Origin of the sequence: Pantoea sp. WMus005 (assembly GCF_013415305.1) — a bacterium.
GTDB classification, from domain to species: domain Bacteria; phylum Pseudomonadota; class Gammaproteobacteria; order Enterobacterales; family Enterobacteriaceae; genus Pantoea; species Pantoea rara.
In genome coordinates this window covers 2,122,684-2,235,456 of the sequence record NZ_JACBXU010000001.1, presented here as the reverse complement: position 1 = coordinate 2,235,456, position 112,773 = coordinate 2,122,684, and the positions used below count along the sequence as shown (strand labels likewise).

The window sequence follows — 112,773 nt, the reverse complement described above, 5'->3', positions numbered from 1 at the left end:
TCAGACGATTGACCCCATGTCCGGCCCAGCAGCCAGCGCGGCGCACTGACCGCCTGCTGTAACGGCAGACCCTGAATGACATGGCGGGTAAAAATCGCCGCCTGGGTCTGCGGCTGTCCATCTCCGCCCATGGCGCCATACACCATTGTCCGGCCATCTTTCAGTCGTGCTGCGGCGGGATTCAGGGTATGGAACGGCTGCTTACCGGGTGCCAGGGACAGCAGATGGTCAGGATCGAGGCTGAACGCCGCGCCACGATTCTGCCAGGTAATGCCGGTGCCAGGGAGCACCACACCGCTGCCAAACTCGTGGTAAATGCTCTGAATAAAGGAGACAGCCAGACCGCTGCTGTCCATCACGCCCATCCAGACCGTATCGCCCGGTCCGCGTCCGCTACCCCAGGCTAAAGCTTCTCCGTCGATGATCTGGCTGGCGAGCGTGGCGAGGTGATCGCTATCCAGCAGTGCCTGCAAATCTTCGGTGACGTGACGCGGGTCGGTGATGTGTCTGTCGCGCAGCGCAAAGGCTTTCTTGGTGGCTTCAACGATGCGGTGCACCGTCTGCGCATCGTCAGCCTCCGCCATCTCCAGATGATCGGTGATGCCGAGGATTGCCAGTGACACCATGCCCTGCGTCGGTGGAGCGATATTCCAGATGTCGCCTTCACTGTGGGCGAGATGCAGCGGTGTCGTGCGGCGGGCGCGATGCTGTTGCAGATCGGCCAGCGTGACCGGCATGCCGAGCGTCGCCATCTCATCGGCCATATGGTGAGCCAGCGGACCGCGATAAAAACTGTCGAGCCCCTCTTCGGTGAGCTGGCTCAGGGTGTTCGCCAGTGCGGGCTGGGTAAAGCGGCTGCCCGGCTGCGGCACATCGCCGTCGGGCATAAAATTGGCGCTGAAGCCGGGCTGATGCTGCAGTTCACGCAGAAACGTCGCGGTGGCGGCGCTCTGTGAAGCGGTCACCGGAATGCCATCGGCGGCGTAGCGAATCGCATCACGCAGCAGACGCGCCAGCGGCAGCGGCGGGGTGCCCATCTCCCCAGAGAGCGTCAGGGCCTCCTGCCAGCCGCTGACCGTTCCAGCCACGGTCAGCGCCGCTTTCGGCCCGCGATGCGGGATCTTAGGCTGATCGGCATAGAAATCGAAGTGCGCCAGCGAACCGGCTGCACCACTGGCGTCGATAGCGACGGGATCGCCGCCAGGTGGCAGAATCAGCCAGAAACCATCGCCGCCCAGTCCATTCATGTGCGGGTAGACCACGGCGATAGTTGCGGCAGCGGCAACCATCGCTTCTATGGCATTACCGCCATCACGCAGTACCGCGAGTGCGCTTTCACTCGCCAGATGGTGTGGCGTCACCGCCATCCCCTGCGGGGCCATATTGCTTTGAATCATCTTTTTCTCGTTCTACGGGTGACAGAACCCATAACAAAGCAAGAGCTGTTCCAGTTTTCACCCCCAGCTGACAATGCGACAGTTAACCTGGCGTAAATTGTGCTAGGTTTTGCTAAACAAAAGTGCTGAAACAAAAGTTACAGGACGCCTTATGAAGCAGCTTGATGAACGACTCAGAAGTCACTATCCCCAGCTTTCTCCGCAGGAGCAGCGCATTGCCGACTTCGTGTTTGACCACTTCGATGACCTGATAAGCTACAACAGCGCCGAACTGGCGCGGCTCAGTGGTGTGTCGAAAGCCACAGTCAGTCGGCTGTTCAAGCGTCTGGGCTACGAGAAATACAAGGATATGCGTGATGAGTTACGCATCCTGCGCCAGAGCGGTATGCCGCTGACCGATAACCGTGATGCGGTGCAGGGCAATACGCTGCTGGCGCGCCACTACAAGCAGGAAATGGCAAATCTGACGCAGTGGGTAAACAGCCTGGATGCCCGGCACTTTAGTGAAGTTATCCAGCAGCTGGCACAGGCAAAGCGCATCTTTATCATCGGCATGCGCAACGCCTATCCGGTGGCGCTGCATCTGCGACAGCAACTGGTACAGGCGCGTTCGCAAGTGCATATCCTGCCGCAGCCGGGCCAGACGCTGGCTGAGGAGCTGGTGGATATCACGCCGGATGACATGGTCATCGTGATGGCATTTCGTCGTCGTCCGCGCATCATTCGTCCGCTGATGCAGCAGTTGCAGGCTGCCGGTATTCCGCTGCTGGTGCTGTGTGAGCCGCAGGCACAGACGGTCATTACGCTGGCGCGCTGGCAGCTCTGTACGCCACTGGACAGCGTCTCCGCCTTTGACAGTTACAGTGCGGCCATGAGTCTGGTTAACCTGATCGCCAATGCCCTGCTGCATGAAATGCTGGCTGAGGGACGCCAGCGGATTCATCAGATCGCCGACCTTTACCAGCAGTTCGACGAGCTGGAGCACCGTTAACAGTCACCATTTTGGTGCTTTGCCCCATTTCAGAACATTGCTTTACCGGTGTAGTCGCTCCTGATTACGCCCGGTTTCTTCTGAACTCTCTGCCGATTAACCCTTTTTCTGTTGCCATGCTGATTGGCACATTAGTTGCAGAATGCATGTCAAAGAATCTTTTGTTTCACGTAATCTTACCGGGGTGCATAATGAAAAAAGTTTTAATGGCGGTAGCGACAGCAGCATTACTGATGGCTCAGGCGGGCAGCGCGCTGGCCGATCAACTGCAGGACATTCAGAAACGCGGCGTTATCCGCGTTGCCGTGCCACAGGACTTCCCGCCGTTTGGTTCAGTCGGCACCGACCTGCAGCCGCAGGGATATGATATCGACACGGCAAAATATCTGGCAAAGCAGATGAAACTTAAGTTGCAGCTGGTGCCGGTCAGCAGTGCCAACCGTGTGCCTTATCTGCAAACCGACAAGGTCGATCTGGTTATCTCCAGCATGGGTAAAAATGCCGAGCGTGAAAAAGTCATCGACTTCACTCGCGCCTATGCGCCGTTTTTCCTGGGCGTATTTGGGCCGAAAGGCGATGAGATCAAAGCGGCGTCGGCGCTGAGCGGCAAGTCGATTGGCGTCACGCGCGGTGCGGTAGAAGATATGGTGCTGAGCGAAGTGGCCCCGAAAGATGCGCAGGTGAAACGCTACGAAGATAACAACACGACGTTGTCTGCGTATCTCTCTGGTCAGGTGCAGTATGTCGCCACCGGTAACCTGGTCGTCGCCGCTATTACGCGCCAGAATCCGGCCAAAGCGCCCGTCGCGCAGTTCATGCTCAAAGATTCACCCTGCTTTATCGGGCTGAAGAAAGATGAGCCTGCGCTGAAAGCGAAAGTGAATGCGCTGATTGAGCAGGGCATCAAAGATGGCACCCTGAATAAACTGTCAGAAGAGTGGCTGAAAGCGCCGCTGCCCGCCAGCCTCGGCGCCTGAGGACGGATTCATGACCGGGCAACTTAACTTTCCCGCCCTGTGGCCCTACTGGCCGGAGCTGCTCTCCGGTCTGTGGGTCACCCTCCAGCTGACGGTGCTGGCAACCACCGGTGGTGTGGCGCTCGGCATCGCGGGCGCGGCGCTGCGCAGTGGCAAACCCAGCTGGATGAGCCGCCTGTGGGGCCTCTATGTCGAGCTGATCCGCAATACGCCGTTTGTGGTGCAACTGTTCTTTATTGTTTTCGGCCTGCCTGCGCTGGGGCTGAAACTCACTGCTGGCGAGGCAGCGCTGCTGGCGATGCTGATCAACCTCGGGGCGTATAGCACCGAGATTATCCGCGCCGGGATCCAGGTGACACCTAAAGGGCAGTGGGAAGCGGGACGGGTGCTGGGATTAACCCGCAGCCAGACGTTTCTGCGGGTCGTGCTGCCGCCTGCGTTACAGCGCATTTATCCGGCGCTGGTGAGTCAGTGCATCATTGTGATGCTGGGGTCATCGGTGGTGTCGCAGGTCTCCTATGAGGAGCTGACCTTCGCTGCCAACCTGATTCAGTCGCGTACCTTCTTGAGTTTTGAGGTCTATCTGGTGACCACGCTGATCTATCTGGCGTTGTCGATTGCGATGCGCCATCTGCTGCTGGCGATTGGCCGTAAATGGTTTGGAGTGCAGCCATCATGATGACGACCTTTACCGACTGGGACATTCTGCGCAACCTGCTGCTGGCGGCGCGCTGGACCCTGTTACTGTCGCTGGTGGCCTTTGTAGGTGGAACGCTGGTGACGCTGCCGTTGCTGTTTTTGCGTCTGCTGCAACGTAAGTGGCTGACGCGCGTAATACGCGGTTACACCGCGCTGTTTCAGGGCACGCCGCTGTTGATGCAGCTGTTCCTGGCGTTTTTCGGCGTCGGGCTATTCGGCATTGATGTCGCGCCCTGGACCGCAGCTTCGCTGGCACTGACCTTCTACACCAGCGCTTTTCTGGTGGACATCTGGTACGGCAGCATTCGCGCCCTGCCGAAAGGGCAGTGGGAAGCGTCGCGCTGCCTCGGCCTGACCTTTGGTCAGACGCTGTGGCGGGTAGTGGCACCGCAGGCGATCCGCATCGGTATCGCGCCGACCGTGGGCTTTGCCGTGCAGGTGATCAAGGGCACCGCGCTGGCCTCGATTATCGGCTTCATCGAGCTGACCAAGGCGGGCACCATTCTGAACAACGTGACCTATCAGCCGTTTAAAGTCTTCGGGCTGGTGGCGCTGGGCTACTTCCTGATGTGTTATCCGCTGTCTCGCTACAGCCAGTATCTGGAGAAAAAATTCAATGCCGCTCATCACCATTAATCAGGTGCAAAAATATTACGGCGACAACCATGTGTTGAAAGGCGTGGATCTGGATATCGACATGGGCGAGGTGATCTCCATCATCGGTCGCAGCGGATCGGGCAAAAGCACGTTGCTGCGCTGTATGAACGGGCTGGAAGGCTATCAGGAAGGCAGCATTAAGCTCGGCGGAATGACCATCACCGACCGCGATTCGCAGGCGCGTGAAATCAGCCGCTCGGTCGGGATGGTATTTCAGAGCTTCAACCTGTTCCCGCACATGACGGCGCTGGAGAACGTGATGCTGGCGCCGCGCCGGGTGCTGAAGAAAAGCGAGGCCGAGTGCCGGGCGCTGGCGGCGCAGATGCTGGAGAAGGTCGGGCTGGGTGAGCGTCTTGACTACTATCCTGCCAGCCTCTCTGGCGGTCAGCAGCAGCGCGTGGCGATTGCCCGTGCGCTGGCGATGACGCCGAAAGTTTTACTCTGTGATGAGATCACCTCCGCGCTTGATCCTGAACTGGTGGGCGAAGTGCTCAAAGTTCTGGAGCAGCTGGCGGCAGAGGGAATGACGCTGATCCTCGTCACCCATGAAATGAGCTTCGCCCGCGATGTGGGCGATCGTGTGGTCTTTATGCATCAGGGGCGCGTCTGGGAGCAGGGCGACAGTAAAACGCTGTTCGCCCAGCCGCAGACGCCGGAACTGAAGCAGTTTATCTCTTCGGTTCGTCTCTGAGTCTTAGAAAAGGAAAAGATGATGGATATTACGCAATTCCCGCAACTCAATCCGCCACAGCGTCTGCTGATGGGACCGGGACCGATCAATGCCGATCCTCGCGTGCTGCGCGCCATGTCGAGTCAGTTGCTGGGTCAGTACGATCCTGCGATGACCCACTATATGAACGAAGTGATGGCGCTCTATCGCGGCGTGTTCCGCACAGAGAACCGCTGGACGCTGCTGATTGATGGCACCTCACGTGCTGGCATCGAATCGATTCTGCTCTCCGCGATCCGCCCTAGCGACAAGGTGCTGGTGCCGGTATTTGGCCGCTTCGGTCATCTGCTGTGCGAAATTGCCCGTCGCTGTCGTGCGGACGTTCACACCATCGAAGTGCCGTGGGGCGAAGTCTTTACCCCGGACCAGATCGAAGATGCGATCAAAAAAGTGCGGCCGCGCCTGCTGCTGACCGTGCAGGGCGACACCTCGACCACCATGCTGCAACCGCTTGAGCAGCTGGGTGCGATCTGCAAACAGTACGGCGTGCTGTTCTACACCGATGCCACCGCGTCGCTGGCGGGCAACCCGCTGGAAACGGATGCCTGGGGACTGGATGCCGTATCGGCGGGGATGCAGAAATGCCTGGGCGGCCCCTCGGGCACGTCGCCGATCACGCTGAGCGCAGAGATGGAAGCGGTAATCCGCAAACGCAAATGTGTTGAGCAGGGGATCCGCACCGAGGCGCATCAGGATGGCGAAGAGGAAATGATCTACTCCAACTATTTTGATCTCGGCATGATCATGGATTACTGGGGGCCGGAGCGGCTTAACCATCACACTGAAGCGACCAGTGCGCTGTTTGGCGCACGCGAGTGTGCACGTCTGATCCTGCAGGAGGGACTGGATAACGGCATCGCCCGTCACAAACTGCATGGTGAAGCGATGCTGAAAGGCATTCAGGGGATGGGACTGGAGACCTTCGGCGATCTGAAAAATAAGATGAACAACGTGCTGGGCGTGATGATCCCGTCAGGTGTCAACGGCGATCAGGTGCGCAAACTGATGCTGGAGGATTTCGGCATTGAGATTGGCACCTCATTTGGTCCGCTGCATGGCAAAGTGTGGCGCATCGGCACCATGGGCTATAACGCGCGTAAAGATTGCGTGATGCAGACGCTATCGGCGCTGGAAACGGTGCTGACTTATGTCGGTCATCGCACGCCGCAGGGCGCTGGCGCGCAGGCCGCATGGGATCACTACGGGAGCCAGGCATGATGATGAGCGCCAGCGAAGCCCAGGCCGCTGCACAGCGCGTGATGGCGCGCTGCGATGCGCTGGCAGCGATCAGTGAAACGGCTGAGGGGCTGACCCGCGTCTACCTCTCGCCAGAACATCTGCGCGCCAATGCCTGCGTCGGTGAGTGGATGCAGGCGGCGGGGATGCAGGTGTGGCAGGATGAAGTCGGCAATATCTGTGGGCGCTATGAGGCGGCAGAAGCGGGCGCGCCTGCGCTGCTGCTCGGCTCGCATCTTGACACGGTGCGCAACGCCGGTCGCTACGACGGGATGCTGGGCGTGCTCAGCGCCATTGAAACCGTGCAGTGGCTTAATGAACATCAGCGCCGCCTGCCGCTGGCGATTGAGGTGATTGGCTTTGGCGACGAAGAGGGCACCCGCTTTGACATTACGCTGCTTGGCAGTCGCGGGATTACCGGCAGCTGGCCGCAAAGCTGGGTGACACATCCGGACGGCAACGGTATCACCGTGGCGCAGGCGATGGCCGATGTCGGGCTCGACAGCGAGCAGATCCAGGCGGCTACGCGGCGGGTTGAGGATATCGTCGGATATCTTGAGCTGCACATCGAACAAGGCCCCTGCCTGGAGCAGGCCGATCTGGCGCTGGGTGTGGTCACGGCGATTAACGGCGCGCGCCGTCTCAACTGCCGCTTCACCGGTGAAGCAGGCCATGCGGGCACGGTGCCGATGACGCATCGCAAAGATGCACTGGCTGCGGCTGCCGAGTGGATGGTGTTTATTGAGCAGACCACCCGTGAGCAGGATCCGCAGCTGGTGGCTACCGTCGGTACGATTAACTGCGCGCCGGGCGCAGTGAATGTGATCCCTGGCGAGGTGTCCCTGTCGCTGGACGTGCGCGGTCCGCTGGATAATCCACTGGAGATGCTGCTCTCCAGCCTGTTAACGCAGGCGGAGGCGATTGCGCTGCGCCGTGGACTTCGCTTTGAGTCTAAGGAATATTATCGCATTGGTGCCACCGCCTGTGACTCCGCGCTGCAACAGGCGCTGAGCCATGCGGTGGAAATGGTGCAGGGTCGCAGCCTGTCACTGCCGAGCGGGGCCGGACACGATGCCATCGCGATTGCTGAACGCTGGCCGGTCGGCATGTTATTTGTGCGTAATCATCGCGGTATCAGCCACCATCCGGCGGAGTCGGTCGCAGTGGACGATGTGGCACCTGCACTTCAGGCCTATTTACAGGCGGTCTCGCTGATTGCCGGACGGAGCTGAATATGGAGTTAGCCGTATTTAATCAGCTATCGGCTGATGAGGCGCAGTCGGCCATCCGGCACTGTGTGGCGATCCCGCACTGGCAGCAGTCGCTGGTGGCGGCACGGCCTTTTGCCACCACGGAGGCGCTACTGGCTACTGCCGATGCGCTGGCTCACCAGTGGCAGCAGCCCGAACTGGAGGCGGCACTGTCGGCGCATCCCCGCATTGGTGAACGCGCGAACGGCGTGGACAAAGAGGCAACGCTGTCGCGCGGCGAGCAGTCCGCGATGCAGCAGGCTGATCACACTCTGCAACAGGCAATGCAGCAGGGGAATCAGGCGTATGAAGCGCGTTTTGGCCGGGTATTTCTGATTCGCGCCAAAGGGCGCAGCGGCGAGCAGATGCTGGCAGCGTTGCAGCGTCGGTTGCAGAATAGCGATTTGGCCGAGCAGCAGGAGGCGCTGGAACAGCTGCGTGAAATTACCCTGTTACGCCTTAAGGAGACGATTCAATGAGTACTGTTACCACCCATATTCTCGACACGGCGCTGGGCAAACCGGCCAGCGGCGTGGCGATTTCACTGGAGCAGAACACGCCTGAGGGATGGTTTCCGATTTCACAGGGTGAAACGGACAGCGACGGACGTCTGAAAGATCTGACGCCCGAGCCGCTGACACCGGGCCACTACCGTTTAACGGCGGAAATTGGCGACTATTTTGCTGTCGCCGGTCGGGATGCGCTCTACGTCAGTGCGCAGATCGACTTTGTGATTGCCGAGGCGGGCAGCCATTTTCATCTGCCATTTCTGATTTCGCCCTGGTCGTGGTCAACCTATCGCGGCAGTTAATCTGCGTCAGTTTATAGCGAAAACCGGTCCGCATCCTGCCAGGCAGGGAAGCGTTCGCGGTAAGCCTGAAGCTCCTCCAGTGACAGCTCCGCATCCAGCCGGGCGCGCTGATGCGGCTCGGCCGCGCTGAGGATCTCGCCCTGTGGAGAAATAATCTGGCTGTCGCCGCTGTAGTGATGCTGATTACCGTCGCTGCCGACGCGGTTACAGCCTGCCACATAAGCCTGATTTTCAATCGCCCGCGCCAGCAGCAGCGCCTGCCAGTGCAGCGCGCGTGGCGCAGGCCAGTTGGCGACATAGAGCGCCAGATCGTAATCATTGCGGTTGCGGGAGAAGACCGGGAAGCGCAGGTCGTAACAGATTTGCGGCAGGATCCGCCAGCCGCGCCACTCAAACACCTGACGCTGTTCCCCAGGCAGATAGTGATGATGCTCGTCCGCCATACGGAACAGGTGACGCTTATCGTACTGATGCACCGTGCCATCCGGCTCGACCAGCAGGAAACGGTTTACCGCGCCATGTTCTGTCTGGATCGCCACGCTGCCGCCGATCAGGGCATCGGTGCGGCGGGCATGCTGATGCAGCCACTCAATTACCCGCGCTTCAGGCAGCGAGCGTTTCGCCGCCTCCATCGCAAAGCCGGTGGTGAACATCTCCGGCAGGACAATCAGATCGCGTCCGGTGAGACCGGCCAGCTGCGCGTCAAAATGACGCAGGTTGGCCTCGCCATCCATCCAGCTCAGCGTCTCCTGCAATAGCGTGATTTTCAAAGCTGGCATAAGCGCTCCGCAGCGGCATCTAATGTCGCCGGCTGTTTGGCAAAACAGAGGCGGATCAGTTTATAGGGGAAAGCATCGGCGCAGAACACCGACAATGGAATCGCGGCGACGCCGATTTCACGGGTCAGCCACTGGCAGAAACTGACGTCATCCAGATCGGAGATGGCGCTGTAATCGACCAGTAAAAAGTAGGTGCCTTCACAGGGCAGCACCTTAAAGCGGCTGTTGCTCAGCGCCGTCGCCAGGCGATCGCGGCGATCGCGATAAAACGCTGGCAGTTCAAGATAGTGTTCCGGATGCTCACGCAGCATATCGGCGATCGCCAGCTGCGCCGGGGTATTCACCGAGAAGGTCAGGTACTGATGCACTTTGCGCAGTTCAGCGCTGATCGCCGCGGGGGCAATGCAATAGCCCACTTTCCAGCCGGTCATGTGGAAAGTCTTACCAAACGACGACACTGCAATGGCGCGCTGACGCAGATCAGGATGTGCCAGCACGCTGGCGTGGCCCACCTCATCAAAGCAGATGTGCTCATAAACTTCGTCGCTCAGCACATAGATTGGGTGCTGAGCAATCGCCTGCCACAGCGCGGTGAAATCGGATTGCTGCCAGACGGTAGCCGAGGGATTGTGCGGCGTATTCAGGATCACCAGCCGGGTTTTGTCACTCAGCAGCGCAGCAAACGCCTGCCAGTCCACCCGAAAAGCGGGCGGCTGCAGCGTAATGCGTTTCATCACGCCGCCAGACAACGCCACCGCAGGCGCATAGCTGTCGTAGCTGGGATCAAAGCAGATCACCTCATCGCCCGGCCGCACCAGTGCGGTAATCGCCGCATAGAGTGCTTCGGTCGCGCCCGCCGTCACCGTAATCTCCGCGTCAACATCCGGACGATAGTCATAAAGCCGCGCGGTTTTCTCAGCTATCGCCTCACGTAACGGCAGCGCACCGGTCATCGGCGCATATTGATTCGCGCCCTGGCTGACGTGAAACGCCAGCCGCTGCTGCAGATAGTCCGGGCCGCTGAAATCGGGGAAGCCCTGAGAGAGATTGATGGCGTTATGCTGCTGCGCCAGCGCACTCATCTGGCTAAAAATCGTGGTGCCGAGCAAAGGGAGTTTACTTTCGGGGATCAGGTTGTGCTGCGTCATGATGTCAGGCCTTAAGCGCGAAGATTGATGCGGAGTCACCCGGGGTTTGTGCCACTATAAACAGGATGGTAGTATTTGGCAATCAAGACGCTTAGACGGCTAAATGCGTCATGCTCCGCGCGTCAGCGGTGTTAGCTGCACTTGCTTACCCGAGTCACTTACTCATGTAAGCTCCCGGGGATGCGCGCGCTTGCCGCCTTGCTGACACACGGTCCATTTAGCATTTGCATGCGTCATGCTCCGCGCGTCAGCAGCGTTTGCTTATCCGGGATCACCTTTCACCGCAAGGAACCTTTATGTCGCAGAGTCTTCCGTTAGATCAGCTGGTCGCCGCCTGTCACTGGATTGGCGAAAAAGGCTGGGCACCGGCCACCGGCGGGAACATGTCCGTGCGCCGCGATGAACATGTCTGCCTGTTGAGCGAATCAGGCAAAGATAAAGGCACGCTGACGCGGGATGACTTTATCGACGTCGATATCGCCACCAGCCAGTCGCTCTCTGACCGTAAGCCATCCGCAGAAACCGGCCTGCACACGATGATCTATCGCCTCTTTCCTGAGGCGGGCGCGGTGCTGCATACCCATACGGTGAATTCGACCGTGCTGTCGCGGGTAGAGCAGGGCGCGGCGCTGCTGCTGCATGGCTATGAGATGCAGAAATCATTAACCGGCCAGCACACCCATCTGGACACGCTAGCGATTCCCGTGTTCGACAACAGCCAGGACATCGCGGCGCTGGCGTCAGAAATTGAAGACTACGCTGCTCGTTTTCCGCTGCGCTACGGCTTTCTGCTGCGCGGCCACGGCTTAACCTGCTGGGGCCGGGATGTCAGCGAAGCCCGCCGTCATCTGGAAGGTCTGGAATTTTTATTCGAATGTGAACGTCAACGTCGCCTGCTGGAGAAAGCATGATTCGCGCCATTGTTACTGATATCGAAGGCACCACCAGCGATATCCGCTTTGTACATAACATCCTGTTTCCCTATGCCCGGCAGCATCTGCCGGATTTCCTGCGTGATAATGCGCACCAGCCCGAAGTAGTGGCGGCGCTGCAGTCGGTGCGTGAAGAGGCCGGTCAGCCGCAGGCCGATCTGGCTGGCGTGACAGATATTCTGCTGGGCTTTATGGACCAGGATCGCAAATCCACCGGCCTGAAGGCGCTGCAGGGCATGATCTGGCGCGATGGCTACGTGAATGGGAGTTTTACCGGTCATCTCTATCCCGACGTGCTGCCTGCCCTGACCCGCTGGAAGGCGCAGGGTATTGAACTCTATGTATATTCCTCCGGCTCGGTTGCGGCGCAGAAATTGTTATTTGGCTACAGCGACGAAGGTGATATTACTGGCCTGTTCAGCGGCTATTTTGACACCCACGTCGGCGCTAAACGCGATGTGGCGGCCTATCGCGCTATCGCCGCTGAGATTGGTCAGCCAGCGGAGCAACTGCTGTTTCTCTCCGATATTCATCAGGAGCTGGATGCCGCCGCAGAGGCGGGCTGGCAGACGTTGCAATTACTGCGTGGCGATGCGGACGACGAGAGCCGCCATCGTCAGGTGACGGATTTTTCCCAGATTAACCCGGAGTCGATTTAGGATGAGCGCACTGACTATTTTTACCGATCGTGAAGCCAGCCAGCCGGTGTGGCACAGCACTGACGCGGAAGCGATTCGTGACCGCCTGAACGCCAAAGGCGTCCGTTTTGAGCGCTGGGAAGCCGATCGCGATCTGGGTGAAAACCCGGATCCCGCAACGGTGATCAACGCCTATCAGCATGCGATTGATAGGCTGGTGGCGGAAAAAGGCTATCAGAGCTGGGACGTGATCAGCATGCGCGCCGATAATCCGCAGAAAACCGTGCTGCGCGAGAAGTTTCTCTCTGAACATACGCACGGCGAAGATGAAGTGCGTTTCTTTGTGGAGGGTGCCGGGCTGTTCTGCCTGCATCTGGATGGCGAGATCCTGCAGATCCTGTGCGAAAAAAACGATCTGATCTCGGTGCCGGCGGGAACGCCGCACTGGTTTGATATGGGATCGTCACCGCACTTCACGGCGATCCGGATTTTCGATAATCAGGAAGGCTGGGTAGCGAACTTTACCGGGGATAAGATTGCGGACGCCTATCCGCGTCTGGCGTAATCTGTCAGCCTGTTATATGAGGCGTCTGCCATAGCGGCAAACGCCTCGCAGACCATTACTGCGGCTGAAAGATGCCGTTCTTCACCTGGTCAGGCGTCACCACGCCAGTGTCCAGCACCCAGCCGCTGATCAGGGCGGCTGGCGTGACATCAAACGCCGGGTTATAGACTTTCGCCGCTTCCGGCGCCCACTGCACACTGCCAAAACTGCCGGCAACGCCTGTCACTTCACTGGCGGCGCGCTGCTCAATGGGAATGGCTGCGCCGTCAGGACAGCTGCGATCCAGCGTGGTATGCGGGGCCGCCACGTAAAACGGAATCTGATGATAATGTGCCAGCACCGCCAGACTGTAGGTACCGATCTTATTGGCGACATCGCCGTTGGCGGCAATGCGGTCAGCGCCGACCCACACGGCATCTACCTCGCCACGGGCCATCAGACTGGCGGCCATGGAATCAGTAATCAGGGTGTAAGAAACCGCCAGCTCGCCCAGTTCCCAGGCAGTTAAGCGGCCGCCCTGCAACAACGGACGGGTTTCATCAACCCAGACATTCTTAATCAGGCCCTGCTGATGAGCGCGGGCAATGACGCCCAGCGCGGTGCCCACACCCGCTGTTGCCAGTCCACCGGTATTGCAGTGCGTCAGCAACTGGCTGTTGGGTTTCACCAGCGTGCAACCGGCGTCAGCGATGGCATCACACAGTTGCTTATCTTCCTGCACCAGCCGCCAGGCTTCCTGAGCCAGCGCAGGGGCAAAGTCCGGCTGAGCCAGCGCCACTTTCATCCGATCAAGATTGTTCATCAGGTTGACGGCGGTAGGGCGCGCAGCGCGCAGGGTCTCCAGCGCCTGTGCCAGTTCAGCGCGCGTCTGCCCCTGTTCTGCCAGCCGCGCCAGCAGCAGCGAGGCGGAAAGGCCGATCAGCGGCGCACCGCGCACCCGCAGTGCATGAATATGTTCAATCAGTTGAGGCACGCTGTGCGCGGGCAGCCAGTTCTTCTGCTGCGGCAGTGCCTGCTGATCCAGAATCCAGAGCTGATTGTCACGAACCTGTAAGCTGGTGGTTTGAAGTGTCTGCATTGTGGGTGAAATCCATGTTGCGTTAATGATGCGTATTGTGCCAACATGCTGAACGGATGTATAGACGTCTGAACGGCTTATTACACCTGAGTGACCCCCTTCGAATGATGAGGAACAGGCAATGTCGCAATACCGTACCTTTACTGCTGCTGATGCTGTGGAATATGCCCGACAATTTGGCGGCGTGGACAATCCTGCCGCGCTGAGCAGCGCAGAAGAGATTGGTGATGGCAACCTCAACCTGGTGTTTAAGATTTATGACGATCAGGGCATCAGTCGCGTTATCGTCAAGCAGGCACTGCCTTATGTGCGCTGCGTGGGGGAGTCCTGGCCACTGACGCTGGATCGGGCGCGGCTGGAAGCGCAGACGCTGGTCGAGCACTACAAATATTGTCCGCAGCATACAGTGAAGATCACCCATTACGATGCAGAGCTGGCGGTGATGGTGATGGAAGATCTTTCCAGCCATCGCATCTGGCGCGGCGAGCTGGTGAAGGGCGCTTACTACCCGGAAGCGGCTCAGCAGTTAGGCGACTATTTGGCACAAACCCTGTTCCATACTTCCGATTTCATCCTGCATCCGCATCAGAAAAAAGCGGAAGTGGCGCGCTTCATTAATCCTGAAATGTGTGAAATTACCGAAGATCTTTTCTTTAACGATCCCTACACCAATCATGAGCGCAACAGCTATCCCGAAGCACTTGAACCGCTGGTCGCCAGCCTGCGCAATGATGATGCGCTGCGCATTGCGGTGGGCGGTCTTAAGCATCGTTTCTTTGCCCACGCCGAAGCGCTGCTGCATGGGGATATTCACAGCGGATCGATTTTCGTTGCTGACGGTAGCCTGAAGGCGATTGATGCGGAGTTTGGGTATTTTGGTCCTGTCGGTTTTGATGTTGGTACTGCGATAGGCAACCTGCTGATTAACTACTGCGGCCTGCCGGGGCTGCTCGCACCGCGTGAGGCTGCCGATGCACGCGAGCAGCGCCTCAGTGATGTGCATACCCTCTGGACGACGTTTGCTTCAGGCTTCCTGGCGCTGGCGGCAGAGAAGACCCGTGATGAGGCGCTGGCTTATCCAGGCTATGCCGAGGCCTTTGTGCGAAAAGTGTGGGCCGATACCATTGGTTACTGCGGCACCGAACTGATTCGCCGCACGGTGGGGATGTCGCATGTGGCGGATATGAAGCTGATTGCCGATCCGGCGATGCGCACTGATTGCATCCGTAATGCGATTAACCTGGGACGCACGCTGATTCTGGCAGCCGATCACGTAGAAGATGTGGATGCGCTGATTGCCCGCATCCGTCAGGCAGGATAAAAAAAGGCCGACATAATGTCGGCCTCTAAAAACAGGACTGGCTCAGCACGGGCGATGACGCACCTCATCCCTGAACCAGTGCGGCAGGTCAACGCTAACCCTATGCCGCCTCACTCGCCCGTGATGCAGGCTGAGGCGCTTTCTCTGGCACCGTTACTGCCAGTGCTTCCGGCTCAAACTCATCGACGTTAATTGAACGCAGACGACTGACTTCAGCACGCTGCAACACATCAGCCTCTTTCACATCAATCCAGCCCTGTTCCAGCGCGCGCTTCGCCAGCGCGTCCAGTCGGGTAAAGGAGAGGTGCTGCTTCGTCTGTTTGCACAGCCGGTCATGAATCACTTCTGCTGCCATCACATCCTGCAGCGCCTGTTCCAGCTGACCGGCAGGGTTATGCTCACTCGGCGTCAGGTACATGCCACGGCCCAGTCGGCTGCGGGTGGCTGACGGCTGCTGCAGCATTTTTGCCAGCTGATGATCCAGACGGTCAGACGGCGCAGGGCAGTGATGACCGCCTGCAAAAATCGTCATCCGCAATGCGCCCGCCACCAGACGGTTCGGGAAGTTACGCAGCAGATCGTCAATGGCTACTTCCGCCTGATGCAGCGCATCCTGCACACCCCAGTGAACCAGCGGCATATCGGCTTCATTACGGCCTTCGTCGTCATAGCGTTTCAGCGTCGCCGAGGCGAGATAGAGCTGGCTCAGCACATCGCCCAGACGCGCCGAGATGCGCTCGCGACGTTTCAGGCTGCCGCCCAGCACCGCCATCGACACATCAGAAAGCAACGCCAGGTTGGCACTGATGCGGTTCAGGTGCTGGTAATAACGGCGGGTACCATCGCGGGTCGGGCTGGCGCTGGTACGTCCGGCGGTTAAACCCAGCCACAGGCTGCGCATCGTGCTGCTGCCCACATGACCGATATGGCTGAAAAGCGCCTGATCAAACGCGTTAACATCGTTGCTGGCTGCGGCCGCCATCTCCTGCAGCACATAAGGATGGCAGCGAATTGCACCCTGACCGAAGATAATCATGCTGCGCGTCAGAATGTTCGCGCCTTCCACCGTGATCGCGATAGGCGCACCCTGATAGGCACGGGCCAGGAAGTTACTGTTGCCGAGCATGATGCCTTTACCGCCAGCAATATCCATGGCGTCGATAATGGCGCGCTGGCCGCGATGGGTGCAGTGATATTTAACAATCGCCGACAGCACCGCCGGTTTTTCACCCTGCATAATGCCGGCCGTAATCAGCGTAGCCGCCGCATCCATCACGTAAGCGTTGCCAGCAATGCGCGCCAGTGGCTCTTCAATCCCTTCCATTTTACCGATAGAAAGCCGGAACTGACGGCGGATATGAGCATATGCGCCTGTCGCCAGTGCCACACTTTTCAGGCTACCGGTTGAGTTTGATGGCAGCGTGATGCCGCGACCCACTGACAGACATTCCACCAGCATCCGCCAGCCCTGACCAGCCATGTCCGGACCGCCAATAATATAGTCGATGGGCACAAAGATATCGTTGCCGCGCGTCGGTCCGTTCTGGAACGGTACGTTAAGCGGGAAGTGGCGATGGCCAATTTCCACGCCGGGCGTATTGGTCGGGATCAGCGCACAGGTAATGCCAGGATTTTCGTTGTCACTGAGCAGATGATCCGGGTCGGAGAGTTTAAATGCCAGGCCCAGCACGGTGGCGATCGGTGCCAGCGTAATGTAGCGTTTGTTCCAGGTCAGGCGCATACCCAGCACCTGCTTACCTTTCCATTCGCCCATGCAGACAACGCCGGTATCGGGGATCGCGCCCGCATCTGAACCCGCTTCCGGGCTGGTCAGCGCAAAGCAGGGGATCTCATCGCCACGCGCCAGCCGGGGTAAATAGTGATTCTTCTGTTCTTCAGTGCCGTAGTGCTGCAGAAGTTCGCCCGGACCGAGTGAGTTAGGCACACCTACGGTAATCGCCAGAATCCCGGAGACGCCCGACAGTTTTTGCAGCACACAGGCTTGCGCATAAGCGGAGAAATCCAGTCCGCCATACTCTTTTTTAATGATCATCGCGAAGAAACGATGCTCTTTCAGATATGCCCAGAGTTCCGGCGGCATATCGGCCAGCTCATGGGTGATCTGGAAATCGTTGGCCATGCGGCACGCTTCTTCGACAGGGCCAGCGAGAAAGGCCTGCTCATCGGCAGTCAGGCGTGGCTGAGGATAGTTGTGCAGCTTCTGCCAGTCCGGTTTGCCCTGGAACAGATCGCCTTCCCACCAGGTGGTGCCCGCATCGATCGCCTCTTTCTCAGTGCGTGACATCGGCGGCATGACCTTCCGGAAGCGCTGAAATATCGGTTTTGAAAAGAGGTCGCGGCGCAGTGACGTCAGGTTTAACGGCAGCAGGATGATCGCCAGCGGCAGCAGCAGCCATGGCGTCCAGAGATGAGCAAAAGCCATCGCTGCAGTCCACAGCAACAGAATTGCGCTGCTGAGCCGTAACGACAGGCGGTGATAAAACAGGGCGCCAATCAGCGCCACCGTGGCAAGTATCGAGACAACCATCATAATGAACCGCTCCAAGTAGTAAGAGGTCTGACCTGTTATGTAGAGAGGTTTAGAGTAGTTGGCCGGATTTATCAATTTGTTTACATCGCAATTACAACCTGCCTCACAAAAACCGTTTTTAGCCCATTTTTGCATCACCTGTGGCAGTGATATTTGCTGTCACTTCCCGCCCGGACATGGCATGACGCTTTGCGCTTACCGGCCATTCCGTTAAACTTGCTGCGATTAACCTCTCCTAAAAAAGGACATCCCTATGTACCAGGACATCATCCGCGCAGAGCTGAATGAAGCTGCTGATACGCTGAATAAATTCCTCAGCGACGACGCCAATATCCATGCGATCCAACGCGCTGCGGTGCTGCTGGCTGACAGCTTTAAGGCAGGCGGCAAGGTGCTTTCCTGTGGTAACGGCGGTTCACATTGCGATGCGATGCATTTTGCCGAAGAGCTGACGGGTCGCTACCGTGAAAATCGTCCCGGCTATCCGGCGATTGCCATCTCTGATGTCAGCCATCTCTCCTGCGTCAGTAATGACTTTGGTTATGACTATGTCTTTTCACGCTATGTGGAAGCAGTAGGGCGTCCGGGCGATGTACTGCTGGGCCTCTCCACCTCCGGAAACTCTGCCAATATCATTAAAGCGATTGAAGCCGCCCGTGCGCAGGGCATGAAAGTGATCACCCTGACCGGCAAAGATGGCGGTAAGATGGCAGGCAGTGCCGATATTGAAATCCGGGTGCCACACTTTGGGTATGCCGATCGCATCCAGGAGATCCACATTAAAGTGATCCACATCCTGATGCTGCTGATCGAAAAAGAGATGGTGAAGTAACTGCGCCGGCCTCCCGCAGACGGGAGGCCGCTTAATCAGAGGTGGTGGCTATGTGCGAATTGCTCGGGATGAGCGCCAATGTTCCCACGGATATCTGTTTCAGCTTTACCGGACTGGTTCAGCGTGGCGGTGGAACCGGGCCTCACAAAGATGGCTGGGGCATTACCTTCTACGAAGATAAAGGTTGTCGTACGTTTAAAGATCCGCTGCCGAGTTTTAACTCGCCGATTGCGCGTCTGGTACAGGAGTATCCGATCAAATCGCATTCGGTGGTGGCGCACATCCGCCAGGCGAATCGCGGTCAGGTGTCGCTGGAGAACACGCATCCGTTTACCCGCGAGCTGTGGGGCCGTCACTGGACCTATGCGCACAACGGCCAGCTTAAGGGCTATCGGCAACTGGAGACCGGTACATTCCGGCCGGTAGGCGAAACGGACAGCGAGAAGGCGTTTTGCTGGATCCTGCATCAGCTGGCGACGCGCTATCCGCGCACGCCGGGCAACTGGCCTGCAGTGTTTCGTTTTATCGGGGAGCTGGCTGGCACATTGCGGCAGAAGGGCGTGTTTAACATGCTGCTGTCAGACGGGCGATATCTGATGGCCTTTTGCTCCACCAACCTCTTCTGGATCACCCGTCGTGCACCCTTTGGCCGGGCGCAGTTACTGGATCAGGATGTGGAAGTTGATTTTCAGCAGCACACCACGCCGCATGACGTGGTGACGGTGATTGCTACGCAGCCACTGACGGCCAATGAAACCTGGCAGCGAATTGCGCCAGGTGAATGGGCGTTATTCTGCCTTGGAGAGCGCCAGGAATGAGCGGGAAGCGGCTTCGGGACTCGCTAAAACCGGTGCCGGGCTGCTGTTCATCACATATTTACCGCTGGCGACATTGACCGTCGGCGGCTGGCGATACTTCGCAAAGTAAGCGTATCCCGGCTGTAACTGCTGCCAGAAACTGGCATCGCTGGAGTAGCGGTGACGCTGCATATTGCTGTCGGTCATGCGGAACGGATAGATGCTGATGCTGACATCCTGCTGGCCGTTACGCAGCGCGGCGTTCACATACGTAAAAATCTCATCCATATAGGCGTTTGTCATGGCATAGCAGCCAATCGACTTACAGTCGCCATGAATCATCAGGTAGTTGCCGCTGTAGCCCTGATTACGATCGTACTGATTCGGGAAGCCAATGTTGATGGCACGATAAAAACGGCTATCTGGCTTCAACTGATTCAGCTTCACGTTGTAAAAACCTTCCGGGCTTTTGAAATCGCCTTCGCGGCGTTTCGGGCCGAGGCCGCCAGAAAAATTACAGATGCGGTAGGTATCCAGCAGGCGGTATTCATTACCGATTTTGCCGTAGAGTTCGAGGGTGCGTTCTTCCTTGAAAATCTGGATATAAACCGGGGTGCCGAGTAACTGCTTCTTTAATTCTTTACTGACCGGTGCCGCTGTCTGAACGGGTTCGGGTGTCATTGCCATGCTGAGGGCTGGCAGTAAAATCATCGCAAACAGGAGTGCGATTTTGCCCATGCTGTGTATACCTTGAAATGAAGAGAACATGACGCAAATTGTGCGTCTCTGTTTGCATTATCGGAACTGTCCGCTACCGCAGCGCAACATTAAACATTGTCTGTTTTTTTAGCAAGACGGCGTCAGCGAAATTCGCGATTTACTGAAGGATATTCGGCCACAAATTTGTAAACTTTAATTGTGGGCGCGACAAATATTGCAGTTACCCCTGCCAACTGTATACTTATCCAGTGCCGGAGGGGGTATGCGTAAAATCATTCATGTCGATATGGACTGCTTCTATGCCGCGGTGGAGATGCGTGATAATCCCCAGCTGCGCGATATCCCGATCGCCATTGGTGGCAGCCGCGAACGTCGCGGCGTAATCAGCACCGCTAACTATCCGGCTCGTAAATTTGGCGTGCGCAGCGCGATGCCAACTGGCATGGCCCTCAAGCTATGCCCACACCTCCGTTTGCTGCCAGGACGCTTCGATGCCTACAAAGAAGCCTCTGCGCAGATCCGCGACATTTTTACCCGCTATACGCCCCTGATTGAACCTCTCTCCCTTGATGAAGCCTATCTGGATGTCACCGACAGCCCGCACTGTCACGGCTCTGCCACGCTGATGGCGCAGGCGATCCGCGCCACCATCTACCGTGAAACCGGGCTGACCGCTTCAGCGGGCATCGCCCCGATTAAATTTCTGGCAAAGATCGCCTCTGACCTGAATAAGCCGGACGGACAGTTCGTGATTACACCGCCGGAGATGGCCGCTTTTTTGCTGACGTTGCCGCTGGCGAAGATCCCCGGTGTTGGTAAGGTCTCGGCCAAAAAGCTGGAAGAGATGGGGCTGGTGACCTGCGGCGACGTGCAGAAAGCCGATCTGGCGCTACTGCTGAAGCGCTTTGGGAAGTTTGGCCGGGTACTGTGGGAGCGCAGCAATGGCATTGATGATCGCAGCGTCATTGTGGAGCGCGAGCGTAAATCGCTGGGGGTGGAACGCACGCTGGCGGAAGATATCAGCGACTGGGATGCCTGCCTGGAGATTATCGATTTTCTCTATGCCGAACTGGATCGCCGGCTTACGCAGATCCGACCCGACAGGCAGGTGGCGCGTCAGGGCGTTAAACTCAAATTCAGTGATTTTCAGCAGACGACCCAGGAGCATATCTGGCCGGTACTGAATAAAGAGGACATGATTGCCATCGCCCGGAAAACCTGGGATGAGCGTCGTGCCGGGCGCGGCGTGCGGCTGGTGGGACTGCATGTCACCATGGTCGATCCCCAGCTTGAGCGTCAGCTGCTGCTGGGCCTGTAACGGCCAGCCTCACCGATCGGCAAGGCTGACGCCGGATTACTTCTTATATTTCGCCGCCAGAGTAGCAAACCACGGCGCGACGAAATCTTCATTGCTGCCCCAGCCCGGAATGATCCTGTTCAGCGACGCCACGTTCACTGCGCCAGGCTGGCTGCCGAGCTGCTGCTGAGAGATTGACGCGGCTTTAAACTGGTACGTCGCTGGCGTCTCTTCACCGGCAATCTTTTTCGCCACCAGGCGCATATTCACCGCGCCGATGGTTTTAGGATCGACCGCCACCGTCTGCACCCATGGGCTGTTCTTCTGACGCATCAGCTGCAAATCCTGGTTCGAGACATCAATGCTGTAGAGCTTGATCTCGGTCCGGCCATTCTCCTGCAGCGCTTTGTAAGCGCCCTGGCTGAAGGCATCCCAGGCCCCCCAGATCGCGTCGATTTTGCCTTTCGGGTATTTCGCCAGAATCGCACCAATCTTGTTGGCGGTATCGCCCTGCACATCCGTTGAAACTGCACCGATCGACTCCAGCTGATGAATGCCCGGATTCTCTTTCAGCAGTTTTTCATACACCACCTGACGGCGCTCCATCGGCGGGAAACCAGCGACCCACAGTTTGACGATATTCGCTTTGCCATTGAAATCATGGATGAGCTGGCCCAGCGAAAGCTGTGCCAGTGAAGCGTCATCCTGCGCGGTGACGGTGACGCCCGGAATCGGGCTATCCACCGGTGTATCAAACACAGACAGCCTGATGCCCGCGTCGGCAATGCGCTTCACCAGTCCGCTGGCATAGGGCGCTTTACCGTGCGACAGCACGATGCCGTCATATTTCTGGCTGATCGCCTGATTCACGAAATCCTGGAAGCGCGCATCATCGCCGTTACTCAGGAAGGTGCTGACCTTAAAGCCCAACTGGCGACCCTGCTGAATAGCCCCGGCAACAAACTGGGTGGTGTTGTCATCAGAGCCGAGGTTACGGATCACCGCAATACGGATCGGGCCATCATGGCTGGCGATAGCCGCCGGTACCGGCGTGACGGTGTCCGCGAAGGCGGCGCTGGCGTTCAGCAGGCTCAGGGCCAGCAGCGAGAGTGTTATTTTTTGCATTGTTATCAACTCCGGTCATTGCGCCTCAGCGGCGCTGGATATAGGTGATCGCCAGTGCTAAAGCCAGCACCAGCCCTTTAATAATGTCCATGGCGTAGTAGGGAACAGAGAGCATCACCAGGCCGTTCTGCAGCACGCCGAGAATAACCGCGCCGACCAGCGTGCCCAGCGCATTGGGTTTGCCGGAGCCTGCCAGTGAGAAGCCAATCCACGCCGCCGCGACGGCATCCATCAGGTAGCCGCTACCGGCATTGACCTGTGATGAACCGATACGCGAGGCGAGCAGGATGCCGCCCAGACCGGCCAGCAGTGAGGCGATCACATAGGCCAGCACCCGGTAGCGTGTGGTGCGGATGCCGGAGAGGCGCGCCGCTTCCGGATTGCCACCCAGCGCGTACATCCGCCGACCGTGTTTGGTCAGGGACAACGCCAGCTGCGCGACGACCGTCACCACCAGCATGATGATAACTATCGTCGGCACCTGGCCAAGCAGGCCAAACGTCGCCGGAAGGGTGCCTTCCGCCATATCACCGCTCGGCAGCACCATGTTCTCGGTGATCGATCCGCCAAAGCTGTAGGTCATCGCCACACCCTGAATCACAAACAGCGTCGCCAGCGTCGCCAGCATGTCGGGGATGCGCAGGATCACAATCAGGAAGGCGTTAAACAGCCCGACCAGCGTGCAGAGCGCCAGGGTAATCAGGATCGCGGTGGTGGTGCCGAAGCCGTACCAGACAAACAGCGAAATCACTAACGCATTGGCCAGTGAAGCGGTTGAGCCGACCGACAGATCGAAGCCACCGACGGTCAGCGAGATCGAGACGCCGATCGCAATCACCGTAACAATGGCAATGGATCGCAGAATATTGATGATGTTATTGGGTTCAAGGAAGCTGTCGGAGGCCAGGCCAAAGGCGGCGATCAGAATCACCACCGTAAGCAACATGCCCCATTTATAGAGAAAGTCGAACAACTGGTGACGCCACGGCGAGGGAGTCAGGTTCAGGCTGGTTTCTTTGCTGCTCACGCAGGGGTTCCTCCGGTGGAATAGAGCAAAAGCGTCTCTTCGGTGACGTCGCAGGCAGCCAGTTCGGCCACAATGCGTCCATCCCAGAGCACGCAAATCCGGTCGCATAAGCCGACCAGTTCAGAAAATTCACCTGACGCGTAGATGATGCCTTTACCCTCGCGCGCCAGGTTGTCGATCAGGGTGAACAGCTCGGTTTTGGCTTTGATATCGACGCCTTTGGTTGGCTCATCGAAAATCAGCACGTCAGCGTTGTTACGCAGCCATTTGCCAATCGCCACCTTCTGCTGGTTGCCGCCGGAAAGGCGTCGCAGTGTCTGTGACGGGCCGGTGGTGCGCACCTGCAATTGCTGAATAATCTGCTCTGCCCAGCGCCACGCCTGGCGATGCCCGAACAGGCTCCAGCGCGAAAAGCTGTCGTCCGCGCTGACGCTGAGGTTCATCGCGACCGACTCATCAATAAAGATCCCCTCTTTGCGCCGCTCTTCCGGTACCAGCGCCATGCGGCGACTGACGGAGTCGTGTGGCGAACGGGGCTGCCAGCGCTGACCGTGCAGTTCACCGCGACTGACGCGGCTTTTGCTGGCACCAAACAGCGCTTTGCAGAGTTCGGTTTTGCCGGCGCCAGCCAGACCTGCGATGCCCAGAATTTCGCCTTTGTGCAGCCGCAGCGAGATATCCTGCAGCAGCTGCTCATCGTGCAGTCCTTCCACCGCCAGCAGCAGCGGCTGTGCCTGCTGTTCACGGCGGGCCGGAAAGATATCGGTTAGCTGATGGCCCAGCATCTTCTCCACGATCTGTTCACCGCTTAGTGCCGCCATCGGGCCGGTTTCGATTAACCGGCCATCACGCAGCACCGTCAGCTGGTCGCAGATCGCGTTGAGTTCATGGATACGGTGAGAGATAAACACCACGCCGATACCGCTGGCCTTAAGACGACGCACCACGGCAAACAGCCGCTCGCTTTCGTGCTGATCCAGCGGGGCTGTGGGTTCGTCGAGAATCAGGAAGCGGCAGTGATGAGACAGCGCCCGCGCCAGCAGAATTTGCTGCTTTTCAGCCAGAGTGCAGCGCTCCACCAGCCGGTTGACGTCCAGCGCCACGTCGAGCTGAGCCAGCAAGGTCTGTGCCTGGCGGCGAATCTCACCCCAGCGATAGCGGTGGCCGGGCTCTGCCAGCCGATCCAGCAGAATGTTTTCCGCCACGCTAAGCTGCGGCACCAGGGCGACATCCACTTCCTGCTGAACCAGATGGATACCCAGCTGTCTGGCATCACGCGGCGTACGGATAGAGACCGGCTCACCGTCCAGCAGGATCTCGCCGCTGTAGTGGCTGTGCGCGCCGGAAAGGATCGCCATCAGTGTGGACTTGCCCGCGCCGTTAGCGCCGGTCAGCGCATGAACCGAATGACCCTCAATGCGGAAATCCACCGACGATAGCGCGGCAAACCCGCCAAAAGCGATGGAGATGTTACGCATCTCAAGGCAGTTTAACCCTGGCATGTGATGACTCTCCTGAAGAAACACTGGCCGCATTTTTTCCTGAACCTTCAGGCGCGGCAACAGCCGAAAGCGCATAAGCTAGCACGAAATCTTATTAGCCATCCAGACATCTGGACATAATGGCGGCTGTGACCAGCGAAGCGCGGGAACGTGGCGGAATAGTAGGGGAAAGCACGAAAAAGGTAGCGAATTATGCTGGTGAGAAATCACAGGCATAAAAAAACCAGGCCGGAGCCTGGTTTACTTTTTTTGTGACAGAATTACTTTTCTGGCACCACATTCAGCAGGGTGGTCAGCAGTTTCCAGTAAAGACCCACGCTTTCGATGTGAACCTGCTCATCAGGCGAGTGCGGCCCGGTGATAGTCGGCCCAATCGAAACCATATCCATGTCCGGATAAGGCTTTTTGAACAGACCACACTCCAGACCGGCGTGAATCACCTGAATGTTCGGGGTCTTATCAAACAGCGCGATATAGGTCTGACGGGTCAGCGCCATGATGGCGGAGTCCGCGTCCGGCTGCCAGCCTGGGTAGCCGCCTTTCGCTTTGGTCTGCGCGCCGGCCAGCTGGCCCAGCGAGGTCAGCATCTGCACCACATAATCGCGGCCGGTGTCGATCAGCGAACGAATCAGGCAGTTGATCTCTGCGTGATCGGCTTCCATCGTCACCACACCGATGTTCAGTGACGTTTCGACCACGCCTTTCGCCACGTCTGAATTGCGGATCACGCCGTTTGGCGTGCTGTTAAGCAGGTTCAGGAAGCGATCGCGGCTGTCGGTGCTCAGGGCATCACCCTGATGCGCCAGCGGCTCGGTAACCAGGGCAATGTTCGGCTCTTTGATACCGTGCTCGTTTTTGATGGCGCTCAGGAAGTGCGCCGCCGCTGATTTCAGCGCATCCGCTTTGTGGCTTTCGACGGCGACGGTCGCGAAGGCCTCACGTGGAATTGCGTTACGCAGCGTACCGCCGCTGAACGCCAGCAGACGCAGATCCAGTTCAGCCGCATGGGCCGCCAGGAAACGCGCCAGCAGTTTGTTGGCGTTGCCGAGGCCCATATGAATATCGGCACCGGAATGACCGCCTCGCAGTCCTTTCAGCGTCAGCTTCAGGGTCTGGAACTCAGCAGGCACGGCTTCACGGGTCAGCGGCAGGGTGGTGACGAAGTCGATACCGCCTGCACAACCCATGTAGATCTCACCTTCTTCTTCGGAGTCGGTGTTGATCAGAATTTCAGCCTGCAGCCAGTCAGGTTGCAGACCGAAAGCGCCATCCATGCCGGTCTCTTCAGTCATAGTCAGCAGCACTTCCAGCGGGCCATGCGTCAGGCTGTTATCAGCCAGCACCGCCAGCGCAGAAGCCATACCGATGCCGTTGTCCGCGCCCAGCGTGGTGCCGCGCGCTTTCACCCACTCGCCGTCAATCCACGGCTGAATCGGATCTTTGGTGAAGTCATGAACGGTGTCGTTATTTTTCTGCGGTACCATATCCAGATGCGCCTGCAGCGCAACCGGGGTACGGTTTTCCATGCCTGCGGTGGCGGGCTTACGAATCAGGATGTTGCCGACCTGATCGCGCTCACACCAGAAGCCTTGCTCTTTAGCCCAGCCAGTAATGTAGTTCGCCAGCGCTTCTTCGTGAAAAGAGGGATGGGGAATCGAGCAGATCTTAGCGAAAATATCCCACAGCGGCTGTGGAGAGAGTTGAGACAATTCAGACACGACAGGTCTCCTGTGTCAGTGTACCGGCGAGGCCGGACATCGCGAGTTTCCAGTGAAAAATCGCCGTCAGAGAATCTGACGAGCCAGGCCTGAGAATATCACTGTTTTTTACCGGGTGCGCTCTCAGACGCGCTAAAAAGCCGCAACCAGCGCCCGGGTGCTGGTTTTTAGTGCGTCAACTCCTTATAATCTCGCGCAACCTTTTCCCCGTTGCACATTTTTACGCCACCTTGGTTGGCTGGGATTTCTATTTATGAGCGAAAAATACGTCGTTACCTGGGACATGCTTCAAATCCATGCCCGTAAACTGGCCCAGCGCCTGCTGCCTGTTGAACAGTGGAAAGGCATTATCGCGGTGAGCCGCGGCGGTCTGGTACCGGCTTCGCTGCTGGCACGTGAACTGGGTATCCGCTACGTGGATACCGTCTGCATCTCCAGCTATGACCACGATCATCAGCGCGAAATGAAAGTTCTTAAGCGCGCAGAAGGCGACGGCGAAGGCTTTATCGTAATCGATGACCTGGTTGATACCGGCGGTACCGCGCAGGCGATTCGTGAGATGTACCCGAAAGCGCGTTTCTGCACCATTTTCGCTAAACCAGCCGGTCGCTCACTGGTTGATGACTATATTGTCGATATCCCGCAGGATACCTGGATCGAACAGCCGTGGGATATGGGTGTGGTCTACATCCCGCCAATTGTAAAAAACTGATTGATACACATCAGACAACGCCCGGTTTTCCGGGCGTTGTGCTTTCTGAGCCTCGCGCCCTGAATGGCCGTACAGTACACTTAGCCATTGCCGTTCTGTTGCAGGAGAAGCGAGTATGTCGAGCAAAAATCTCAGCGAGGAGCTGTTCAAGCCGCGCTTTAAACATCCCGAAACCTCTTCCCTGGTTCGCCGTCATCATCATGCAACCCCGGATGTCCACTCTGCCCTGGATGGTGACAGCCAGCGTGGCTGGTATCGCATGCTGAATAAGCTGATGTGGACGTGGCGCGGCCTGACGCCCCAGGAGATTAGCGAGGTGCTGGCGCGTATCGCCATCAGCAACGTTGAACATACGGATGACTCGCTGCTCGACACCGTGATCGGTTTCCGCGGTGGCAACTGGCATTTCGAATGGTGCAAACAAGCGGGATTCTGGCAGCAGAAAGCACTGGAGGCGATCGACGACAGCGAGGCGGGCGACTCCTGGCTGCACGCAGCGCATCTTTATAGCGTCGCTGCTTATCCCTATATAAAAGGTGATGAGCTGGCCGACCAGGCACAGACACTGGCTAACCGCGCCTATGAAGAGGCAACGCAGCGATTACCCGGCGAGCTGAAACTCCTGACCTTTGCCATCCCTGGCGGCAGCCCGGTCAGCGGTTTTCTGCATATGCCGCCTGATGTTGAAGCGCCTTATCCCACCGTGCTTTTTTGCGGCGCACTCGACTCGTTACAGAGCGATCACTACCGTCTGTTTCATGACTACCTTGCGCCCCGCGGCATTGCGATGCTGACCATTGATGTGCCCTCCGTGGGTTACTCAGTGAAATGGACACTGAATCAGGACACCAGTTTTCTGCATCAGCAGGTGCTGCGCGATCTGACAAACGTGCCCTGGATCGACCATACCCGCGTGGCGGCATTGGGGTATCGCTTTGGCGCGAACGTCGCCGTGCGACTGGCCTATCTGGAATCGCAGCGGCTGCGCGGCGTGGCCTGTCTTGGTCCGATTGTGCATGCGCTGCTGACGCAGACGGCGTTGCAGGATGAGATCCCGGATATGTATATGGATATGCTGGCGAGCCGGCTGGGCATGGCAACGGCCTCTGACAGCGCGCTGCGCACCGAACTCAACCGGTATTCGCTTAAAACTCAGGGCTTGCTCGGCCGCCGGACGCCAACGCCGATGCTGTCGGGCTACTGGCAGAACGATCTCTTCAGCCCGGAAGAGGAGAGCAAGCTGATCGCGAACTCTTCCTCAGACGGTAAAGCGCTGCTGATTCCGGTGAAGCCGATGATGGCCAGTTTTGACAAGGCGCTGAATGAAATTTGCGACTGGCTGGAGAAGCGTTTAAAAAGGTAACTGGCAAAATTTACAGTATTTGCTACAACTAGTAGCGGAATTCTTCCGGGCTGTCGTTAAGCGAAACATGACATCACCTGGCCGTCCGGAAAATCAGGGCTGTATAGCGGTCAAAATCTATGGAGATTCAGCATGACGTTACCAAGTGGTCATCCCCGCAGTCGCCTGCTTAAGCGCTTTACGGAGCTTGGGCCTTATATTCGCGATGGGAAATGTGGCGAAACCCGGTTCTTCTTCGACTGCCTGGCTGCCTGCGTTAATGTGAAACCGGCACCGGAACTGCGCGAGTTCTGGGGCTGGTGGATGGAGCTGGAAGCGCAGGCTGACCACTTTACCTATGTCTACCATATCGGCCTGTTCGATAAAGAGGGTGACTGGTCGGTGGCAAACATCAAAGGCAAAGAGAACACGGCGCGCGTGGAAGAGACCTTACGTAATTTCCATACCCGTCTGAAAGCGATGCTGAAAGAGTTCGAGCTGGATCTGATCCCAGCCAGCGATTTCGATGAGAAACCGGTAAAGCTGAGCGCCTGATAGGGTGGGTCGGTTAAAAAAGCGTAAAAAGGGCGAGTGGAAACACTCGCCCTTTTTTACTGTTACGCTCACACATTCTTTCGCTTATGCTGTGCGGCATAAGCCTGAAATCAGAACTGGTAAGTTACACCCATCGCGACAATGTCATCGTTGTTAATCGACAGCGCGTTGTCATCATCCAGCTGGTTGATTTTGTAATCAACGAAGGCGGACATATTTTTGTTGAAGTAGTAGGTCGCGCCCACATCGATATATTTCACCAGATCCGCATCGCCGATACCGTTTTCAATATCTTTGCCCTTGGTCTGTACGTAGCCGATTGACGGACGCAGGCCGAAATCAAACTGATACTGCGCCACCAGTTCGATATTCTGCGCTTTGTTGGCTGCGCCCGCGACGGTAGCACCAGTGTTACGGTTGGTGCCGCTGATGGGTGTCATGTTGCGGGTATCGGTGTAGATTGCGGCCAGGTAGACGCTGTTGGCATCATACTTCACGCCTGCGCCCCAGGAATCCGCACGGTCACCGCCGCCATAGGCGCGTGCCTGCTGCTGGTTGGTGCGGTCAGATGAGGTGATGGCACTCATCAGGCTCACACCGGAATCACCCAGCGCATAACCGAGTGAGGCACCATAACCGTCACCATTCTGACGGTTAATGTCAGTACGGGTATTGGCGCTGGTCGCGTCATTTTTGCCCTGATACTGCAGTGCAAACTTCAGGCCATCGACCAGACCAAAGAAGTTGTTGTTGCGGTAAGTCGCGACGCCGGTGGCGCGCTGGGTCATAAAGTTATCAGAACGGGCAGTACCGTCACCGCCGAATTCCGGGAACACATCGGTCCAGGCTTCCACGTCATACAGCACGCCGTAGTTACGGCCGTAATCCACCGAACCGTACTGAGAGAATTTCAGACCGGCAAAACCAAGACGGGTTTTGTTGCCGTTATTGGCGTCACTGCCTTCGGAGTTGTTAACGTTGTACTGATATTCCCACTGACCGTAACCGGTCATCAGGTCGTTAATTTGTGTCTGTCCCTTAAAGCCGATACGGGTGTAGGACTTGTCTCCATCCTGGCTGGCATTATCACTGATGTAATGCTCAGCTTTAACTTTGCCGTATAAGTCCAGTTTGTTGCCATCTTTGTTATAGATTTCGGCAGCCTGCGCGGCAGAAGCCAGCGTCAGCGTGGAGAGGAGCAGTGCCAGTGTGCTTTTCTTCATTTGCTATCAATCCCAATGTGAACGCCGTAAAAAAATGAAAGTTTTTGTAAAACACGGACTTTTTACCCGGCGGCGATGAACTTTTTATGACACTTTTCCTGATTTCTTGTTAACGCTGAACTTTTGGTCTACGCCCTTGTCTGCGTAAATTCGTGCTTTTCCCCCGCTGGCTGTTGGCTTCCTTATCGACTCCTGTTAAAACGTCCTTTCGTAAAAATTTTTCACTACGGCAGGAAATATGAGTGGCAGTCAGACCTTAGTGGTCAAGTTGGGTACCAGCGTTCTCACCGGCGGGTCTCGTCGGTTGAACAGGGCGCACATGGTGGAACTGGTTCGTCAGTGTGCGCAGCAGCATGCCGCAGGCCACCGCATTGTGATCGTTACCTCTGGCGCAATGGCCGCCGGACGTGAACATCTGGGCTACCCCGAACTGCCACCGACCATCGCCTCAAAGCAGCTGCTGGCTGCGGTGGGGCAGAGCCGTCTGATCCAGCTGTGGGAACAGCTCTTTTCTATCTACGGTATCCATATTGGCCAGATGTTGCTGACCCGTGCTGATATGGAAGATCGCGAACGTTTCCTGAACGCCCGTGACACGCTGCGTGCGCTGCTGGATAACCACATTGTGCCGGTGATCAATGAGAACGATGCCGTTGCCACCGCTGAAATCAAAGTGGGCGACAACGACAATCTCTCTGCGCTGGCGGCGATGCTCGGCGGGGCCGACAAGCTGCTGCTGCTGACCGATCAGCAGGGACTCTTCACCGCCGATCCGCGTAACAATCCTGAGGCTGAGCTGATCAGTGACGTGCATGTGATTGATGATGCGTTGCGCGCCCTGGCGGGTGACAGTGTCTCCGGACTTGGTACCGGCGGTATGTCGACCAAGCTTCAGGCGGCGGATGTTGCCTGCCGTGCCGGTATTGATGTGATCATCGCCTCGGGCAGCCGCAGCGGTGTGATCAGCGATGTAATTGACGGCAGGTCGGTTGGCACGCGCTTCCATGCGCAGCAATCGCCGCTGGAAAACCGTAAACGCTGGATTTTCGGTGCGCCACCGGCGGGTGAAATCACCGTCGATGACGGTGCACTGGCAGCCATCATCGAGCGCGGCAGTTCGCTGCTGCCGAAAGGGATCCGGGCGATCCAGGGGAATTTCTCGCGCGGCGAAGTGATCCGTATTCGCAGTCTGCAGGGGCGGGATATCGCTCACGGCGTTTCACGCTACAACAGCGATGCGATGCGGATGATTGCCGGTCATCATAGCCAGCAGATCAGCGAGATCCTGGGATATGAATATGGCCCGGTGGCGGTTCACCGCGACGACATGATCGTCAGTTAAGGAGCGGACAATGCTTGAAGAGATGGGAAAAGCGGCACGTGCCGCAGCGTACACCGTGGCCGATCTGTCGACGGCAGAAAAGAATCAGGTTCTGATGACCATTGCCGACCGTCTTGAGGCGGAAAGCGCAGACATTCTGGCGGCGAATGAACTGGATTTAGCCGATGCGCGGCAGAACGGCATGAGCGCCGCGCTGTTAGATCGATTAACACTCAATCCGCAACGCCTCAGCAGCATCGCCAGCGATGTGCGGCAGGTTTGCCAGCTGGCCGATCCGGTGGGGCAGTTAATCGATGGCGGCCAGCTCGACAGCGGCCTGCGTATTGAACGTCGTCGCGTGCCGCTGGGGGTTGTCGCGGTGATTTACGAGGCCCGTCCTAACGTCACTGTGGATGTCGCCAGCCTGTGCCTGAAAACCGGCAACGCCGCTATTCTGCGTGGCGGCAAAGAGACCTGGCGCACTAACGCGGCCACCGTCCGGGTGATTCAGAACGCGCTGAAGCAGCATGGTTTACCGGAAGCGATTGTGCAGGCGATTGAAAATCCGGATCGCGAGCTGGTGAATCAGCTACTAAAGCTGGATCGCTACGTCGATATGCTGATCCCGCGTGGCGGAGCTGGCCTGCACAAGCTGTGCCGGGAAAACTCGACCATTCCTGTGATTACCGGCGGCATCGGCGTCTGTCACATCTACATTGATGAGACGATGGAAATCGAACCAGCACTCGAACTGATCGTCAACGCCAAGAAACAGCGTCCCAGCGCCTGTAACTCACTGGAAACGCTGCTGGTGGACCAGGCGATGGCCGAACGTTTCCTGCCTGCTTTCAGCGCGCGTATGGCGCAGGAAGGAATCGCGCTGCATGCTGACAGCAACGTACTGGCGCAGCTGCAGCAGGGTCCGTCGCCGGTCAAACCGGTTAATCCGGAGCAGTACAATGATGAGTGGCTGTCGCTGGATCTTAATGTGAAATTAGTGGCGGATATGGATGAGGCAATCGATCACATCCGTACGCACGGCACTCAGCACTCAGATGCGATTCTGACACGCAACACCCGCAACGCCGCGCGGTTTGTCCGTCAGGTCGACTCCTCAGCCGTCTATGTCAATGCCAGCACCCGCTTTACCGATGGCGGGCAGTTCGGCCTGGGCGCTGAAGTGGCGGTCAGTACCCAGAAACTGCACGCCCGTGGACCGATGGGATTAGAGGCGCTGACCACCTATAAATGGATTGCCTGGGGCGACGATACGCTCCGCTCATAACGACAATAATTTTTAACAAAGCGGGAGTCTTTCACAGACTCCCGTTTTTTTTAGCGCTATTTTCCGGGCCAGTAAAAGGTAGAGTTTTCTGCGAATCTGATTAATTTCCGTTCTATACCAGCCACTGCTGGCCATTAAGCTGGCTTATATTCACGCAATTTTTTACGGAACATTCCTGAAAGCCGGGGCTGTATGCGGCCTGAGACAATATTTTTTGGTCAGCCGCAGGCTGAAGCGGATAATGGTAATTAGAAATGCTTGATAAAGCGGTTAGGTAGTAAACGAGCGGTAATATAAAATGAACTGGTAGCAATAATGAAAATAACATCCAGTATCTCTTCTATGGCTGATTATTAACTAATGGTTAAAAAAGAAAGTACAAGACAAGCTTTCACTGCCAGGCTGATAGCGGCCTGTGAGAGTGCCGGCATTGTCGGACATGGACGAAACAAACAGGTTGCCAGGGCCCTCCAGCAGCAAGGCTGCAAAATTTCAACGCCGGGAGTGTGGAAGTGGTTTAACGCGCAGTCAGTCCCTGATGGCGGCAATTTACTGGCACTCAGCCAGCTGCTGGGTGTCAGGGTTGAGTGGCTGCAGTACGGTATGGAACAACCTGCTGAGCCGGTGACGTTAAGTCCACTTACCGGCCATAAGAATGTGTTTCGGGTTGATAGTCTCGACATTGGTCAGCGCAGCGCTGCGGGCATGCCCGCGCGTGATGAGTTTGTCGAGACCATCCAGGCGATCGAATATGGTCTGGATGAGGCGCGTGTGCTGTTCAACGGTCGGCCGGCAGAAAACATCCGGTTAATCGCAATCAACAGTGACTCTATGGCCGACACCTTTGCACCGCGCGATCAGCTGTTTGTAGACATCAGCGTGCGGATGTTCGACGGTGACGGCATCTATATTTTTACCCTCGATGAGCAACTCTACCTCAAGCGTCTACAGCTCCAGCATAAGAAAATTGCTGTAATATCAGACAATAAACGGTATGAAACCTGGTATCTTAATCATGATGACGTCACCAGCCTGAAGGTGCTGGCAAAAGTGATTATGAGCCAGGCGCGCCACTATCAAATCCTCGGCTAAGGCCGCTTCTGGCATTTTTCGCAGGAGGCCTGCAAAAAAATAATCGGCATAAATTCATAAATTTAACCAGCGGTAAATAAAAAATTAACCAACAGTGTTTGATAAAGCATAAGAACCTGTTAATAATTTGGATATGGATGAACGACGCCGTTCTTTCCAGGGATGACCCGCTCTTAAACAATTGAGGCGCTGCACAAGCGCGAATCATACCACCCAAAAGTCAGTGAACTTTGGGATGGGGTGGATGCGCAAAATGCAGCGTCGTCAGATGCCGTTTATTTCCCCTCGCTTACTTTCCACCTGACTGCTGATGCAGTCGGGCGGCGAGCGTGCGATCGCAATATGCGGCATTCGGGCCCGTTCGGTTCGCCGAAAGCTCGCGCCTGCCACCCCATCGCCAAATACTCATTCACAGGAGGAGTTATGGCGATAATTCACTATGGCAAAAGCGTTTTTATGGGCAACGCACGTACTCGTCGCCATCGGCGGCGCCAACCTCTCAGCAGCCTGCAACAGAGCATCGACCAGGCCCTGAACTTCCCAACTGAAACACCTACCCTGAGACGTGCAGAACAAATCTGCCAGCGTCAGGTCGCCCCGCGCGTTGATCGCGCAATCACTGCCCCCCGCGTTACCAGTCAGGAAACACCCAGTTTCGACAATTGCTGTCTTCCGCATGTTCACCTCTACGCAGTGAGCTGAAACACGCAGGAAGCGGTTTTTTCCGTTCCGGCTAACTCTTCGTTATCTCCAGTTCCCACTGGGCGCAATCTGCTGAATTACTGTTCAGTTTTGCTGCAGGGTCAGTAAGGCCTTCTGCTGCACCGGACAGGGTAATGATCAGCAGGCGTTATGTATTTCTTTTCACAAGGCTGAATTGCCTTAACCCGTTATTGAGGAGTCGTTATGAGCCAGATCATCGCAGTACTGAATTTTGAAGAGGGGTATGCGGATACGCCCTATCTCGACACGCTGGGCTTTCCCACAGTGGCGGGCGGCATCCGCATCGGGCCAAAGGGGGCGTCGCTGAGTAATTACACCTTCCGCGTGCCACGGCGCGTCGGTGATGTCTGGAAGCAATGCATTCTTGAAAACAAAGTTCAGGAGATGCAGAGCAGGGAGCTGCTGCGCAATGCGCTGACGAAGTGCAATGACGCTCGCACCGATGTGTTGCTGAGCATGACGTATCAACTGGGCGTCGAGGGTGTCCTGCAGTTCAAAAACATGCTCACCGCCATCGGCGCTGAACAGTTTAATGACGCAGCAGACGCGATGATGAACAGCCTCTGGGCGCGTCAGACGCCGGGCCGAGCCCGTCGTCACGCAGAGATGATGCGTACCGGAACCTATGCGATTTACAGGGGGCTGCTATGAGATGGCTCATGTTTCTCGTCGCCGTGCTGGCGGCGATCATCATTCTCCTGCTGCTGCAGCGCTTTACCACTCTGCAGTTTGTCGCGCATGCCCGTCTGCTCTTCAAAACCTGGTCTGTGTGGCTTGCATCACTGGGTTCCATGCTCAGCGCCTGGGCGCAGTCGTTTCCTTCCGCCGCCGTCGATGCCTGGAGCGCACTACCCGAAGACGTTAAAGCTATTTTGCCGCACAACTACCTGGGGCTGGTGGGGGCGTTCATGGTGGCGATGGGGGTACTTGCACAATTTGTTCGTCAGAAAAACCTGTTTAACGCAAAGGAACAGGCTGAAGGAGCAAAACCATGACTCTGATTACCACCTTGCTGGGGGGCAGCTGGCACTGGCTTGCCGCACTCGCTGGCGTCCTTGCGGCGCTGTGCGCCAGTTATTTCGGCGGCAAGAAAATCGGCAAAGTGCAGCAAAAAGCGCGTTCTGACGTCGATAACGCGCAGCAGGAGGCGTCCCGCGTTAACGCGGTGGCGCAACAGCAACAACACAACCGCGAGGAAGCTAACCGTGTGGCGACCGACAACCATAGCCTTGATGACGCTGCTGCTCGCGACAAGCTGCAGCAGTCGAAATACAACAAACCCTGAGCCGGTAGCGATCACCGATTCTGCCTGCGTACTTTTTTCCCCTCTTTATACCTACGGCGATGACGCGCAAAAAATGGACGTTCGTACGGTGCGCGCCATCAACACCCACAACGACATGTGGGACTCCCTTTGCAGCCATCCGGCTGCGGCTAAGTAGTGCGCTGACGATCAGCGCGAAATCTCAATGATCCTGAGGAGGATTCTATGATCGAAGTTAACTCTTTTGCTGAACTGCGCACCACGGCCCCATCAAAATCAGGTGACATCGCCATCCTTAAACGCTATTACGACAAAGATTCCAGCTTTCGTGGCGGCGCTGATTTTGTTGGTTTTCTCAGTACTACCACACCGCAGGATGATGGCGGCACGGTAGCTGTGGGCAATGGTTTTTACTGGAAGCGCACCATCAACGATCCTACCGAAGTGAATATCCTGCACTTTGGTGCAAAAGGAGATGGCGTAACGGATGATACTGATGCCTTTAAGCGGATGCTGGCCTGGACGCAGACCTACAACACCTTTGTGAAATCTTTGCCAGTGCGTTTTCCTGGCGGCCGCTTCCTGATTTCACCCATCGATATCAGCGATACGGAGCTGTCATTTTTTGGTCTGTCAGGGGATGACATGGAGCAGGGGTCGTCACCGCGCACCACCATTGTTTCTGACAAAAGTGATAAACCCGTATTTAAGGTCATGGCGCGCCGGATTGCCCTCCAGGGGATTGCATGGCACGGGCAGGCCAGTGCGAATATTGCAGCTAAAACGACGGTGAGTCCTGAGCAGTGCAGCAACAAGCAGCCGTTTTTCGAAAATACAATCACTGGCGGTCAGGTGGTCAGTCTTTACTGTGTCAAGGCGCAAAGTACAGGCGGCACCGTCTTTAAGCTGCAGGATACACTCGACAGTAAATTCGATCAGATTTACACCTCAAGCACCTTTTCGCGGGTGTTTGATATCGGCTGGTCAGGTGCAGCGAAGGGGAGTTGGGACCACTCAACCGCCATTGAGTTATGTAATGCCAATTTCCAGTCGGGTTATGGGGATGCCACGCTCTACATGCCACGCGTCACGCAGGGGATCCTGCGCAACGTCTGGATTGAGCATTCGGCCAACCCAGGGGATCTGTCAGATGGTGGCTGGACCATTGATACGCTTAACATTGAGGATTGCGCTACCCCGCTCAACCTCAACAATGCTCGCGTGATGATGCGTCAGATTAACCTTCAGTCCGGGTCGAAAATCACCAATGACATAGTCGGTGATAAATGGTTATCAACCTTCGAATATGGCTATCGTCGGGATGAGAACTTCGGCACGTTCATGAGCGGTTCGCTGCGCGCCGGCTATTTCAGCGGCTATAAAGTGGTGAACAACACCGATACCGATAACTGGTATCGGCTGGGGCAGCTCTTTTTTCCGGCACCTAATCAGGCATGGGTTATGGAGCTGATCGGCAAAGCAGATGCCACCACGCCATCCGGCACCGCCGGTTCCCCGGTTAATGTGCCAGGCACGGGTAAAGCCCTGATCAACCTGCAGCGACTGGAGACGGTCTGGGCCGATGCCTACTTCATGGGACAGCCTTCGGTGCTGGACATTCGCTATGGCCGGGTAGGGACTACCTATGCCGTAGTGTGGGTCAAGTTAAGAGCCAACAGCGGCGAGACCATGTTCAACCTGAAGAATACCGGACCGACTCGCTTCGATACCGGTGGCTGCTCGTTGTTCCAGGCTGATATGTCGGTGGTAACGGATATCACCAAAATCGGCAACCTGAAACCCGCTGCACGTTTCGGCATGCACAATGGACTGGCGGGCATTGGGGCCAATGAAAAAGGGGTGGTTACGCTCGCTACTGCAGCGGGCACACCAGCCAATAAGACCGCGCCAACGGGTTTTGTGCTGATCAATATCAACGGCGTTGACCGTAAGGTTCCTTACTACGATTGATGATCGGCATGTTTTGGGCGAGGCTCAGGCCTCGCCCTTTTTTGATCTGATGTTGTCTCCGCTTCTCTTTTTACGCTGCCAGGAAGCTATTGCTTCCCTGTCAGACAAAGCCGCTTCTCTGAAGCAGTGTCCCGGCTTCATTCTCTTCAGCAGGCTGATTGCGATTAATTTGAATTACGGCTTGCGTCACTGTGAGAAGTGTGGCTTAATGAATTGTCGGTTTGATTAACAGACACTATCAAAGTAAGTAACCAAAGCAGTTCTCATCTCTAAGTTTGTCGCGAGACATCCCTTCTTTTTGAGTCTTCTCTTACGTTCTGATTAAAATCTGTTCTCAGGCCATTATGCCGGAAGGCTCGATATATTAAGGATTTAAGCATGTCTAACAAAATTCGCGGTACCGTTAAATGGTTTAACGCAGAGAAAGGCTTCGGTTTCATTTCTCCTGCAGACGGCAGCAAAGATGTATTCGTACATTTCTCTGCAATCCAGGGCACCGATTTCCGTTCATTAGATGAAGGTCAGCAAGTTGAATTCACAGTAGAAAATGGCGCCAAAGGCCCAGCTGCTGCGAACGTTGTTGGTCTCTAAGGACTGAAAATTACTTTTAAATGTCCTCACTGTAATGGCTCACAGTTTCGTACATCACATTTTGATGTTACAAGAGCCAACCCGCATGGAGCGAAATGCATTTTCTGCAAATCTGCTGTGATTCAAGTGAATCTGGCAAGGATTGCAATTCAGAGCCAGCCTCGTGCTCTCTGATAAAGGCTAGTGAGCTTTATAGCGTTGTTGCATTTACAGTAATAAAAGGTCGCCTCTGGCGGCCTTTTTTGTTTCTGTCTTTCCGTGGCTCAAACCCCAAATCTTCCCCATGTATCTGTCTGTTTACCTCTGCATTCCTCCCTGATTAATCCCACTGTAAATACCCTGTAATCTCTCCTTTGTCTGGCATCAGGCAAAAAAAAGCCCGCCGAAGCGGGCCGTTGAAGGAGATTAGCGAAGAACCGGTTGCAGTGAGAGCTTGCCGGTATTAAACACGCTCATCGCCTGTGCCATACGTTCTGCCTGATCCTGCAGCGCCTGAGAGGCGGCTGACGCTTCCTGTACCAGCGCGGCGTTCTGCTGCGTTACCGCTTCCATCTGAGTAATCGCCTGATTGATTTCATTGATGCCGCTGCTCTGTTCGCTGCTGGCAATGGTGATTTCGCTCATGATATTCGCCACGCTCTGCACGCTGTTCACCACTTCACCAATGGTTGAACCGGCATGGGTCACCAGCTTGCTGCCTTCATCGACTTTAGCGACAGAATCTTCAATCAGAACCTTAATCTCTTTGGCGGCTGAAGCGGAACGCTGCGCCAGATTACGCACTTCACTCGCCACGACGGCAAAGCCGCGACCCTGCTCACCTGCGCGGGCCGCTTCAACGGCGGCGTTCAGGGACAGAATATTTGTCTGGAAGGCGATTGAGTCAATAACACTGATGATATCAACAATTTTTCGTGAGGAGAGGGCGATTGCTTCCATCTTCTCAATAACCTGCTCCATCACCACGCCACCCTCACGCGCTACGCTGGTGGTGGTCGACACCAGGTTATTAGCTTCACGCGCGTTGTCGGCGTTGTGTTTCACGGTCGACGTCATCTGCTCCATAGCAGAGGCGGTCTCTTCCAGCGAACTCGCCTGCTGCTCGGTACGGCTTGAGAGATCAAGATTACCGCTGGAGATTTGATTCGACGCCACCGCAATGGTGTCGGAACCGGTACGCACTTCGGTGACAATCGACAGGAGGTTATCATTCATCCGCTGCAGCGCCTGCATCAGGACACCGGTTTCATCACGCGAGGTCACCTGCATCTGCGTGCTCAGATCGCCTGCGGCAACGCGTTCGGCCACATTCACTGCTGCAACCAGCGGACGCACAATAGAACGTGTCAGGAAGTAGCCCAGCATAATAGAGGCCAGAATCGCCAGGGCGGAGAAAATCAGTGTGATGGAGATGGCAGACTGACCATTTTCCACAATACCCTGACCTTCAGTGCGCAGCTGTGCGTCCTGAGAGTTGGCAAAATTCACGGCGTCCTGCAGGAATTTATTCTGGGTGGCGGTCATCGATTTCAGCACATAGGTGCTGGCGGCATCAACGTTGCCCGCTTTGATCAGGGTAATCAGCTCGGCTTTAACTTTCTCAAACGCCTGGGCAGATTCCAGCAGACCTGCAATCTTTTTCTTACCTATCGCTGTGACCTGAATGTCTTCGATCTTTTTCATCGCGCGGTTGGTGCGTTGCGTAGCTTCATCCAGCTGACCATAACGCTTTACATTCATTTCCGGACGTGTCGTATCGATCACCATGCCGCGCAGGTATTTGATCTGATCGTTGACGCCATCGCGCACATCAAATGCCAGTCGTACTTTCACATAGCGATCGTCAACGATCGATGAGATCGCCGCATTAATACTGTTAATTCTGCTAATGGATGTTACGCCAATCACTATCAGTAACGTCACAATAATACCGAAGGCTGCTGCGAGCCGCATTCCGACCTTCATATTCTTGATACTGACCATCTTATCTTCCCCGCTTTATTATTAATCAATTTGTTCGCAACGCTCAGGTTCCCTGCTGTTGTGCGCAGTGCCTTGCTGATGTCTGTGGTCACAGCCGCAGGCAAAAAGGTGATCTCGCGCATACAGTTATCGGAGCACGCAGTTGTACCTTTAATAATTTTTATGTAATAACGCCGCGTGAATAAATAATCAGCGAAAAGCATCAGAAAGGGTTAACAAATGAGCAGATGGGAAATTCAGGCAAAAAAAAGAGCTGTCGGCAGTGATGCCGACAGCCCGATCCAGACAAACATGAGTGGATTCAGAAAACTAAGAAGTAGAGGCCTACCCAGAACGTGACGCTTAAACTCACTGCGCTAATCCAGGCCAGCTGGCGTAAACGGCCGCGCAATACCTTTTGAGGAGAAGGGGCAGCAGGTGCAGGCGTAACAACAGGTAAAGTTTCAATATGCATAGTCGGTTCCTGGTCAGGTCAGCGATTCCGCTGTTTAAAAAAGTAAAAAGCGCGGCGGGCATTCTTAGCGGCCCGCATTCGCTTAGCGCGCAGTCTCGAGAACGTTGAAAATCACGTCTGAAAGTTCATTCAGTTCAAACTTCGCCACATAGCCGTCGGCACCCACTTTACGCACGTGGTCTTCGTTAGCGCTGCCAGAGAGTGAGGAGTGAATCACGACCGGCAGCGTTTTCAGAATCGGGTCACGCTTAATGTTGCGGGTCAGGGTAAAGCCATCCATCTCTGGCATCTCCAGATCGGTCAGTACCATGGCAATTCTGTCGTGAATCGACTCGCCTGCAGCCTGCACTTCCTGGCTTATCACCTTAATTTTCTCCCAGGCATCCAGGCCGGTGTTAAACATCAGCGCCGGAATGCCCATGCTTTTCAGACCCTGCTCCAGCAGCTGACGCGCGACTTTGGAATCTTCTGCCACAATCGCTACCGCACCCGGGCGATAGTTGAAGGCGCGCGGTTTGGCCGCTTCAGGCTCGACCCCGCGCGACGACGGGATGATGTCATACAGGATTTGCTCAACGTCCAGCACCATCGCCAGCTCGCTGCCCTGCTTATCTGTATCCAGGCAGGCGATGCTGGTAATGTTCCGGCCGCCGATACCGGCTTCAGCGGTATGGACCTGGCTCCAGTCGAGACGCACAATGTTATCCACGGATTCCACGGCAAACGCCTGAGTATTACGGGCATACTCGGTGACCAGCAGCAGGTTAAGACCGGTTTCCGGCACACAACCCGCCACGGCAGGCAGGTCGATGACAGGGATGAACTGACCGCGAATACTGGCCATACCCAGCAACGGCGAATTCATACCCGCAGCTTTAGTGATGGTCTGCATCGGCACAATTTCACGCAGCTTGAAGACGTTAATGCCAAACAGTTCAGATTTGCCTTTCAGCTGATCGGAACCTAAGCGAAACAGCAGCAGCTCGAACTTGTTCGATAATGCGAGGTTCGCTCTCTCATCAATCTCTTTCTGAAAATTATCCATGGTTGCCTCTGCATTAACGCAGCTGGTGAAATAGGGTGTGAACAGGTTATCGGCAGCAAATGGAAAAAGGTGAGAAGAGAAGGGTGAAATAAAACGAACGCCAATTATTGTGCCAGGCTTAACCCTGAAGGTTCAACATGGACACCTTTCCAATAAAGGAGTGTGAAATGAAAAAAGTGATTTTAGCGTCGTTGCTGGTGATGATGAGTGCGGGTGTGTCGGCTGAAGAGGGCGGATACAAAGCGGGTGACACACCACCGCCACAGCACAAGCAGGATGCCGGTTATAAAGGATCAGAAGATACTGGTCAGACGCATATTGATCAGATCCGCGATTTCCGTCAGGGCGGGTATGTAACGCTGGAAGGTTACATCGTGAAAAAAGAGCAGGGCGAGCGCTATCAGTTCCGCGACAACACCGGTACGTTACCGATCATTGCACCGAAGAAGACCTTTGATGGTAAAACCTACACCGCGGATGACAAGGTACGAGTCAGTGGCAAGGTACACGGCAAAGGGGATAAAACTATTCTTCATGTGACACAAATCGAAGAGCCATAAGAAATCGGGCGAGGTCATGACCTCGCCCGTTTTTATTCAGTCTTTTAGCAGAATCGCCCGGCAGGTTTTGCCTTTGATTTTACCCTGCTTGAGTTTCACCAGCGCCGCTTTGGCCTGGCTCGCTTCAATCGCCACGTAGGCATGGGTCGGGGTCAGGACAATTTTGCCGATCTGATCCGCGCGATAACCCGCCTCACCAGTCAGTGCACCCAGAATATCTCCCGGACGTATCTTGGCTTTACGGCCACCATCAATGCACAGCGTCATCATGGCAGCTGGCAGCGGTTTGCTGCTGCCTTTTTTCAGCGTGCTGGCAGAGACCCACGGCAGTTTCTGTTGCAGGAAATCTTCCAGTGCATGGGCGCGCGCCATCTCATCGGCAGCAACCAGGCTGACAGCAACGCCCTGTTCCCCTGCACGTGCGGTACGACCAATGCGGTGCAGGTGAATTTCAGGATCCCAGGCGAGCTGGTAGTTGACCACCATTGCCAGCGATTTGATGTCGAGTCCGCGTGCGGCGACATCGGTGGCGACCAGTACGCGACCGCTGCCGTTTGCGAAGCGGATGAGTACGCGTTCGCGATCCCGCTGTTCCAGGTCGCCATGCAGTGGCAGGGCGCTGATATCACGCGCGTTAAGCGCCGCGGCGACATCATCACATTCGCGTTTAGTGTTGCAGAAAACCACGCAGGATGAAGGCTGACGATCGCTGAGGAGTGCGATGAGCAGACCCAGTTTTTCATTGTGGCTGGCTTCAAAGAACTGCTGGTCGATTGAGGGCAGTTCGCTGACATCTTCCGTCACGACGCTCAGCGCATCACGCTGGAAGCGGGTGCTGATAGCCGTAATGCCGTCGGGCCACGTAGCGGAAAAGAGCAGCGTCTGACGCGAGGCGGGCGTCGCTTCAATGATGGTTTCCATATCATTAAGGAAGCCCATCTCCAGCATGCGATCTGCCTCATCCAGTACCAGTGTTTTGAGCTGGTCGAGCTTGAGGTTTTCACGGCTGATGTGGTCGAGGATACGGCCAGGCGTGCCGACCACGATATGCGGTGGATGCACCAGCGAATCACGCTGTGCGCTCATCGGTTGTCCGCCACACAGGGTGAGGACTTTGATGTTGCGGGTGAAGCGCGCCAGCTGGCGCAGCACATTGCCCACCTGATCCGCCAGTTCACGGGTCGGACAGAGGATTAATGCCTGCGTCTGAAAGCGGGTGCTGTCGATATGGTGCAGTAAACCAATACCAAAGGCAGCCGTTTTACCGCTGCCGGTTTTTGCCTGCGCGCGCACGTCGCGTCCCTGCAGAATGGCGGGCAGCGTAGCGGCCTGCACGGGCGTCATGCTGGTGTAGCCCATCTCGCGCAGGTTATCGAGCTGGCTGTCGGGAAGCGAATTGAGGGTAGAAAAAGCGGTCACGGGCGCGGCCTCTGAGGCTGAAAGTGTAGGGCATTATTGCGGGGCAAGTCTGGCAGAAAGCACGCCTGACAGCAACGGGAACCTCGATGGTTAGCAGTATGAAACTAAATCCACCGGCGGGCTTAGGAATAGACTGAAGTTTACTCTTAAAAGGTGGTTTTTTTTTATCGTTTAGCGAGCTGAAAAGGTTTTCATATCATAGGGATAACTTATCAAGGCCATTTATTATTTTATAAGTCGTCGTTTTTAAATATTAATTTCATTGTTAATCAGATAATTCCTTAATAATAACTCCAGTAATGAAATTAATCATTAAAAAATATCCCTCTCCGTGCCGATAAAAATCCTGAGCTAATTGCTTTATATTTAGCGCGCCATATTCCTGGTACAACGACCGGTAGAGGGTATTTGCATTGAGTAATCGCATCCAGGGACCACATGAAAATGTGCTTAAAATAGTAGGCCGCGCCGTACTGACACTGCATATTCACGGAGAGACCTTATCGGCTGATAAGATCGCTTCGATGATTGCGTGTTATGCGGAAGATGAGCCCTGTGATCAGGAAGATCGTCGCTTATACGCGCTGGCAATGGAACTAATGTCGAACGATAAATGGGCCAAAAGCGCGTAACACGCACTCCGCTCAGGTAAATGCAGAGCCTCCCATGTGGAGGCTCTGTTGTTTTGGGGATGCGACAGGGAGTGGCTCCTATTGCTTTATGTGAGGTGGCCGCCGCTGAACACATATTTTAGTTCTGCTGTTTCAGGCCGATGCCAGCGCAAAAACCGGTTTACCCCGTGAGAAGGTCGCGACGACGGGAGAGATCCGGGCCACGGCTTCTGCGGAACAGCTTGCCGCCACCAGCATCATACTCGCTTCATCGCCTGTTACTGGCCACTGACGTTCACCCCGGGCAGAGAGCGGCAGCCGATCGTCTGTGGCGATCGCCAGCGCCCGCGACAGCGAGAACTCATCTGAGCCGCGATAGAGCTGTGCGTAAAGATTCGCTTTTTCCAGCATGCTGCCAGTGCCAAACGGAGACCAGTGATCGATGACGCTGTCGGTGCCGGTCATGACCTTTATGCCTGCCGCCTGAAGTTGCGGAATTGGCATGGTGAGCTTGCCGATGGGCAGCGTGGAGGCAATGCTGAACTGCTGCTCCGACAGCTCTTCGATCATCTTGTCCAGCGCACTGCCGTTCAGGGTCGCCAGCGCGAAACCGTGGCTCAGCGTTACTTTGCCTTTTAGCGCCGGATTCTTCGCCACGGTGTCAATCATGTACTGAATCGCCGCCACGCCAGCCGGCGAGGTTTCATGCAGATGAATATCCACGCCGCGCTGGTAATCGAGTGCAATCTGGAACATCGCATCCAGTGATTTCTCCATCGCACCATCGACATTAGTGGGATCCAGCCCGCCGACATACTCTACGCCGTGCTGCATTGCCTCGCGCATCAGCCCGTCGACCTGCGAGTGCAGCAGGCCGTGCTGCGGGAAGGCGACGATCTCGCAGGGAAAGGCGGGGTGACGGGCTAATGCCGCCTGCAAATGTTCCAGGCTCTTCAGGCCGCTGACCGGGTCGATGTTGCAATGGCTGCGGGCGCGGGAAGTGCCTTTGGCGTGCAGCAGGGCGATCAATCCTTCGGCGCGTGCCTGGGAGTGCGGCAGCAGTTGCGGAATCAGTACCTGTTCGCGCGCAATCATATCCATGACAGTTTTGCCCTGACGCGGACGCGGAGCCTGCCACGGGCCGCCGTAGAAGGTTTTATCAAGATGGATATGCATATCCTGGGTAGCGGGCAGCAGCAGGGCATCATGCGCATCCCACGACGGCAGGGCGTTGTCGCCCTGGCCTGCGGGTGTCAGCTGGTCAATTTTACCGTCGCGCACGCTGATGTCGTAACGTCCGGTCCGTGTCGCGACAATCTCCCCATCCTCGCGGATAAAACCCTCTTCCAGCCGCACATTGCGCAGCAGGTAGTGATCCTGCCGGGGCAGGGCGGCAGGCTGGTCGGGATTGAGGGCAGGTAAAGGTGAGGATGTGGCGGCACTGGGCTGACCGAGACCGGCGGCCAGCAACCCGCCAGCGGCGGTCCAGCGAACGCTTTGTCCAAGGAAGTCACGGCGGCTCGGTGAAGGGGAAATGGGCATCAGAGGCTCCTGCAAAATGAACAAGGTCTTAATCTGACAAACCCGGGTTCACCCTGCTGCGTTATTTTCCACTGACGACTATTCGATATCTCACTGCCAGCGCAGCTGACCGAATGCTGCCAGTGACGCCGCCAGTTCATGCTGCAGCGGATCCTGCGGATGACGGCAGAACAGCGCCAGTTCAAAGGTATCAATCACCGGCAACCCCTGTTCAGTACCCAGTACCCGGTGCTGCGGCAGGCGGCAGCTGGCGGGCAGTAATGTGAGCCCCAGTCCCTGCGAACTGGCGGCGGCCAGCGCGACCAGGCTGGCGCTGCTGTAACCAATGCGCCAGCTACGGCCCAGCGTGTCCAGTGTCTGACACACCTCATCGCGATAGAGTCCCTGCTGGGGAAACAAAACCAGCGGCACCGGCGTCTGCTCAAAGCAGGGCCACTCTGCGCTGTCGAGCCAGAGCAGCGGTTCAGGACGCGATGCCAGCGGACGCTCGCCGTAAGGCTGCTTAATCAGCATGATGTCCAGCTCTTCACGCTGCCAGGCGCGTCGCAGTTCCACCTGCATGCCGCTCATCACATCCAGCCGCAGTTGCGGATGGTCACGACTGAAGTGCGCCAGCAGACCCGCTGTAGGCGCGGCGAAATCTTCCGGCACGCCGAGCCGCAGCACGCCGTCGCGCCATTGATCGCTCAGTACATCGTGCGCTTCGCCATTCAGGGCGATAATCCGCCGGGCGTAGCCTAAAAGCTTCTCGCCCTCTTCGGTGATCTGCACCTGATGCGACGATCGCACCAGCAGTTCTTTGCCTATCATCTCCTCCAGGCGCCGCACCTGCTGGCTGACGGTAGACTGCGACAGGTGCACCCGGTCGGCGGCGCGGGTAAAGCTGGCGGTTTCGCACACCGCAACAAAGCTGAGCAGTTGCTGAGGGGTGAACATCGGCTGACGATTCATTTTTCCACTACCTGGCAGAGTAATATTTCATTTTCAGATAGTAGCGACTGCTGTCAGGCTGGCAACTTTTAACTGTGTGGATCTCAGATGAAGAGAGAGAACAACCTGCTGCTGGCGGCACTGGTGCTGGCCGGACTCAATATGCGACCGCTGATGACCTCGGTCAGCCCGCTACTTGGCCAGCTACGGCAGAGCATCGGACTGTCACCGCTGGCCGCCTCGCTGCTGCCTGCGGTGCCGATGATGATGATGGGTGCTATTGCGTTAATCAGTGCCCCGCTGATGCAGCGTTTTGCGGTGCGCAGACTGCTTCTGGGCGGGTTGTTGCTGCTGCTGCTGGCGCTGGTGAGTCGGCTGTTTGTCACTGACGGACGCTGGCTGGTGCTGACAGCCGTGCCGGGTGGGGCTGGTATTGGCATTGTACAGATGTCGATGCCGGGATTGATCCGTCAGCGCTTCGGCAGCCGCAGTGCTGGCGTAACCGGACTGTGGGCAGCGGCGCTGATGGGCGGGGGAGGAATTGGCGCGGCGATCTCGCCGTGGCTGAGTGCGCATTCTGGCTGGCAGGGCGCGCTGAGTAGCTGGGCGCTGCCGGTTGTGCTGGCTATCCTGCTCTGGCTGTTTATCACCACCACGCCTCCCGCAGCCCGGACAGAGGCAGCAGAGATGCCTTCGCTATGGCGAAAAACCCGTGCCTGGACGCTGGCGTTGAGCTTTGGTCTGGTGAACGGCGGCTACGCCATCTGTGTTGCCTGGCTGCCCGATTTTTATCATCAGCTCGGCTGGAGCGCACAGGCGGGCGGTTCACTGCTGGGCATGATGATCGGCTGTCAGGTTACGGGTGCGCTGTTACTGCCGTTACTGGCGCGGGGCCGCGATCGCCGTCCGCTGCTGCTATTGACGCTGGTGATGCAATTCAGCGGCATGCTCGGCTTCCTCTTCGCGCCACAACTGGCCCCGTGGCTCTGGGCGGGGATCGCGGGCTTTGGGTTGGGTGGCGCGTTTCCGCTGGCACTGGTGCTGGCGCTGGACCATCTGGAGCAGCCCCAGGCTGGCGCACGGCTTGTGGCCTTTATGCAGGGCGTTGGCTTTATTATTGCGGGTAGCATGCCGTTTATCGCGGGACAGTTACATGCGTTCACCGGCCACTTTACCAGCGTCTGGGGTCTGCAGGCGGCGATCACATTGCTGCTGATCGGATTGAATTTGCGTTTTCATCCGCGTAGCTATCAGCGCAGCTTTTCCAGGGTGAATCGCTGATTTTGGTCAGACCAATCAAGGCAATATTTTTCTCTGGTTCACAATCCGGGAAAATTCACACAACTTCTGTTGCCACAGGTTAACAATACATTAACTATCTGTTGCCATAAGCCCCGTTACAGTGGTTTGGTCTGACCAATTCAGGGGCGGATGGCCTGTAGCGCTGCAACTGCAGGCCACGTTACCTCTTTCTCTGGAGATACTGGCATGCAGATCTGGCATCAAAACTACGATCCGCTGGGTAATATCTGGCTCTCAAGCCTGGTCGCACTGATCCCGATTCTCTTTTTCTTCTTTGCGCTGATTAAACTCAAGATGAAAGGCTACCTGGCGGCTACCACCACCGTGGCCCTGGCGCTGCTGGTGGCGCTTTTTCTGTATCAGATGCCGACTGCACTGGCGCTGGCCGCCGTGGTGTATGGCTTTCTGTATGGATTGTGGCCGATTGCCTGGATTATTGTCGCCGCTGTGTTCGTCTACAAAATCTCGGTCAAAACCGGTCAGTTCGATATTATCCGCGCCTCTATCCTGTCGATTACACCCGATCAGCGTCTGCAGATGCTGATTGTCGGCTTCTCGTTCGGGGCGTTCCTGGAGGGCGCGGCGGGCTTTGGTGCGCCGGTGGCGATTACGGCCGCACTGCTGGTGGGACTCGGCTTTAACCCGCTCTATGCCGCCGGACTCTGCCTGATTGTGAATACCGCGCCGGTTGCCTTTGGCGCGATGGGCATCCCGATTATTGTGGCAGGTCAGGTGACCGGGCTGGACAGCTTTGCCATCGGCCAGATGGCCGGACGTCAGCTGCCGTTACTGACCCTGATTGTACTGTTCTGGATTATGGCGATTATGGACGGCTGGCGCGGCGTGAAAGAGACGTGGCCGGCGGTCGTTGTCGCCGGTGGCTCCTTTGCCATTGCCCAGTTCCTCAGCTCCAATTTCCTGGGGCCGGAGCTGCCGGATATCATTTCGTCGCTCGCCTCGCTGATTTCGCTGACGCTGTTTCTGCGGGTCTGGAAACCGGTGCGCATCTTCCGCTTTGCCGATGCAGAGGCGAAGCAAGGCAATCTTTTGCAGCCTCCGCAGAAGTATCGGCTGGGGCAGGTGATCCGCGCCTGGATGCCGTTCCTGTTCCTTACCGCCACCGTCACGCTCTGGAGCATTCCGCCGTTTAAAGCGCTGTTCGCCAAAGGTGGTGCGCTCTATGACTGGGTGCTGGCTGTGCCGGTTCCGATGCTGAATGAGCTGGTGGCGCGGATGCCGCCGGTCGTCGATAACGCCACACCGTATCCGGCGATCTATAAACTGGATCTGGTCTCCGCCACCGGCACCGCTATTTTAATTGCGGCGATCATGGCTATCCTGTTCCTGCGCATGAAGCCAAAGGCGGCGCTGCAGACCTTTGGTGAAACGCTTAAAGAGCTGGCGCTGCCGATCTACTCCATCGGAATGGTGCTGGCGTTTGCGTTTATCTCCAACTACTCCGGCCTGTCTGCGACGCTGGCACTGGCGCTGGCGCACACGGGCCACGCGTTTACCTTCTTCTCGCCGTTCCTCGGCTGGCTGGGGGTTTTCCTGACCGGATCCGATACCTCATCGAATGCGCTGTTCGCCGCACTTCAGGCCACGACTGCCCAGCAGATTGGCGTCTCCGATATCCTGCTGGTGGCGGCTAACACCACGGGCGGCGTGACCGGTAAAATGATCTCCCCGCAGTCGATCGCCATCGCCTGTGCGGCGGTCGGGCTGGTGGGGAAGGAGTCCGACCTGTTCCGGTTTACCCTTAAACACAGCCTGATTTTCACCTGTATGGTCGGCGTGATTACCACACTTCAGGCTTACGTCTTCCCGTGGATGATCCCATGAACAGCCATGCCGATTCGCTGGTGACGCGCCTCCGGGCCTATATCACCGAACATCAGCTTGAGCCGGGTATGCGGCTGCCCGCCGAGAGACAACTGTCTGCGGAGCTTGGGGTTTCCCGCTCCTCGCTGCGGGAAGCGATACAGCAGCTGATCAGCAGCGGAATGCTGATCAGCCGACGCGGCGGCGGCACCTGGCTCCGGCAACAGCTGGCACCCTGGTCGGAACAGCGCATCGTCGAGCCGATTCGTCGGCTGCTGCGCGACGATCCCGACTATCGCTACGATATTCTGGAAGCGCGCCATGCCATTGAGGCCAGCACCGCCTGGCACGCCGCCCTGCGTGCCACTGACGCCGACAAAGAGAAGCTGCAGTACGCTTTTGACGCCACCCTGAAGCTGAAAGAGAGTGACGATCCCGATCTCGCTGCCCAGGCGGATGTGCGCTTCCATCTGGCGATTGCCGAGGCGTCGCACAATGTCGTGCTGCTGCAGACTATGCGTGGCTTTTTCGAGCTGCTGCAATCGTCGGTGATGCAGAGCCGTCAGCGCATGTATACCCAGCCGGCGATTTTCGCCCATCTGACAGAACAGCATCAGGCGCTGCTCGATGCGATCCTCGCCGGCGACGCCGAAGCGGCCCGCCAGGCGGCGATGCAACATCTGGGTTTTGTGCACACCACCATGAAAAGCCTGCATGAAGATGAAGCGCGTCAGGCGCGCATCACCCGCTTACCGGATAACGACACACGCAACCCAAAGGAATCTGACTGATGATTATCTCAGCTGCCAGTGACTATCGCGCCGCCGCGCAACGTATCCTGCCGCCGTTCCTGTTTCACTATCTTGATGGTGGGGCCTATGCCGAGCATACCCTGCGTCGCAACGTGGAGGACCTGTCTGACGTGGCGCTGCGCCAGCGCATTCTGAAGAACATGTCGGAACTGAGTCTTGAGACAAAATTATTCAATGAAACCCTGTCGATGCCGGTTGCGCTTGCACCGGTCGGCCTGTGCGGCATGTATGCCCGCCGGGGTGAAGTGCAGGCCGCGCGCGCAGCCGCCCTGAAAGGTATTCCGTTTACCCTGTCGACGGTTTCGGTCTGCCCGATTGAAGAGGTGGCGCCGCAGATCAACCGTCCGATGTGGTTCCAGCTCTATGTGCTGCGTGATCGTGGTTTTATGCGCAATGCACTGGAACGCGCCAAAGCCGCCGGTTGTTCAACGCTGGTGTTTACGGTGGATATGCCAACGCCGGGTGCGCGCTATCGTGATGCGCACTCCGGGATGAGCGGCAATCACGCGGCGCTGCGTCGTTACTGGCAGGCGGTCACCCATCCTCAGTGGGCGCTGGATGTGGGCTTGCAGGGGCGTCCCCACGATCTGGGGAATATCTCTGCCTATCTGGGTAAGCCGACCGGGCTGGAAGATTATATCGGCTGGCTGGCGAACAACTTCGATCCCTCGATCAGCTGGAAAGATCTGGAGTGGATCCGCGAATTCTGGGACGGGCCGATGGTGATCAAAGGCATTCTTGATCCTGAAGATGCGCGGGATGCGGTGCGTTTTGGCGCAGATGGCATCGTGGTCTCGAATCATGGCGGACGTCAGCTGGATGGCGTGCTCTCCTCGGCGCGGGCGCTGCCAGCGATTGCCGATGCCGTCAAAGGTGACATCACTATTCTCGCGGACAGTGGTATTCGCAACGGGCTGGATGTGGTGCGGATGATCGCGCTGGGCGCAGACAGCGTGCTGCTGGGACGGGCATTTATCTATGCGCTGGCCACCCACGGTCAGCGCGGCGTTGAAAACCTGCTGAACCTGATTGAGAAAGAGATGCGCGTCGCCATGACACTGACCGGCGCAAAATCGATCAGCGGGATAACCCGCGACTCGCTGGTGCAGGCGGAGGCGTTGCTGGCTCCGCAAAGTACACCACCACGCCCGCGCGCGGTGAGTTAGCCTGCGAAAATGAATGTATTGTCTATACTTAACTTCTTTACCAACAGGAGGAATGACATGACCATTCATAAGAAAGGTTCGGCGCACTGGGAAGGCGATATCAAAGGCAAAGGCACCGTCAGCACCGAGAGCGGTGTACTGAGTCAGCAGCCTTATGGCTTTAACACCCGTTTTGAAGGCGGTAAAGGCACCAACCCGGAAGAACTGATTGGTGCAGCACATGCAGCCTGTTTCTCTATGGCGCTGTCGCTGATGCTGGGTAACGCGGGTCATCCGCCGGAAAGCATCGATACCACGGCTGACGTATCGCTGGACAAAAAAGGGGACGGCTTTGCCATCACCAAAGTGGCACTGACCAGCACCATCTCCCTGCCAGGCATTGATGAGTCAACCTTCGACGAGATCATCAATAAAGCTAAAGCGGGCTGCCCGGTTTCTCAGGTACTGAACGCGGAAATTACGCTGGATTACACCCTGAATAACTGATGCCGGCGACGGGTCGCCTTTTGGCGGCCTGAGCGTTATGCTATGCCTCCCGGTCCTGTTACTGACCGGAACAGATGCGCCTTCTGGCGCATTTTCGCTTTCTGATTAGGGGAAACCGAGGTGACAAGATATCGGGCGGCTAAAAAGTACGGGAAGATGGCGCTGGTTCTGATGTGCATCTGCGGTGCGCTGTTGCTCATCCGCTGGGCTGCCATGATCTGGGCCTGAGCCGATGAAAAGAATTGGCCGTCAAACGCTGGGCATCTTATTGATGGTGATAATTGTGCTGGAAGTGATTCTCTATCTGCTCACAGCCTCATGGCTGCCCTGGGGATAGTGGCTTTCAGACAAAGACATCTTCGCGCCGTTGTTTCGCCCGCACATCGCTGCGCGCAATGCGATACGCTTTGCGGGGATCGCCCACCACAAATTCAAAGGTAGGCGTGTAGTAAAATGGCAACCAGCCGCCATAGCTGCTCTCCCACTCCCATCGGACGGGGCAGGGCCACAGAATGCCATCATACAAAAGATAGTAAACCCAGCGTCCACCAGGACGACGGGGGCGTGATATTTTCATGGGATTCACAACGATAATGGTTAACAACAGCTTATATTTTGTACGCTAAAGCGTCAGCTTGCAATGTTACAACGCGGCTTTATTGCACCTGGCCCTGAATCAGCGATGTACCTCACCACAAAGCAGTACCACATTCGGCCGGACTTTATGAATACGGTTCGCCATCGTTTCGCAGTCGACCTTCGTGGGATAGATGCGCTCCGAGACCGGCAGGGCTTCGCAGGCATCGTAACCGCACGCGCTCACTAACAACACAAATCCTATCAACATAGTTCCTCTCCTTTGCACGGTCTGGTGGTCCGGACTGCGGTGCTTTTTATCCTTTTTTAACAACCAGTATAGACAAACGTGACGGGGCGGCATTGTCAGTGTGAACTATGACCCGCCAGCAGGGGCAGGCCGCGGTCAGCCAGGCGTGTCAGACGAGCAGGGAGGTCAGGAATTAGCCAGCGAAATACCAGGCGGGCAGCAGCGCAATCAGGTTATTCAGGGTATGCAGGAAGATGGGCAGCGCCAGACTGTTACTGCGCAACCGGGCGTAGCAGAGCAGCAGCGAAAACAGCGTCAGAGCGATAAGCGTCTGCCAGTGCACATACTGCGTATGCATCATCGCAAACAGCAGTGAGGTCAGCAGCATACAGGCGAAACGGCTGCGCGGTGCCCACAGCAGAAAACCCTGTAACAAAAAGCCGCGGAACAGGACTTCTTCAAACACCGGTGCCAGCAGCACGGCAGTAAGCAACAGAATCAGCAGCGAGTTACGTCCCTGCTGCGCCTGCATCACCAGCCAGCCTTCCGGCTGCATAAACTGCATCTGTGCCGCCATCAGCATAAACAGCGCGCCGGTAAAGAGCAGGGTTTGCAGCGTGCAGAGTTCGCCCAGCGGCAAATCGGTGCGGCGCTGGCAGTAGAAACGGTAAAGCGGATAGATCACAGCAAATTCAAACAGGCAGAGCACCGGCACCAGCAGGCCGTCATTACGCAGCACGCCGTAATTAGGAAACAGCGTGATCAGCATGGTAACCAGGTAATAGACCACAAAGCTGCCGACGTAGAACAGCGTCAGGGTCACTCTGTCGGAATTGGTATTCATAGGCGACTCTGCCAGCGAAGGTAAGCGCATAGTAGCAATGCCCCCGATCGCTGTCGAGTCAGCCTGTAACACAATATTTAAGCGCAAAATGTTAACTGCAGGCTAAACACCAGGACACGCGAGCCGATAACTGAGGAAACTAATCTGGTCAGCGCCGTATGTCGTATTGCAGGCCCGTCATCTCAAACCCTGACTGTGTAGTGAGCACTCTTAATGACATTTAACCCACCGGCGCCACCCTCGCCTCCGTTCAGACAGATTGCTGAAGACCGCACTGTCCGCTTTACGCGGCGCAGCCTGCGTACGCTTTCGCTGCTGCTGTTTGGTGTGCTGGTGCTCTCGATGCTGATGGTGCTGACGATTGCGCAGCGTCAGAACAGTGCATCGGTTGATCATGACCGGGTGCTGGTGCAGCAGGCCTGGAAAAATCGTCAGGATGCGATGATGACAGATATCCGTGATTATGCGTTCTGGAGTGAAGCCTGGCGCAATCTTCATGTCAGGGTGAACAAAGTCTGGGCTTTTGACGAAGAGAACTTTGGACCGGGTCTCTACGAAGAGTATCACTATGAAGGTGTGTTCGTGGTTGACGGCCGTAACCACACTTCATACAGCGTGATTAATGGACAGCTGGTGGATACGCCGCTTGAAGCCTGGCTGGGCAATGAGAAGGCCTCAGAACTGATTGCGGCGGCACGTAAGCTTAACAACAAGGCGACTACCCGGGATGTGCTGGTCAACCATCAGCCCGCCATTGCGGTTGCCGCGCCTATCAGCAGCGGCAAAGTGACGACGGTGCCGCCCGTGGCGGGACCCGCATCTATCATGGTGTTTGTGAATCTGTTCACGCCTGCCAAATTACAGGCGCTGGGCACCACGCTGGATGTGCGTAAACTGCGTCAGCCCGTCAATCAGGAGGATGCCCTGCGTGAACCGCGGCTGGTGCAGCCGTTGCCAGGCGGCGATTCGATTGTACTGCGCTGGACGTCGAAGATGCCTGGCATGGGTCTGATCTGGTTCCTGCTGCCGTTGCTGATGATGATGGCGATCATCATCGCTATGATTACTCATCGCGTCAGCCGCCATGCGCTTTCCAATGCGATACTCTCTGATCGCCGTTTTGACCTGCTGGCGATCAGTCAGCAGGAGCTTGCCAGCAGCGAAGCGCGGTTTCGCGATCTTGCTGAGGCCGCGTCAGACTGGATCTGGGAGACGGATGAAGAGGGACGTCTTATCTATCTTTCCGCGCGCTTTCACACCGTGACCGGCCACGACATTACTCACTGGCTGGGGCGTCACATCGATCATCTGCTGACGCATCCCAGCCATTCGCTGGTCGCCTGGCTGCTGCGTCAGGAAGAGCACGGGCAACAGATGCCGCTGCGCTGTCAGTTTATGTCCGCACAGGGTAACCGCCGCATCGGCCAGCTTGTGGCGAAAACCATCTGGCATGATGAGCGACGTATTGGGTTTCGCGGCACGGTATCGGACATCACACAGGGCATGGAAGCAGAAGCGCGCATTCAGTTTTTGTCGCGTCATGACGTCTTAACCGGCCTGTCAAACCGCGTGCAGCTGCTGGAGTTTCTGACGCTGCATCTTGAGCTGCCTGATGGCGGCGCGCCGCTGACGCTGGTCACCCTAGACCTTGATCAGTTCCGGCCGATCAATGAAACCTGGGGTCATGCGGCGGGGGATGAGGTGCTAAGCCAGATCGCGCAGCGTCTGAAGCGCTGTATCGGCCCGCAGGAGCTGGTGGCGCGGCTGAGTGGCGATGAGTTTGTCCTGGTATTGCGTGAAACGAACCGTGAAGGGGTCGATCAGCGTTGTGCTCAGCTGGTGCATGAGGTTCAGCAACCCATCAGCACTGGCCAGCATGTCCACTATCTTACCATCAGCATGGGGATCGCCTCTGCACCGCAGGATGCCAGCCATCCCGAAGCGCTGCTGCAAATGGCGGATATCGCGCTGAATGAAGCGCGTGACGCGGGACGCAATCAGTGGATCTGGTATGCCAGTGAAATGGCCAGCCAGCGTGAAGATAAGCGAGAAATGGCGCGGCGGATCGAGAAAGCGTTAAAGAACAATGAATTTCGCCTTCACTACCAGCCCCGCTATCAACTGCTGACCGGACAGCTGGCGGGCGCCGAGGCATTGATTCGCTGGCAGATTGCGCCGGATCAGTGGATTACGCCCGATCACTTTATTCCGCTGGCGGAAGAGAGCGGTCTGATCGCCACCATCAGCGACTGGGTGCTGATGCGCGCCTGTGAGGATGCGCTGAAATGGGGCAGCGAGCGCTATGTGTCGGTCAATATCTCCCCAATGGAATTCCGCACCAGTGATCTGGTGCAGCGGGTGGCCGATGCGCTGGAGAAAAGTGGCCTGCCTGCTACGCGGCTGGAGCTGGAGATTACCGAGAACGTCACCTTTGAGCATCCCCAGCATGCGCTGGAGGTAATGCAGGGATTACGGTCACTGGGTGTCAGGTTAACCGTTGACGATTTCGGTACCGGCTATGCAGCGCTGGGTTACCTTAAAACCTTCCCGTTTAACGGTCTCAAGATCGATCGCTCCTGGATGAAAGATTTTCCGGAGTCGCAGCAGGCGCAATCCGTGGTGGCGGGGATAATTGCGCTGGCACGCGCTTTTGCCCTGACGATCACGGCAGAGGGGATTGAGACAGAAGCGCAACTGAACAAGCTAAAACAGCTCTCGTGCGAAGAGGGGCAAGGCTACTTCCTCGGTCGGCCGATGCCGCTGGCTGCATTCAGTACGCTTCTGGAGAGAACCGCGCAAAACCAGGTTTAACTGGCTTAACGCACTTTGACCGCCACGGCGGTCATCAGCATTGCGCAGACAACAAAAATAATCAGTTCCATAATGACCTCCAGGTGCTAAGAAAATTCTTAAGATATTGTAGGGGGGTGTTGTTCTTTTTTTAAGCAGTGAGTGCGATTGAGCTCAACGTGTGGCCGATGCAGCCGCCGCTTTAATACTGCTGTAACAACTTTACCTTTTAAGGGTTCAGGTCAGCAGGCACGTTTTGCTACTCTTGGGACCAGGTTTTACACGTCCAACAGGAGAATAAACGTGAAATTTTATGGAAAGGGGCTGCTGGTAATGGGTCTGTTCGCCTTAACCGCCTGCCAGTCTGCCTCTAAACCCGACACCGCCCGTGTGGCACAGGATCCCGATGCCGACCGCTGTGGGGCTTCTCAGTTTCAGAACTATGTGGGCAAGCCGTTAACCGCGTTGCAGGGCCAGCACTTCGAACAGCAGGTGCGTCCGATCCCCTACAATTCAGCCGTCACCATGGACTTCAATCTCAACCGGCTTAACTTCCTGGCCGACAAAAATGGCAATATCAGCTCCGTTTATTGTGGTTAATGGCCGGTCTGTCATAGGCTTGTCATAACGGCAGGCGAGGATAGCCGCGCGCTTTAAAACTTCCTCGCCACACAATAGATAGTGCTCGTCTTGTTTATTCCCGCCCCGGCGGGAATTTTTTTAGCGCCTTCGGGCCGGAACAGGAGCGGAGAAGATGAAAAGCATACGGGCACTCTTGCCCATACTGTTACTCAGCAGCACACTGGTGCACGCCTCCAGTGAAGAGGCCTGGCAAAAGAGCCGTCAGGTGATGGCGCAGGCGTGCATTAACGCCAGTCACCTGAGCAAAGTAAAGGTGCTGGGCGAACCGATTGAGTATGACGACAACACAGGTTACAGCGCACTCTTGCTGGAGGGGCGCTATGCCCAGCAGCACATGAAAAACAGGCGTGGACGGGAGCTTTGCCTGTTCCAGCGCAGCAGCGGGCGTGCCAGCGTCAGCGAAGCGGATAAATTGCGCTGGGTAAAATAGGTAGCAGGTTTACGCCTCTGGCTGCGTGTCGATCAGCTGAGCCAGCAGGGTGCGGTAACGCTGCAACTGCATCTCGTCACCTTCTACTTCCAGTTTGTCGATCACCCGCGCAATCAGTACGTTACTGGTCGCGGGCTCGCCCGCCTCCATTATTTCCCGCAGGATCACCGCCAGCAGATCGGACTCTGGCGGTGTTCGCCAGTTCGGGCCTTTGAAATAGTCGTTGATAGCACGACTGGCACTGTCAGGTTGTACTCTCATTTCCCCACCTCCGCTGAAACACTGCCCCATCCCTTACGGCTGAGTAAGGGCGTCTTTACATGGAATAAGCTGGTCTGCCTCAGCGTAGCCGGACGGTGTGCACCGTTTTTTTGCGGAGGACGTTGCGTCGATCAGAACGATCGTCGCACCGCCACAGCTGGCGGTTTTTTAAACATAGAAGCGGGGTAGAAGGTTGTCAGTAACAGAATGACATATTTTTCCATATTGATGAGGGTTGGTTTAGGAAGCGCACGTCAGGGTCGTACCGTCTACGCGTGATTCGCGCTATAAACCCTTGAGTCGGGTACATTTGCGCCGGTAATTGAGCGGAATCAAAGAGGAATCCGGTCTTTTGCCGTTTGTGCCATGTTTTGTCGGTCACGCTGAGAATGCGCGCGTTAGACTGAGCCTTCCTTCTCTTTACATCATCTGCTCATGCCACGCACTATTGAACCCTGGAAGATAAACCTGATTTCGGTCTGGTTTGGCTGTTTTTTTACCGGACTGGCCATCAGCCAGATTATCCCGTTTCTGCCACTCTACCTTGAGCAGCTTGGCGTTACCGGTGGCGAATCACTGAGCCTCTGGTCGGGTCTCACCTTTAGTATCACCTTTGTGGTCTCGGCGGCGGTAGCCCCCCTGTGGGGCAGCCTGGCCGATCGCAAAGGCCGTAAACTGATGCTGTTACGCGCGGCGTTTGGCATGGGCGTGGTGATACTGTTACAGGCTTTTGTCACCGAAGCCTGGCAGTTGCTGTCGTTACGCGCCCTGATGGGGCTGACCTCAGGATATATTCCCAACGCGATGGCGCTGGTGGCGGCTCAGGTTCCACGTGAACGCAGTGGCTGGGCGTTGAGCTGTGTCTCAACCGGTCAGATTGGCGGGGTGATTCTGGGGCCGATGCTGGGCGGGCTGCTGGCCGACTGGGTCGGACTACGCACGGTATTTATCGTCACTGCGGCGCTGCTGATGGTCAGCTTTCTGGTCACGCTGTTCCTGATCAAAGAGACGGGTTACACGCCGGTGAGTAAAAAAGAGAAGCTCAGCGGACGCGAAGTTTTCCGCTCGCTGGATAACCCAAAGCTGATGCTCTGTCTCTTTTTCACCACCATGGTGATTCAGATGTGTAACGGGTCGGTGAACCCCATCCTCACGTTGTTTGTGCGTGAACTGGCACCGACTGCGGAGAATATCGCCTTTCTGAGTGGCGTGATTGCCGCACTGCCTGGCGTCTCGGCACTACTGGCCGCACCCCGGCTGGGACGGCTCGGCGATCGCATTGGCACCCAGCGTATTCTGCTGGCGACAATGGTTATTTCGCTGCTGCTGTTTGTTGCGATGTCCTTTGTCACCAGCACCACGCAACTGGGCGTTTTACGTTTTCTGCTGGGTTTCGCCGATGGTGCAATGATGCCTGCGGTGCAGACGCTTCTGGTTCGTCATTCGCGCGACAATATCACCGGACGCATCTTCGGCTATAACCAGTCGTTTATGTATCTCGGCAATGTCGCGGGTCCGCTATTAGGGGCCGCTGTGTCGGCGGTGGCAGGCTTTCGCTGGGTCTTTTTTGCCACCGCCGTGGTCGTGCTGATTAATGTGCTCTTTCTGAAGCGTTTTTACCGGCGTCCGAAGACCGTGCTGCCCGCGTCGGCTGAGAAATCGTCAGTTCAGCCTGCCAGCGCTGCTGAGTCAGTAAAAACTCAGGACTGACGCTGGGGCTCCAGGAGTCATCACCGCCCACGCCCATGTGGAAGGCATCCAGATGCAGCCAGCAGCCCGCTTCCGGATGCAGCAGGTGACGGTGTGAGGTCTCCCGCAACTGCTCCAGACTGAAGCGGCTCAGCGAGAAAGCAAAATCGCCTTTGACCTGCCAGCTGCCGCTATCGAGTTGACGGGTGCCGCCACGCTGACCGTTCTCGCTGGGGAAAACGTAGGGCGTTGAAAGCTGCGCCAGCGGCAGCTGCCAGCGTGAGAACTGCGCGGCCAGCTGACGATCGGGGTAGTTTTCATGCGGCCCCAGGCCAAGCCAGCTCGCCTGCTGCGGAATGTGCACCAGCTCGCAGCGTAAGCCGATGCGTGCTGGCGGCGGCAATCCGCGCGACTGCTCAACCGAAAGCTGCAGCTGTAACTCACCCTGTGCGTTGATCACATAACGTTTACGACTGATGAAAGCGACCTGGCCGTTGGCGAGCCAGCTATGCAGCGTCTCAACCTGCACCGCCTGCGACAACGCATTCGCCGTAATCGACATCAGTTGGCTGCTCATCTGGTCATATCCCGCCGTTTTCCAGCGCTCAACCCAGGCATGAGGATCAACCCGTTCTGCTTCGCTGGTGCCAATATCATTGTCCAGCGGCGCGCGAATAAAGCAGTCCTGAAGAGGGGAGAGCAGCGTTGGCTCTTCATTGACAAACCACTGCGTCAGTTCGCCGCTGTGGCGTGAAAAATGCCAGCGTTGCTGCTGATGGGTCACGACAAACTCACCGGCGTCATCGCGCAGCACGGGTGCTTCGCCCGCCTCCGGCTGTGACGGTAGCGCTAACGTCGAGGGCAGCGGCCATTGATGCCAGGCGACGCACCAGTTGGCGGCGCTCCAGCGGGTCGGGTGAATCTGATGAACCGCGACATTAAGCCAGCATTCGCCCTGTAACGTGGACGGAGAGGGCAGCGTGATCCGCTGCTGACCCTGCGCGGCGATATCCAGCAATACTTCACCTTCCGTCACCACTTGTCCCTCCTGTTCGATGCGCCAGCGCAGCACCTCATTGTCACTATGGCGGAACAGATAGTCGCTGCTGACCGTAAAGCTCACAGGATCGACGGGATCGACCACGAACTGCCAGAACTGCTGTGCACGTTGCGCCTCATACAGCGCCGGATGCGGCGTGCGATCGGCAAACACCAGCCCGTTCATGCAGAACTGACGGTCATTGGGTTTATCGCCAAAATCGCCGCCATAGGCCTGCCAGGGTTTGCCCTGATCGTCAAAGCGGGTCAGGCTCTGATCCACCCAGTCCCAGACAAAGCCGCCCTGCAGACGTGGGAACTGGCGGAAAGCCTCCCAGTATTTTGCGAAGCCGCCGAAGCTGTTGCCCATGGCATGCGCGTACTCACACAGGATCAGCGGGCGGGTTTCGCCCGGCAGACCGATCCACTTTTTCAGCGACCATTTGGGTACTGCCGGGAACGGCTGATCTTCATCAACCCTGGCGTACATCGGGCAGATAATATCGGTCGCAGCGGTATCGGCTCCGCCGCCTTCATACTGAACAGGGCGGGTAGGATCGCTGCTTTTCACCCAGCGGTAGAGCGCATCGTGTGTAGCGCCATGTCCCGACTCATTGCCCAGCGACCAGATAATAATGCTGCAGTGATTACGATCGCGCTGCACCATGCGCGTCACGCGTTCGCTATAGGCGGCAAACCAACGGGGATCGTCGGAGAGCCGGTTCATCGGCTGCATGCCGTGGGTTTCGATATTGGCCTCATCCACCACATACAGCCCGTACTGATCGCAGAGCCGGTACCAGAGGGGATGATTAGGATAATGCGAACAGCGCACCGCATTGAAATTGTGCTGTTTCATCAGCTCGATGTCGCGGCGCATCGTGGCCTCATCCACCACCTGACCGTTCTCCGGATGGTGTTCGTGACGGTTGGTGCCGCGGATCAGTAGCGGTTTGCCGTTAAGACAGAGCAGGCCGTTGTCGATGGTGACCTGACGGAAGCCGACATCATAAGCTTCCACGTCGATGAGTTGCTGATCCCCATCCAGTAGCGCCAGCGTGGCGCGATAGAGGTGAGGCGTTTCGGCGCTCCACAGCGCAGGCTGTTCCACCGGCAGGCAGAGCAGGGCGCGTTCAGGATAGTGACCCCGCTCGTCAATAATGGTGCTGCCCAGAGGCTGCTGACACTGGGCAACCCGCTGTTCACCCTGCCACAGCGTCAGGCGCAGCTGATAAAGTGAGGTGACGTCCGGCGGCAAGGCGACGCGAACCTGGGCGCGCAGCTCGGCACGGGTAAACTCCGGACTGAGCCGGGTTTCCAGCTGAACATCGGCCAGATGCACCTGCGGTTTATGCAGTAATGTGACATCGCGAAAAATGCCGCTCATCCGCCACATATCCTGATCTTCCAGATAGCTGCCGTCGCTCCAGCGCAGCACCATCACCGCCAGCCGGTTTTTGCCCGGACGCAGATAGGGACTGAGGTCAAATTCAGCGGGCAAACGGCTGTCCTGAGAGTAGCCAATCCAGCGTCCGTTGCACCACAGGTGAAAAGCTGAGTTTACCCCGTCAAAAATGATGCGTGTTTGTCCGGAATCGAGCCAGGCTGCGTCAGCGCTGAATGTGAGCGAGTAACATCCTGTGGGGTTATCAGCGGGAACCTGCGGCGGATTGACCGGAATCGGATACTGCACGTTGGTGTAAATGGGGGCATCAAAGCCGTGCATCTGCCAGTTAGCCGGGACCGGAATCGTGCTGGCGTCCGGCAGATCCTGCAGTAACCAGCTGGCGGGCACCGCTTCGGGCTGCGAAAAGTAACTAAAACCCCACTCTCCGTTGAGGCTTTGCAGTGACACCGAAGGCGTGTCATCACGCGCCACTGCTTCATCGCGCCAGCTGGCGAATGGCGGGTGGGCATCCAGCCTGTTAAGCGAGGTTACAACCGGGTTTTCCCAGTCGCGCCGGGAGAGTATGTCACTGAAAGCAGCCTGAGAGAGAGTCATGGTTATATCCTGTAAATGTAATGCGCTCACAATGCGTAAAATTCTTCTGGCTGTAAAGAGCCCGCCATCCCGATTTACACAAATAGTTTGGGGTACAAACCGGCCGGGATGTTGAGAATCTGGTGGCAGCGTGACGGTAAAACGTTAAGTCTGGTCAGCAAAGGTGAATAGCGGCCGGATGCGGAGGAATCTCACTTGTTGTCCTGCAGGAGGCTTCATACACTCAGCCCGATTTCTTCACCCTGAGGTAGGTATGGTACGAATCGTTAAGCTGGCTGCCGTTGTGGCATTAGTGACTGCATTAAGTGGATGTATTTTCCCGCCTCCAGGCGGCGGCTGGGGCGGACATGGCGGTGGGCCAGGTCGCGGCTTTGTCGATCCGCGTTAAGCCTCACTCATCGATCGGGAGCAGGCGAAACGTTTAACAGCGGTGATATCTGCCCGCAAAACGTTTCGCCTGCAAGGTTAGCCGGAGGTTGCTCAAAAGAGGGCGGAGATGTGGGCTAACTCACTGAAAAAATGACTGTTACCCTCTGTTTTTTTAGTCAGTGTGGTGATAATTTCAGCTTTTCTCCACCGCTGAGACAACAGCATGAAAAACCTGATTGCTGAATTACTGGTAAAGCTGGCTGAAAAAGAGGCGACAGCGAAAGAGCAGATGGCGCAGATCGAAGCGCTGGAGATTGTTGTCACGGCGCTGGTTCGCAAGCTCGAGCCGCAACAATATCTGTCGATGGCCTCCAGCATTGAAACTGCCATGAATACTGTAACCGGTGCTGATGAAGACGATGCGCTGCTGCTGCGTAATTACATCGAAAAGCTGCTCCGGCATCCCCGCCAGTAACGACCCCAGTGCCAGTCTGGAATGGGATCTTCACATCAGTTTGACCTGAAACATTTTCCGCTTTGCTTATTCGCTGCCAGAATAATAAAGGACAATCCACTGTGGAGATATCAAGATGAAAGTCGGTTTAATGGCGATGATGATGGCAGGTCTGCTGGTCAGCGGGCTGGCCGGTGCGGCGGAGAAGACCCCGCAGCAGGAGAAGATGGCCCTGTGTAACCAGCATGCCAAATCTCAGGATCTCAAAGGTGATGCGCGCAAATCTTTTATGAGTGAATGCCTGAAAAAGGACAGCAAGCTGTCGCAGATGTCACCGCAGCAAATGAAAATGAAGAGCTGTAATGGTGAAGCTGGCGATAAAAAACTGGCAGGTGATGCACGTAAGACCTTTATGAGCCAGTGCCTGAAAAAAAGCGCATGACTCCCCCGGCCACGCAGGTGGCCGCTTCTCGTTTGCGCTCAGCGCAGATTCAATTTCCCCTTAACGCCAATTAAATTGCCTGCCACAACAATACGTTACCTTTCTTAAACAGATTCATCCTCAGGCTTGCCGGTTCCTTTGCCACACTTACTGTTTGTGGGGATTTGCGCCGCGCGCTGTTTTGCCGCGCAGCTTCAGACCAGAAACAGCGAAAGGAGCCATGCCGTGAACTATCAATTTACCGCCGACCTGAAGGATCTGCCCCAGCGACAGCCGGTGAAGAAAACACTCGGCGAAGTGGAAGTATTACTGATCCGTGATGGGGATAACGTCCGTGCTTACCAGGCGAAATGTCCACATGCGGGCGCGCCGCTGGAGCAGGGCGCGATCTGTGGCGACCGGCTGGTCTGTCCGTGGCACAAAGCCGCGTTTAATATCGCCGATGGCAAAATGTGTGAACCGCTGGCGTTAGCCGATCTCAAACAGTATTCGCTGCGCATTGAAGAAGGCCGGGTGCTGGTTAACCCGAAAGCCATGTCACCTGCGGCACCGATTGGCAGCGGGGCAACTGCGCCGGTCTATGTGGTTCTGGGTGCGGGAGCCGCAGGCAGCGCGGCGTTATGGCGTCTGCGCCATGACGGCTTTAAAGGCCGCCTGATTCTGGTTGAACGGGAAGCGGATGCGCCTTATGACCGCACTGCGCTGACCAAGTTTGTACCATCGGGTAAAATGGATATCAGTGAGGTGCCGCAGCTGCTGAAAGCGGATGTGATGGATCATGTTGAACGGATTCAGGCTACCGTGAGCCGCCTTGATACACAGCAACAGCGGCTGATCTTTGAAGATGGCGGGACGCTCGCCTTCGACAAACTGCTGATCGCCAGCGGCGCGACGCCTGTCCGCCCTGATTTGCCGGGCAGCGATCTCGACGGCGTTTATCTGCTGCGCAGCAAAGCGCAGACCGATGCGTTACTGCATGCGGTGGATGCCAGCCATAAAATCGTCATTGTCGGTAACAGTTTTATCGGTACTGAACTGGCGTCAGCACTGCGTAACCGTGATATTGACGTAACAGTGGTTGCTCGTCAGGCGCTGCCTTTTGCTAAACAGTTTGGCGAGCAGATTGGCCGCTATTTCTACCAGCTGCATGAGCAAAACGGCGTGAAGTGGGTGCAGGGCGAGATCGAATCACTTCAGGGTGACCAGCAGGTGACTGGCGTGCAGCTAAAGGGCGGCAGGACGCTGGACGCGACCGTTGTGCTGTTTGCTACGGGTGTTGAACCGGCCACCGACTTTATCCACGATTTGCCGCTGGCAGAGGATGGCAGTCTGCAGGCAGATGAGCAGTTGCGGGTCGCTGACAATATCTGGGTGGCGGGTGACATCGCCACGTATCCGGCGGCGCAGGGTCCGCTGCGTATTGAGCACTATCGCGTCGCGCATCAGCAGGGGCAGACCGCCGCATGGAACATGCTGGATCAGAACGTCGCGTTTGATCGTGTGCCGTTCTTCTGGACAACCCAATATGGCACCCGTTATGAGTATGTTGGTCACGCGGCAGAATGGGATAATTTCCAGCTGATCGGCTCGCTGGAGGACAAAAAGTTTATGGCGTTTTATGGTCAGCAGGGGCAACTGGCGGCCATCTGCTCATGCGGCATGTATACGCTGACCGCTGAGCTGGTGGAGCGGATGCAGCAACCGATGACGCTTGCCGATGCGGTGGCACACTGTCAGGCACACATCGGATAAGCTACGCTGCACGCAGGGCGGACCGGGGTGACGGGCCGCCTTGCGCACTTCCTGACAGATTAGCTGCGGCTCAGTTTCTCTGACTTCGCCATGCACTGCTGCATTGCTTCCATCACCGCCGAGCGCATCCCTTTTTCTTCCAGCACTTTCACCGCTTCAATGGTGGTGCCGCCAGGTGAGCAGACCATATCTTTAAGTTCAGCCGGATGTTTACCGGTGGTCAGCACCATCTGCGCCGCGCCTTTAACCGCCTGCGCAGCAAACTGATAGGCCTGAGCGCGCGGCATGCCACCCAATACGGCCGCATCTGCCATCGCCTCGATAAACATAAACACGTACGCCGGTGCAGAACCGCTGACGCCGACCACGGAGTGAATCAGATATTCATCCACCACGGCCGCTTTGCCAAAGCTCTCAAAAATCGCCACGACCTCGTCGATTTCCGCCTGCTCAACCAGTACATTGGGCGTTACCGAGGTCATGCCCTCGCTTACCAGTGAGGGCGTATTCGGCATTGCGCGGACAAGTTTGCGATCGTAACCCAGCACGGATGAGAGCGAATCCAGTGTCACGCCAGCCGCTATCGATACCACCAGCGCCTCTTTTTTCAGGCTGCCGGACAGCTCTTTTAACACTTTCAGGATGACATTGGGTTTTACCGCGCCGAACAGGATGTCCACTTCGCGCGCCAGCGCATCCGCGCTCTCTGCGGCGTTGATGCCATACTGCTCTGCCATCGCCTGGTTGGTTTCGGCTTTGCGATCGTAAACGAAGATATCAGATGGAGTAATTTTGCCGCTGTTGACCAGTCCGCCAATAATGGCTTTCGCCATGTTTCCCCCGCCGATAAACCCGATTTTCTTTGCCTGCATCGCCATCTCCTTAGGACATTATTCGTTTTTCTCAGTGCGCTAGCTTACTTCAGCCAGCCCGAATAACAAGTCAGCCGGGTACGGGCTGGAAACTGTGCCGCAAATAAAATTTGCCATTTAAGGGGAACCCGGCAAGATCTCAGGCTTCTCTGACTGTAAGGAATCATGATGTTTATCTGGGTCGATGCCGATGCCTGTCCGAATGTGATTAAAGAGGTGCTCTACCGTGCGGCGGATCGTACCGCGACCACGGTGACGTTTGTGGCGAACCAGTTTCTGCGCGTGCCACCCTCGCCTTATCTGCGCACCCTGCAGGTGCCTGCTGGCTTTGATGTGGCGGACAACGAGATCGTCAGACGTTGTCAGCCTGGCGATCTGGTGATCACCGCCGATATTCCGCTGGCGGCAGAGGTAATTGAGAAGGGTGCTGCGGCACTGAATCCGCGTGGCGAGCGTTACTCACCGGCGACGATACGTGAACGTCTGACGATGCGTGATTTTATGGATACCCTGAGGTCAAGTGGCGTGCAGACCGGCGGCCCCGCGACGATGAGTCCGCGTGACCGCCAGCAGTTTGCGAATGAGCTGGATAGCTGGCTCACCCAGCAGAAACGCTCAACTTAAACGAAGCTGTCGTCATCGTCGTAATCGTTGCCGCCAAAATCGTTGAGATCGCTGTTGTCGGCATAATTACTGTCCCAGCCTGTATTCTGGTCCAGGAAGGCGTTGTCGTTACCGCCGTTAAAGTTATCGGCATTGTCATCACCACCATTGAAGGTGTTGAGATTATCATTCACCTCCGGCAGCGGTGGCTCATTGATGATATTCACAATCTCTTCCGGCTGAGAATGGTGGAACATGCTGGTCAGCATGTCAGCCATCACGACACCACCCGCTACGCCCACGGCAGTTTGCAGTGCGCCGCCAAGGAAACCCGTGCCGCGTGGCGCGGGTGCCTGAGCAGGGGCATATTGCTGCTGTGCCGGTTGCTGTGGCGCACTGTTCCACGGCGACTGTTGCTGTTGTTGCTGCTGTTGAGCGGGCGGCTGCTGACGCGAACCGCTGCCAAACAGCCCCGACAGGAAGCCGCCGCTGCTCTGTGCGGGTTGCTGTTGCTGCTGTTGCAGCTGTGCCACCTGGCTTTCCAGCGCCGACACTTTCTCATTAAGTTTTTTCAGCGCCGCTTCCTGAATCAGGATCGCCTGTGCCATGTAGTAAGGCGCGCCTGGCTGCGTCTGAAGATGCTGGTTAATCAGTTGTTCGGCTGCGGCATCGCGTGCCACGGTCTGGCTTTCGGCCTGTTTCAGACGGCTGAACAGCCCTTCGATCAGTTGTTGTTCTTCGCGTTGCATGATGACTCTCCTGTGGCGATGGTTATCAGTATATGGGGGCGTCAACACGAAAAGTAAAATCGGGGCGGTAAGCAAATATTGCCAGCCCATTTTAACCGCCTTTTTGCGGGTTTATCAGCGGCCTGTTAGCGTGCGGATGCACAAAACGTGCATGCATTTCCCCTTGAAAATATAGAGATTATCGTTGTTCCGGTAAGGAAAATGCGTAAAACGTGCCTGACAGGTGGAGGCCTTAATAATTTCCAGTTATTATGCGTCGCATTAATAAGCTAACCATGCAACCGCCTCGCGCGGTCAGGCGGAGGAACGGTCCTGATGTCACTACCCATCTTTTTGATTGGCGCTCGCGGTTGCGGCAAAACCACGGTCGGCGAGGCGTTGTCGCAGGCGCTGGGTTACGCCTTTACGGATACCGATCACCATCTGCAACTCAGCACGCAGCGCAGTGTGACCGAAATTGTGGAGGCGGAAGGCTGGGAAGGTTTTCGCGCCCGTGAAACGGAATCGCTCAAGGCGGTGACGGCACCCCGGACTGTTATTGCGACGGGCGGTGGCATGATTCTGGCTGAAGAGAACTGTCGTTTTATGCAGGAGCACGGTCAGGTGATCTGGCTCAGTGCATCGCCCGAAGTACTGGCCGAGCGACTGGAAAGCGAGCCTGAAGCAGCCCAGCGTCCGACCTTGACCGGACGTCCGATTGCCGATGAGATGAGCGATGTGCTGCGCGAACGCGCGCACCTTTACCAGGCGGCGGCTCATCACCAGGTTAATGCCATGCAATCGCCAGCGTGCGTGGTGGAGGAAATTCTGCTGTCACTTTCGCTGGCACGCGCCAGCTAACCCTCAGATTTTTCCAGCTTTGATCCCGTTTATGATGTCATTGTCTATACTTATCCTATGACAGGCAGCAGCCTGTCCTGTGGAATGTTATTCAGACAAGAGGGACACAGTATGCCGAGCAGACCGCCGTACCCACGTGAAGCGAAAGTTGTGCCTGTTGAAAAGGGCACTGAAGGTAATAAAGTAACCTCATACGAATTGCGTGCTGATCATCCCAAACCGAATTCATTAATCAGTGAGCACGAGACGGAAGAAGAAGCGCACGATGCTAAAGCGCGTTACGAAGACGTCGAAAAAGAGTAAAGCATTGCGGCTGGCAGGGAGGCCAGCCTGATATTCAGCGTTATTCGCCGTCTGCGCTAAGTTGCCTGAGCTTTCCCCCCACGCCTTCACCTCTGACATTCCCTTGCCGCATCAAAACAAAGCTGACCGGAGCATCGCCTGAGCGCTCTCTGTCTGCCCGTCTGGTCTTCCCCCGAAGGAGATCACAAACGACCATCATTTCGCGTGACAGATCAGCAGGTTCCCTTCTACACTGCCAGACACACAACATGTGCTCTGGAGAACAATTATGCTCAACGTAAGTGAGTATTTTGACGGAAAAGTTAAATCTATCGGCTTTGACAGTGCGAGCACCGGTCGTGCCAGCGTGGGCGTGATGTCAGAAGGTGAATACACATTTGGAACCGGTCAGCCAGAAGAGATGACCGTCGTCAGCGGCTCGCTTAAGGTGTTGCTGCCAGGTGAGACCGAGTGGAAATGGTTTGAAGCGGGTTCGGTGTTTAACGTGCCGGGTCACAGTGAATTTCATCTGCAGGTTGGCGAGCCAAGCTCCTATCTCTGCCGCTACCTGAAAGATAAAGATTAAGAAAAGGGCCGCTCAGCGGCCCTTTTCCTGGGCAAACATCCTCGTCCGGGATTCTGCGGATTACAGCTTAACGCTGGGCTTCACCGCCTAACGCTTCCACCAGATTGCTGGTCAGTGCCGCCAGTTCGCTGGTCATCAGAATAAAGTCCGCATCAAAGCGCTGCGCAAAATCTTCGCGGTCGATATCGTCGTTCTGGTCACGCAGCGTGTCGCTGAACTTCAGACGCTTCACCGAACCGTCATCGGCCAGAACAAACTGAATGCGCTCCTGCCAGTCGAGTGCCAGTTTGGTCACCAGCTTGCCCGCTTCGATATGGTTGGCAATCTCATCGCAGACCAGATCCTGCTTCTTACAACGGATGACACCGCCATCTTCCAGCAGCGCTTTCAGCTCCGCTTCATCCATCAGGGCGAAACCGGCGGGCAGTTCACCTGAACGCACCCATTCGGTCAGGGTCAGTTCAATCGGGCTTTCCAGCGTCAGCGGCACCACCGGCAGTGAACCCAGGCTCTTGCGCAGCAGCGCCAGCGTATCTTCCGCTTTTTTCGCGCTGGCACAGTCAACCATAATCAGATTGTTGACCGTGTCTATCCACAGATAGGTCTGGCTGAAACGGCTGAAGGCGCGCGGCAGCAGGCTGTGCAGCACTTCATCTTTCAGCGAATCTTTTTCGGTCTTTTTCAGCTTACGGCTCTGCTCAGATTCCAGCTTGTCGATTTTCGCTTCCAGCGCCTGCTTTACCACTGGCGAAGGCAGAATTTTTTCTTCTTTACGGGCGCAAATCACAATCTGGCCTTTGTTCTCATGGGTCAGCGCATCGCTTCGATTGCCCATCGGCGAGACCCAGCCGGTCTTGCTCATATCCTGACTGCCACACGGTGAAAACGTGAAGGCGTCGAGCTGTTTTTCCATCTCATCTGCGGACAGCGGAATGTCACGATTCAGACGATAAACCATCATATTTTTAAACCACAACATCGGGATTCCTTACCGTGGCGCGATCGGGCGCACAAGTCTGCGAGAGTCAGCGCGCATGATAGCGAAACATCGGAGTGGTTTCATTGCCTTTAAGGCAGCTGCCTTCTACTGTATCTCTCACCTGAATGAATAACGAGGACGTAACCTTGCGCATAGGCATAGATCTGGGTGGCACCAAGACAGAAGTGATCGCATTGTCAGATACGGGACAGGAGTTGTTCCGCCACCGGGTGAACACCCCGCGTGATGACTATCCGGCAACCGTGCAGGCGATTGTTGATCTGGTCACACTGGCGGAGCAGAAAACCGGCGAGACCGGTACGGTCGGCCTCGGCATTCCCGGCTCGCTTTCGCCTTACAGTAAGCGGGTGAAAAATGCCAACTCCACCTGGCTCAACGGTCAGCCGCTGGATAAGGATCTGGCGCAGGCGCTGAACCGGGAAGTGCGTATCGCCAACGATGCTAACTGCCTGGCGGTGTCAGAAGCAGTGGATGGCGCGGGTGCCGGACAGTCGCTGGTGTTTGGCGTGATCATCGGCACCGGATCGGGTGCGGGGGTGGCGATCAACGGGGAGTCGCGCATCGGTGGTAACGGTAATGCCGGTGAGTGGGGCCACAATCCGCTGCCGTGGATGGATGAGGATGAGCTGCGCTACCGGCAGGAAGTGCCCTGTTATTGCGGGCAGCAGGGCTGCATTGAGACCTTCGTTTCAGGCACCGGTTTTGGTATCGACTATCAGCGGCTGAGCGGCGTGCATCGCAAGGGCGCGGAGATCGTCTCACTGCTGGCGCAGCAGGATCCGATCGCCGAACTGGCAATGAGTCGCTATGAGCTGCGGCTGGCAAAATCGCTGGCGCAGGTGGTGAACCTGATCGATCCCGATGTGATCGTGCTGGGCGGCGGGATGAGCAATGTGGATCGTCTCTATCAGACCGTGCCGGTGCTGATGAAGAAGTGGGTATTTGGCGGCGAGTGTGAAACGCCGGTGCTGAAGGCGCAGCATGGCGACTCCAGCGGCGTGCGCGGTGCGGCATGGCTCTGGCCGCTTAACGGCTGAGTGACCCGCGCATCCGCTGACGATTCAGCGCCTGGGTTTTCAGGCGCTGAATGTAACCCACGGCGCGGCACCCTGCCGCGCCGCGTTTATTCGCCGACCAGCATACTGTCCTGCGGTGCCCGATCGCGCTGCGCTTTGGTGGCGAGGAAGTAGAGATAACCGACCAGCATGATGGCGAAGAACAGCGCGGCAATCACCGGATTAAACCACAGCATCGCCAGCAGACAGACCACCGACAGCAGCAGTGCGATGCCCGGTATAATCGGATAACCCGGCGCGCGGAAACTGCGGGCCATATCCGGTGCGCTGCGGCGCAGTTTAAACAGGCTCAGCATGCTCATGATGTACATTACAATCGCGCCAAAGACCGCCATGGTGATCATCGCGGCCGTCAGCGTCATCCCCTGCAGATTAATCACGCCATCGCTGTAAATCGCCGCGATACCCAGCAGCCCGCCGAGATTAATTGCCCGATGCGGGGTCTGAAAACGTGACAGTTTTGCCAGAGAAGGCGGCAGATAGCCTGCGCGTGCCAGGGCAAAAAATTGCCGTGAATAGCCGAGGATGATGCCGTGGAAGCTGGCAATCAGGCCAAACAGTCCAATCCACACCAGCATGTGCATCCAGGTAGAGTGTTCGCCGACGATCATTTTCATCGCCTGCGGCAGCGGATCGTTAATATCTGAGAGTTTGCGCCAGTCGCCCGCGCCGCCCGCCATCAGCATCACGCCAATCGCCAGCACCACCAGCGTCAGAATTCCGCTGATGTAGGCACGGGGGATCGTCCGGGTTGGATCTTTTGCCTCTTCGGCTGCCATTGCGGCGCCTTCAATGGCAAGGAAGAACCAAATGGCGAAGGGAATGGCGGCGAAAATACCGGAGAAGGCGGGCAGTCCGAAAGTGTCGCTGCCTGCCCAGCCGTGCGCGGCAAAATTTGCCAGGCTAAAGCCGGGTGAGACCACACCCATAAACACCAGCAGTTCGATTACGGCCAGCACGGTGACAACCAGTTCAAACATCGCCGCCAGTTTTACACCGAGAATATTCAGCGTCATGAATATCAGGTAAGCCCCAACCGCCGCGGTTTTCGGGTTGAGCCCGGGATACTGCACATTGAGATAAGCCCCGATCGCCATAGCAATCGCCGGTGGCGCAAAGACAAACTCAATCAGTGTCGCCAGACCGGCAATCAGTCCGCCGGTTTCGCCAAAGGCGCGACGACTATAGGCAAATGGCCCACCCGCATGGGGGATCGCAGTGGTCAGTTCGGTGAAGCTAAAGATAAAGCAGGTGTAGAGCGTGGCGATCAGTGCGGTAGTGACCAGAAATCCCAGCGTGCCTGCCACAGCCCAGCCGTAACTCCAGCCAAAATATTCGCCTGAGATCACCAGGCCAACCGCAATCCCCCACAGATGCAGGGTGCCCAGCGTGGGCTTGAGTCTGTTTGTCATACCGTTATCCCCGTCGTTGTTGGTCTCACGCGGCGTTACACCGCCATGACGACTAAAGTAAGGAGATAATGCCGTTGCCTTGTGCGCCGCGACTTGACGCGGGCGCAGTGACTTCTGTCCTCCACGGTCAACTCACAGGCAACAACCGGGCCAGATGCACGCTGCGGTCAACTTTGTCTCTTCTGAGGTCAAGCAGCTCACCTTCTGGCAACGCATGCTGAGATAACGCAAGTGAAAAGGAGCCGGACAGATGAGCGCTAAACAATATGACAACCTGACTGATTCACAACTCACCCTGATGGCGCAGCAGGCGCTGACCTGTTATCCCGCCGCGCTGCAGGGGCAGCTCAGCCTGCTGTGCCGCTCAGAGAACGCCACGTTCCTGCTGCAGGCGGCTGGCCGGCGTTATGCGCTGCGGCTGCATCGCGGCGATTACCATCAAAAAGCGGACATCGTCAGTGAACTGTTGTGGCTCGATGCGCTGCGCGAAACCGGCATTCAGGTGCCGGAAGCGGTGCCGGACAAAGAGGGCGAAACCGTGCTGACAGTGCGGCTGCCGGACGGCAGTGAACGCTATGTGGTGCTGTTTCACTGGATCGATGGGGAGATGCCGACCACCGACGTCGATCCCCGCGCTTTTCAGCAACTGGGCAACATTACCGCGCGGCTGCATCAGCACAGTAAACAGTGGCAGCCGCCTGCGGGTTTTCAGCGGATTATCTGGGATCACCACACCATGACCAGTAGCGAGAGTCACTGGGGACGCTGGCAGGATGCGCCCAACCTGAACCCCGCCGATCACGGCGTGGTCGGGCAGGCGATAAGCCAGGTCGGTGCGGCGATGGCACAGTTTGGCAAGGGATCGGATCGCTATGGTCTGATCCACGCCGATCTGCGGCTGACCAATCTGCTGCTGCACAAGGGCGAAACGCGGGTGATCGACTTCGATGACTGCGGGCTTGGCTGGTATCTGCATGATCTGGCGGCAGCGATCAGTTTTGTTGAACATCATCCGCGCGCGCCAGAGTGGATCGATCACTGGATCCGCGGTTACGAGCAGGTGGCGCATATCAGCGATGCGGAGATGGCCATGCTGCCCGCGCTGCTGATCCAGCGCCGCATCCAGCTCACTGCATGGGTAGGATCGCATGCCGAAACCGACATGGCGCACAGTCTCGGTCCGGCGTGGGCAAGCCATTCGGTTCGCCTTTGCCGCCGTTATCTGGAAGGTCAGCAGCTGCCGGTTGGCGTCTGATGCACCAGCGGCGGGCGTTACTGCGCCGCCGCAGTGCCGGATGCCATGCCCGCGCGCAGCCTGACCCGCAAGCAGGCGGCGCGGCGGGCCTCGGGGACCTGGTATGAAATTTGCTCTGATCTCAGGGACGGGTGATCCACCTGAATTCTGACTGAGGCGACCATGAATCCGACACTGATAAAGCCTGATGCCTTTGCGGCCTGCTCTGCAGCGGCGGGCGCAGGCAATCACGGCGTGCTGGCAGCGGCGGCGACCGGCTTAAGCGAATTTATTCATACCCAGGGCGGCGATGTTGATCGCATCTTCGGTATCAGCGGCATTGACCCGGAACGCCTGGCCAGCCCGACGCTGAGCCTGGGACTGGTTAACTACTGTCGGGTGCTGGAAGAGGCGGCGCGTCACTCCGGTTTTGATAACTTCGGTTTGCACTACGGCAGGCAGTTTAAACCGCAGTCATTAGGCCTGATCGGCTACATCGGCTTGTGCTCCGATACGCTGGAGCAGGCGCTGCACAATGTGGTCAATGCCTTTCCCTGGCATCAGCACGACACCTTAACCCGGCTGGTGGATAAGGGGGAATGCTGGCGGCTTGACTATCAGGTTCGACACGGCGCAATCCTGTCGCGCCGTCAGGACGCCGAGCTGACGCTTGGCATGTTTATGAATCTGATCCGTCACGTGGCAGGCAGGCACTGGGCGCCGCGTGAAGTCCATTTTGAACATCCGCGTCCCGGCCAGTGGCACGATCACTGTAAAGTGTTTGATGCGCCGGTCTGGTTCGATCAGCCGTTTAATTCGCTGGTAATCCCGAAACGCGATCTGCTGCGCACGATGCCGGAGAGCGATCCGATCCTGTTGATGGTGATGCAGGATGCGATCCGGCGGCTTAACCGTGGAACGTCGCAGCAAAGTATGATTGAGCAGGCGCGATCGCAGGTTAATTTATCGCTGATGCAGGGTGAGCCGGTGCTGGAAGAGGTGGCGGATAAACTCGGGCTATCGAGCTGGTCACTGCAGCGGCGGCTGCGCGAAGAGGGCAGCAGCTTTACCGCGTTGGTGGATCAGGTGCGCTGCGAAATGGCGACGTACTATCTGCAGCAGAAGCAACTGCCGATCTCAGAGATGGCGCTGCTGTTGGGCTACTCAGAAGTCAGTGCATTCTCACGAGCATTTCGCCGCTGGTTTGGCATCAGTCCACGTCAGTGGCGTCAGGAAGGTCTGGCCAGCTAACCGCGCGGTGCAAAGCCGAACCACGCCGGTTGCCCTGGCTCCGGTGGCGGCGGCAAATCGCGGGTCTGCGCCACCAGCTGCCAGGCGCGCAGGCAGAGCGCTTCATTACCCTGAGTTTGTGTCACCGCATAACGTCTGCTGTGTTCCTGCCATTCCATCCGGACCAGACATTGCTGACCAGCATAACGCGCTGCATCCGTGAACTGCCTGTTGAGTACCGGCTGCATTTGATAAGTCCAGTGACAGGATTCGCTGTCCGGATCTTTTGCCGGCTGACACAGGTTTGCCACACTATCCCGTTGCTTTGTCACAGGTTGCTGACAGGCGCTGAGCGAAGTTACAATAATCACCCCCAGCAATATTCTCATTTTTATATTAATTAAATTCATTTAACTGGCCAACTTTCCTTAAAGATCTTTCAGTCTGCTGCCGACAGTCTACAGACCGGCATCATGAATGCTATGGCATTACTCCGACTGTCGACAGAACCAGAATTTACCGCCCTCGCGCGGGTTTACGTCTCTTTCACTTCATGGATTAGAAATGCAGAAAAAATATGCCTTTGCGGCACTCTCCCTGTTAACGGCGTCGCTGATCAGCGGCTGTGCCACCGAATCCTCCCGTGCTATTCAGGCCCCGCAGGCTCGCGCTGCCAGCCAGCCGGTTTATCAGGGCGTGCGCAGCCCGATTGCGGTGGGTCAGTTTGATAACCGCTCTTCGTACATGAACGGCATCTTCTCTGATGGCGTCGATCGGCTGGGTAATCAGTCGAAAACCATTCTCATTACCCATCTGCAGCAGACTAACCGTTTCAGCGTGCTGGATCGCAGCAATCTGAAAGAGCTGCAGCAGGAGTCGGACTTCAAACGCAGCCAGCAGAATATCAAAGGCGCGAACTACATCATCACCGGTGATATCACCGAGTTTGGCCGCAAAGAAGTGGGCGATCAGCAGCTGTGGGGCATTCTGGGCCGCGGTAAAACGCAGGTCGCCTATGCCAAAGTGAATCTGAACGTGGTGGATGTCACCACGTCTGAAGTGGTCTACAGCACCCAGGGTGCGGGCGAGTATCAGCTTTCGGCGCGTGAAGTCATCGGCTTTGGGGGCACCAGCAGCTATGACTCGACGCTGAACGGCAAAGTGATGGATCTGGCGATTCGGGAAGCAGTCGATCATTTAGTGGATGGAATCAACAACGGCGCATGGCGTCCGGCTAAATAAGGAAGCAGTAAATGAAGATGATGACACTGAGCGGCGTGCTGATTGCAGCGGCGCTGCTGGCGGGCTGCGCGCCAAAAGCGCCGAAAACGATCTACTACTGGGGCGATTATCAGCAGCAGGTTTACAGCTACTATCAGCCGGGCAGCGATCCGCTGAAGCAGATTGATGCGCTGAATCTGGATATTGAGAAAGCCCGTGCCGTTAACCAGGCGGTTGCGCCTGGCCTGCATGCCCAGCTCGGCCTGCTCTATGCGAAGACTGGCGATACGCAGAAAGCCTTTGGTCAGTTCGCCACGGAGAAGCAACTGTTTCCTGAATCGGCACCTTACATGGATTTTCTGATGAGTAAAAAACAAGGAGTAGTACGGTGAAAAAACTGATTGCCCTGAGTGGCGCGCTGATGGTGCTGTTGCTGACCGGCTGTGCGCAGCCGAAAAAACCGTATGACTACAGCGCGTTTCGTGCCAGCAAGCCCGCCTCAATTCTGGTGTTGCCTGCGGATAATAAATCACCGGATATCAACGCCGCACACAGTCTGAACTCGCTGGTGACGCGTCCGCTGGCCGAAGCCGGTTACTACGTCTTCCCGGTGGCTGTTGTTGAAGAGACGTTTCAGCAGAATGGTGTGACCAGCGCCACTGACGCTCAGGCTGTCAGCGCGAAGCGTCTGAATGAGATCTTCCACGCCGACAGCGCGCTCTATATCTCGATCAGCGAATATGGCAGCAGCTACCGGGTTATTGACAGTGTAACGACCGTGACGGCGCAGGCACGGCTGGTCGATCTGCGCAGCGGCAAAGAGATCTGGCAGGGTAAGGCCAGTGCCAGCGACAATGAAGAGAACAACAATAATAATGGCGGACTGGTGGGGATGCTGGTTAACGCGGCGATCAAACAGATTGCCAGCAACGTGACTGACAAAGCGCACACCGTTGCCGGACTGACCAGCAATCGTATGCTGGCACAGAACGAGCAGGGCGGGTTACTTACCGGTCCACGCTATACGCTGGTTAGCGCCCGCTGATCAGATTCAGACGGGCGCTCAGGCGCCCGTTATCCCTGCGGCAGTTCCAGCTGGCTGTATCCTAATCCATTCATCTTGCGCACTTTAATCTGCACCGGAATACGCTCTTTCATCGCTTCCACATGACTGATCACCCCAATGGTTTTGCCGCTGGCATTAAGCGCGTCAAGAGCATCCAGCGCGGTATCCAGCGTCTGGGCATCCAGCGTGCCGAACCCCTCATCCAGAAACAGCGATTCGATGCGCGTTTTGTGGCTGACCAGGTCCGATAACGCCAGCGCCAGCGCCAGACTGACCAGGAAACTCTCGCCTCCCGATAGCGTGCGGGTATCACGTGCCGCGTCGGCCTGCCAGGTATCGACCACATCCAGCTCCAGCAAATCCTGCGCCCGGCGTTGCAGCAGATAGCGCCCATGCAGCCGATCAAGCTGCCTGTTAGCCAGTGCCACCAGGTGATCCAGCGTTAAGCCCTGTGCAAAGCGCCGGAACTTATCGCCGGTCGCGGAGCCGATCAGATCGTTGAGCCGGCTCCACTGCGCCAGCACCACGCCATCCTGTTCAATCTGGGTCATCAGGCTCTGCTGCCGCACACGAAGGCTGGCATCGCTGTGCAGTTGCTGCTGAATCTGACCCTGCTGACTGGCGTTGTCGCGCAGTGCCAGCCGTAACTGCTCCAGTTGTTGCACCAGCGCTTCGGCGGATTCTGGCATCGCATCAGGCTTCGCCTGCTGATGGACGCTGAGCCGCTGGCGCAGATCGGCCAGTCGCGCCTGGTGCTGCTGGCATTGCTGATCGAGCTGTTGCAGCTGCTGACGCAGTTGCAGCGCGGTCTGCTCATCCAGCAGCGCCGCGCGCAGACTGGCTTCGTCGGCGAATCCGGCGCTCTCACGTGCGTGCTGCAGCGCACTTTCCGCTTCTGCCAGTTTGCCGCTGAGTGTCTGACGCTGATTTTCCAGACCTGAAAGCTCACCCTGAAGGCGACTGACCTCGGCCTGGGCCTGCTGCAGGGCACTGAGCTGTTGGGTCAGCTGTTCATCAGACTGCTGAACGCGGGCCTGCATCTGCTGACGGGCCTGGGTGACGTCGCGATCGCCAAACAGCGCGTGGCGCTGCTGACGCATTTCGCCTAGCTGCGTCTGGCTCTGCTGCTGCTGCAGCTGACGGATCGCCAGCTGCTGCTGTTCCAGGTCTGCCTGCTGTTGCAGCGCAGTGAGCTGGGTTTCGCCCTTTAACAGCTGCGGTTGCAGGTTAGCGAGCAACTGCTCACTCTCCTGCCAGCGCTGCCAGCGCTGCTGCTGTTCTGCCAGCCATGCATCGCGAGAGGCGGCATCCGGCAAAGTCAGGTTATGCGCGCTGAACTGCTGTTCCAGACGACTCTGCAATTGCGCCATGGCCTGCTGTTCCTGTTGCAGACGCTGTTGCAGCGCATCCAGCGTCTGCTGCAGGCTGGTCAGCGACTGCTGCGCCAGTTGCTCCGCCTGCAGATGTTGCTGCCAGGCCTGCGACTGCTGAAGATGGTGATCTTTTGCAGCCTGCCGCGCCTGTTCAGCGGCTTCCTGTGCCTGGCGCTGCTGCTCAAGCTGGCTTTCACGTTCGCTTTGTTGCTGCTGCCACGTGGCTAAAGCGTCACGATCGGTAAGCGGGAAGGTAAGTGCCAGCTCACCGCTCAGCGCCTGCCATTGCTGCTCTAGCTGGTCGAGCTGACGCTGCGTCTCCGCGATTTCATCGCGCAGCGTCTGCTGTTGCAGTGCGGACTGCTTCAGCTGTTCGCTTTTGGCCGTGCCCGCTTCGCGCAATGCCTCGGTTTGCTGCTGCAGAGCAGCCCGGCGCTGCTGGTTAGCACTCACTTCCAGCGTGCTGTAGGCCTCGACGGCAGGATGGGAGCAGGAGCCGCATAGCGGGCAGGGCTGATCGACGGTCAGTCGTGCACGGTAATCGCTGAGATCGACAATCTGCTGCTCCAGCGCGCAGATTTTTTCGACGTCATCCAGCTGCTGTTTTTCGCGTTTCCACGTCTCGCGCAGGGTCTGGAGTTCTGATTCACTCTGCTGATGCGCTTTTTCCAGTGTGTTCAGCCGCTGCTGACGTTGTCCCAGCTGCTGGTGCAGCGGCTGCCACTGTGCAGAGAGCAGCAGCAGTTGCTGACGCGCCGGACGGCTGTTCTGCAACTGGCTCAATGCCTGCCTTAGTGCGGCTGGCGCATGCTGTTCCTGAAGCGAAGTTAGTGCTTGCTCCGTTTGCAACAGCGCCTGGCGGGCCTGTTGCTCCGCCTGCTGGCGCGGCAATGCCTGCTGTGCCTGCTGTTGCTGCTTTGCACGCTGCGCGTCGATTTGCTGCTGTTGCTGATCGCGCTGCCGGGTCAGTTCCGCCAGCGTCGCCTCACGCTGTGCCAGCAGGGCAAAGTTCTCCTGCCATACCGGCAGCGAAGCGCCCCAATGCGCCAGATCGGCAAGCTGCTCACGTAACTGATGCTGTTCAGCCATCTTCTGCTGCACTGACGTGACCTGCCGCTTCTGCTCCGTCAGGCTGGCCTGGGTCTGGTCGACATGCTGCTGCAGACGGCTATTTTCCTGCTGCTGCTCCGCAAGATGCTGCTGCAACGTACTGATCCGCTGATCCAGCGGGAGAACCTGTTCCGTCAGCAGGCTTTCCTGCAGCTGTTGTTCCTGCAGCGCCTGCTGGCGGGCCGTCTGAGCAGCTGCGTAATTCTGCTGATGCTGCTGCTGTTGGTTCTGCGCCTGCGATGCCGCCGCGGTGAGTTGCTGACAGCGGCTCTCAACCTGCTGCTGTTCGGTGCGTAACGCGTCGCGCTGCTGCAGTTTTACCCGCAGCTTTTCAGCCGGCTCGCTGCGAGCCAGCCGCTGGCGGTCCATCTCTGCCGCCTGGGATGCGGCCTGGGCCTGCTGTACTGCCGCTTCAGCCTGCTCCTTCTCCTGCTGTAACTGCTGTGTCTGCTGCTGCCACTGCTGCTGTTGCTGCGCCTGTTGATAGTGCGCGCTGAGCCGCTGTTCAGCGTCGGTCAGATCGGTGAGCTGCTGTTGCAGCGCGTCGCGTGCGTCACTATCCAGAAGCGCCATCGCACCAGCCTGGCTGCGCAGCAGTTCCAGCTGGTTTTTTGCCTCTTTATGGCGCTCGTAGATGGCGGCGGAAATCAGGCCGTAAATTTCGGTGCCTGTCAGCTCCTCCAGCAGTTCGGCACGCTCACTGGCTTTGGCGTTGAGAAAGGCAGCGAACTGGCCCTGTGACAGCATCATCGAGCGGGTAAAGCGTTCGAAATCAAGACCGGAGAGGGTTTCGATCATCTTCAGTTTGTCACCGACTTTATCGGCAACAATGGTGTTATCGGCGCAGCGCGCCAGCTCAACGCGCGGTGCCTGTAACTTGCCGTCGGCGGTGCCGCGCGCGCGGTTCTGGCTCCAGAAGGCGCGCCAGGCTTCGCCTTTGATCTCAAACTCTACTTCAGCCAGACATTCGGCACAGTCGCGCGTCATCAGCGCATTCTGGCTCTGGGAAATCGCGCCCAGGCGCGGTGTCTGGTGATAGAGCGCCAGACAAATGGCGTCCAGCAACGTGGTTTTACCCGCCCCGGTGGCCCCGGTTATGGCGAACAGGCCGTTGCTGGCAAAGGGTTCGGCACGGAAGTCGATGAACCATTCACCGCGCAGGGCATTGAGGTTTTTAAACCGTAGCGTGAGGATCTTCATTGGGTCTCTTCCATGGCGGCCAGCGTCTGGCGGAACAGGGTGGTCATCTCGTCGATTTGCGCCGGCTGCAGCTCTTCATCCAGCGCCAGCCGGCGGGCAAAGACCTCCTCTACCTTCAGCTCACTCAGGGTTTCGTTGTCGAGCCGCGCCAGGCTCTGCTGCCGCTGTTCACGGCTGCGGCGCAGCAGCAAGACCTCAACCGGCAGCGTGGCGGTCAGGGTTTCGACCTGACGCTGCAGATCGCTGAGGTACTCCTGCGTGGTGACTTCGATGTCGAGCCAGGTTGGCTTCTCCTGCTCTGCCGTACTGAAGGCGTTTACCTGCTCTGCAATCTGCGCCAGCGATCCTTTTAGCACCTGCATCGGCTGCGCCTGCGGCACCATCAGCGGCGTGACCGATTGCAGGCCACTGGCGGCCAGTTCCAGCAGGAAGACACTCTTTTCGCTGCCCAGCTCATCAAAGCTCAGTGGAATCGGCGAGCCGCTGTAGCGGATATGCTCGCTTCCCGCGACGCGCTGGGCGCGGTGAATATGGCCCAGCGCAATGTAGTCAGCCGCCGGAAAGGCGCTGGCGGGGAAGGCATCCAGCGTACCGATATAGATGTCGCGCACCGAATCGCTCTGGCTGACGCCGACGGTGGTGAGATGGCCGGTGGCGATAATCGGCAGCGCATAACCCAGCGCCTGGGCAGCGGCGAAACGCTGCTGATAGTGATGGGCGATCGCCTCCAGCAGCGAGGTCTGTTTGTCGCGCCCCGACTGACCCGCCCGGCTGCGCAGGATATCGCGCGGCCGCAGATAGGGAATGGCGCACAGCAGCGCGGCAGGTTCGCCCTGGCGGGTGTTGAGCAGCAGCACATCATCCTGCTCCTGGGGCGTGGCGATCACCCGGGTGTTGAGACAGGCAAGCAGTTCGCGCGACTCATTCAGCGTCGCCACGGAATCGTGGTTGCCCGCCAGCACAATCAGCTGACAGCCGGTGGGCTGCAGCGCCACCACAAAACGGTTAAACATCTCGCGGGCGTAGCTGGGCGGCGTGCCGGTATCAAACAGATCGCCCGCAATAATCAGTGCATCCACCTGATGCTGTTCAATCTGGATCAACAGCCAGTCGAGAAACGCCTGATGCTCGGCTGCCCGACTTTTGTTGTAAAAGAACTGCCCCAGATGCCAGTCCGCAGTATGAATGATGCGCATGATGAGTCCCTGCCGTTGTGATTCGCCCGGCGATTATACTGGCTCTGCGGCCAAAGCAAAAAATTGTCGCTGCGCTGTCATAAATGATTACCAACGGCGTTACAGGCAGGTTATGTTTTTCATAAAAGTGTCACAAATCTGACGCATAATGGCGCCGCGAATCTCAGTGACAGCCGTCATAATCAGCAGGAGTAATAATGGCTAAGCGCATTTTGGTTGTGGAGGATGAAGCCCCCATCCGTGAAATGTTATGTTTTGTTCTGGAACAGAACGACTATCAGCCAATCGAGGCGGAAGATTATGACAGTGCCGTTGGCAAGCTGATTGAACCCTGGCCCGATCTGATTTTACTGGACTGGATGTTACCCGGTGGCAGCGGTATTCAGTTTATCAAGCATCTGAAACGTGAGGCGATGACCCGCGATATTCCGGTGATGATGCTCACTGCGCGCGGTGAAGAGGAAGATCGGGTGCGCGGCCTGGAAGTGGGCGCCGATGATTACATTACCAAGCCGTTTTCACCCAAAGAGCTGATGGCGCGAATTAAAGCGGTGATGCGCCGTATTTCACCGATGGCGGTGGAAGAGGTGATTGAGATGCAGGGACTGAGTCTGGATCCCTCTTCGCATCGCGTGATGTCCGAAACCACCCCGCTGGAGATGGGCCCCACCGAATATAAGCTGCTGCACTTCTTTATGACCCACCCGGAACGCGTCTACAGCCGCGAACAACTGTTGAACCATGTCTGGGGCACCAATGTGTATGTGGAAGATCGTACTGTCGATGTTCACATCCGTCGTTTACGTAAAGCGCTGGAAGTCTCCGGCCACGATCGCATGGTACAAACCGTCCGTGGAACAGGGTATCGTTTCTCTGCCCGCTACTAAGACGGAGCTTTAACCGTGCTGGAACGCCTCTCCTGGAAGAGATTACTGACAGAACTGCTGCTGGCCTGTCTGCCTGCGGCGCTGCTGGGCATGCTGTCTGGCGGCTTGCCCTGGTGGCTGCTGCTCAGCGTGGTCATGGTGCTGTTATGGCATTTCCACAATCTGATGCGGCTGTCGCACTGGCTGTGGCTCGACCGCACCATGACGCCACCCGCCGGGCGTGCCAGCTGGGAGCCGCTGTTTTATGGCCTTTACCAGATGCAACTGCGCAACCGGCGACGGCGGCGTGAACTCGGTAATCTGATCAAACGTTTTCGCAGCGGTGCCGAGTCGCTGCCGGATGCGGTGATCCTGACCACGGAAGAGGGCACCATTTTCTGGTGTAACGGCCTGGCCCAGCAGCACCTGGGTCTGCGCTGGCCAGAAGATAATGGCCAGAACATCCTCAATCTGCTGCGTTATCCGGAGTTTTCCCGTTATCTTCGCCAGCGCGATTTTGACAAGCCGCTGACGCTGGTGCTGAACAACAAACTTCATATGGAATTCCGCGTCATGCCCTACAGCGAAGGGCAGTGGCTGCTGGTGGCGCGTGATGTGACGCAGATGCATCAGCTGGAAGGGGCACGCCGCAACTTCTTTGCCAACGTCAGCCATGAGTTACGCACGCCGCTCACGGTTCTGCAGGGCTATCTGGAGATGATGAACGACTCGGTGATGAGCGAGCCTTCGCGCAGCAAAGCGTTGCACACGATGTCGGAGCAGACGCGCCGTATGGATAGCCTGGTCAAACAGTTGCTGACGCTGTCGCGCATTGAAGCTGCACCGGCAATCGATCTGAAAGAGAAGGTCGATGTGCCGGTGATGCTGAAACTGCTGCAGCATGAAGCGGCGACGCTGAGTGGGGGGCGTCACGATATCCATTTCCATACCGATCCCCATCTGAAAGTGTTCGGCAACGATGAGCAGCTGCGCAGCGCCATTTCTAATCTGGTTTACAACGCGGTGAATCACACCCCGGATGGCACGCGGATTGATATCAGCTGGCTGCGCAGCAAGCAGGGCGCTACCTTCCGGGTGTGCGACAACGGACCGGGTATCGCCTCAGAACATATTCCCCGTCTGACCGAGCGTTTTTACCGGGTTGATAAAGCGCGTTCGCGTGCGACCGGCGGCAGCGGGCTGGGGCTGGCGATTGTAAAACATGCGCTGAGCCACCATAACGCGCGGCTCGATATCACCAGTGTGCCGCACAAAGAGACCTGTTTTACTTTTACGCTGCCCGCGAGGTTGATTGTCAGCAGCGTCATGCAGGAGAATGCCGTTCACTAATCGCTGCCGGATCTCTCTGATGCGTTTCTTTCTCCTGTTGATCGTTACTCTGCTGCCGGGCCTGGCTCTGGCCCAGCCTGGCACGCTCTCCGGCAATCTCAGCAGCGTGGGATCCGATACGCTCGGTTATCTGATGACCCTGTGGGGCGAAGATTTCAGTCGTCAGGCGCCGGGCGTCAATGTGCAGGTTCAGGCCTCCGGCTCTTCTACTGCGCCGACCGCGCTGGCGGCGGGTGCCGCACAGCTCGGACCGATGAGCCGTCCGATGCAGGCTGATGAGCGGCAGGCTTTTGAGGCGCGCTACGGCTATCCGCCGCTGGCGGTTCCCGTGGCGATGGATGCGCTGGTGGTGGTCGTGAATCAGCGCAATCCGCTGCAGCAGATTGAACCACGTCAGCTCGACGCCATCTTCTCCGTTACCCGTCTGTGTGGCGCACACAGTGTGCCGCTGCGTTGGGGCGATCTCGGGTTAAGCGGCGCGCAGTGGAGCAAACGACCTATTCAGCGCTATGGACGTAATTCCGCCTCCGGCACCTGGGGTTTCTTTAAACAGCAGGTACTCTGCAAAGGCGATTTTCGCAGCGACGTGGCGGAGTTTCCGGGCTCGGCCGCGGTGGTACAGGCGGTGGCCGGTAATTCGCGAAGTATCGGCTACGCCAGTTTTGGCTTTCATCTCAGCGGCGTAAAAATGCTGGCGGTGACGAATGATCAGGGGCAGGCGATTGCCCCTGATGCCGATGCCATCCGCAGCGGGCGCTATCCCTGGGCGCGCCCCCTTTATCTCTATGTTAATAAAGCACCCGGTAAACCGCTGCCGCCGCTGGTCGCCGCGTTTCTGCAGCAGGTGCTCTCTCCGCAAGGTCAGCGGCGGGTCAGCGAAGCGGGCTATCTGCCGCTCTCAGACAGCCAGATGGCGCAGGCGCGTGCCGCGCTGCTTAACCCCTAAGTTGAATTTTTTTCATCATCGCTGAATTTTCTTCAGTTGCAGATGAGCGCGGCGCATGCCACTCTGTGTTCAGACATGTAGCCATCCAGACGGCTATTTATATCAGGATGCAATTATTTCCTGCCGTCATTACCGGCAGGAGAGACAGGAGTGATCATGCAAAGAGAAACCGCCCCGTTCCGTGCCGATACCGTTGGCAGCTTCCTGCGTCCCGCTGCGATTAAGCTGGCGCGTGAACAGTTTGCTGCCGGAGAGATTGATGCGGCGGCCCTGCAGCAGATCGAAGATGATGCGATTCGCGATGTGGTGGCGAAGCAGCGTGAAAATGGCCTGAAGGTGGTCACTGACGGCGAGTTTCGTCGCGGCTGGTGGCACTTCGATTTCTTCTATGGCCTGAATGGCGTCGAGCGCTATGAAGCGGAACAGGGCATCCAGTTTAACGGCGTGCAGACCAAAGCGCATGGTGTGAAAGTGGTGAGCAAACTCGGTTTTCCGGCGGATCATCCGATGCTGGCGCATTTCCGCTTCCTGCAGAGTATTGCCGGGGACGCGGTGCCGAAGATGACGATTCCCAGCCCCAGCGTGCTTCACTTCCGCGGTGGCCGCAAAGTGATCGATGCTGAGGTCTATCCCGATCTGGCGGATTACTTTGACGATCTGGCGCAGACCTACAAAGCGGCGATTCAGGCGTTTTATGATGCGGGCTGCCGCTATCTGCAACTGGATGACACTGTCTGGGCTTATCTCTGCTCTGAAGATCAGAAGCGCGATATCCGCGCACGCGGCGACGATCCGGATCAGCTGGCACAGATTTACGCTCAGGTACTGAATAAAGCGCTGGAGGATAAACCTGCCGATCTGACCGTGGGTCTGCATGTCTGTCGCGGGAACTTCCGCTCCACCTGGATCTCCGAGGGGGGCTACGGGCCGGTGGCAGAAATTCTGTTCGGCAGCGTGAACGTGGATGCATTCTTCCTGGAGTATGACAACGCCCGTTCCGGTGGCTTTGAGCCACTGCGTTACATTAAGCCGGGTCATCAGCAGGTGGTGCTGGGTTTAATCACCACTAAAGTGGGTGAACTGGAAGATCCGGCGCAGGTGAAAATCCGGCTGGACGAGGCGGCGCAGTATGTCAGCCTGGATCAGATTTGCCTCAGCCCGCAATGCGGTTTTGCCTCAACCGAAGAGGGCAACAGCCTGACCGAAGCGCAGCAGTGGCAGAAGATTCGCCTGGTCGTTGAGATCGCGAATCAGGTCTGGTAGTGCTGTAACGTTGTGCAGACAGGCGCGTAAAACGCGCCTTTTGTGTATCTTCAGCCCCGTTTATGCGGGGATTTCTCACTCTCTGTCTATTATTTAGGCACATCATCTTGTGCGCCTGCTGCAAAAATTAACGCTATCCACTGCCTTTTAAAAAAATGGCGGTATAACCTTCTGGTTTTCCGATCCCGTATTGCCTTTCGCCGCTATAAACGTTTTACTTAGCGCCGTTGTCGATCCATCCCTCTGTGAACAGAATAAAAGCAGCTTAAATCACCTGCGCTTTAGCCTGCGATGAGCATAATGCGCTGACATTGTCAGCCAGATCGCGGTTTACACGCAGCGAGGGGACAACACTAACCCAACTTCCACCGCAACATCAGTGACAGGCCGTATGACACATCGTTTAACTTCGAAGGACATTCTCGCGCTGGGCTTTATGACATTCGCCCTGTTTGTTGGCGCGGGCAACATCATTTTCCCGCCAATGGTCGGTATTCAGTCTGGTGAACACGTCTGGACCGCCGCGATTGGTTTTCTGATTACCGCAGTCGGTTTACCGGTGATGACCGTGATCGCACTGGCCCGTGTCGGCGGCGGTGTGGATGCGCTCAGCACCCCGATTGGCAAGGTCGCTGGCATCGTGCTGGCCACCGTGTGCTATCTGGCTGTCGGACCGCTGTTTGCCACCCCGCGCACAGCAACGGTCTCGTTTGAGATGGGCATTGCCCCGCTGACCGGTGATGGCGCGCTGCCGCTGTTTATCTACAGCCTGATCTATTTCGCGCTGGTCATTGGCGTGTCGCTCTATCCGGGTAAGTTGCTCGACACGGTCGGGCACTTCCTTGCGCCACTAAAAATCATCGCGCTGACTGTGCTGGGCGTGGCTGCGCTGGTGTGGCCGGCAGGCGGAACCATTCCGGCGACGGCTGATTATCAGCGTGCGGCGTTTTCCAGCGGTTTCGTTAATGGCTATCTGACCATGGATACGCTGGGTGCGCTGGTATTTGGCATCGTGATTGTCAACGCCGCCCGTTCGCGTGGCGTCGATAATGCCGCGTTGCTGACACGTTACACTGTCCTGGCAGGCTTGATCGCGGGTCTGGGCCTGACGCTGGTCTACCTCTGCCTGTTTAAACTGGGCGCAGGCAGCGGGGCGCTGGTGGATCAGAACGCCAACGGCGCAGCGATTCTGCATGCGTATGTTCAGCACACCTTTGGCAACATGGGCAGCTTCTTTCTGGCCACCCTGATCTTCATCGCCTGTATGGTGACAGCTGTTGGCCTGACCTGTGCCTGTGCGGAATTTTTTGCGCAATACCTGCCGTTATCGTATAAAACGCTGGTGTTTATTCTGGGTCTGTTCTCGATGGTGGTGTCGAACCTCGGCCTGAGCCACCTGATTCAGATCTCCATCCCGGTACTGACGGCGATTTATCCGCCTTGTATCGTGCTGGTGGTGCTGAGTTTCACCCTTAACTGGTGGAATAAGAGCAGCCGGATTGTCGCACCAGCCATGCTGGTAAGCCTGCTGTTTGGTATTGTTGATGCGATTAAAACCACCGGGTTTAAAGATTTGCTGCCCGCTTTCAGTCAGCATCTGCCGCTGGCCGATCAGGGTCTCGCCTGGTTGCCGCCGTCGCTGGTGATGCTGCTGATTGCCGCTGTTGTTGATAGGGTGAAAGGGCCGGAACAGGTTGCCGTTCACTCGTAACAGCGAGCACTGATTTTTCTTTAACCACGGCCTTGTCCGTGGTTTTTTCATTTCACAGGTACAGGTTGTTATGCAAGAAACCAACAAGCTCAAACGCGGACTGAGCACGCGCCACATCCGCTTTATGGCGCTGGGATCGGCGATTGGCACCGGGCTGTTTTACGGTTCCGCCGATGCGATAAAAATGGCCGGACCGAGTGTGCTGCTCGCCTATATCATCGGCGGAGCAGTCGCTTATATCATCATGCGCGCGCTGGGTGAGATGTCCGTTAACAATCCTCAGGCCAGCTCCTTCTCACGCTACGCGCAGGACTATCTTGGGCCGATGGCGGGTTACATCACCGGCTGGACCTACTGTTTTGAAATTCTGATTGTGGCGATTGCGGATGTCACCGCGTTCGGCATCTATATGGGCGTCTGGTTCCCCGAGGTGCCGCACTGGATTTGGGTGCTGAGCGTGGTGCTGATTATCGGTGCCGTCAATCTGATGAGCGTGAAGGTGTTCGGCGAAGTAGAGTTCTGGTTCTCCTTCTTTAAAGTCGCCACCATCATCGTAATGATTCTGGCCGGTTTCGGCATGATCATCTGGGGGCTCGGTAACGGCGGCCAGCCGACCGGCATCCATAATCTGTGGACCAACGGCGGCTTTTTCGCGCATGGCGTGGTCGGCATGTTACTGTCGCTGCAGATGGTGATGTTCGCTTATGGCGGTATCGAAATCATCGGTATCACTGCGGGTGAAGCGGAAGATCCGGAGAAGTCGATTCCGCGTGCGATCAACTCAGTGCCGTGGCGCATTCTGGTGTTTTACGTTGGCACGCTGTTTGTGATTATGTCGATCTACCCGTGGAATCAGGTAGGGACGTCGGGCAGTCCGTTTGTGCTGACCTTCCAGCATCTGGGCATCGCGGCAGCTGCCTCTATCCTGAATTTCGTGGTGCTGACCGCGTCACTGTCGGCAATTAACAGCGATGTGTTTGGCGTAGGCCGCATGCTGCACGGGATGGCGCAGCAGGGACATGCTCCGAAAGTCTTCATGAAAGTCTCGTCGCGCGGGATCCCGTGGGTGACGGTCGTGGTGATGATGTTCGCTATGCTGATTGCGGTTTATCTCAACTACCTGATGCCCGAAAAAGTCTTCCTGGTGATTGCTTCTCTGGCGACCTTTGCGACGGTGTGGGTCTGGATCATGATTCTGTTGTCGCAGATCGCGTTCCGTCGCAAAATTGGCAAAGAGGCGGCGGGTAAGTTGCAGTTTGCGCTGCCAGGCGGCAGCTGGACGGCCGGTGTCGGCGTGGCCTTCCTCTGCTTTATTATCGGGCTGATTGGTTATTTCCCGGATACCCGCATTTCCCTCTATGTCGGCATGGTGTGGATCGTGGTACTGCTGCTGGGCTATAAGCTGGTGCGTAAAACCCGTTAATATTCTGTTCTGCTCTCCTGATGTATGGGGGAGCAGAACACGCTATTTCCCTCTGATGTTTTCCCCGCATCTGATTATTTATGTGATCCCCGCCACAACACAAAGTCCTTTTATTCGGCACTCATTTCTTCTCTGCGAAATAAGATCATGCATCACATTATCTCAGTAAATAATGCCGGGAATGATTATTTCAAATAGTAATGAATATCACTGAGGATGCAAATCGGGAAAATGAACACAATGGCGCTTCGGGCGAGAGAGCGTACAGCCAGACGAGTACTGAGGGGCAATAAAGGCAGAAATAAAAAACGGCGAAACCAGTCGCCGAAATACTCAAGGATTACAGGAAAATAGTAAATAAAGGGATGATTGACGGAACTATCGTAAAACAAAATGCGTGGAGCTGATAGTCAGATGATTTAATTAAGAAAAGACCGGGGTGGCGTTAATTAACAGCGGTTAACATTATTAAGGCCGCATCAGGGTTGCAGCCTTAATTTGATTAGCCAGAGACTCAGGGCAATATAACTGAAACTGGCAGCACAGCGCTGTTATCCAGGTTTTTACGCAGCTGAGTCAGCGTGGATTGATAAGGGCAGAGCAGGCCGACATCGGTGACTCTGCAGCCGGGCTGATGCCATTCCTGACGTAATAACGGATGTTTATCATCAAGCGGTTGCAGCTGGCGAATGCCATCCAGACTCTGCGCCTGAAAATAGATCCGCAAAAAACGGTTGCCGCTATGGGTGTCGCGCCAGCGCTCCAGCACCAGACTACTGCCAGGCGGAATATTGCCGCGTGAATAGCCGGGCAACTGCCAGCTAAAGTCCATCAGGGTGCGCACCATCGCAATATTGGTGTCATGCGCCACCAGAATCAGCCAGCGGGTCGGCGAGTTATCAGAAGCAATTTCCTCCAGCAGGGTGTTGAGCAGTATTGAGCCACGGCGCTGTGCCTGATAGAGGATGTCGTTACTGAGATCGTAGTTTGCGGTCAGCAACGGAAGCAGCGAGGTGATCTGCGCGGCCGAGGTGATGTGTCCCCAGGCGATCTGATCAAACGGCAGGTTTTCGCTGTAACTCAGTCGCAGCGTCTCCACCATGCTCGCCATCACACTCAGCCCGTAAACGTAAGTGTTGCCGTTGCGCGTCTGCCGGAACGCCCAGGGCGCATCAAATAAGGGGCAGTCTGTGGCGGCCGGGCAGACAGCGGCTTTCAGCTGCTGAATCACCGGCTGCAACTGCTGTTGCAGCTGCGCCAGATCACCCGCTCTCTGCTGTTTAGCGGCCAGTTCCTGAGCGGGATCGATTCGGGTGAACGTCAATTTCCCGGTCTGAAACAGAGGATCAACATCGCCCGCTACGTGATGGACTGGCACGCCGCAGCCGGGAAATGCCCCATCCGTCAGCGCCGAAGCTGTGGCACGGGTGCGTTGCAGCGGACTGGCACGCACGTAAACCTGGGACGTGTCAGGACAGCCTGCGTTCAGCAGGCCGAGCTGGCGATAGTGCTCGCCTTCCCAGCGTCCTTTATTGACCACGGCGCTGTAGCCGTGGCCAGTCAGCTCGCCATCGGCAGTGGTCCACTGCGTCCAGGGTTGCTGGCTGGCGGCTTCTATCTCTTTGCGATTGCCAGGCGTGGGCGGACGTACACCGTGACGGCTCAGTTCGACCACTTTCTCCAGCTGGTAATTCGCCGCCTGTGACGCCGGGCTTAGCAGCCAGAGAGAACCGAGGATCAGTGCACAGCGGGACAGGACAGACAGCGTCATTTACTCCTCCAGGGCGCGATTACCGGTCAGCGCTTTAATTTTTGGATAGAGGGCCGCATTGGCCAGCAACACCGGGTTGCCGTTTTTCAGTCCTTCGTTTCGCAGATAATCATTGGTGACACCGCCTGCTTCACGCATCAGGACGATGCCCGGCAGGCTATCCCACGGATGCATATGCGCTTCGTAGTAGCCAATCAGGCGCCCGGCCGCTGCCCAGGCGCTGGTCAGCGCGCCCGAGCCGATACGAATAAACATACCACCCTGTTCAGTCAGGCCGCTAATCAGGCGCGCGGTACTTTCGCCCGGGGTCCGGCTGGAGTTGCTGATGCCCAGCAACCCTTCGTTAAGATGCTCAGCATCATGAACCTGCAGACGACTCTCGTTGACCCATGCGCCCTGGCCTGCTCGTGCGTGAAACAGCTCCTGATGATTAGGATCGCAGACTACGCCGATCACCGGTTCACCATCACAGACCACCGCCAGTGAGACGCACCAGTTAGGCAGACCGTTGACGAAACAGGCAGTACCATCGATCGGATCGACGACCCAGATAAAGGGCGTGCCCTCCACCTCGCCACCGCTCTCTTCACCATAGACGGCATCCTCAGGAAAACGCTCAGCGATTAATGACTTAATCAATGCCTCAACGTTTCGATCAGCTTCGCTGACCACATCCTGCAAATCCCTTTTGTGTTCCACGACCAGTGTCTGACGCTGCTGATACCATGATAAGGCCCGGCTGCCCGCCGCACGGGCGATGTCGCAGGCATAACGATAACGCGCGTCTATTTCAGAATGCGAAGCGGATGACATCTTTTCCTCTTATGTTTTTTTACCCTAAAGAATGGAAGGTGCGCCTGAACAGGCGGTCTGGCTGTAATGTTTTTTTAGCTATTGTTAAGAAAGGCTTCATTAAGCCGCAGATAAGCAGTAATGGCAAGATAGCGCGGAGGCGCGAGAGGGGCTTTTTATGCGGGCCGGGGTGGGCATCCGCCAGCCCGGCAGCAGAGGATCGGGTTTTACAGGGTTCTGCCGGATGCCAGCGCCATTAAACGCGGATAAAAAACAAAAAACAGCGCTTCCAGCTGATCATAGTGTTGCCTGAAATCGTGGTAAGAGTCGCGCAGCGCCACCAGGCGTGGACGACGACTGGCCATGCCGTGCAGCACCCGCTCCAGCCGGGCAGGCTGGGCATAATGTTCAAACCAGCGCTCGTGCCACATCACGGCATTAAGTTCCTGAAACTCTACAGGCGTGTCTGCCAGCTGCGGCATAATTTCGCGCTCGGCGGCGGCAGAAAAGGCTATCAGTGTCTGCTCCGGCGAGAATTGCAGCCAGTGACGGGCCAGAAAATGGTCCCAGATGACATCCAGCGTAATGGGTGCGACGCGATAAGTCTCCGCACGGAACAGCTGACGCGCACTGCGGACTTCCGGCAGCGCATCGGTCATCACATCCAGACGACGATGCATCAGAATACCGTCCGCGACAGGCGCAGACCAGTGCTGGTGCGGGTTGCCACGCACAAAGTCGGCCATTAAATTGCCGAGTAAGGAGCTGTCGGCCAGCTTAGCCAGATGGAGATGCGCAAGAAAGTTCATGCCGCATTATAGGCTGAACTGCCTTTGCGCAGCCAGTTGTTCAGAATTGGTCGTTTTTCCGCTAAACTGTGCCGCCTGTTTTTGCCTGAGAAAGAACATTTCAATGCGTGTCGCCGATTTTGCTTTTGAACTGCCCGAATCCCTGATTGCTCACTATCCCCAGGCGCAGCGCAGCGGCTGTCGCCTGCTGTCGCTGGATGGCCCCAGCGGGGCCTTATCGCACGGTGTTTTCACCGACGTGCTGGATAAGCTGAATCCAGGCGATCTGCTGGTGTTCAACAACACGCGTGTGATTCCGGCGCGTGTCTTTGGCCGTAAAGCCAGCGGCGGCAAAATCGAGATGCTGGTAGAGCGGATGCTCGACGACAAACGCGTGCTGGCACACGTGCGTGCCTCGAAAGCGCCAAAGCCAGGTGCAGAATTGTTACTGGGCGAAGATGAGAGCGTGAAAGCGACGATGGTGGCACGCCACGATGCGCTGTTTGAAATTGTCTTTGATGATGATCGCGCCGTGCTCGACATCCTTAACAGTGTCGGCCATATGCCACTGCCACCGTATATTGATCGTCCCGATGAAGAGGCGGATCGCGAGCTTTACCAGACGGTTTACAGCGCCCGTCCGGGTGCCGTTGCGGCACCGACCGCCGGTCTGCACTTTGATGAACCGCTGTTGCAGGCGCTGAAAGAGAAGGGCGTTGAGATGGCGTTTGTGACGCTGCATGTCGGTGCTGGCACTTTCCAGCCGGTGCGCGTCGACAACATCGAAGAGCATCACATGCACGCGGAATATGCCGAAGTGCCGCAGGAGGTTGTCGACGCGGTGCTGGCCTGTAAGGCTCGTGGCAATAAAGTGGTCGCTGTCGGCACCACCTCTGTCCGTTCGCTGGAAAGCGCTGCCAAAGCGAGTCAGGATGCCCTGATTGCGCCGTTCTTCGACGATACCCAGATTTTTATCTATCCGGGCTATGAGTACCAGGTGATCGATGCGCTGATCACCAACTTCCACTTGCCCGAATCGACTCTGATTATGCTGGTCTCGGCGTTTGCCGGTTATCAGCACACCATGGCCGCGTACCGTGCAGCCGTGGCTGAGCAATATCGTTTCTTCAGTTATGGTGACGCGATGTTTATCAGCAAAAATCCGCAGGCGCCGCTGGAAACAGTGGGCGACTGATTTATTAACCGATAGCCGGAATCGCCTGTTACGCGACGAAGGTTATCTGCATCGGACTGTTTCTCCGATGGAGGCTTTGTGAAATTTGAACTTGATACCACAGACGGACGGGCGCGCCGTGGCCGTCTGATTTTTGATCGCGGTGTGGTGGAAACCCCTGCGTTTATGCCTGTCGGCACCTATGGCACCGTAAAAGGCATGACGCCGGAAGAAGTGCAGGAGACCGGCGCGCAGATCATTCTGGGCAATACCTTCCACCTCTGGCTGCGTCCGGGCCAGGAGATCATGAAACTGCATGGCGATCTGCATGACTTTATGCAGTGGAAAGGACCCATCCTGACCGATTCCGGCGGCTTCCAGGTCTTCAGCCTGGGTGACATCCGCAAAATCACCGAAGCGGGCGTTCACTTCCGTAACCCGATTAATGGCGACCCGATTTTCCTCGATCCGGAAAAATCGATGGAGATTCAGTACGACCTCGGTTCCGACATCGTGATGATTTTTGATGAATGTACGCCGTATCCGGCGGACTGGGACTACGCCAAACGCTCTATGGAGATGTCGCTGCGCTGGGCGCAACGCAGTCGTGACCGTTTTGACAGCCTCGGTAATAAAAATGCGTTATTTGGCATTATTCAGGGCTCGGTTTACGAAGATTTACGAGATGTCTCGGTGAAAGGTCTGGTAGAGATTGGCTTTGATGGGTACGCTGTGGGCGGCCTGGCGGTGGGTGAGCCTAAGCAGGACATGCACCGTATTCTTGAGCACGTCTGTCCGCAGCTTCCGCAGGATAAACCGCGTTATCTGATGGGCGTCGGCAAGCCAGAAGATCTGGTTGAAGGCGTTCGTCGCGGCGTCGATATGTTTGACTGCGTGATGCCAACCCGTAATGCCCGAAATGGTCACCTGTTTGTGACTGAGGGTGTGGTGAAAATCCGCAACGCCCGATACAAAGATGACACTGCGCCACTGGATGCGGAGTGTGATTGTTACACCTGTCGCAATTATAGCCGTGCCTACTTGTATCATCTCGACCGTTGTAACGAAATACTGGGCGCGCGTCTGAACACTATCCACAATTTGCGCTACTACCAGCGTCTGATGGCAGGTTTACGCCAGGCCATCGAAGAGGGTAAATTAGAGCGCTTTGTAACTGAGTTTTACCAACGGACGGGCAAAGAAGTTCCGCCATTAACGTCTGATAATTCATCAATGAGGGAAATTTAATGAGCTTATTCATTTCTGACGCCGTGGCTGCAGCTGGCGCACCGTCTCAGGGAAGTCCGTATTCTCTGGTGATCATGCTGGTGGTGTTTGGTCTGATTTTCTACTTCATGATCCTGCGTCCGCAGCAGAAACGTGCGAAAGAGCACAAGAAGCTGATGGATTCCATCTCTAAGGGTGATGAAGTGCTGACCAGCGGTGGCCTGGTCGGCCGCGTAACGAAAGTCTCTGACACGGGCTACGTAGCTATCGCGCTGAATGACACCAATGAAGTGGTCATTAAACGTGATTTCGTCGCCGCCGTACTGCCTAAAGGCACTATCAAGGCGCTGTAATTCTTTCTTCCCTAAGGGAACTGCCGTGTTAAATCGTTATCCTTTGTGGAAGTACGTAATGCTGGTCGTCGTCATTCTCGTCGGCCTGCTCTATGCGCTTCCCAACCTGTATGGTGAGGATCCGGCCGTTCAAGTCACTGGCGCGCGCGGAAGCGCCGCCAGTGAGCAGACGTTGGATCAAATTCAGTTCGCATTAAAACAAGACAATATCCAGAGCAAATCTGTTGCGCTGGAAAATGGTGCGATTACCGCGCGCTTCAATAATACGGATGTGCAGTTACGCGCCCGTGAAGCGATCATGAAAGCGCTGGGTGAAAACTACGTTGTCGCGCTGAACCTTGCGCCAGCCACGCCGCGCTGGCTGAGTATGCTGTCAGCAGAGCCGATGAAACTCGGTCTCGATCTGCGTGGTGGTGTGCACTTCCTGATGGAAGTGGACATGGACACCGCGCTCAGCAAGCTGCAGGAGCAGAATGCTGACACGCTGCGTAGCGATCTGCGCACCAAAAATATCCCCTACACCACCGTCAATAAAGTCGCGAACTACGGCGTGGAAATTCGTTTCCGTGACGCTGCCAGCCGTGATGCGGCAATCTCCTGGCTGACTTCTCGTCATCAGGATCTGGTGATCAACAGCAGCGGTAGCGATGCTCTGCGTGCCACCATGAGCGATGCCCGTCTCAGTGAAGCGCGGGAATATGCGGTTCAGCAGAACATTACGATTTTGCGTAACCGTGTAAACCAGCTGGGCGTGGCGGAACCGCTGGTTCAGCGTCAGGGCTCCGATCGCATCGTGGTTGAGCTGCCGGGTATTCAGGATACAGCGCGTGCCAAAGAGATTCTGGGCGCAACCGCGACGCTGGAATTCCGCCTGGTGAACACCAGCGTGGATCCTACTGCGGCGGCCAGTGGCCGTGTTCCGGGTGACTCAGAAGTTAAAGACATGCGTGATGGCCAGCCAGTGGTCCTCTACAAGCGGGTGATTCTGACCGGTGACCATATCACCGACTCGACCTCCAGCATGGATGAGTACAATCAGCCACAGGTGAACATTTCACTGGATGGCGCAGGCGGTAACATCATGTCCAACTTCACCAAGGACAACATCGGCAAGCCGATGGCGACCCTGTTTGTGGAGTACAAGGACAGCGGTAAAAAAGATGCCAACGGCCGTTCAGTTCTGGTGAAACAGGAAGAGGTGATTAACGTCGCTAATATCCAGTCTCGCCTGGGGAATAGCTTCCGCATTACCGGTATCAACAACCCGAACGAAGCGCGTCAGCTGTCGCTGCTGCTGCGTGCCGGTGCGTTGATTGCGCCAATCCAGATCGTGGAAGAGCGGACTATCGGTCCGACTATGGGTCAGCAGAACATTACTCAGGGTCTGGAAGCCTGCCTGTGGGGACTGCTCGCCTCGATCCTGTTTATGGTGGTGTTCTACAAGAAGTTTGGTCTGATTGCGACGAGTGCGCTGCTGGTTAACCTGGTGCTGATTGTCGGCGTCATGTCCCTGCTGCCTGGCGCGACCCTGACCATGCCGGGTATTGCCGGTATCGTGTTAACACTGGCGGTGGCAGTCGATGCTAACGTACTGATTAACGAACGTATTAAAGAAGAACTGCGAAACGGGCGCTCGGTTCAGCAGGCAATTCATGAGGGCTATAAAGGCGCCTTCTCCAGTATTGTCGATGCGAACGTGACCACGCTGATCAAAGTGATCATTCTTTACGCGGTCGGCACCGGTTCGATCAAAGGCTTTGCTATTACCACCGCAATTGGTATCGCGACCTCAATGTTCACCGCGATCGTCGGTACCCGTGCCATTGTTAACCTGGTTTACGGTGGCAAACGCATCAACAAGCTGTCTATCTGAGGAGTGCGTTGTGGCACAGGAATATAACATTGAGCAGTTAAACCACGGGCGTAAGGTCGTCGACTTTATGCGCTGGGATAAGCTGGCCTTCATCATTTCAGGACTGCTGATTCTCGCTGCGGTTGCGATCGTGGGTGTGCGTGGTTTTAACTGGGGCCTCGATTTCACCGGCGGTACGGTGATTGAGATCGCGCTGGAAAAACCGGCCGATCTCGAGATACTGCGTGCCGATCTGGTGAAAGCGGGCTTCGACGAGCCGCTGGTGCAGAACTTTGGCAGCAGCCGTGACGTCATGGTGCGTATGGCACCGGTTACCGGCCCGGCGGGTACTGAGTTAGGCAATAAAGTGGTGTCGGTGATCAACCAGACCACGCAGCAAAACGCGACCGTTAAGCGCATTGAGTTCGTTGGCCCGAGTGTGGGTAGCGACCTGGCGCAGGCGGGTGCGATGGCGCTGTTGTCTGCACTGATTGCGATTCTGATCTATATCGGCTTCCGCTTTGAGTGGCGTCTGGCGCTGGGTACCGTGCTGGCGCTGGCACATGACGTGATCATCACCTGCGGACTGCTGGCGCTGTTCCGCATTGAAATCGACCTGACGATTGTTGCCTCGCTGATGTCGGTGATTGGCTACTCGCTTAACGATAAAATTGTGGTCTCTGACCGTATTCGTGAAAACTTCCGCAAGATTCGTCGCGGCAGTTCTTACGATATTACGAACGTGTCACTGACCCAGACGTTAAGCCGTACGCTGATTACCTCGCTGACGACGCTGGCGATGATCCTCATCCTGTTCGTGTTTGGTGGTGCGTTGCTGAAAGGCTTCTCTCTGACCATGCTGATTGGTGTGACGATTGGTACGATTTCATCGATTTATGTCTCTTCGGCGCTGGCGCTGAAACTGGGCATGAAGCGTGAACATATGATGGTGCAAAAAGTTGAGAAAGAGGGCGCCGATCAGCCTTCTATCCTGCCTTAATCGCGCATCAGAGATAAAAACGGGCAGCCTTTTGGCTGCCCGTTTTTTTTTCACCACGGCTAAGGATTAGCGGGTGCAGCAGGGGAGGTCTGGGCCGGCGCGTCCCCGGACACGTTATGCACGCGTACATAACCCAGTTGCTCCGGTGTCAGGCCGCTGAGGCGCAACGGGACGCTCGCCGAATGCTGGGGCAGTAACGAGGCAGGCACAGCGAGGGTCTGACTCAAACTGTCGCTGCTTAACGGTTTACCGGTTGCCGGGTCGAGTTCACCCCAGATCACCGTTGCGTGCAGGGCGGGCAAAGGCTGATCGTCCATTGAACGCACAGTCAGAGTTGCCCGCGAGCCGCTGGCTTCCGCAGTGACCGGCGACAGCGTCAGGCGTAGCGTGCCGAGTTGAGTTTGCAGTTCCACCGGCGTATTAGCCTGCGGCACCAGCCAGGCACCTTGCTGCAACTGTCTGTTCAGTTGCCCCTGGATCTCCAGCGCGCTGGCCTGCGAAGTCAGGTGCTGCATCTGCTGATTAAGCTGACTCACTTCCTGATGCAACTCTCTGACCTGCGGGTTGCTGGCCGTGCTGCTGCAGCCGCTCAGCGTCACCAGAGAGAGCGCCACCGGAATCCAAACCATCCTGCTCATAAGTTATCCTTGTCCGTTATTTTGGAATACGTAAAACCTGGCCAGGATAGATCTTATCAGGATGCGAGAGCATTGGCTTATTCGCGTCGAAAATCTTGTTGTATTCGTTGGCGTTTCCATAAACCTGTTTAGAAATCGCGCTCAGCGTGTCGCCTTTTTTCACGGTATAAAGCGCTGACTCGGCCGCGTTGTCTGTCACGGTCACCTTATCTTCCACTTTCGTGATACCTGCCACGTTACCTGCCGCGATCAGAATCTTCTCTTTCAGCTCCTGGGAAAGGCCATCGCCGGTCACGGTCACGGTATCGCCATTCACCTTCACGTCGACCTTGTCGCTATCAGGCAAGCCAAGCTTATTGATGTGCTCCTGCAGCTTTTTATTCTGGTCATCACCGCCATTCACGGCATCCCAGAGTTTTTCGCCAGCTTCTTTCACAAAGTTAAACAGACCCATATAACCTCCAGTGTGTTGGTGGAAAATTTCAATTGCAGCCTTTAAAGCGTAGTCCCTTTTGCCGCAGACGAAATTTAACATCGTTTATCCTGTGATGAGAACGCGGCTAAAGACACGGAAGAGATTTTGTTGATTCACGGTTCGCGGTACACTGTCAGGCCCATCACTCTCGCGTCAGGAAACGTCATGCATTGCCCATTCTGCTCCGCTGTGGACACCAAAGTGATTGATTCTCGTCTGGTTAGTGAAGGCTCTTCGGTGCGCCGTCGCCGCCAGTGCCTGATGTGTCATGAACGCTTCACCACCTTTGAGGTGGCGGAACTGGTGATGCCGCGCGTGGTGAAAAGCAATGACGTACGCGAACCCTTCAATGAAGACAAAATGGCCAGCGGGATGATGAAAGCGCTGGAAAAGCGTCCTGTCAGCGCCGATGCGGTTGAAAGCGCCGTAAACCATATTAAAACTCAGCTGCGCGCCACCGGCGAACGCGAGATTCCCAGTAAACTGATAGGCAATCTGGTGATGGATGAGCTGAAGAAGCTCGATAAAGTCGCCTATATTCGCTTCGCCTCGGTTTACCGCAGTTTTGAAGATATTCGTGATTTTGGCGAAGAGATCGCCCGGTTACAGGATTAACGTATGGATGAGCGCTATATGGCGCGCGCGCTGGAACTGGCGCGACGTGGCCGTTTTACGACGATGCCGAACCCCAATGTCGGCTGTGTGATTGTGCGTGATGGCGACGTGGTAGGCGAGGGCTGGCATCAGCGTGCCGGTGAACCGCATGCTGAAGTCCACGCGCTGCGCATGGCTGGCGAGAAAGCGCGTGGCGCAACTGCCTATGTCACACTGGAGCCGTGCAGCCACCATGGCCGCACACCACCCTGCTGTGATGCGCTAATCGCCGCAGGCGTCACCCGTGTCGTGGCCGCCATGCAGGACCCTAATCCGCAGGTTGCGGGTCGGGGATTGCACCGTCTGCATCAGGCGGGCATTGACGTCAGCCACGGCCTGATGATGCCGGAAGCGGAAGCGCTGAATCGTGGCTTCCTGAAGCGTATGCGTACCGGCTTCCCCTGGATTCAGCTCAAGTTGGGCGCGTCACTGGATGGTCGAACGGCGATGGCCAGCGGCGAAAGCCAGTGGATCACTTCACCGGCTGCCCGCCGTGATGTGCAGCGTCTGCGTGCGCAAAGCGCCGCCATCCTCAGCAGCAGTGCCACAGTGCTGGCGGACGATCCCTCCCTGACGGTGCGCTGGTCTGAACTTAATGCAGAGACCCGGTCTCTGCTTGATGAGCAGCAGTTGCGTCAGCCAGTGCGGGTGATTATCGACAGCCAGAATCGCGTGACGCCGCAGCATCGACTCATTTCGCAGCCAGGCGAAACCTGGCTGATGCGCCATCAGCCGGATCAGCAGATCTGGCCCGCTGAGGTGACGCAAATCGCTGTTCCACTGCGCGAACAGCAACTGGATCTGGTGGCGATGATGATGCTGCTGGGAAGGCGACAGATTAACAGCGTCTGGGTTGAAGCAGGTGCCTCGCTGGCCGGTGCCCTGTTGCAGGCCGGACTGGTCGATGAACTGATTGTTTATCTGGCTCCTAAGCTGTTAGGTCACGAAGGACGCGGCCTGTGTCAGCTGCCAGGACTCAGCCAGCTGGCTGACGCGCCTGCCTTTCAATTCAGCGATGTCCGGCAGGTCGGTGATGATTTGCGCCTGACCCTGACACCACAATAACACGGTCGGAAAAGCGAGAGCACGCCGCCCAAGAGTATGATAGAATCCGCCCCCCTGCGCGGGGCTAATCAAACCCCTGAAAGGATAAGTATGAAAGTTATCGAAGCTGCTGTTGCAACGCCTGAGGCCAATGTTGCCATCGTTATTGCGCGTTTTAACAACTTCATTAATGACAGCCTGCTGGATGGCGCAGTTGATGCCCTGAAACGTATCGGCCAGGTCAAAGATGACAATATCACCGTAGTCTGGGTGCCTGGTGCCTACGAACTGCCTCTGGCAGCCCGTGCGCTGGCTAACTCCGGCAAATATGATGCGATTATCGCACTCGGCACCGTTATTCGTGGTGGCACTGCCCACTTCGAATATGTGGCGGGTGAAGCCAGCTCCGGTATCGCCAGCGTTGCCATGAACAGCGACATTCCTGTCGCGTTCGGCGTGCTGACCACTGAAAGCATCGAGCAGGCCATTGAGCGTGCCGGCACCAAAGCGGGTAACAAAGGTGCTGAAGCGGCTCTGACTGCGCTCGAAATGATCAACGTATTGACAGCCATTAAAGCCTGATTTTTGTAAGGGGAATTTTGTGAAACCTGCTGCTCGTCGTCGCGCCCGTGAGTGCGCTGTTCAGGCGCTTTACTCCTGGCAGTTGTCGAATAACGACATTGCCGATGTGGAATACCAGTTTCTGGCGGAACAGGACGTCAAAGACGTCGATATTACTTATTTCCGCGAACTGCTGTCCGGTGTGGCGACCAACAGTGCGTATCTGGATGGACTGATGAAGCCCTATTTGTCCCGTCAGCTCGAAGAGCTGGGCCAGGTAGAAAAAGCTATCCTGCGCATCTCGCTGTATGAGCTGAGCAAACGTAACGATGTGCCTTATAAAGTGGCCATCAACGAAGGGATTGAGCTGGCGAAAGTCTTCGGTGCCGAAGACAGTCATAAATTTGTTAACGGCGTGCTGGATAAAGCCGGTCCACAAATTCGACCCAATCGCAAATAAACAAAAAGGCCGGCTTGCCGGCCTTTTTTCATGAAGGGTTAAGCGGAACGCAATTATGTCTTGTGGTGAATTTGAACTCATCGCACGCTACTTCAACCGCAGAACACGCAGCCGCCGTGATGTCGAACTCGGCATCGGTGACGATTGTGCGTTACTGAGCGTGCCGGAAAAACAGACGCTGGCGATCAGCACCGATACCCTGGTCGCGGGTGTGCACTTCTTACGGGATATCCATCCTGCCGATCTGGGTTACAAAGCCCTGGCTGTGAATCTCAGCGACCTTGCTGCTATGGGCGCCGATCCCGCGTGGCTGACGCTGGCCTTAACGCTGCCGCAGGTCGATGAGAGCTGGCTGTCCGCCTTCAGTGAAAGCCTGTTTGAACTGCTGGAATATTACGATATGCAGCTGGTGGGCGGCGACACCACTCGTGGTCCGCTGAGTCTGACGCTGGCGATTCACGGTCTGGTACCGCAGGGTCGCGCCCTGAAACGTTCCGGTGCGAAGCCGGGTGACTGGATCTTCGTGACCGGCACGCTGGGTGACAGCGCGGCGGGCCTGGCGCTGCTGCAGCATCACTGTCGCATCAGCGATCCCGCAGTGCATGAAGCGCTGATTAAACGTCATCTGCGTCCGATGCCGCGCATACTGCAGGGCCAGGCACTGCGTTCGCTGGCCTCCTCGGCGGTGGATATTTCTGACGGCCTGATTTCCGATCTCGGCCATGTGCTGAAAGCCAGCGGCTGTGGCGCACGGCTTAATCTGGATGCGTTGCCACTGTCGGCGGCGCTGCGTGATCATTTTGAACCTGAGCAGGTATTACGCTGGGCGCTGAGTGGCGGAGAAGATTATGAACTCTGTTTCACCGTACCCGAGGTTAATCGCGGCGCGCTGGATGTGGCGCTGGGGCATCTGGGCGTGCCTTATACCTGCATCGGACAAATGGCACCGGAGTCGGAAGGCTTGACGCTGCTGGATAATGGCAAGCCCGCCACATTCCGTCATAAAGGGTTTGATCACTTTGATACTAAATAACGACGTGGCGAAAAGTCGCCTGCGGATGAGCAATCCCTGGCATTTGCTGGCGACGGGATTCGGCAGCGGATTAAGCCCGATCGTGCCGGGTACCATGGGATCGCTGGCGGCCATCCCATTCTGGTGGCTGATGACCTTTCTGCCACAGGAACTCTATTCTCTGGTCGTGCTGGCTGGCATCTGCGTCGGCGTTTATCTCTGTCATCGCACCGCCAAAGACATGGGCGTACACGATCACGGCAGTATTGTCTGGGATGAGTTTATCGGCATGTGGATTACGCTGATGGCGATTCCGATGAACAGCTGGCAATGGGTATTGGGTGGCTTTGTGCTGTTCCGTATTCTGGATATGTGGAAGCCGTGGCCGATTCGCTGGTTCGACCGCAATGTGCATGGCGGCATGGGCATAATGGTTGATGATATTATTGCTGGCGTGATTTCCGCTGCCATGCTGTATGGCTTTGGGGTCTGGCTGGCAGGTTAACCGCCGACGCTGATGCCTGAATAAGGTGACGCCCGGGCAGGGCGTCACGTCTGGTTTTATTCGAATCCTACCGCCTGATGCGGCTGATAGACCTCTTCCAGCAGGGTAATCTCTTCGTCACTCAGTGTGACATCCACTGCCTTCACCAGATCCGCAAACTGCTCAGCACGGGACGCGCCAATAATCGGTGCCGTAACAGCAGGTTTGCTCAGCAGCCAGGCCAGCGCCACCTGTGCCCGCGTCACACCTTTACTCTCCGCCACCTGCGCCAGCCGCTCTGCAATCACGGCATCATTCTCTTCGGTCTTGTCATAGAGCTTTGCCATCACCTGGTCAGACGCGGAACGCGCGGTGTTCTCACCCCATGGGCGGGTCAGCTTACCGCGCGCCAGCGGACTCCAGGGCAGCACGGCAATCTGCTCTTTCAGGCAGAGCGGGTGCATTTCACGCTCCTCTTCGCGCTGAATCAGATTGTACTGATCCTGCATGCTGACAAAACGGTGCCAGCCCTGCTCCGACTGCATCTGCAACGCCTGAGCAAACTGGCTGGCGTGCATCGAAGAGGCACCGATGTAGCGGGCTTTACCAGACTGAACCACCTCATGCAGCGCTTCCAGCGTCTCTTCCAGCGGCGTGTCATAGTCCCAGCGGTGAATCTGCAGCAGGTCGACATACTCCATGCCGAGACGTTGCAGGCTGTCATCAATCGACTGCAGGATATTCTTGCGTGACAACCCCTGTGACAGATTGGTCAGCGGGAAATAGACTTTAGTGGCGACCACAATCTCTTCGCGACGGGCGAAATCTTTCAGCGCCCGGCCCAGGATCTCTTCACTGCTGCCATCTGAGTAGCTGTTCGCGGTATCAAAGAAGTTAATGCCCGCGTTCAGTGCCTGCTGGATCAGCGGACGGCTGCTCTCTTCCGGCAACGTCCAGGCGTGATTACCGCGCGCTGGCTCGCCATAGGTCATACAACCCAGACAGAGGCGCGACACCTGCAGATCGGTAGTACCCAGTTGAATCATTTTCATGGTGGAGGCTCCTGCGAAAGTGCAAAGGTTTTAGCATAGCAGGATGTTGCGCTCCCCGAGGGGAGCGCAGAGAAGGGAGGTTACTGCGCCAGCCAGCGGGCGATTTGTTGCTGAATGCCTTCGGCGTCCAGCAGGTAGTCATGACGCACTTCATCCTGCGTGCCCTGCGGGATGAACTCATCGGGCAGGCCGATGTTAAGCACAGGAACCGCCAGGCGCTTCGCCATGATAAATTCATTCACGCCACTGCCTGCACCGCCTTTGATTGCGCCTTCTTCCAGCGTAATCAGGGAGTCGTGCGTGGCGGCCAGCTCAGCAATCAGCGCCTCATCCAGCGGCTTCACAAAGCGCATATCGACCAGGGTCGCATTCAGCGCTTCCGCCGTGGCGGCGGCTTCTGGCAGCAGGGTACCAAAGTTCAGAATTGCCAGCTTTTCACCCCGGCGTTTCACAACCGCTTTACCCAGCGGCAGGCTCTGCAGGGGTGCCAGAGGTGTGCCAACACCGGTGCCGCGCGGATAGCGCACCGCACTTGGGCCATCCTGATGGTGATAGCCGGTGTAGAGCATCTGCCGACACTCATTCTCATCGCTGGGGGTCATGATCAGCATATCCGGCACGCAGCGCAGATAGGCGAGATCGAATGCGCCCTGGTGGGTCTGACCATCCGCACCCACAATACCACCGCGATCGATAGCAAACAGGACCGGTAGTTTCTGGATGGCGACGTCGTGGATCAGCTGATCGTAGGCGCGCTGCAGGAACGTCGAGTAGATGGCAACAATTGGTTTATATCCGCCAATCGCCATACCGGCTGCGAAGGTCACGGCGTGCTGCTCGGCGATCGCCACATCAAAATATTGATTCGGGAATTCACGTGAGAAGGCGACCATGCCGGAGCCTTCACGCATCGCAGGAGTAATTGCCATCAGCTTCGGATCGTCGGCAGCCATCTCGCACAGCCAGTTACCAAAGATTTTAGAGTAGCTTGGCAGACCTTCTGCGCTTTTCGGCAGTTCGCCAATCGCCGGGTCAAATTTGGGTACGGCGTGCCAGGCAATCGGATCTTCCTCGGCCGGGGCGTAGCCTTTGCCTTTCTTCGTCATGATATGCAGGAATTGCGGCCCTTTCAGGCTGCGCATGTTGCTCAGCGTATTCACCAGCGTCAGCACATCGTGACCATCGACCGGGCCGATGTAGTTAAAGCCCAGTTCTTCAAACAGCGTACCCGGCACGACCATGCCTTTCAGATGCTCTTCGGTACGTCTTACCAGCTCTTTAATCGGCGGCAGACTGGTCAGCACACGCTTGCTGCCTTCGCGCAGTCGCGCGTAGGTTTTACCTGACAGGATCTGCGCCAGGCGGTTATTCAGCGCCCCGACGTTTTCGGAGATCGACATCTCGTTGTCGTTGAGGATGACCAGCATGTCTGGCTTGATATCACCGGCATGGTTCATCGCTTCAAACGCCATACCCGCAGTGATCGCGCCATCGCCAATAATACAGGCGGTGCGACGGCCCTGGCCTTCACGCTCTGCTGCTGCAGCCATGCCGAGACCGGCACTGATCGAGGTCGATGAGTGACCGACGCTTAAGACGTCATATTCACTTTCACCGCGCCATGGAAACGGGTGTACGCCATTTTTCTGACGAATGGTGCCGATGCGATCGCGGCGACCGGTCAGAATTTTATGCGGATAAGCCTGATGACCCACATCCCAGACCAGATGGTCAAAGGGGGTGTTATAGACATAATGCAGCGCGACCGTCAGTTCGACTACGCCCAGACCCGACGCAAAATGGCCGCTGGAGCGGCTTACACTGTCTAACAGATACTGACGCAGTTCATCACACAGCGCAGGCAACTTCTCTTTGGGCAGGGCGCGCAGCTCCTGAACCGTGTTTGCCAGCGCCAGTGTCGGGTATTTAGCAATATCAAAACTCATCAGAGACTCATTATGGAAGTTATTTGTCGCGTTCAATTATGAAGCTCGCCAGCGCCTGCAGTGCTGTAGTGTTATAAGAGTGCGCTGCGAGCAATTCTAAAGCATCAAGAGCTTCCTGATACAAATCCCGCGCTTTGGCGCGGGCATTTTCAAGGCCTAACAATGAAGGATAGGTGCTTTTACCCAGATCCTGATCGGCACCCTGGCGTTTTCCGGTCACCGCCGTATCACCCACCACATCAAGAATGTCGTCCTGCACCTGAAACGCGAGACCGATAGCCTCAGCGTAGCGGTCAAGCAGCGGCAGCGCTTCACGGCCCGCATCGCCTGCCGATAACGCGCCTAACCGGACTGCTGAGCGGATCAGCGCGCCGGTTTTGTGGCGATGGATCTGTTCCAGCTGGTCCAGATCTACAGATTTGCCTTCCGCCGCTAAATCCAGCGCCTGTCCGCCACACATCCCGGCTACGCCGCTGGCCTTAGCCAGTTCTGAAAGCATCATCAGACGATATTCGGCACTGACTCCGGGCATCGCTTCATCTGCCAGAATAGAGAAGGCCAGCGTTTGCAGGGCGTCGCCCGCCAGAATCGCCGTGTCTTCGCCATATTTAATGTGACAGGTTGGCTGCCCGCGACGCAATGCGTCATCGTCCATCGCAGGGAGATCGTCATGAATCAGAGAGTACGCATGAATGCATTCAACCGCGGCGGCGGGCGCATCCAGACTCGCCGGGTCGGCGTGGAGCATTTCACCAGTAGCGTAGACCAGAAAAGGACGCAGGCGTTTACCGCCTAATAATGCCCCATAATGCATGGCATTCACCAGAGGAGAACTCTGAAAAGGAAGTGGCTCTATAAAACGCGTCAGCGCGGCGTTCACCTGCTGCTGATAAACGTCGAGTAATCGGGCGAAATCCATTAGTCGTTTTCCGGCGTGAAAGCAGTGAGGTCGGCATCTTTATCATCGTTCAGCAGAATCCGGACCCGCTGTTCAGCCTGCTGCAGTGTCTGCTGGCCATTCCGCGCCAGCTGCACGCCGCGCTCAAATTCGTTCAGGGCTTCTTCCAGCGGCAGTTCACCACTTTCCAGACGGCTGACAATCTGCTCCAGCTGCTGCAATGACGTTTCAAAGCTGGCTGGCTGTTCGGCTTTTTTCGGCATATTTCGTGTCGACTCACGGTTGGGACATTATCTCGCAATGGGTCATGGTAGCTGAGACCCTATGATTAGCAAAATAATCAATGCGGCGGCTGATGAAGAAGCAGTCACCTGACAAAGGTGATATACTCCCGCGCCTCGGATGCGGTTGCGCCTTGCAGCCCGCAATTTTGTGATTTTACCAGCTAAGTGCCGCCTGTTTTAGCACTTATTTGCCCAACGAAGCTGTGTCGCCATGAAGTTTATCATCAAGTTATTTCCTGAAATCACCATCAAGAGTCCATCGGTGCGTTTGCGCTTTATCAAGATTCTTGCCAGCAATATTCGCAACGTCCTGAAAACCGTTAGCGACGAAATCGCCGTTGTGCGTCACTGGGATCACATTGAAGTGCGGTCAAAAAATGCAGCGCTGGGAGAGATTATTCCTGATGAGCTCGCGCGCATTCCCGGTATTCATCACGTTTTAGCGGTTGAAGATCGCGAGTACACCGATATTCATCACATTTTTGAACAGACGTTAGCGCAGTATCGCGACAGTCTGGAAGGGAAGAGCTTCTGCGTGCGTGTTAAGCGTCGTGGTAAGCATAGCTTCAGTTCACAGGATGTAGAGCGCTATGTTGGTGGCGGTCTGAACCAGCATATTGAAAGCGCCCGTGTGCAGCTTAAAAACCCGGACGTGACGGTGAATCTTGAAGTTGAAGAGAATCGTCTGACGCTGGTGACCGCGCGTTACGAAGGTCTGGGTGGCTTCCCGATTGGCACGCAGGAAGATGTGCTGTCACTGATTTCCGGTGGTTTCGACTCCGGCGTCTCCAGCTATATGCTGCTGCGTCGCGGTAGCCGGGTGCATTACTGCTTCTTTAACCTTGGTGGTGCCGCCCATGAGATTGGCGTCCGTCAGGTTGCGCACTATCTGTGGAATCGTTTTGGTCGCTCACACCGCGTACGCTTCGTGGCGATCAATTTTGAGCCGGTCGTCGGTGAGATCCTCGAGAAAGTGGATGACGGCCAGATGGGCGTAGTGCTGAAGCGCATGATGGTGCGCGCTGCCTCGACGATTGCTGAGCGCTACGGCGTACAGGCGCTGGTCACCGGTGAAGCGGTAGGCCAGGTGTCGAGCCAGACGCTGACCAACCTGCGTCTGATCGATAACGCGTCCGATACGCTGATTCTGCGCCCGCTGATCTCCCATGACAAAGAGCACATCATCAGAATTGCCCGTGAGATCGGCACCGAAGATTTTGCCAGCACCATGCCGGAATATTGCGGTGTGATCTCAAAAAGCCCGACCGTAAGGGCAGTGAAAGAGAAGATTGAGGCGGAAGAGCAGAATTTCGACTTCACGATTCTTGATCGGGTCATTGAAGAAGCGACAAACGTTGATATCCGTACCATCGCTGAGCAGACAGAAGAGGAGGTGGTGGAAGTTGAGACCGTCGCCTTGCTGAGCGAGAACGACGTAGTGCTGGATATCCGCTCTATCGATGAGCAGGAAGAAAAGCCTCTGACGCTGAAAGCCACGGAAGTAAAATCGCTGCCGTTCTACAAACTCAGCACGCAGTTTGGCGATCTCGATCAGAACCGCACCTGGCTGCTCTACTGCGATCGCGGTGTGATGAGCCGTCTTCAGGCGCTCTACCTGCATGAGCAGGGCTTTAAGAACGTTAAAGTTTACCGCCCGTAGTCACGTCTCAGAGCCAGTCAGAACCTGTTCAGGTCTGACTGGTTTTCTTGTTTTAAACCTTAGTATTTATTCCTGATAGTCATAAATGCCGGGAGCCAGCACCAGCTGTGCGGCAACCTCGCGCGCCATCTCTTTTCCCACCAGCAGATCAATCAGCTTCAGTGCAAAATCCATGGCCGTACCAGGCCCCTGACTGGTCAGCAGATTGACGCGCGGATCCCATACGACGCGCCGCTCCATCCACTTATTTTCCGGAATGGTCTCTTTTAAGCCGGGAAAGCCGGTCATGTTGCCAACCGGGAAGAGATCGTGGGGGATCAGCACCGTGCCTGCCGCTGCGCATATCGCGGCGACGATCTTCTCATTGAGGTGAAACTGACGTACCGTTTCGACTAACAGCGGACTGTCACGGAAGGTTTCAGCGCCTTTCAGGCCACCAGGCAGGACGATGGCGGCGAAATCATTGTCGGCGACGTCGACCAGCGTGACGTCAGCCAGCAGACGCACTCCGCGTGAGCAGACGATTTCCCGGCTGCCATCGCTTTCGACGCTGGCGGTGACAACCTTCAGGCCGGCCCGTACCATCAGGTCGATGGTGGTGACAGCTTCAATTTCTTCACTGCCATGTGCCAGGCAAACCAGCACCGATGCGTTCGCGGTCATAATGGGACTCCTTGCGTTTTACAATGTCATACAGACGGGTATTCTCCGTCAGCACCATGCCGTGTGTCCGGGCGCGGCGCAGCAGAAAGCCGCTGATATAGTCGATTTCGGTGAGCCGCTGGGCACGTACATCCTGCAGCATCGAAGAGGTGTTGGCTGCGGTGCTTTCGATCACGTCGAAGATGATGTCCTGCAGGCTATCGCTGGCAACGTTCTGGCCCTCCCGCTCCATGACCCAGCTGATCTCTTCGCACAGTTGCGCGATTTGCTCCGGATAAGCACGCAATGCCCCGTTCTGGCACTCATACTCCACGCTGAGCGGATTGATGACACAGTTAACGGCCAGTTTGCGCCAGCAGGCTGCCCGGATGTTGTCATGCCAGGCAACGTCGGGCAGAGCAGGGTGCAGGATGTCGGCGAGATCGCTGTAAGCGGCGCTTTTGCGATTGCCAGGGCCGATGTGGGTGATACCACTGGCAATGTGTTTGATGACGGTGCCATCGCGCATCGCTGCATGGGTAGTGACGCCACGCAGCAGTGGCTGAGTCAGCCCTTTTAACTCCTCAAGCGTCCCCATGCCGTTATGCAGCAGCAGCACCGGGCAGTTTTCTGGCAACACGCTTTCCAGATTTTTCACCGCAGGTGAGACCTGCGGGGCTTTAAGCGTGACCAGCAACAGCTGGCTTTCCGCCAGGAACAGCGGATCGTTGGCGATAAAGGTGCGGTTGGATATATTGCCCTGTGGATCGACCACATTGGCTGAACAGTAAGGCTGCGGCACCCGCAACCATCCCTGTACCTCATGTCCCTGGCGGGCCAGCGCTGTCAGCCAGACCTGACCCAATGCAC

At 56.7% G+C, this 112,773-nt stretch carries 112 protein-coding genes (2 of these 112 cut by a window edge); 72 read left to right on the top strand and 40 right to left on the bottom strand.

Features of this window, described 5'->3' with window-relative positions; all coding sequences use genetic code 11:
- On the bottom strand, positions 1-1,397 hold the 5' portion of the coding sequence (locus HZZ01_RS10300) for a gamma-glutamyltransferase family protein (protein WP_179896963.1). 190 nt of this gene lie to the left of the window's left edge; only the first 1,397 of its 1,587 coding nucleotides appear in the window; the start codon lies at positions 1,395-1,397; its stop codon lies off the left edge, out of view.
- Between the two features lie 151 nt (positions 1,398-1,548).
- Between HZZ01_RS10300 and hpxU the strand changes: the two genes are divergently transcribed.
- The 9 genes from hpxU (at position 1,549) to uraH (ending at position 8,748) form a co-directional block, all read left to right on the top strand.
- Positions 1,549-2,388, top strand: a complete 840-nt coding sequence (gene hpxU / locus HZZ01_RS10295) for a MurR/RpiR family transcriptional regulator HpxU (protein WP_179896961.1) — start codon at positions 1,549-1,551, stop codon at positions 2,386-2,388.
- Positions 2,389-2,579: 191 nt separating this feature from the next.
- Positions 2,580-3,365 carry a transporter substrate-binding domain-containing protein gene (locus tag HZZ01_RS10290; protein WP_179896959.1) on the top strand — a complete coding sequence of 262 codons (786 nt, stop codon included), beginning with the start codon at positions 2,580-2,582 and terminating at the stop codon, positions 3,363-3,365.
- Between the two features lie 10 nt (positions 3,366-3,375).
- A complete protein-coding gene (locus tag HZZ01_RS10285) occupies positions 3,376-4,044 on the top strand; it encodes an amino acid ABC transporter permease (protein WP_179896957.1) in 669 nt (222 codons plus the stop codon).
- Positions 4,044-4,700: an amino acid ABC transporter permease gene (locus HZZ01_RS10280; protein ID WP_179897149.1), complete on the top strand. Its 657-nt coding sequence runs from the start codon at positions 4,044-4,046 to the stop codon at positions 4,698-4,700. The genes HZZ01_RS10285 and HZZ01_RS10280 overlap by 1 nt, the downstream gene beginning before the upstream one ends.
- Positions 4,681-5,412 (top strand): amino acid ABC transporter ATP-binding protein, encoded by a 732-nt coding sequence (locus tag HZZ01_RS10275; protein WP_008924827.1) that lies wholly within the window; start codon positions 4,681-4,683, stop codon positions 5,410-5,412. The genes HZZ01_RS10280 and HZZ01_RS10275 overlap by 20 nt, the downstream gene beginning before the upstream one ends.
- Before the next feature lie 21 nt (positions 5,413-5,433).
- A complete protein-coding gene (locus HZZ01_RS10270; RefSeq protein WP_179897147.1) occupies positions 5,434-6,669 on the top strand; it encodes an alanine--glyoxylate aminotransferase family protein in 1,236 nt (411 codons plus the stop codon).
- Positions 6,666-7,919 carry an allantoate amidohydrolase gene (hpxK, locus tag HZZ01_RS10265; protein WP_179896955.1) on the top strand — a complete coding sequence of 418 codons (1,254 nt, stop codon included), beginning with the start codon at positions 6,666-6,668 and terminating at the stop codon, positions 7,917-7,919. Before HZZ01_RS10270 ends, hpxK begins: the two co-directional genes overlap by 4 nt.
- Positions 7,920-7,921: 2 nt before the next feature.
- The gene (gene uraD, locus HZZ01_RS10260; protein WP_179896953.1) at positions 7,922-8,416 is read left to right on the top strand and encodes a 2-oxo-4-hydroxy-4-carboxy-5-ureidoimidazoline decarboxylase; all 495 of its coding nucleotides are present in this window, start codon (positions 7,922-7,924) and stop codon (positions 8,414-8,416) included.
- Positions 8,413-8,748 (top strand): hydroxyisourate hydrolase, encoded by a 336-nt coding sequence (gene uraH / locus HZZ01_RS10255; RefSeq protein ID WP_136197737.1) that lies wholly within the window; start codon positions 8,413-8,415, stop codon positions 8,746-8,748. The genes uraD and uraH overlap by 4 nt, the downstream gene beginning before the upstream one ends.
- Before the next feature lie 11 nt (positions 8,749-8,759).
- Here uraH and HZZ01_RS10250 read toward each other — a convergent pair whose 3' ends face one another.
- Both HZZ01_RS10250 and HZZ01_RS10245 read right to left on the bottom strand, forming a co-directional pair.
- A complete protein-coding gene (locus HZZ01_RS10250) occupies positions 8,760-9,527 on the bottom strand; it encodes an amidohydrolase (RefSeq protein ID WP_179896951.1) in 768 nt (255 codons plus the stop codon).
- The gene (locus HZZ01_RS10245; protein WP_179896949.1) at positions 9,515-10,675 is read right to left on the bottom strand and encodes a pyridoxal phosphate-dependent aminotransferase; all 1,161 of its coding nucleotides are present in this window, start codon (positions 10,673-10,675) and stop codon (positions 9,515-9,517) included. The genes HZZ01_RS10250 and HZZ01_RS10245 overlap by 13 nt, the downstream gene beginning before the upstream one ends.
- Positions 10,676-10,971: 296 nt before the next feature.
- On the opposite strand from HZZ01_RS10245, the gene HZZ01_RS10240 reads away from it, so the two are divergent.
- From HZZ01_RS10240 to HZZ01_RS10230, 3 genes are read left to right on the top strand one after another with little or no spacing between them, the layout of a single operon-like run.
- A complete protein-coding gene (locus tag HZZ01_RS10240; protein WP_179896944.1) occupies positions 10,972-11,586 on the top strand; it encodes a methylthioribulose 1-phosphate dehydratase in 615 nt (204 codons plus the stop codon).
- Entirely contained in the window at positions 11,583-12,266 is a 684-nt protein-coding gene (mtnC, locus tag HZZ01_RS10235) for an acireductone synthase (RefSeq protein ID WP_179896942.1), read from the top strand. Before HZZ01_RS10240 ends, mtnC begins: the two co-directional genes overlap by 4 nt.
- A 1-nt stretch (position 12,267) precedes the next feature.
- The gene (locus HZZ01_RS10230; RefSeq protein WP_136197732.1) at positions 12,268-12,810 is read left to right on the top strand and encodes an acireductone dioxygenase; all 543 of its coding nucleotides are present in this window, start codon (positions 12,268-12,270) and stop codon (positions 12,808-12,810) included.
- A gap of 55 nt (positions 12,811-12,865) precedes the next feature.
- Here HZZ01_RS10230 and mtnA read toward each other — a convergent pair whose 3' ends face one another.
- On the bottom strand, positions 12,866-13,888 hold the full coding sequence (gene mtnA / locus HZZ01_RS10225) for an S-methyl-5-thioribose-1-phosphate isomerase (protein WP_179896940.1): 1,023 nt from the start codon (positions 13,886-13,888) through the stop codon (positions 12,866-12,868).
- A 121-nt stretch (positions 13,889-14,009) separates the two neighbouring features.
- On the opposite strand from mtnA, the gene mtnK reads away from it, so the two are divergent.
- On the top strand, positions 14,010-15,209 hold the full coding sequence (mtnK, locus tag HZZ01_RS10220; RefSeq protein ID WP_179896938.1) for an S-methyl-5-thioribose kinase: 1,200 nt from the start codon (positions 14,010-14,012) through the stop codon (positions 15,207-15,209).
- Between the two features lie 100 nt (positions 15,210-15,309).
- Here the strand turns inward: mtnK and fadE are convergent, their stop codons facing one another.
- Positions 15,310-17,760 carry an acyl-CoA dehydrogenase FadE gene (gene fadE, locus HZZ01_RS10215; RefSeq protein WP_179896936.1) on the bottom strand — a complete coding sequence of 817 codons (2,451 nt, stop codon included), beginning with the start codon at positions 17,758-17,760 and terminating at the stop codon, positions 15,310-15,312.
- A gap of 253 nt (positions 17,761-18,013) precedes the next feature.
- Here fadE and lpcA point away from each other — a divergent pair, with 253 nt between their 5' ends.
- Both lpcA and HZZ01_RS10205 read left to right on the top strand, forming a co-directional pair.
- Positions 18,014-18,592: a D-sedoheptulose 7-phosphate isomerase gene (lpcA, locus tag HZZ01_RS10210; RefSeq protein WP_179896934.1), complete on the top strand. Its 579-nt coding sequence runs from the start codon at positions 18,014-18,016 to the stop codon at positions 18,590-18,592.
- A gap of 50 nt (positions 18,593-18,642) precedes the next feature.
- Complete coding sequence (locus HZZ01_RS10205) at positions 18,643-19,410, top strand: class II glutamine amidotransferase (protein WP_003851154.1); 768 nt, start codon at positions 18,643-18,645, stop codon at positions 19,408-19,410.
- Here HZZ01_RS10205 and dpaA read toward each other — a convergent pair.
- On the bottom strand, positions 19,381-20,127 hold the full coding sequence (gene dpaA / locus HZZ01_RS10200; protein WP_179896932.1) for a peptidoglycan meso-diaminopimelic acid protein amidase: 747 nt from the start codon (positions 20,125-20,127) through the stop codon (positions 19,381-19,383). The genes HZZ01_RS10205 and dpaA overlap by 30 nt on opposite strands.
- 244 nt (positions 20,128-20,371) lie before the next feature.
- Between dpaA and dinB the strand changes: the two genes are divergently transcribed.
- Positions 20,372-21,427, top strand: a complete 1,056-nt coding sequence (gene dinB, locus HZZ01_RS10195) for a DNA polymerase IV (protein ID WP_179896930.1) — start codon at positions 20,372-20,374, stop codon at positions 21,425-21,427.
- 36 nt (positions 21,428-21,463) lie between these two features.
- Here the strand turns inward: dinB and HZZ01_RS10190 are convergent, their stop codons facing one another.
- The 4 genes from HZZ01_RS10190 to pepD form a co-directional block, all read right to left on the bottom strand.
- Positions 21,464-22,531, bottom strand: coding sequence for a sugar ABC transporter substrate-binding protein (locus HZZ01_RS10190; protein WP_179896928.1), 1,068 nt, complete (start codon positions 22,529-22,531; stop codon positions 21,464-21,466).
- Positions 22,532-22,556: 25 nt separating this feature from the next.
- The gene (locus HZZ01_RS10185) at positions 22,557-23,558 is read right to left on the bottom strand and encodes an ABC transporter permease (RefSeq protein WP_179896926.1); all 1,002 of its coding nucleotides are present in this window, start codon (positions 23,556-23,558) and stop codon (positions 22,557-22,559) included.
- Positions 23,555-25,060: a sugar ABC transporter ATP-binding protein gene (locus HZZ01_RS10180; protein WP_179896925.1), complete on the bottom strand. Its 1,506-nt coding sequence runs from the start codon at positions 25,058-25,060 to the stop codon at positions 23,555-23,557. The genes HZZ01_RS10185 and HZZ01_RS10180 overlap by 4 nt, the downstream gene beginning before the upstream one ends.
- Before the next feature lie 260 nt (positions 25,061-25,320).
- The gene (pepD, locus tag HZZ01_RS10175; protein ID WP_179896923.1) at positions 25,321-26,778 is read right to left on the bottom strand and encodes a beta-Ala-His dipeptidase; all 1,458 of its coding nucleotides are present in this window, start codon (positions 26,776-26,778) and stop codon (positions 25,321-25,323) included.
- A 253-nt stretch (positions 26,779-27,031) separates the two neighbouring features.
- On the opposite strand from pepD, the gene gpt reads away from it, so the two are divergent.
- From gpt to crl, 3 genes are all read left to right on the top strand, one after another.
- Positions 27,032-27,490, top strand: a complete 459-nt coding sequence (gpt, locus tag HZZ01_RS10170; RefSeq protein ID WP_031590376.1) for a xanthine phosphoribosyltransferase — start codon at positions 27,032-27,034, stop codon at positions 27,488-27,490.
- Between the two features lie 115 nt (positions 27,491-27,605).
- Positions 27,606-28,853: an esterase FrsA gene (gene frsA / locus HZZ01_RS10165; protein WP_179896920.1), complete on the top strand. Its 1,248-nt coding sequence runs from the start codon at positions 27,606-27,608 to the stop codon at positions 28,851-28,853.
- Between the two features lie 132 nt (positions 28,854-28,985).
- A complete protein-coding gene (gene crl / locus HZZ01_RS10160; protein ID WP_179896918.1) occupies positions 28,986-29,387 on the top strand; it encodes a sigma factor-binding protein Crl in 402 nt (133 codons plus the stop codon).
- 110 nt (positions 29,388-29,497) lie between these two features.
- Here the strand turns inward: crl and ompC are convergent, their stop codons facing one another.
- The gene (gene ompC, locus HZZ01_RS10155) at positions 29,498-30,610 is read right to left on the bottom strand and encodes a porin OmpC (protein ID WP_179896916.1); all 1,113 of its coding nucleotides are present in this window, start codon (positions 30,608-30,610) and stop codon (positions 29,498-29,500) included.
- 238 nt (positions 30,611-30,848) lie between these two features.
- On the opposite strand from ompC, the gene proB reads away from it, so the two are divergent.
- The 10 genes from proB (at position 30,849) to HZZ01_RS20975 (ending at position 39,031) form a co-directional block, all read left to right on the top strand.
- A complete protein-coding gene (gene proB, locus HZZ01_RS10150; protein ID WP_179896914.1) occupies positions 30,849-31,952 on the top strand; it encodes a glutamate 5-kinase in 1,104 nt (367 codons plus the stop codon).
- A 10-nt stretch (positions 31,953-31,962) separates the two neighbouring features.
- Entirely contained in the window at positions 31,963-33,216 is a 1,254-nt protein-coding gene (proA, locus tag HZZ01_RS10145) for a glutamate-5-semialdehyde dehydrogenase (protein WP_179896912.1), read from the top strand.
- Positions 33,217-33,576: 360 nt separating this feature from the next.
- Complete coding sequence (locus HZZ01_RS10140) at positions 33,577-34,308, top strand: S24 family peptidase (protein ID WP_179896910.1); 732 nt, start codon at positions 33,577-33,579, stop codon at positions 34,306-34,308.
- A gap of 423 nt (positions 34,309-34,731) precedes the next feature.
- Positions 34,732-35,010, top strand: a complete 279-nt coding sequence (locus HZZ01_RS21175; protein ID WP_313536323.1) for a hypothetical protein — start codon at positions 34,732-34,734, stop codon at positions 35,008-35,010.
- 204 nt (positions 35,011-35,214) lie between these two features.
- On the top strand, positions 35,215-35,682 hold the full coding sequence (locus HZZ01_RS10135) for a glycoside hydrolase family protein (RefSeq protein ID WP_179896908.1): 468 nt from the start codon (positions 35,215-35,217) through the stop codon (positions 35,680-35,682).
- Positions 35,679-36,026 (top strand): hypothetical protein, encoded by a 348-nt coding sequence (locus HZZ01_RS10130; RefSeq protein WP_179896906.1) that lies wholly within the window; start codon positions 35,679-35,681, stop codon positions 36,024-36,026. Before HZZ01_RS10135 ends, HZZ01_RS10130 begins: the two co-directional genes overlap by 4 nt.
- On the top strand, positions 36,023-36,316 hold the full coding sequence (locus HZZ01_RS10125) for a hypothetical protein (RefSeq protein ID WP_179896904.1): 294 nt from the start codon (positions 36,023-36,025) through the stop codon (positions 36,314-36,316). The genes HZZ01_RS10130 and HZZ01_RS10125 overlap by 4 nt, the downstream gene beginning before the upstream one ends.
- A 204-nt stretch (positions 36,317-36,520) precedes the next feature.
- A complete protein-coding gene (locus HZZ01_RS10120) occupies positions 36,521-38,266 on the top strand; it encodes a glycosyl hydrolase family 28-related protein (protein WP_179896902.1) in 1,746 nt (581 codons plus the stop codon).
- Positions 38,267-38,644: 378 nt separating this feature from the next.
- Complete coding sequence (gene cspA / locus HZZ01_RS10115; protein ID WP_003854408.1) at positions 38,645-38,857, top strand: RNA chaperone/antiterminator CspA; 213 nt, start codon at positions 38,645-38,647, stop codon at positions 38,855-38,857.
- Positions 38,858-38,860: 3 nt separating this feature from the next.
- Positions 38,861-39,031: a cold-shock protein gene (locus tag HZZ01_RS20975; RefSeq protein WP_136197472.1), complete on the top strand. Its 171-nt coding sequence runs from the start codon at positions 38,861-38,863 to the stop codon at positions 39,029-39,031.
- Between the two features lie 231 nt (positions 39,032-39,262).
- Here the strand turns inward: HZZ01_RS20975 and HZZ01_RS10110 are convergent, their stop codons facing one another.
- The 3 genes from HZZ01_RS10110 to HZZ01_RS10100 all read right to left on the bottom strand — a co-directional run bounded on the left by HZZ01_RS10110 (position 39,263) and on the right by HZZ01_RS10100 (position 42,339).
- The gene (locus HZZ01_RS10110; RefSeq protein WP_179896900.1) at positions 39,263-40,840 is read right to left on the bottom strand and encodes a methyl-accepting chemotaxis protein; all 1,578 of its coding nucleotides are present in this window, start codon (positions 40,838-40,840) and stop codon (positions 39,263-39,265) included.
- A 301-nt stretch (positions 40,841-41,141) separates the two neighbouring features.
- Positions 41,142-41,294 (bottom strand): hypothetical protein, encoded by a 153-nt coding sequence (locus HZZ01_RS10105; RefSeq protein ID WP_179896898.1) that lies wholly within the window; start codon positions 41,292-41,294, stop codon positions 41,142-41,144.
- 82 nt (positions 41,295-41,376) lie between these two features.
- Positions 41,377-42,339, bottom strand: coding sequence for a chemotaxis protein (locus HZZ01_RS10100; protein ID WP_179896895.1), 963 nt, complete (start codon positions 42,337-42,339; stop codon positions 41,377-41,379).
- A gap of 167 nt (positions 42,340-42,506) precedes the next feature.
- Here HZZ01_RS10100 and HZZ01_RS10095 point away from each other — a divergent pair, with 167 nt between their 5' ends.
- A complete protein-coding gene (locus HZZ01_RS10095) occupies positions 42,507-42,899 on the top strand; it encodes a YgiW/YdeI family stress tolerance OB fold protein (protein ID WP_179896893.1) in 393 nt (130 codons plus the stop codon).
- A gap of 36 nt (positions 42,900-42,935) precedes the next feature.
- Here HZZ01_RS10095 and dbpA read toward each other — a convergent pair whose 3' ends face one another.
- The 3 genes from dbpA to HZZ01_RS10080 all read right to left on the bottom strand — a co-directional run bounded on the left by dbpA (position 42,936) and on the right by HZZ01_RS10080 (position 47,422).
- Positions 42,936-44,318, bottom strand: coding sequence for an ATP-dependent RNA helicase DbpA (gene dbpA, locus HZZ01_RS10090; RefSeq protein ID WP_179896891.1), 1,383 nt, complete (start codon positions 44,316-44,318; stop codon positions 42,936-42,938).
- A gap of 764 nt (positions 44,319-45,082) precedes the next feature.
- Positions 45,083-46,471, bottom strand: coding sequence for an amidohydrolase (locus tag HZZ01_RS10085; protein ID WP_179896889.1), 1,389 nt, complete (start codon positions 46,469-46,471; stop codon positions 45,083-45,085).
- 90 nt (positions 46,472-46,561) lie between these two features.
- Positions 46,562-47,422, bottom strand: coding sequence for a LysR family transcriptional regulator (locus HZZ01_RS10080; RefSeq protein WP_179896886.1), 861 nt, complete (start codon positions 47,420-47,422; stop codon positions 46,562-46,564).
- 87 nt (positions 47,423-47,509) lie between these two features.
- On the opposite strand from HZZ01_RS10080, the gene HZZ01_RS10075 reads away from it, so the two are divergent.
- The 6 genes from HZZ01_RS10075 (at position 47,510) to yniD (ending at position 53,216) form a co-directional block, all read left to right on the top strand.
- Entirely contained in the window at positions 47,510-48,682 is a 1,173-nt protein-coding gene (locus tag HZZ01_RS10075; RefSeq protein ID WP_179896885.1) for a cyanate transporter, read from the top strand.
- Between the two features lie 207 nt (positions 48,683-48,889).
- On the top strand, positions 48,890-50,545 hold the full coding sequence (gene lldP, locus HZZ01_RS10070; RefSeq protein ID WP_179896883.1) for an L-lactate permease: 1,656 nt from the start codon (positions 48,890-48,892) through the stop codon (positions 50,543-50,545).
- On the top strand, positions 50,542-51,315 hold the full coding sequence (lldR, locus tag HZZ01_RS10065) for a transcriptional regulator LldR (RefSeq protein WP_179896881.1): 774 nt from the start codon (positions 50,542-50,544) through the stop codon (positions 51,313-51,315). Before lldP ends, lldR begins: the two co-directional genes overlap by 4 nt.
- On the top strand, positions 51,315-52,502 hold the full coding sequence (gene lldD / locus HZZ01_RS10060) for an FMN-dependent L-lactate dehydrogenase LldD (protein ID WP_179896879.1): 1,188 nt from the start codon (positions 51,315-51,317) through the stop codon (positions 52,500-52,502). The genes lldR and lldD overlap by 1 nt, the downstream gene beginning before the upstream one ends.
- A gap of 57 nt (positions 52,503-52,559) precedes the next feature.
- A complete protein-coding gene (locus tag HZZ01_RS10055; protein WP_022625164.1) occupies positions 52,560-52,988 on the top strand; it encodes an OsmC family protein in 429 nt (142 codons plus the stop codon).
- 120 nt (positions 52,989-53,108) lie between these two features.
- On the top strand, positions 53,109-53,216 hold the full coding sequence (yniD, locus tag HZZ01_RS21170) for a small membrane protein YniD (protein WP_370463433.1): 108 nt from the start codon (positions 53,109-53,111) through the stop codon (positions 53,214-53,216).
- 115 nt (positions 53,217-53,331) lie between these two features.
- Here yniD and HZZ01_RS10050 read toward each other — a convergent pair whose 3' ends face one another.
- The 3 genes from HZZ01_RS10050 to HZZ01_RS10040 form a co-directional block, all read right to left on the bottom strand.
- Complete coding sequence (locus tag HZZ01_RS10050; RefSeq protein WP_179896876.1) at positions 53,332-53,565, bottom strand: hypothetical protein; 234 nt, start codon at positions 53,563-53,565, stop codon at positions 53,332-53,334.
- A 99-nt stretch (positions 53,566-53,664) separates the two neighbouring features.
- Positions 53,665-53,835, bottom strand: coding sequence for a hypothetical protein (locus HZZ01_RS10045; protein ID WP_003850083.1), 171 nt, complete (start codon positions 53,833-53,835; stop codon positions 53,665-53,667).
- 172 nt (positions 53,836-54,007) lie between these two features.
- Positions 54,008-54,658, bottom strand: coding sequence for a CPBP family intramembrane glutamic endopeptidase (locus HZZ01_RS10040; RefSeq protein ID WP_179896875.1), 651 nt, complete (start codon positions 54,656-54,658; stop codon positions 54,008-54,010).
- Between the two features lie 213 nt (positions 54,659-54,871).
- Between HZZ01_RS10040 and HZZ01_RS10035 the strand changes: the two genes are divergently transcribed.
- The 3 genes from HZZ01_RS10035 to HZZ01_RS10025 all read left to right on the top strand — a co-directional run bounded on the left by HZZ01_RS10035 (position 54,872) and on the right by HZZ01_RS10025 (position 58,520).
- A complete protein-coding gene (locus HZZ01_RS10035; RefSeq protein WP_179896873.1) occupies positions 54,872-57,469 on the top strand; it encodes an EAL domain-containing protein in 2,598 nt (865 codons plus the stop codon).
- 282 nt (positions 57,470-57,751) lie between these two features.
- The gene (locus HZZ01_RS10030; RefSeq protein WP_179896871.1) at positions 57,752-58,048 is read left to right on the top strand and encodes an I78 family peptidase inhibitor; all 297 of its coding nucleotides are present in this window, start codon (positions 57,752-57,754) and stop codon (positions 58,046-58,048) included.
- Between the two features lie 154 nt (positions 58,049-58,202).
- On the top strand, positions 58,203-58,520 hold the full coding sequence (locus HZZ01_RS10025; protein WP_179896870.1) for a hypothetical protein: 318 nt from the start codon (positions 58,203-58,205) through the stop codon (positions 58,518-58,520).
- 9 nt (positions 58,521-58,529) lie between these two features.
- On the opposite strand, the gene HZZ01_RS10020 is transcribed toward HZZ01_RS10025, so the two are convergent.
- Positions 58,530-58,781, bottom strand: a complete 252-nt coding sequence (locus tag HZZ01_RS10020; protein ID WP_179896868.1) for a biofilm development regulator YmgB/AriR family protein — start codon at positions 58,779-58,781, stop codon at positions 58,530-58,532.
- Between the two features lie 435 nt (positions 58,782-59,216).
- On the opposite strand from HZZ01_RS10020, the gene HZZ01_RS10015 reads away from it, so the two are divergent.
- Positions 59,217-60,491 (top strand): multidrug efflux MFS transporter, encoded by a 1,275-nt coding sequence (locus HZZ01_RS10015; RefSeq protein ID WP_218928064.1) that lies wholly within the window; start codon positions 59,217-59,219, stop codon positions 60,489-60,491.
- On the opposite strand, the gene HZZ01_RS10010 is transcribed toward HZZ01_RS10015, so the two are convergent.
- Positions 60,373-63,510: a beta-galactosidase gene (locus HZZ01_RS10010; protein ID WP_179896866.1), complete on the bottom strand. Its 3,138-nt coding sequence runs from the start codon at positions 63,508-63,510 to the stop codon at positions 60,373-60,375. The genes HZZ01_RS10015 and HZZ01_RS10010 overlap by 119 nt on opposite strands.
- 253 nt (positions 63,511-63,763) lie before the next feature.
- On the opposite strand from HZZ01_RS10010, the gene HZZ01_RS20970 reads away from it, so the two are divergent.
- The 4 genes from HZZ01_RS20970 (at position 63,764) to HZZ01_RS09995 (ending at position 66,527) form a co-directional block, all read left to right on the top strand.
- Positions 63,764-63,898: a hypothetical protein gene (locus HZZ01_RS20970; RefSeq protein WP_255434160.1), complete on the top strand. Its 135-nt coding sequence runs from the start codon at positions 63,764-63,766 to the stop codon at positions 63,896-63,898.
- 204 nt (positions 63,899-64,102) lie between these two features.
- The gene (gene iraP / locus HZZ01_RS10005) at positions 64,103-64,354 is read left to right on the top strand and encodes an anti-adapter protein IraP (protein ID WP_179896865.1); all 252 of its coding nucleotides are present in this window, start codon (positions 64,103-64,105) and stop codon (positions 64,352-64,354) included.
- Positions 64,355-64,469: 115 nt separating this feature from the next.
- On the top strand, positions 64,470-64,775 hold the full coding sequence (locus tag HZZ01_RS10000) for a PsiF family protein (protein ID WP_179896863.1): 306 nt from the start codon (positions 64,470-64,472) through the stop codon (positions 64,773-64,775).
- A 225-nt stretch (positions 64,776-65,000) separates the two neighbouring features.
- A complete protein-coding gene (locus HZZ01_RS09995) occupies positions 65,001-66,527 on the top strand; it encodes an FAD-dependent oxidoreductase (protein WP_179896861.1) in 1,527 nt (508 codons plus the stop codon).
- A gap of 59 nt (positions 66,528-66,586) precedes the next feature.
- On the opposite strand, the gene proC is transcribed toward HZZ01_RS09995, so the two are convergent.
- A complete protein-coding gene (proC, locus tag HZZ01_RS09990) occupies positions 66,587-67,399 on the bottom strand; it encodes a pyrroline-5-carboxylate reductase (RefSeq protein WP_179896859.1) in 813 nt (270 codons plus the stop codon).
- 168 nt (positions 67,400-67,567) lie between these two features.
- Between proC and HZZ01_RS09985 the strand changes: the two genes are divergently transcribed.
- Positions 67,568-68,023 (top strand): YaiI/YqxD family protein, encoded by a 456-nt coding sequence (locus HZZ01_RS09985; protein ID WP_003850071.1) that lies wholly within the window; start codon positions 67,568-67,570, stop codon positions 68,021-68,023.
- On the opposite strand, the gene HZZ01_RS09980 is transcribed toward HZZ01_RS09985, so the two are convergent.
- Positions 68,020-68,751, bottom strand: coding sequence for a DUF2076 domain-containing protein (locus HZZ01_RS09980; RefSeq protein WP_179896857.1), 732 nt, complete (start codon positions 68,749-68,751; stop codon positions 68,020-68,022). The two genes, HZZ01_RS09985 and HZZ01_RS09980, sit on opposite strands and share 4 nt — an antisense overlap.
- Before the next feature lie 315 nt (positions 68,752-69,066).
- On the opposite strand from HZZ01_RS09980, the gene aroL reads away from it, so the two are divergent.
- From aroL to ppnP, 3 genes are all read left to right on the top strand, one after another.
- A complete protein-coding gene (aroL, locus tag HZZ01_RS09975) occupies positions 69,067-69,591 on the top strand; it encodes a shikimate kinase AroL (RefSeq protein ID WP_179896855.1) in 525 nt (174 codons plus the stop codon).
- Positions 69,592-69,702: 111 nt separating this feature from the next.
- Positions 69,703-69,894: a YaiA family protein gene (locus tag HZZ01_RS09970; RefSeq protein WP_090963318.1), complete on the top strand. Its 192-nt coding sequence runs from the start codon at positions 69,703-69,705 to the stop codon at positions 69,892-69,894.
- Positions 69,895-70,162: 268 nt separating this feature from the next.
- Positions 70,163-70,459: a pyrimidine/purine nucleoside phosphorylase gene (ppnP, locus tag HZZ01_RS09965; RefSeq protein ID WP_003850060.1), complete on the top strand. Its 297-nt coding sequence runs from the start codon at positions 70,163-70,165 to the stop codon at positions 70,457-70,459.
- Between the two features lie 67 nt (positions 70,460-70,526).
- Here ppnP and rdgC read toward each other — a convergent pair whose 3' ends face one another.
- Complete coding sequence (gene rdgC / locus HZZ01_RS09960; RefSeq protein ID WP_022625153.1) at positions 70,527-71,438, bottom strand: recombination-associated protein RdgC; 912 nt, start codon at positions 71,436-71,438, stop codon at positions 70,527-70,529.
- A gap of 146 nt (positions 71,439-71,584) precedes the next feature.
- On the opposite strand from rdgC, the gene mak reads away from it, so the two are divergent.
- A complete protein-coding gene (mak, locus tag HZZ01_RS09955; RefSeq protein ID WP_179896853.1) occupies positions 71,585-72,496 on the top strand; it encodes a fructokinase in 912 nt (303 codons plus the stop codon).
- A gap of 86 nt (positions 72,497-72,582) precedes the next feature.
- Here the strand turns inward: mak and eat are convergent, their stop codons facing one another.
- Entirely contained in the window at positions 72,583-73,947 is a 1,365-nt protein-coding gene (eat, locus tag HZZ01_RS09950) for an ethanolamine permease (protein WP_179896851.1), read from the bottom strand.
- 250 nt (positions 73,948-74,197) lie between these two features.
- Here eat and HZZ01_RS09945 point away from each other — a divergent pair, with 250 nt between their 5' ends.
- Positions 74,198-75,202, top strand: coding sequence for a phosphotransferase enzyme family protein (locus HZZ01_RS09945; protein ID WP_179896849.1), 1,005 nt, complete (start codon positions 74,198-74,200; stop codon positions 75,200-75,202).
- A gap of 162 nt (positions 75,203-75,364) precedes the next feature.
- Positions 75,365-76,432, top strand: coding sequence for an AraC family transcriptional regulator (locus HZZ01_RS09940; RefSeq protein WP_179896847.1), 1,068 nt, complete (start codon positions 75,365-75,367; stop codon positions 76,430-76,432).
- Here HZZ01_RS09940 and HZZ01_RS09935 read toward each other — a convergent pair.
- Entirely contained in the window at positions 76,429-76,743 is a 315-nt protein-coding gene (locus HZZ01_RS09935) for a cell envelope integrity TolA C-terminal domain-containing protein (protein ID WP_370463431.1), read from the bottom strand. The two genes, HZZ01_RS09940 and HZZ01_RS09935, sit on opposite strands and share 4 nt — an antisense overlap.
- A 232-nt stretch (positions 76,744-76,975) precedes the next feature.
- Between HZZ01_RS09935 and HZZ01_RS09930 the strand changes: the two genes are divergently transcribed.
- The 3 genes from HZZ01_RS09930 to HZZ01_RS09920 are packed head-to-tail and all read left to right on the top strand — an operon-like array spanning position 76,976 to position 78,677.
- Positions 76,976-77,653 (top strand): CsgG/HfaB family protein, encoded by a 678-nt coding sequence (locus HZZ01_RS09930; protein ID WP_179896844.1) that lies wholly within the window; start codon positions 76,976-76,978, stop codon positions 77,651-77,653.
- 11 nt (positions 77,654-77,664) lie between these two features.
- Positions 77,665-78,024, top strand: coding sequence for a DUF4810 domain-containing protein (locus HZZ01_RS09925; protein WP_179896842.1), 360 nt, complete (start codon positions 77,665-77,667; stop codon positions 78,022-78,024).
- Entirely contained in the window at positions 78,021-78,677 is a 657-nt protein-coding gene (locus HZZ01_RS09920; RefSeq protein ID WP_179896840.1) for a DUF799 domain-containing protein, read from the top strand. The genes HZZ01_RS09925 and HZZ01_RS09920 overlap by 4 nt, the downstream gene beginning before the upstream one ends.
- A gap of 29 nt (positions 78,678-78,706) precedes the next feature.
- Here the strand turns inward: HZZ01_RS09920 and HZZ01_RS09915 are convergent, their stop codons facing one another.
- Together HZZ01_RS09915 and sbcD are read right to left on the bottom strand one after the other, a co-directional pair.
- The gene (locus HZZ01_RS09915) at positions 78,707-82,381 is read right to left on the bottom strand and encodes an AAA family ATPase (RefSeq protein ID WP_179896838.1); all 3,675 of its coding nucleotides are present in this window, start codon (positions 82,379-82,381) and stop codon (positions 78,707-78,709) included.
- Positions 82,378-83,577 carry an exonuclease subunit SbcD gene (gene sbcD, locus HZZ01_RS09910; protein WP_179896835.1) on the bottom strand — a complete coding sequence of 400 codons (1,200 nt, stop codon included), beginning with the start codon at positions 83,575-83,577 and terminating at the stop codon, positions 82,378-82,380. The genes HZZ01_RS09915 and sbcD overlap by 4 nt, the downstream gene beginning before the upstream one ends.
- Before the next feature lie 197 nt (positions 83,578-83,774).
- Here sbcD and phoB point away from each other — a divergent pair, with 197 nt between their 5' ends.
- The 6 genes from phoB (at position 83,775) to proY (ending at position 91,136) form a co-directional block, all read left to right on the top strand.
- Positions 83,775-84,464, top strand: coding sequence for a phosphate response regulator transcription factor PhoB (phoB, locus tag HZZ01_RS09905; RefSeq protein ID WP_003852491.1), 690 nt, complete (start codon positions 83,775-83,777; stop codon positions 84,462-84,464).
- Positions 84,465-84,479: 15 nt separating this feature from the next.
- A complete protein-coding gene (phoR, locus tag HZZ01_RS09900; RefSeq protein WP_179896833.1) occupies positions 84,480-85,793 on the top strand; it encodes a phosphate regulon sensor histidine kinase PhoR in 1,314 nt (437 codons plus the stop codon).
- 19 nt (positions 85,794-85,812) lie between these two features.
- The gene (locus HZZ01_RS09895) at positions 85,813-86,739 is read left to right on the top strand and encodes a PstS family phosphate ABC transporter substrate-binding protein (RefSeq protein ID WP_179896831.1); all 927 of its coding nucleotides are present in this window, start codon (positions 85,813-85,815) and stop codon (positions 86,737-86,739) included.
- 156 nt (positions 86,740-86,895) lie between these two features.
- Entirely contained in the window at positions 86,896-88,002 is a 1,107-nt protein-coding gene (locus HZZ01_RS09890; RefSeq protein WP_179896829.1) for a cobalamin-independent methionine synthase II family protein, read from the top strand.
- A gap of 391 nt (positions 88,003-88,393) precedes the next feature.
- The gene (gene brnQ / locus HZZ01_RS09885) at positions 88,394-89,713 is read left to right on the top strand and encodes a branched-chain amino acid transporter carrier protein BrnQ (protein ID WP_179896827.1); all 1,320 of its coding nucleotides are present in this window, start codon (positions 88,394-88,396) and stop codon (positions 89,711-89,713) included.
- 70 nt (positions 89,714-89,783) lie between these two features.
- Complete coding sequence (proY, locus tag HZZ01_RS09880) at positions 89,784-91,136, top strand: proline-specific permease ProY (protein WP_179896825.1); 1,353 nt, start codon at positions 89,784-89,786, stop codon at positions 91,134-91,136.
- A 514-nt stretch (positions 91,137-91,650) separates the two neighbouring features.
- Here proY and HZZ01_RS09875 read toward each other — a convergent pair.
- The 3 genes from HZZ01_RS09875 to HZZ01_RS09865 form a co-directional block, all read right to left on the bottom strand.
- Positions 91,651-92,907 (bottom strand): histidine-type phosphatase, encoded by a 1,257-nt coding sequence (locus HZZ01_RS09875; protein WP_179896823.1) that lies wholly within the window; start codon positions 92,905-92,907, stop codon positions 91,651-91,653.
- Entirely contained in the window at positions 92,908-93,720 is an 813-nt protein-coding gene (locus HZZ01_RS09870; RefSeq protein WP_179896821.1) for an inositol monophosphatase, read from the bottom strand.
- 206 nt (positions 93,721-93,926) lie between these two features.
- Positions 93,927-94,508, bottom strand: a complete 582-nt coding sequence (locus tag HZZ01_RS09865) for an ACP phosphodiesterase (RefSeq protein ID WP_179896819.1) — start codon at positions 94,506-94,508, stop codon at positions 93,927-93,929.
- Positions 94,509-94,611: 103 nt separating this feature from the next.
- Here HZZ01_RS09865 and queA point away from each other — a divergent pair, with 103 nt between their 5' ends.
- The 5 genes from queA to secF all read left to right on the top strand — a co-directional run bounded on the left by queA (position 94,612) and on the right by secF (position 100,093).
- Positions 94,612-95,682, top strand: a complete 1,071-nt coding sequence (gene queA, locus HZZ01_RS09860) for a tRNA preQ1(34) S-adenosylmethionine ribosyltransferase-isomerase QueA (RefSeq protein WP_179896817.1) — start codon at positions 94,612-94,614, stop codon at positions 95,680-95,682.
- Between the two features lie 78 nt (positions 95,683-95,760).
- Positions 95,761-96,909 carry a tRNA guanosine(34) transglycosylase Tgt gene (gene tgt, locus HZZ01_RS09855; protein ID WP_013356969.1) on the top strand — a complete coding sequence of 383 codons (1,149 nt, stop codon included), beginning with the start codon at positions 95,761-95,763 and terminating at the stop codon, positions 96,907-96,909.
- Positions 96,909-97,241: a preprotein translocase subunit YajC gene (gene yajC / locus HZZ01_RS09850; RefSeq protein ID WP_009091760.1), complete on the top strand. Its 333-nt coding sequence runs from the start codon at positions 96,909-96,911 to the stop codon at positions 97,239-97,241. The genes tgt and yajC overlap by 1 nt, the downstream gene beginning before the upstream one ends.
- A gap of 25 nt (positions 97,242-97,266) precedes the next feature.
- Complete coding sequence (secD, locus tag HZZ01_RS09845; protein WP_179896815.1) at positions 97,267-99,114, top strand: protein translocase subunit SecD; 1,848 nt, start codon at positions 97,267-97,269, stop codon at positions 99,112-99,114.
- A 10-nt stretch (positions 99,115-99,124) separates the two neighbouring features.
- Entirely contained in the window at positions 99,125-100,093 is a 969-nt protein-coding gene (secF, locus tag HZZ01_RS09840) for a protein translocase subunit SecF (RefSeq protein ID WP_179896813.1), read from the top strand.
- Positions 100,094-100,152: 59 nt separating this feature from the next.
- Here secF and HZZ01_RS09835 read toward each other — a convergent pair whose 3' ends face one another.
- Positions 100,153-100,731 carry a DUF3251 domain-containing protein gene (locus HZZ01_RS09835; protein ID WP_179896811.1) on the bottom strand — a complete coding sequence of 193 codons (579 nt, stop codon included), beginning with the start codon at positions 100,729-100,731 and terminating at the stop codon, positions 100,153-100,155.
- A gap of 16 nt (positions 100,732-100,747) precedes the next feature.
- Positions 100,748-101,185 carry a peptidoglycan-binding protein LysM gene (lysM, locus tag HZZ01_RS09830; protein ID WP_179896809.1) on the bottom strand — a complete coding sequence of 146 codons (438 nt, stop codon included), beginning with the start codon at positions 101,183-101,185 and terminating at the stop codon, positions 100,748-100,750.
- Between the two features lie 186 nt (positions 101,186-101,371).
- Between lysM and nrdR the strand changes: the two genes are divergently transcribed.
- The 6 genes from nrdR to pgpA all read left to right on the top strand — a co-directional run bounded on the left by nrdR (position 101,372) and on the right by pgpA (position 105,442).
- Positions 101,372-101,821, top strand: a complete 450-nt coding sequence (nrdR, locus tag HZZ01_RS09825) for a transcriptional regulator NrdR (protein WP_009091750.1) — start codon at positions 101,372-101,374, stop codon at positions 101,819-101,821.
- 3 nt (positions 101,822-101,824) lie between these two features.
- The gene (gene ribD, locus HZZ01_RS09820; protein WP_179896807.1) at positions 101,825-102,925 is read left to right on the top strand and encodes a bifunctional diaminohydroxyphosphoribosylaminopyrimidine deaminase/5-amino-6-(5-phosphoribosylamino)uracil reductase RibD; all 1,101 of its coding nucleotides are present in this window, start codon (positions 101,825-101,827) and stop codon (positions 102,923-102,925) included.
- Positions 102,926-103,015: 90 nt separating this feature from the next.
- Positions 103,016-103,486 (top strand): 6,7-dimethyl-8-ribityllumazine synthase, encoded by a 471-nt coding sequence (gene ribE, locus HZZ01_RS09815; RefSeq protein ID WP_179896805.1) that lies wholly within the window; start codon positions 103,016-103,018, stop codon positions 103,484-103,486.
- Between the two features lie 19 nt (positions 103,487-103,505).
- Positions 103,506-103,925 carry a transcription antitermination factor NusB gene (gene nusB, locus HZZ01_RS09810; RefSeq protein WP_010255372.1) on the top strand — a complete coding sequence of 140 codons (420 nt, stop codon included), beginning with the start codon at positions 103,506-103,508 and terminating at the stop codon, positions 103,923-103,925.
- A gap of 55 nt (positions 103,926-103,980) precedes the next feature.
- The gene (gene thiL, locus HZZ01_RS09805; protein WP_179896803.1) at positions 103,981-104,958 is read left to right on the top strand and encodes a thiamine-phosphate kinase; all 978 of its coding nucleotides are present in this window, start codon (positions 103,981-103,983) and stop codon (positions 104,956-104,958) included.
- Positions 104,903-105,442, top strand: coding sequence for a phosphatidylglycerophosphatase A (gene pgpA, locus HZZ01_RS09800; protein WP_179896801.1), 540 nt, complete (start codon positions 104,903-104,905; stop codon positions 105,440-105,442). The genes thiL and pgpA overlap by 56 nt, the downstream gene beginning before the upstream one ends.
- A 56-nt stretch (positions 105,443-105,498) precedes the next feature.
- On the opposite strand, the gene HZZ01_RS09795 is transcribed toward pgpA, so the two are convergent.
- From HZZ01_RS09795 to xseB, 4 genes are all read right to left on the bottom strand, one after another.
- A complete protein-coding gene (locus HZZ01_RS09795; RefSeq protein ID WP_179896799.1) occupies positions 105,499-106,473 on the bottom strand; it encodes an aldo/keto reductase in 975 nt (324 codons plus the stop codon).
- An 80-nt stretch (positions 106,474-106,553) separates the two neighbouring features.
- Complete coding sequence (gene dxs, locus HZZ01_RS09790) at positions 106,554-108,419, bottom strand: 1-deoxy-D-xylulose-5-phosphate synthase (protein ID WP_179896797.1); 1,866 nt, start codon at positions 108,417-108,419, stop codon at positions 106,554-106,556.
- Positions 108,420-108,438: 19 nt separating this feature from the next.
- On the bottom strand, positions 108,439-109,338 hold the full coding sequence (gene ispA, locus HZZ01_RS09785; RefSeq protein ID WP_179896796.1) for a (2E,6E)-farnesyl diphosphate synthase: 900 nt from the start codon (positions 109,336-109,338) through the stop codon (positions 108,439-108,441).
- A complete protein-coding gene (gene xseB, locus HZZ01_RS09780; RefSeq protein WP_013356982.1) occupies positions 109,338-109,580 on the bottom strand; it encodes an exodeoxyribonuclease VII small subunit in 243 nt (80 codons plus the stop codon). Before xseB ends, ispA begins: the two co-directional genes overlap by 1 nt.
- A 232-nt stretch (positions 109,581-109,812) precedes the next feature.
- Between xseB and thiI the strand changes: the two genes are divergently transcribed.
- Positions 109,813-111,261 (top strand): tRNA uracil 4-sulfurtransferase ThiI, encoded by a 1,449-nt coding sequence (gene thiI, locus HZZ01_RS09775; RefSeq protein WP_179896794.1) that lies wholly within the window; start codon positions 109,813-109,815, stop codon positions 111,259-111,261.
- A gap of 66 nt (positions 111,262-111,327) precedes the next feature.
- Here thiI and yajL read toward each other — a convergent pair whose 3' ends face one another.
- Together yajL and panE are read right to left on the bottom strand one after the other, a co-directional pair.
- Positions 111,328-111,924, bottom strand: a complete 597-nt coding sequence (yajL, locus tag HZZ01_RS09770) for a protein deglycase YajL (RefSeq protein WP_179896792.1) — start codon at positions 111,922-111,924, stop codon at positions 111,328-111,330.
- Positions 111,878-112,773: the 3' portion of a 2-dehydropantoate 2-reductase gene (panE, locus tag HZZ01_RS09765; RefSeq protein WP_090963260.1), read on the bottom strand. It continues 25 nt past the right edge of the window; the window shows 896 of its 921 coding nt (coding positions 26-921); the start codon falls outside the window, past its right edge; its stop codon occupies positions 111,878-111,880. Before panE ends, yajL begins: the two co-directional genes overlap by 47 nt.

Excerpts from the sequence above, each read along its gene's own strand:
- hpxU (WP_179896961.1), top strand. The coding sequence starts at position 1,549 with ATGAAGCAGCTTGATGAACGACTCAGAAGTCACTATCCCCAGCTTTCT.
- HZZ01_RS10290 (WP_179896959.1), top strand. The coding sequence starts at position 2,580 with ATGAAAAAAGTTTTAATGGCGGTAGCGACAGCAGCATTACTGATGGCT.
- HZZ01_RS10285 (WP_179896957.1), top strand. The coding sequence starts at position 3,376 with ATGACCGGGCAACTTAACTTTCCCGCCCTGTGGCCCTACTGGCCGGAG.
- HZZ01_RS10280 (WP_179897149.1), top strand. The coding sequence starts at position 4,044 with ATGACGACCTTTACCGACTGGGACATTCTGCGCAACCTGCTGCTGGCG.
- HZZ01_RS10275 (WP_008924827.1), top strand. The coding sequence starts at position 4,681 with ATGCCGCTCATCACCATTAATCAGGTGCAAAAATATTACGGCGACAAC.
- HZZ01_RS10270 (WP_179897147.1), top strand. The coding sequence starts at position 5,434 with ATGGATATTACGCAATTCCCGCAACTCAATCCGCCACAGCGTCTGCTG.
- hpxK (WP_179896955.1), top strand. The coding sequence starts at position 6,666 with ATGATGATGAGCGCCAGCGAAGCCCAGGCCGCTGCACAGCGCGTGATG.
- uraD (WP_179896953.1), top strand. The coding sequence starts at position 7,922 with ATGGAGTTAGCCGTATTTAATCAGCTATCGGCTGATGAGGCGCAGTCG.
- uraH (WP_136197737.1), top strand. The coding sequence starts at position 8,413 with ATGAGTACTGTTACCACCCATATTCTCGACACGGCGCTGGGCAAACCG.
- HZZ01_RS10250 (WP_179896951.1), bottom strand. The coding sequence starts at position 9,527 with ATGCCAGCTTTGAAAATCACGCTATTGCAGGAGACGCTGAGCTGGATG.
- HZZ01_RS10245 (WP_179896949.1), bottom strand. The coding sequence starts at position 10,675 with ATGACGCAGCACAACCTGATCCCCGAAAGTAAACTCCCTTTGCTCGGC.
- HZZ01_RS10240 (WP_179896944.1), top strand. The coding sequence starts at position 10,972 with ATGTCGCAGAGTCTTCCGTTAGATCAGCTGGTCGCCGCCTGTCACTGG.
- mtnC (WP_179896942.1), top strand. The coding sequence starts at position 11,583 with ATGATTCGCGCCATTGTTACTGATATCGAAGGCACCACCAGCGATATC.
- HZZ01_RS10230 (WP_136197732.1), top strand. The coding sequence starts at position 12,268 with ATGAGCGCACTGACTATTTTTACCGATCGTGAAGCCAGCCAGCCGGTG.
- mtnA (WP_179896940.1), bottom strand. The coding sequence starts at position 13,888 with ATGCAGACACTTCAAACCACCAGCTTACAGGTTCGTGACAATCAGCTC.
- mtnK (WP_179896938.1), top strand. The coding sequence starts at position 14,010 with ATGTCGCAATACCGTACCTTTACTGCTGCTGATGCTGTGGAATATGCC.
- fadE (WP_179896936.1), bottom strand. The coding sequence starts at position 17,760 with ATGATGGTTGTCTCGATACTTGCCACGGTGGCGCTGATTGGCGCCCTG.
- lpcA (WP_179896934.1), top strand. The coding sequence starts at position 18,014 with ATGTACCAGGACATCATCCGCGCAGAGCTGAATGAAGCTGCTGATACG.
- HZZ01_RS10205 (WP_003851154.1), top strand. The coding sequence starts at position 18,643 with ATGTGCGAATTGCTCGGGATGAGCGCCAATGTTCCCACGGATATCTGT.
- dpaA (WP_179896932.1), bottom strand. The coding sequence starts at position 20,127 with ATGGGCAAAATCGCACTCCTGTTTGCGATGATTTTACTGCCAGCCCTC.
- dinB (WP_179896930.1), top strand. The coding sequence starts at position 20,372 with ATGCGTAAAATCATTCATGTCGATATGGACTGCTTCTATGCCGCGGTG.
- HZZ01_RS10190 (WP_179896928.1), bottom strand. The coding sequence starts at position 22,531 with ATGCAAAAAATAACACTCTCGCTGCTGGCCCTGAGCCTGCTGAACGCC.
- HZZ01_RS10180 (WP_179896925.1), bottom strand. The coding sequence starts at position 25,060 with ATGCCAGGGTTAAACTGCCTTGAGATGCGTAACATCTCCATCGCTTTT.
- gpt (WP_031590376.1), top strand. The coding sequence starts at position 27,032 with ATGAGCGAAAAATACGTCGTTACCTGGGACATGCTTCAAATCCATGCC.
- frsA (WP_179896920.1), top strand. The coding sequence starts at position 27,606 with ATGTCGAGCAAAAATCTCAGCGAGGAGCTGTTCAAGCCGCGCTTTAAA.
- crl (WP_179896918.1), top strand. The coding sequence starts at position 28,986 with ATGACGTTACCAAGTGGTCATCCCCGCAGTCGCCTGCTTAAGCGCTTT.
- ompC (WP_179896916.1), bottom strand. The coding sequence starts at position 30,610 with ATGAAGAAAAGCACACTGGCACTGCTCCTCTCCACGCTGACGCTGGCT.
- proB (WP_179896914.1), top strand. The coding sequence starts at position 30,849 with ATGAGTGGCAGTCAGACCTTAGTGGTCAAGTTGGGTACCAGCGTTCTC.
- proA (WP_179896912.1), top strand. The coding sequence starts at position 31,963 with ATGCTTGAAGAGATGGGAAAAGCGGCACGTGCCGCAGCGTACACCGTG.
- HZZ01_RS10140 (WP_179896910.1), top strand. The coding sequence starts at position 33,577 with ATGGTTAAAAAAGAAAGTACAAGACAAGCTTTCACTGCCAGGCTGATA.
- HZZ01_RS21175 (WP_313536323.1), top strand. The coding sequence starts at position 34,732 with ATGGCGATAATTCACTATGGCAAAAGCGTTTTTATGGGCAACGCACGT.
- HZZ01_RS10135 (WP_179896908.1), top strand. The coding sequence starts at position 35,215 with ATGAGCCAGATCATCGCAGTACTGAATTTTGAAGAGGGGTATGCGGAT.
- HZZ01_RS10130 (WP_179896906.1), top strand. The coding sequence starts at position 35,679 with ATGAGATGGCTCATGTTTCTCGTCGCCGTGCTGGCGGCGATCATCATT.
- HZZ01_RS10125 (WP_179896904.1), top strand. The coding sequence starts at position 36,023 with ATGACTCTGATTACCACCTTGCTGGGGGGCAGCTGGCACTGGCTTGCC.
- HZZ01_RS10120 (WP_179896902.1), top strand. The coding sequence starts at position 36,521 with ATGATCGAAGTTAACTCTTTTGCTGAACTGCGCACCACGGCCCCATCA.
- cspA (WP_003854408.1), top strand. The coding sequence starts at position 38,645 with ATGTCTAACAAAATTCGCGGTACCGTTAAATGGTTTAACGCAGAGAAA.
- HZZ01_RS10110 (WP_179896900.1), bottom strand. The coding sequence starts at position 40,840 with ATGGTCAGTATCAAGAATATGAAGGTCGGAATGCGGCTCGCAGCAGCC.
- HZZ01_RS10105 (WP_179896898.1), bottom strand. The coding sequence starts at position 41,294 with ATGCATATTGAAACTTTACCTGTTGTTACGCCTGCACCTGCTGCCCCT.
- HZZ01_RS10100 (WP_179896895.1), bottom strand. The coding sequence starts at position 42,339 with ATGGATAATTTTCAGAAAGAGATTGATGAGAGAGCGAACCTCGCATTA.
- HZZ01_RS10095 (WP_179896893.1), top strand. The coding sequence starts at position 42,507 with ATGAAAAAAGTGATTTTAGCGTCGTTGCTGGTGATGATGAGTGCGGGT.
- HZZ01_RS10085 (WP_179896889.1), bottom strand. The coding sequence starts at position 46,471 with ATGCCCATTTCCCCTTCACCGAGCCGCCGTGACTTCCTTGGACAAAGC.
- HZZ01_RS10080 (WP_179896886.1), bottom strand. The coding sequence starts at position 47,422 with ATGAATCGTCAGCCGATGTTCACCCCTCAGCAACTGCTCAGCTTTGTT.
- HZZ01_RS10075 (WP_179896885.1), top strand. The coding sequence starts at position 47,510 with ATGAAGAGAGAGAACAACCTGCTGCTGGCGGCACTGGTGCTGGCCGGA.
- lldP (WP_179896883.1), top strand. The coding sequence starts at position 48,890 with ATGCAGATCTGGCATCAAAACTACGATCCGCTGGGTAATATCTGGCTC.
- lldR (WP_179896881.1), top strand. The coding sequence starts at position 50,542 with ATGAACAGCCATGCCGATTCGCTGGTGACGCGCCTCCGGGCCTATATC.
- lldD (WP_179896879.1), top strand. The coding sequence starts at position 51,315 with ATGATTATCTCAGCTGCCAGTGACTATCGCGCCGCCGCGCAACGTATC.
- HZZ01_RS10055 (WP_022625164.1), top strand. The coding sequence starts at position 52,560 with ATGACCATTCATAAGAAAGGTTCGGCGCACTGGGAAGGCGATATCAAA.
- HZZ01_RS10050 (WP_179896876.1), bottom strand. The coding sequence starts at position 53,565 with ATGAAAATATCACGCCCCCGTCGTCCTGGTGGACGCTGGGTTTACTAT.
- HZZ01_RS10045 (WP_003850083.1), bottom strand. The coding sequence starts at position 53,835 with ATGTTGATAGGATTTGTGTTGTTAGTGAGCGCGTGCGGTTACGATGCC.
- HZZ01_RS10040 (WP_179896875.1), bottom strand. The coding sequence starts at position 54,658 with ATGAATACCAATTCCGACAGAGTGACCCTGACGCTGTTCTACGTCGGC.
- HZZ01_RS10035 (WP_179896873.1), top strand. The coding sequence starts at position 54,872 with ATGACATTTAACCCACCGGCGCCACCCTCGCCTCCGTTCAGACAGATT.
- HZZ01_RS10025 (WP_179896870.1), top strand. The coding sequence starts at position 58,203 with ATGAAAAGCATACGGGCACTCTTGCCCATACTGTTACTCAGCAGCACA.
- HZZ01_RS10020 (WP_179896868.1), bottom strand. The coding sequence starts at position 58,781 with ATGAGAGTACAACCTGACAGTGCCAGTCGTGCTATCAACGACTATTTC.
- HZZ01_RS10015 (WP_218928064.1), top strand. The coding sequence starts at position 59,217 with ATGCCACGCACTATTGAACCCTGGAAGATAAACCTGATTTCGGTCTGG.
- HZZ01_RS10010 (WP_179896866.1), bottom strand. The coding sequence starts at position 63,510 with ATGACTCTCTCTCAGGCTGCTTTCAGTGACATACTCTCCCGGCGCGAC.
- HZZ01_RS20970 (WP_255434160.1), top strand. The coding sequence starts at position 63,764 with ATGGTACGAATCGTTAAGCTGGCTGCCGTTGTGGCATTAGTGACTGCA.
- iraP (WP_179896865.1), top strand. The coding sequence starts at position 64,103 with ATGAAAAACCTGATTGCTGAATTACTGGTAAAGCTGGCTGAAAAAGAG.
- HZZ01_RS10000 (WP_179896863.1), top strand. The coding sequence starts at position 64,470 with ATGAAAGTCGGTTTAATGGCGATGATGATGGCAGGTCTGCTGGTCAGC.
- proC (WP_179896859.1), bottom strand. The coding sequence starts at position 67,399 with ATGCAGGCAAAGAAAATCGGGTTTATCGGCGGGGGAAACATGGCGAAA.
- HZZ01_RS09985 (WP_003850071.1), top strand. The coding sequence starts at position 67,568 with ATGTTTATCTGGGTCGATGCCGATGCCTGTCCGAATGTGATTAAAGAG.
- HZZ01_RS09980 (WP_179896857.1), bottom strand. The coding sequence starts at position 68,751 with ATGCAACGCGAAGAACAACAACTGATCGAAGGGCTGTTCAGCCGTCTG.
- aroL (WP_179896855.1), top strand. The coding sequence starts at position 69,067 with ATGTCACTACCCATCTTTTTGATTGGCGCTCGCGGTTGCGGCAAAACC.
- HZZ01_RS09970 (WP_090963318.1), top strand. The coding sequence starts at position 69,703 with ATGCCGAGCAGACCGCCGTACCCACGTGAAGCGAAAGTTGTGCCTGTT.
- ppnP (WP_003850060.1), top strand. The coding sequence starts at position 70,163 with ATGCTCAACGTAAGTGAGTATTTTGACGGAAAAGTTAAATCTATCGGC.
- rdgC (WP_022625153.1), bottom strand. The coding sequence starts at position 71,438 with ATGTTGTGGTTTAAAAATATGATGGTTTATCGTCTGAATCGTGACATT.
- eat (WP_179896851.1), bottom strand. The coding sequence starts at position 73,947 with ATGACAAACAGACTCAAGCCCACGCTGGGCACCCTGCATCTGTGGGGG.
- HZZ01_RS09945 (WP_179896849.1), top strand. The coding sequence starts at position 74,198 with ATGAGCGCTAAACAATATGACAACCTGACTGATTCACAACTCACCCTG.
- HZZ01_RS09940 (WP_179896847.1), top strand. The coding sequence starts at position 75,365 with ATGAATCCGACACTGATAAAGCCTGATGCCTTTGCGGCCTGCTCTGCA.
- HZZ01_RS09930 (WP_179896844.1), top strand. The coding sequence starts at position 76,976 with ATGCAGAAAAAATATGCCTTTGCGGCACTCTCCCTGTTAACGGCGTCG.
- HZZ01_RS09925 (WP_179896842.1), top strand. The coding sequence starts at position 77,665 with ATGAAGATGATGACACTGAGCGGCGTGCTGATTGCAGCGGCGCTGCTG.
- HZZ01_RS09915 (WP_179896838.1), bottom strand. The coding sequence starts at position 82,381 with ATGAAGATCCTCACGCTACGGTTTAAAAACCTCAATGCCCTGCGCGGT.
- sbcD (WP_179896835.1), bottom strand. The coding sequence starts at position 83,577 with ATGCGCATCATTCATACTGCGGACTGGCATCTGGGGCAGTTCTTTTAC.
- phoB (WP_003852491.1), top strand. The coding sequence starts at position 83,775 with ATGGCTAAGCGCATTTTGGTTGTGGAGGATGAAGCCCCCATCCGTGAA.
- HZZ01_RS09895 (WP_179896831.1), top strand. The coding sequence starts at position 85,813 with ATGCGTTTCTTTCTCCTGTTGATCGTTACTCTGCTGCCGGGCCTGGCT.
- HZZ01_RS09890 (WP_179896829.1), top strand. The coding sequence starts at position 86,896 with ATGCAAAGAGAAACCGCCCCGTTCCGTGCCGATACCGTTGGCAGCTTC.
- brnQ (WP_179896827.1), top strand. The coding sequence starts at position 88,394 with ATGACACATCGTTTAACTTCGAAGGACATTCTCGCGCTGGGCTTTATG.
- proY (WP_179896825.1), top strand. The coding sequence starts at position 89,784 with ATGCAAGAAACCAACAAGCTCAAACGCGGACTGAGCACGCGCCACATC.
- HZZ01_RS09875 (WP_179896823.1), bottom strand. The coding sequence starts at position 92,907 with ATGACGCTGTCTGTCCTGTCCCGCTGTGCACTGATCCTCGGTTCTCTC.
- HZZ01_RS09870 (WP_179896821.1), bottom strand. The coding sequence starts at position 93,720 with ATGTCATCCGCTTCGCATTCTGAAATAGACGCGCGTTATCGTTATGCC.
- HZZ01_RS09865 (WP_179896819.1), bottom strand. The coding sequence starts at position 94,508 with ATGAACTTTCTTGCGCATCTCCATCTGGCTAAGCTGGCCGACAGCTCC.
- queA (WP_179896817.1), top strand. The coding sequence starts at position 94,612 with ATGCGTGTCGCCGATTTTGCTTTTGAACTGCCCGAATCCCTGATTGCT.
- yajC (WP_009091760.1), top strand. The coding sequence starts at position 96,909 with ATGAGCTTATTCATTTCTGACGCCGTGGCTGCAGCTGGCGCACCGTCT.
- HZZ01_RS09835 (WP_179896811.1), bottom strand. The coding sequence starts at position 100,731 with ATGAGCAGGATGGTTTGGATTCCGGTGGCGCTCTCTCTGGTGACGCTG.
- lysM (WP_179896809.1), bottom strand. The coding sequence starts at position 101,185 with ATGGGTCTGTTTAACTTTGTGAAAGAAGCTGGCGAAAAACTCTGGGAT.
- nrdR (WP_009091750.1), top strand. The coding sequence starts at position 101,372 with ATGCATTGCCCATTCTGCTCCGCTGTGGACACCAAAGTGATTGATTCT.
- ribD (WP_179896807.1), top strand. The coding sequence starts at position 101,825 with ATGGATGAGCGCTATATGGCGCGCGCGCTGGAACTGGCGCGACGTGGC.
- ribE (WP_179896805.1), top strand. The coding sequence starts at position 103,016 with ATGAAAGTTATCGAAGCTGCTGTTGCAACGCCTGAGGCCAATGTTGCC.
- thiL (WP_179896803.1), top strand. The coding sequence starts at position 103,981 with ATGTCTTGTGGTGAATTTGAACTCATCGCACGCTACTTCAACCGCAGA.
- pgpA (WP_179896801.1), top strand. The coding sequence starts at position 104,903 with ATGGCAAGCCCGCCACATTCCGTCATAAAGGGTTTGATCACTTTGATA.
- HZZ01_RS09795 (WP_179896799.1), bottom strand. The coding sequence starts at position 106,473 with ATGAAAATGATTCAACTGGGTACTACCGATCTGCAGGTGTCGCGCCTC.
- dxs (WP_179896797.1), bottom strand. The coding sequence starts at position 108,419 with ATGAGTTTTGATATTGCTAAATACCCGACACTGGCGCTGGCAAACACG.
- ispA (WP_179896796.1), bottom strand. The coding sequence starts at position 109,338 with ATGGATTTCGCCCGATTACTCGACGTTTATCAGCAGCAGGTGAACGCC.
- xseB (WP_013356982.1), bottom strand. The coding sequence starts at position 109,580 with ATGCCGAAAAAAGCCGAACAGCCAGCCAGCTTTGAAACGTCATTGCAG.
- thiI (WP_179896794.1), top strand. The coding sequence starts at position 109,813 with ATGAAGTTTATCATCAAGTTATTTCCTGAAATCACCATCAAGAGTCCA.
- yajL (WP_179896792.1), bottom strand. The coding sequence starts at position 111,924 with ATGACCGCGAACGCATCGGTGCTGGTTTGCCTGGCACATGGCAGTGAA.